Origin of the sequence: Buttiauxella cochleicola (genome assembly GCF_021283185.1) — a bacterium.
Taxonomy (GTDB): domain Bacteria; phylum Pseudomonadota; class Gammaproteobacteria; order Enterobacterales; family Enterobacteriaceae; genus Buttiauxella; species Buttiauxella massiliensis.
This window is the reverse complement of the sequence record NZ_JAJSOS010000001.1, coordinates 287,008-402,350: the sequence shown is the minus strand read 5'-3', so window position 1 is coordinate 402,350 and position 115,343 is coordinate 287,008. Positions and strand designations below refer to the sequence as shown.

Below are 115,343 nucleotides of genomic sequence, written 5' to 3'. Positions count from 1 at the left end.
TCGAGTACCGCACCGAGCGCGACGCCCGCCAGCGTTAACCGTACCGGGCTGAGTTGCCCGCCGCCCTGGCTTCCGGTAAAAGCCACCACCAGTGCCGCAGACAATGCGCCCGCAAAGGCCAACCCGAGTAATGCTATTGGCGATGAAAGACTCCACACAGCCGCCCCCAAAACAATGGCAAAACTGGCCCCGGCATTGACGCCAAGCAGGCCTGGGTCAGCGAGGGGATTTCGGGTCAGCGTTTGCATCAACGCACCGGCAAGGCCCAGTGCGCCGCCCGCAAGAATACCAGCTAGTGTGCGGGGGAGGCGGGCGTCGAGCACGATAGTGCAATCTGCACTTTGGCATTGGCCGCTAAATGCATTGATAACCACTTCGGCAGGGAGGGATTTGGCACCTAATAACAAACTGAGTATTGCCATTAAAACGAGTAAAAACAGTAAACTCAGCAGGATGAACCAGCGTGACATACGTTGTATATCCTTCACTTCGTAGCCCTACAAAAATCATGTAAAATTAAATGATAGTTATTATCATTATCACTCTTATTTGTTTATGTTAGCATGAGCCGCCTCGCACCCGGAAAGAAAAATTCGCTTTAAGGCCATGTAATGAACCGCAATTCTTTGCTGCTTAATCTCAGTTTACTCAAGAGTCATCCCGCTTTTCGCGCTGTCTTCCTCGCCCGTTTTATCTCCATTGTGTCGTTGGGGTTGTTGGGTGTCGCGGTGCCGGTACAAATCCAGATGCTGACAGGCTCCTCCTTGCAAGTGGGGCTCGCGGTGACGCTTACCGGTTCGGCGATGTTTATCGGCCTGATGATGGGCGGTGTGCTGGCTGATCGCCACGAGCGCCGCCGCCTGATTCTTCTGGCCCGTTCTACCTGTGGCGTCGGCTTTATTGGCCTGACGATTAACGCCGCATTACCTGAACCCTCGCTTGCGGCGATTTACCTGCTTGGCGTGTGGGATGGGTTCTTTGGCGCACTCGGCGTGACGGCACTTTTGGCCGCGACTCCTGCGCTGGTCGGGCGTGAGAATTTGATGCAGGCGAGTGCGATTACCATGCTCACCGTGCGCCTTGGCTCGGTGATTTCACCGATGATTGGCGGGCTGTTACTGGCATCGGGCGGCGTGGTGTGGAACTACGCGCTGGCATCCGTTGGCACCTTTATCACTTTGTTGCCGCTGCTGAGTTTGCCAAAACTGGCACCGCCTCCGCAGGCGCGTGAAAATCCGCTGCTCTCTTTATTTAACGGCTTACGTTTTTTGGTCGGCCACCCGATTATTGGCGGCATTGCGTTAGTCGGCGCATTGCTGACGATGGCAAGTGCGGTGCGCGTGTTGTATCCCGCGCTGGCTGGTCACTGGCAAATGAGTGCCGCACAAATCGGCCTGATGTATGCCGCCGTTCCGTTGGGTGCCGCGATTGGCGCGTTAACCAGCGGGCGCATCGCCCATCACGCGAGCCCAGGCATGATCATGCTGGCGTCCGGAATTGTGTCGTTTATCTCGATTGGCGTTTTCAGCCTGATGCCGGTTTGGGGACTTGGGCTGGCGTGTCTGGCGCTGTTTGGTTATCTCAGTGCGATTAGCTCTTTGTTGCAATATACGCTAATTCAGACGCTTACCCCGGACGGGATGTTAGGCCGAATCAATGGTTTGTGGACAGCACAGAACGTGACGGGTGATGCGATAGGTGCTGCGATTTTAGGTGGCATGACGGTTGTAATGACGCCTGTGGCGGCGGCAAGTTCCGGGGGCTTTGCACTGACATTATGCGGCGTTGTGCTGGCGATTGTGTTGGTGCAGTTGCGACGTTATCGCCAGGCCGCCCCGGCGCAACCCGAGGCAGAAACAGCTAAATAATCACTTGCTGGCAAACAACGTGCTCATGTGCTCAAGGATTCTTGTTGCACTGTAATAATCGAGACGGAAAGTCTCGGTTCCCAGCGCGTAAACGTGTTTTTTCTGCACGGCGGGCAGGTGCGAAAGAAGCGGGTTATTTGCCAGCGCAGTGGCATCTTTCTCATCACTTGCGAACAAGAATAGGCTCTCGCCATTCAAACCTGTAGCAAGGTTTTCACCGCCAAGCTGCACGATGTCGTGACGTTTACCCATGCTCTGGCTGGTATGAATAGCCGCAGGAATTGGCGATAAGGTAAAACCGAGTTGCACAAGCAATTTTCCCTGTGCCGAATCTAACGTCCAAATATTCGCTGAACGAGACGCAGGTGTGTAAACCATCGCTGTGACCGGTTGCGGCGGCAGCTTCATGTGCATTTTGGCTTCGCTTAGCTGCTTATCAAAGCTTGAGATTCTTTCTGTGGCTTGCTTTTCGTGCCCAGTAATATCACCGAGCTGGGTGAGCAATTGCTGCCAACTTTTATCGTCGTAATTGATCACCAGCGTCGGTGCAATTGCCGAGAGCTGCTCATAAAGGGCGAGGGCGGAATCACCGCCAGTGGCACTAATCAAAATCAAATCAGGCATTTGTGCCGCGACGGCTTCAGCACTGGCTTCGCCAATATATAAACGCTGAACGTTACGTTGTTTAGCGACATCTCCCCACTGGCGTAGAAAACCTTGTGAGTCAGCCATTCGATTGCCAGGGGTTGTCGCGCCGCTTGCCACAACCGGGGCATCAATTGCCAGCAGTGAACCGGTGAGAGTCACGCTGGTTGAGACAATGCGCTGCGGTGCCTGCTCAAAAGTATGAGGGCCGTGGCTGTCGGTGATGGTGCGTGGCCAGTCGGCAGCGTGAGCAAGGCTGCTCAGGCATAAAACGATAACTGCGGAGAATCTGATTTTCACTCAATAACTTCCTGTTGAAATTTAACGATTGCGGTGGATGTTGCTGGCGCTTATCCACCCTACAAAACTGTTTTGCGTAGGTCGGATAAGCGTTAGCGCCATCCGGCAAGACCGAGCAGCTATTGACACTGCTGTCTTTTCTCTTTAGGTTACGACCCCGAAAAGCAAATGATAATCATTATTACTATCTTTTGTCATGTTTTTACGGAGGACGGATGGAAACGTTACTGGTGCCGCAGTCACAAGAAAAACAGCTAACACCTTGTGCGAATAGTTTTTTCTTTATGTCGCCTTATCGCAGTTTTTCGACCAGCGGCTGCTTTACTCGCCTGGATTGCGCGGCGCTCGATGGTGCAAACCCCCACGGAAATCTGCAAAAACAGCTGCGTGAAGCGTTTGAAAACGCCAAAAAGCACGGTATCGAGAAACCGGTTGTCGTCGGTGCAATTCCTTTCGATCCAAGCCAACCTTCAGCGTTGTTTATCCCCGAACGCTGGCAGACGTTTTCCCGCGCCCAGCGCCAGAGTCATGCCAGCCAAAGCAGAGCGGCAAAACCCCTGAACATTGCTGCCCGTAAAGCGATTCCTGAACAAGATAAATTTATGGAGATGGTGGCTCACGCCGCTGCTGCCACAGCGCTGCCGGACATCGACAAAGTGGTGCTCTCGCGCCTGATTGATATTGAAACGGACGCGCCCGTTGACCTTGATGTGTTACTCAATCGCCTGATTAGCCAGAACCCGACCAGCTACAACTTCCACGTGCCGTTGCCGGATGGCAGCTCGCTGGTGGGTGCCAGCCCGGAATTGCTGCTACGCAAATCGGGCAAGAATTTCAGTTCATTGCCGCTGGCAGGCTCGGCGCGTCGCGATAAAGAAAATATCCCGCGCGATAGCGAAATTGGTGCGCAACTGCTGCGATCCAGAAAAGACCGCCACGAACATGGCCTGGTGACGCAGGCTATGCGCGATGTTTTACAGCCGCATAGCCAACATTTAACGCTTTCCGATACGCCGGAACTTATCACCACCCCGACGTTATGGCACCTTGCCACGCCGATTTACGGCCAGGTTGAAGACCGCCAGCACAACGCGCTTTCCCTTGCTTGCTTATTGCACCCCACGCCCGCCCTCAGCGGCTTCCCGCACGATGTGGCGCAAAAACTGATTGCCGAACTTGAGCCGTTTGACCGCGAACTGTTTGGCGGCATCGTCGGCTGGTGTGACGCCGAAGGAAACGGCGAGTGGGTGGTGACGATTCGCTGCGCGCGCGTCGGCGGCAATCAAGTGCGCTTGTTCGCAGGCGCGGGCATCGTTCCTGCTTCATCCCCTGAATCGGAATGGCGCGAAACCGGCGTCAAACTTTCCACCATGCTCAACGTTTTTGGAATCAAATAAATGGCTATCGAATTTACCCGCTGGCCGGATGACCTGGCCGCGCGCTACCGCGAAAAAGGCTACTGGGCCGATTTGCCGCTCACCGACATTCTCACGCGCCACGCCAAAAATGACGCGATAGCGTTAATCGAAGGCGAGCACCACTACAGTTATCGCGAACTCGAACTGGCCGCTACACGACTGGCCTGTGCGCTGAAAAGACGCGGCCTGAACAACGGTGAAACCGCGTTAGTTCAGCTTGGTAACGTGGCGGAACTCTATATCACGCTGTTTGCACTGCTGAAGATTGGCGTGGCTCCGGTTAACGCGCTGTTCAGCCACCAACGCACCGAAATGGAAGCCTACGCTAAGCAAATCGAGCCGGTAGTGTTGATTGCTGACCGCAAACACAATTTGTTCGCCCATGATGATTTCCTTGAATCGCTTTGCGAGCAGAACCCATCGTTACGCATGGCGGTGTTGCTTAACGAAAACGATCGTGAACGTTCGCTGAGTGCGTTTATCAACGAGCCGGAAGAGAACTTTGTCGCTACGCCATCGGCAGCGGACGAAGTGGCTTTCTTCCAGCTTTCCGGCGGCAGCACCGGCACGCCAAAACTGATCCCACGCACTCATAACGACTACTACTACAGCATTCGCCGCAGCGTCGAAATCTGCCGTTTTGACGCGAATACGCGCTTCCTGTGCGCGATTCCTGCCGCGCACAACTACGCGTTAAGTTCGCCCGGTTCGCTCGGCGTATTTTACAGCGGCGGGCGCGTGGTGCTGGCAAACGACCCGAGTGCCACGCTCTGTTTCCCGCTTATCGAACGCCATCAAATCAACGCCACCGCGCTGGTGCCGCCTGCGGTCAGCTTGTGGTTACAGGCGATTGGCGAATGGGGCAGTAATAAATCGCTTGAGTCGCTGACGCTGTTGCAAGTTGGCGGCGCACGGTTGAGCGAAGCGCTAGCCGCACGTATTCCGGCAGAAATTGGCTGCCAGTTACAGCAAGTTTTCGGCATGGCCGAAGGCCTGGTGAATTACACGCGCCTGGATGACGACAATGAGCACATCTTCAAAACCCAGGGCAAACCGATGTGCCCGGACGACGAAGTGTGGGTGGCTGATGAAAACGGCAACCCTTTACCGCACGGGGAAGTGGGCCGCCTGATGACGCGCGGGCCGTACACCTTCCGTGGCTATTACCGCAGCCCGGAACACAACGCCAGCGCCTTTGATGCCAACGGTTTTTACTGCTCCGGCGATCTAATTTCCATTGCCGAAGACGGTTACATCACGGTTCAGGGGCGCGAAAAAGATCAGATCAACCGTGGCGGAGAAAAGATCGCTGCCGAGGAGATCGAAAACCTGCTGCTGCGCCATGAAGAGATCGTGCATGCCGCGCTGGTTTCGATGGAAGACAGTCTGCTGGGCGAGAAAAGCTGCGCATTTATCGTCGGCAGTCGCCCATTCCGCGCGGTGGAAATTCGCCGTTACTTGCGTGAGCTTGGCATTGCCGACTTCAAACTGCCTGATCGTATTGAAATCGTTGAAAACCTGCCGCTGACGGCGGTGGGCAAAGTGGACAAAAAACGTTTGCGCCAGTTGATTGCTGAAAAGCAACTGGCTTCCTGATTGACGGAGAAATTATGGCTATTCCAAAACTGAACGCATACCCCTTACCGACGGCTGCCGACATTCCGGAAAACAAAGTGAACTGGGCGTTTGAGCCTGAGCGTGCGGCGCTGTTAATCCACGATATGCAGGAATATTTCATTGATTTCTGGGGCGACAATTGCCCGATGATCCAACAAGTTATCGCCAACATCGCTGCGCTGCGCGATTACTGCAAACGCCACAATATTCCGGTGTATTACACAGCACAGCCCAACGCTCAGAGCGACGAAGACCGTGCGCTGCTCAACGACATGTGGGGGCCGGGCTTAAATAAACACCCGGAGCGCCAGACAGTGGTGGCCGAACTTGCGCCAGACGAACACGACACGGTGCTGACCAAATGGCGCTACAGCGCCTTTATCCGCTCGCCGCTGGAACAGTCCTTGAAAGAAACTGGCCGTAACCAACTGATTATCTGTGGTGTGTACGCACATATAGGCTGCATGACCACGGCAACCGATGCGTTTATGCGTGATATCAAACCGTTTATGGTGGCCGATGCGCTGGCAGATTTCAGCCGCGAAGAACACATGATGGCGCTGAAATACACCGCAGGTCGTTCCGGACGCGTGGTGATGACGCGTGATTTGTTGCCGGAAAGTGCCCCGCAAAACAAACAGCAACTGCGTGAAATCGTCTTGCCATTGCTTGATGAATCCGACATCCCTGAAGATGACGAGAACCTGATTGATTACGGTCTTGATTCCGTGCGTATGATGGCGCTGGCAGCTCGCTGGCGCAAAATTCACGCTGATATCGATTTTGTGATGCTGGCGAAAAACCCGACCATTGACGCCTGGTGGGCGCTGCTGTCGCGGGGAGCATGAGCATGAACATCGACTTTAGCGGCAAAACCGTTTGGGTAACCGGGGCGGGTAAAGGCATCGGCTATCACACTGCGCGTGCATTTAGCGAAGCCGGTGCGACGGTTATTGGCTTTGATCTGGCGTTCCCGTTGGATATTTATCCGTTCGCCGCGGAAGTGCTGAACGTGGCAGATGCCGAGCAGGTGGCTGCCGTTACGCAGCGTTTAATGAGCGACGAGCCGCAGCTTGACGTGCTGGTCAACGCGGCGGGAATTTTGCGCATGGGCGCGACGGATGCACTGCCCCTGCAAGACTGGCAGGACACATTTGCGGTCAACGTTGGCGGTGCATTTAATATGTTCCGCGCTGTAATGCCACGAATGCGCGAACAGCGCAGCGGGGCGATTGTGACCGTTGCATCCGATGCCGCGCACACGCCGCGCACCGGAATGTCGGCTTATGGCGCATCGAAAGCGGCGCTCAAAAGCCTGGCGTTAACCGTTGGCCTTGAGCTGGCTCCGTTTGGTGTGCGCTGCAATGTAGTGTCTCCGGGGTCGACCGATACCGACATGCAGCGCACCCTGTGGAAAACGCCAGATGCCGAACAACAGCGTATTCAGGGCTTTCCGGAACAGTTCAAACTGGGTATTCCGCTGGGAAAAATCGCCCGCCCGCAGGAGATCGCCAGCACCATTTTGTTCCTCGCCTCATCGCACACCAGCCACATCACGTTGCAGGATATTGTGATTGATGGCGGCGCAACGCTTGGAGCCTGAATGAGTATCTGGAAAAGGGAACTCACGCTCGAGGCGCTAAACAAAACCAGCGTCGGGACGATGGTTGAGCATCTCGGCATCGTCTATACGCGCATGGATGACGAAAGTCTTGAAGCGGAAATGCCTGTTGATCACCGCACCCAGCAGCCATTTGGTTTGCTGCACGGCGGCGCATCGGTGGTGCTGGCGGAAACGCTGGGGTCGATGGCTGGGTTTCTGACCACGAGCGAAGGACAGTGCGTGGTCGGGACTGAAATCAACGCCAGCCACCATCGGGCGGTAGCGTCCGGCACCGTGCGCGGTGTGTGCAAACCGCTGCATTTAGGGCGGTCTTCACAGGTGTGGGAAATTGCCATTTTTGATGGGCGCGGGAAGAGGTGTTGTACGAGTCGGTTGACGACGGCGGTGATGGGGTGAACGTTTGTGGTGGATTCAGCCGCATACATTGTTAGGGCTGTGATTGTTCCGTTCACCGTTCGCTGATCCATGTAGGAACGGTAAACTTTCGGGTGAACGGAAAACCTCCGGCTTGCCATATCCAATAATTCCCTTCTGGGACAGCGGATCCCCCCGCATCGTGATCCCCGTAACAAGCTGATGTAAATCCCTGGTCAAACCACTGTATTCCAATGTTTCAATGTTGTTAAATCCACGCGCTTGTTCTAGAACAAAACGGTAGTACCGTCTGCCTCTACCTCTGGCTCTACACATGGAAAACAATATGAATAATCCAGGGAAACACCTCATATGGGCTGTGCTTGCACTGATAGGTGCATTCGCGCTCGGCTATATCGCACTCAATCGTGGCGAGCAGATAAACGCATTGTGGATTGTGGTTGCTGCAATCTGCGTTTACCTCATCGCTTATCGTTACTACGGCCTGTTTATCGCTAAACGAGTCTTAACTGTTGATGCCACACGTATGACGCCAGCCGTGCGCCATAACGATGGGCTTGATTACGTACCTACCGACAAAAAAGTGCTGTTCGGTCACCACTTTGCTGCGATTGCTGGTGCGGGGCCGCTTGTCGGGCCGGTGCTTGCCGCGCAAATGGGTTACTTGCCTGGTATGCTCTGGTTGCTGGCGGGTGTGGTGTTGGCCGGGGCAGTACAAGATTTTATGGTGCTGTTTGTCTCGACGCGTCGCGATGGGCGCTCGCTCGGCGAACTGGTCAAAGAAGAAATGGGCAACACGGCGGGTGTTATCGCGCTGGTGGCCTGCTTTATGATCATGGTTATTATCCTCGCGGTGCTGGCGATGATTGTGGTGAAAGCGCTGACCCATAGCCCGTGGGGGACGTACACCGTGGCGTTCACCATTCCGCTGGCGTTGTTTATGGGTGTCTATATCCGCTACCTGCGCCCGGGCCGCATTGGTGAAGTGTCGGTCATCGGTCTGGTTATGCTGATATTTGCCATTATTTCTGGCGGTTGGGTTGCCGAAAGCCCAACCTGGGCACCGTACTTTGACTTTACCGGTGTACAGCTGACCTGGATGCTGGTGGGTTATGGTTTTGTCGCCGCAGTTCTACCGGTCTGGCTGCTGCTTGCACCGCGTGATTACCTCTCCACCTTCCTGAAAATCGGCACCATTATAGGGCTGGCGATTGGTATTTTGATCATGCGCCCGACGCTGCAAATGCCATCACTCACCAAATTCATTGACGGTACTGGCCCGGTCTGGACCGGCGACTTGTTCCCGTTCTTGTTTATCACCATTGCGTGCGGTGCGGTTTCTGGCTTCCACGCGCTGATTGCTTCTGGCACCACGCCGAAAATGCTGGCTAACGAAAACCAGGCTTGCTTCATCGGTTACGGTGGCATGTTGATGGAATCGTTTGTGGCGATTATGGCGCTGGTGGCGGCCTGTGTTATCGACCCTGGCGTCTACTTCGCGATGAACAGCCCGATGGCGGTTCTGGCTCCGGCAGGGACTGTCGATGTCGTTGCATCTGCGGCAAGCGTTGTCAGTAGTTGGGGCTTCCACATCACTCCGGAAACCTTAACCAACATTGCCAATGAAGTGGGCGAGCAAAGCATTATCTCGCGTGCGGGCGGTGCACCAACGCTTGCGGTTGGGATGGCGTACATTCTGCATGGTGCGTTGGGCGGCCTGATGGATGTGTCGTTCTGGTATCACTTTGCCATTCTGTTTGAAGCTCTGTTTATTTTGACAGCAGTCGATGCCGGTACGCGTGCGGCACGCTTTATGCTGCAAGACTTGCTGGGCGTAATTTCCCCAAGCCTCAAGCGTACTGACTCGTTGCCTGCGAACTTACTGGCGACGGCGCTTTGCGTGCTGGCATGGGGTTACTTCCTGCATCAGGGTGTTGTTGACCCACTCGGCGGTATTAACACGTTGTGGCCTCTGTTTGGTATCGCCAACCAGATGCTGGCAGGCATGGCGCTGATGCTGTGTGCGGTAGTGCTGTTTAAGATGAAGAAGCAGAAATATGCCTGGGTGGCACTGGTGCCAACGGCCTGGCTGCTGTTCTGTACGCTGACGGCTGGCTGGCAAAAGGCGTTCAGCGACAACCCGAAAGTGGGCTTCCTGGCTATCGCTAATAAGTTCCAGGCGATGATCGACAGCGGCAATATTCCCGCGCAATACACTCAGTCTCAGCTTACCCAACTGGTGTTTAACAACCGTCTGGATGCTGGGTTGACCATCTTCTTTATGGTAGTTGTGGTGGTGATTGGTCTGTTTGCGATTAAAACCGCGCGCCAGGCGCTGAGATCGGACACGCCAACGGCGAAGGAAACGCCTTACCAGAAGATGCCTGAAGACGTTGAGCAGATTGTTGCGCAGGCGAAAAGCGCGCACTAAGCCATTCATCCATCTCCCCGTAAGGGGAGGTGGATTTTACGCCCGGAGCTACCATGTTTGACACACTCGCTAAAGCTGGAAAATATCTAGGCCAGGCCGCTAAATTGATGGTTGGCGTACCTGATTACGACAACTACGTACAACACATTCGTCTGACCCATCCAGAGCAGACGCCGATGACTTACGAAGAGTTTTTCCGTGAGCGTCAGGATGCACGCTACGGCGGAAAAGGCGGCGCTCGCTGCTGCTAATCTAAGGAATTTGACATGAATCAAGCGGTATCTGTCACTCTATTAACGGGTTTTCTCGGCTCAGGGAAAACCACGCTGCTTAACTATTTTCTCGCCCATTCCGACAACGCCCCCGTCGCTATTCTTGAAAACGAATTTGGTGCAGTAAACATTGATGGCGCATTGCTTAGAGGCGGTGAAAACGTCAACGTTGTGGAACTCAGTAATGGCTGTGTCTGTTGTAGCGTGCGCGGGGAATTCACCGCAGCATTAAGAGAAATGCTGGAAAAACGTGCGGCCGGAAAGCTGAAATTTGATCGTCTGATTGTTGAAACCACGGGCCTTGCTGACCCGGCGCCTATCGTCCAGACATTCTTTGTTGATGAACACCTGCGTGAAGCGTTGCGGCTGGATGCCGTTATCGCACTTGCCGATGCCGAACATATCTCACGCCAGCTTGATGAACATGCAGTTGCTGCGTCACAGCTTGGCTTTGCGGATCGTATTTTGCTGACGAAAGCGGATCGCGTTGACGAAGAGACAAAACAGCTGGCGCTCGATCGGATTAATCGGATCAATAACAAAGCGGATCTGTTTGAGATCGTAAACGGTGAATGTCCGGAAGAGTTTTGGCTTGATCTTAACGCTTTTGAACTCACCGATAATATCGATATGGCCGCAGGGTTCCATGTGATTCGCGCTGATGCCAGCCACCCCGATCGTTTCCAGCCGTTCTGTAAAATGCCTGCCAAACGCTCCTGGGATGATGCCATTCAGGCCCATGTTTTTGATGCCGGAATGCTGGATGTGAAAAAAATCGGCGCGTTTATGGAAAGCTGCATCGCGCGTTTTGGCAATGACATGCTGCGCTACAAAGGCGTGTTGGCAATAGCCGATCACCCACAGCGCTTAATTGTGCAGGGCGTACATAAAGTGGTGGGTTTTGATTATGGCTCGATGTGGCACCCATCTGAATCGCGAGTATCGCGCTTAGTGATTATCGGGCGTTACCTGCCGATTGATGAGTTGCGTCAGGAGTTTGCTGCAACAACCATTTAAACGCTGAAACGCGGATGTGATCTCCCGCACGATTTTCATCCATGGCGAATAAAGCTGTTGTGCGAAACGAAGCAGTATGTTTGTATGAAATTCGCTGTTAAAAACACACAACACATTCAGGACCCAAATGACAACTAACCTGCACACATCAGCCCTACTACTAACCGCGCTACCAGCCGCGGTGGTCGTCGTGCGTGTGGTGGTGGTCGTCGTCGGCAATGCGCCGTAGGGTCTGAATCAACACATCGATTCCAAAACCCCGCCGGCGCAAACCGGGCGGGGTTTCTTGTTTTAGTCCCCCGGCCAAAAGCGAAACGGCATAAGAAGAAGGACTGGAGCAATGGCAATTTCGGAAAACCCACCGCAAGCAAACCGTATTACGGGTGCACAATTAATTGTGCAAATGCTTGAACATCATGGCATCACCACCGTTAGCGGTATTCCCGGTGGCACCGTTCTGCCGCTCTACAACGCACTGAGTAAAAGCCAAAAAATCCGCCACATTCTGGCGCGCCACGAACAAGGTGCGGGCTTTATGGCGCAGGGCATGGCACGAACGCAGGGCAAAGCGGCGGTGTGCATCGCCTGTAGCGGTCCTGGAGCGACAAATCTGGTCACCGCTATTGCCGATGCGCGACTCGATTCCATCCCGCTGGTGTGCATCACCGGCCAGGTGCCGAAATCGATGATCGGCACCGACGCATTCCAGGAAGTCGACACCTACGGCATCTCCATTCCTATCACCAAACACAACTATCTGGTTCGCGATATTGCTGAACTACCGCAGGTAATTTGCGACGCGTTTCGCATTGCTGAATCTGGCCGCCCAGGCCCAGTCTGGATTGATATTCCAAAAGATGTGCAGACCGCAGAAATTGATATTAGCGAGTTGCCGTCTGTTTCCGCACACACTCCTGCACCACAATTTGAAGCCCAACAAATTGCCGATGCTGCCGCGATGATTAATCAGGCACAGCGCCCGGTGCTGTACCTTGGTGGCGGGGTGATTAATGCCCATGCTGATGCGCGTGCACTGGCCGAAAAAGCTAATCTGCCAACCACAATGACGTTAATGGCGCTGGGCACTGTTCCGGCGAAACACCCGTTATCGTTGGGCATGTTGGGTATGCACGGTGCTCGAAGCACCAACTACATTTTGCAGGAGGCGGATTTGCTGATTGTGTTGGGCGCGCGTTTTGATGACCGCGCGATTGGTAAAACCGAAGAGTTTTGCCCGAACGCGAAAATCATTCATGTTGATATCGACCGTGCTGAGCTGGGTAAAATCAAACAGGCTCATGTTGCCATTCGCGCTGATGTGGGTGAAGTGCTGGAACAATTATTGCCAAAAATTGACGCCAAACCACGCGAGGAATGGCTGCAACAAGTGGCTGGTTTGCAGCATGAATTCCCGTTCAATATGCCTGGTGCAGATAACCCGTTAACGCCGTACGGCCTGATTAACGCAGCCGCCGCCTGTGTGGATGATGAAGCGGTGATTACCACCGACGTTGGCCAGCACCAGATGTGGGTGGCTCAGGCCTATCCGCTGAACCGACCGCGCCAGTGGCTGACTTCTGGCGGCCTGGGCACCATGGGCTTTGGCCTGCCTGCGGCGGTAGGTGCGGCATTAGCTGAACCGAATCGCAAAGTGCTGTGCTTCACTGGCGATGGCAGCATCATGATGAATATTCAGGAAATGGCGACCGCTGCGGAACATAATCTGGATGTAAAAATCATTTTGCTCAACAACCAGGCTTTGGGGCTGGTGCATCAACAACAAACATTGTTCTATCAACAAAATGTCTTTGCTGCGACCTATTCAGGGCAGACTAATTTCCTGAAAATCGCCGAAGGTTTTGGTCTCGCGACCTGCGATTTGAACGCAGCCGAAAACCCGCAACAGGCGCTGCAAGAGGCGATTTCACGACCTGGCCCATGCCTGATTCACGTGCGCATAGATGCCAGCGAAAAAGTATTCCCGATGGTGCCGCCAGGCGCTGCCAATATTGAGATGATTGGAGAGTAAGCGATGCAACAACTAACCGTTATTCTGGAACTTACGGTGCGTAACCATCCGGGCGTGATGTCTCACATTTGTGGCCTGTTTGCCCGCCGTGCGTTCAACGTTGAAGGCATTCTCTGCCTTCCGCTAGCGCAGGGCGACCAAAGCCGAATCTGGCTACAAGTGGCGGACGACCAGCGCCTTGAGCAAATGATCAGCCAAATCGACAAGCTTGAAGATGTGGTGCAAATCAGGCGTGATGCCGATGGCGCAGGCGTATTTGGCAAGCTGACTGCTTTAGTTCAGTAGCATATCAGGGTGGGTAAATGGTCAGTTTACCCACTCTGATTTTGAGCCATTCATCATTCCGGGCTGCAATGCCGCGTCGTTATTTTCATAATCCTGAAAGCTTCTCGCAAAACAATAATCCCGTCGAAATAAAGCCAGGCTGATTGTATAAATCTAGGGTAGTGTTGCCCTCACAAACGTTAATTGAATATAAAGTGAGCTTGGCGAATGTATGTCTCTGGCATATGCTATGGCATAGGTCATTAAGTGCCAGGAGATACTATGGAACGCGTTGCGAAGCTTTTTAAAAACGGCAGAAACCAGGCGGTGAGGTTACCGGTGGAGTTTGAGTTTGATACCGACAGGGTGTATATCCGCAAAGACAAGGAGGGAAACGTGATTCTTTCAAAAAATCCAGCTAAACCAGAAGGATGGGAAAACGTTTTTGCTTTAGTTAAGAAAGCAAAAGTGTCGGATACGTTCCTTGATGAACAAGAGCGTAACCAGAGTATTGCTGACAGAGATCCCTTTGCAGGGATGGACTGATCATGTACATGCTCGATACCAACACGGTGAGCTATCTTTTCCGTCAGCATCCTAAAGTGATAGAAAAGCTTGCTCAAACGCGGCCTGTAGAAGTGTGCATTTCTAGTATCACGGAGGCTGAGCTGTTGTATGGCGTTGCTAAACGCCAGAGTAAAACTCTGGCTGCAGCGGTACAGGGGTTTTTGGAAACAGTATCGGTCTACGCCTGGGATAGTGAAGCGGCAAAAAGCTACGGCCAATTACGAGCGGCGATGGAAAAGAAAGGCAAAGTATTGGGCCATCTTGACCAGTTAATTGCCGCGCATGCACTGAGCCGAAACGCCACGCTGATAACCAGCGATCGTGCCTTTACTATGGTGGCGCGGTTGCGTGTCGAAGACTGGGCAGTCTAGTCTAAGTATGCGCTTTGCAATTCTTGCATGCAGGCAAGCAAAGCTGCTGCCTGTCTTAACTAAGCACCAATTGTACTTTGTAACCGCTCAGCAACTTGACTAACTTGTTCCTCAGTACCATGCCCAATCACCATAAACTGGTGGTTAGCACTTGCCCAATAAACAATATTCATGCCGAGTCGTTGTTCGTTCATCTTTTGCATCCCGCGGCCAGTATTTTTTGTAATGCATAACGCCATTGGGCCATGCACTTCATCAAGCCAGGTAATTTGCGCAATTTTCTGGTCGTCATAAGCCAGCACTCGCGCGTTCTTTAATACTGCACCTGGTAACGACAGACTCGAAGAGGAAAGAACAAGGCCTAGCTGTTCGCCCGTTGTCTGCAATTGCGCATCCATAGCCTGGTTTGATGGCGTTTCTGCCAGTGTTTCCGGCGTATAAAGCGCCATATACTGCGCCACTAATTCGCGCCAGTTATCTTCGGGTTGCGTTAAATGAATAATCACCCGATCGCCAATCACGCCAAGTGCCAGGAAACCGACTGCGGCCGCAATCAAATGGCGTCGCGAAACCCCTGAGGTTTTGCGAATTTCAGGAGGGAGCCGCTGTTGTAATCGCTTAGCTGGGGCCATCTCCAGTAGTGGTTCAAAAGCCTTTTTAAAAGGCAGATTGCTTCGCTCCAGTAGAGCCAGGCGCTGAGCAAGAGCGTCGTCCTCAATCAGCCTGCTTTCCAGAACTTTGCGCTGTGCATCACTGAGCTCATTATCCAGATACGCCACCAGCATTTCGTCCGAACCCAGCGGAAGTCTCATGATTTCTCTCCTTTGATTTGCGGCGAATTTGGCTGGAGTGCGCTGTCTCTTGCAAGCGTGAGACGCGCCGTGGAAAGGCGGCTCATTACCGTTCCAACAGGCACATTCAGCACTACTGCTGCTTCCTGGTATGACAGCTCCTCTACGTATACCAAAAAAACGGTATTTCGCTGGGCTTCGGGTAGGCGATTAACTCGTTTCATCACATCGTTTGACCAAATAGGGTCATCACTGTTTTCAGTTCCGGGCAGTTCATCCACATCGACAAAACCTTGCCCGCGGCGAATTTGCTGGGCCCGCACTTCATTAATCCAGATCGAATGCAAAATAGAGAACAGCCAGCGGTCCATCCGACTGCCAGCAACGTATTGTGAGGCGCGTTCCAGTGCCCGCACACAGGTAGCCTGAACGAGATCGTCCGCCACATCCCGCTTATGTGAAAGCACCAGGGCGTAACGCCACAAACGGGAAAGGTAGTGGGCTATTTCGTTGCGTATTGTCTCGCTGCTGATTTTTGCCTCCACAGGCGAATATCAGGATTCCGGATGACCGTCGATGGCTGCTGCAAGGTCACGATATTCTTCGCAACCGACACCGCACAGCGTTTTGATAGTCGCAAGCTGCTCACGTGCTAAATCAGGACGATTTTTGATCATGTAGGCTTCGCCCAGATATTCACGAACCTTTGGATATTTGGGATCGAGCGCTACAGATTTTAAATAATAGCTGATGCCTTCATCGGTGCGGCCAAGCTTGCGAGTGGCGTAGCCTCGATAGTTTAGCGCTTCGGCAGTGTTGGGATCTTTTAGCGTGTTGAGCATATCCAGAGCTTCTTGATAACGACCCGCTTTTGCCAGCGCGTAGGCGTAATCGGTACGCGCTTCATCGCCAATCATCCCGCCTTTATCGACCATGCAGGTTTTGGTTTTCGAGTCATAAATTTGCCCTTTCGGACAGGTTGGCGGGGTGGGTTCATCATTGCTACCACCCATCGCCAGAGCATAGCCTGAAAGTAATAAGAAGCTGCTCGCAATAGCAGGTAACAACCAGGGAGAAAAACGGTTCATGGTAAAGCCCTCGTGGTGTTCGGTATGCAGTGAACACTTGAGGGTGAGGATTTATTCGATTTATTTTTACGCGGTAAGGATTGCTCTTAGTTGCCAGGCAGACCTGTATTCAACTTCTATACTTATGCTTTGCGTAAATAAAACAGGAGCACAAAGATGACGATTCATAAGAAAGGGCAGGCTCACTGGGAAGGTGACATTAAACGCGGTAAAGGCACCGTCTCTACCGAGAGCGGCGCATTGAAAGAACAGCCATATGGTTTTAATACCCGCTTTGAAGGCGCAGCCGGTACCAATCCAGAAGAGCTAATTGGTGCCGCACATGCAGCCTGTTTCTCGATGGCGCTCTCGCTGATGCTTGGCGAAGAGGGCTACACAGCAGAAAGCATTGATACAGTAGCCGATGTTTCACTGGATAAAACCGATGGTGGTTTTGCTATCACCAAAATAGCGTTAACCAGCACGGTAAAAGTGCCGAATGCAGATAGCGCGAAGTTCGACAAAATCATTCAGAAAGCCAAAGCCGGTTGTCCGGTTTCACAATTGATGAAAGCTGAAATTACCCTCGATTACAAACTCAATTAACGTTCTACAAACGCTGTCCCGATGAGTTTCGGCGGCAGCGTTGCTCCATTTATTTCCATCCTGGAAGATATGCCGCAAAGCTGAAACACCCCTTCGAACTTCTCTCGCTGTATTCATTGGTCCTGCTGTAGCCTGCTGCGCAATAAGCTTTTTCGCGCAAAATTTATTCATTGACCGTTGTGGTATTTAAGCTACAATTGAGGGGCTTCAGGGATGAACATCATTAAGTATTTCAAATTGCAAAATGGCAGGGTTCCATTTGATGAGTGGTTAAGGGTGTTAAGGGATGCACGCGCTAAAACAAAGATCGTACAACGAATTGACCAGTTAGCGCTCAATAACCCAGGTGACCATAAGCCTTGCAGGCAAGGCGTTTGGGAAATGCGCATAGATGAAGGGCCGGGCTACAGAATTTATTACGCCCATGAAGGCAAGAATACTTATCTGTTACTGCTCGGTGGTGACAAACGCAAGCAGCAAGCAGCAAGCGGATATCGACCAGGCAGTGGCGTGGTGGCAAGAACATCGGGAGTCAGAAAATGAAATTTAACGAGTTTGACCAAACTGTTATTGAAATGCTTCAAGAAGATCCCGCCTTTGCCGTTGAATATATAAAAGGGGCATTTGCGGGTCTGGATGAAGAAAACGGTGAAGTGTTATTCCTGCTGGCTTTACGCCGCCTTGTTGAAGCACGAGGTGGGGTGAGCAAAATTGCCGCCGAAACCAAACTGAATCGCGAAACGCTCTACAGAACGCTTTCCTCACGCGGCAACCCGACCATTAGCACTACTAAAAAAATCATTAATGCTGCTGGTATCAGTTTTGCGGAGCTGACGAATTAAGTGGAAATGCTCGCCACTGACAACCTGGCGAGCATCAGTTTATTTAAAACCCAACCGCCATGCTTTGTGGCGAAAGAATATCTTTAAGCCCTTCGCGCACCAGCAACTCAGGGCTGATTTCAGAGATAGATTTAGCACCGGTCAGCGTCATCGCCACGCGCATCTCTTTCTCGATTAAGTTCAGCAAGTTGGTGACACCTGCCTGGCCGTGGGTTGCCAGCGCATACAGATAAGCGCGGCCTAACAGGCAAGTATCGGCTCCGAGCGCAATCATGCGCACCACGTCCAGCCCACTGCGGATGCCGCTATCGGCAAGAATCGCGATATCACCTTTGACAGCGTCAGCAATGGCGGGTAGGGCGCGACACGATGACAGCACGCCGTCGAGCTGGCGGCCCCCGTGATTTGACACCACAATCCCATCAGCCCCGAAACGTACCGCATCTTTGGCATCTTGCGGGTCGAGAATGCCCTTGATGATCATCGGGCCATCCCAGAACTCACGAATCCACTCCAGGTCACTCCAGGAAATCGATGGATCGAAATTATTTGCAAGCCAGCCAATATAATCTTCAAGCCCGGTCGGTTTACCCAGATAAGTTGAGATATTCCCTAAATCATGGGGGCGACCGTTCAGGCCGACATCCCACGCCCATTGCGGATGCGTCACGGCCTGCCAGTAACGACGAAGCGCGGCATGTTGCCCGCTCATACCGGAATGCGCATCGCGATAACGCGCACCAGGGGTCGGCATATCAACGGTAAACACCAGCGTCGAGCAGCCAGCGGCTTTGGCGCGCTCCAGCGCATTGCGCATAAAACCACGGTCTTTTAAAACATACAGCTGGAACCACATTGGTCGGTCAATGGCGGGTGCCACTTCTTCAATCGGGCAGACAGAAACGGTAGAAAGCGTAAACGGAATGCCTTTTGCGGCTGCCGCTTTTGCCGCCTGTACTTCACCACGGCGGGCATACATTCCGCACAAACCAACCGGTGCGAGCGCTACCGGCATCGATAGGGTTTCATTAAACAGTTTGGTTTCAAGGCTCAATGCCGACATGTTTTTCAATACGCGCTGCTTTAACGCCACCTGCGCCAGGTCATCAACGTTGCGACGCAGCGTGTGTTCGGCATAAGCCCCACCGTCAATATAATGGAACAGGAATGGCGGCAAAATGCGTTTTGCCGCGGCGCGGTAGTCTGATGCAGCTGAAATAATCATGGATTTTCGTCCCTTGTTACGTCGGTATCTTCATCGGGCAGGCGGGTGATTCGCGCCTGTCGGGCTTCATCTTCATGCAGGGTTTTAATCGTGGTATGGACAAACCCAAGGTGTGTTTTTGCGGCAGTGCGCGCACGTTCCGGGTCGCCTGCCAGAATGGCCTGCAACAGTTCGTTATGCTGTTCAGTTAGCCCGGCAAAAATTGCCGGTACGGTGTACATGCGCTGGCGGCTATGCATTACGGAGGATTGCAGCAGGTCAAAAAAACCGCGCATTGTCTGGAGCAATACGATGTTGTGAGAGGCTTCGGCAATTGCCAGGTGAAAGCGCACGTCGGCCTGGGCTGCGAGATCCGGGTCATCGCTCTCTTTAAATTTCACCGTCGCATCAAAGCAGGCGATGAGCTTCTCTTTGTCGGCAGGTGTGGCCCGCTGAGCTGCGTACCACGCAGTGCTGGCTTCTATCGCGTGGCGCGCTTCTAAAATGTCGTAGCGGTAGTTGGGGTCATCTTCCACCAGCGTTTTCAGTGGCTGTACGATTCGTTGTTCAGACCACGCCTGAACTTCATAGCGCACAAAGGTGCCGCCGCCGCGACGGCTAATCAGAATGCCTTCGCTAATTAGCTTTTGAATCGCCTCGCGAATTGATGAGCGTGAGACGCCCATTTCAGCCGCAAGCTGGCGTTCGGCGGGCAACCGCATGCCCGCCTCCAGATTACGTTCGCTAATCAGTGTTTTTACGCGCTCGACCAGATGGTCGGCCAGGCGCAGGTGCGTCGTCATTAAGGGATCATCCAGGTTAAGACATAGGCCTGTAGTGTAGTAATTACGCCAACCATGCAGGTGAAAATCAGGCTGTGTTTAACGGTGAAGCGGAACAGATCCGACTCTTTACCCACCAGCCCTACTGCTGCACAGGCGATGGCGATAGATTGCGGCGAAATCATCTTCCCGGTGACGCCACCCGTGGTGTTGGCGGCAACCAGCAGCAAGTCCGACACGCCAATCTGTTGTGCGGTCGTGGCCTGCAACGCGGCGAACAAGGCGTTTGATGACGTATCTGAACCCGTCAGGAACACACCCAGCCAGCCAAGGAAAGGCGAGAAGAAAGTAAATGCGTGGCCAGTATGCGCCAACGCCAGAGCGAGCGTTGCCGAAAGGCCGGAGTAGTTGGAGATAAACGCGAATGCCAACACCATGCCGATGGAGTAAATCGGCAGCGCCAGCTCCTTGAGCGTTTCACCGAAGGTTTCGATGGCCGCTTTCGGTTTCATGCGCAGATAAACGATGGAGATGAGTGCTGCAACCAGAATCGCGGTGCCGGTTGCTGAGAACCAGTCAAATTTATACACCGCCGCGTAGGCCATGCTTTCGGCGACAACCGGTGGCATTTTGGCGACCATTTTGTCGAGGAATGGCACCGAGACGTTCAATACCCAATCAGCCATGGCACCACCTGGTGCAAACAGCGCTTTAAACGGCGGGATGCTCCAGAGTGTGACGGTTGCTGTCAGGAAGATAAACGGCATCCAGGCGCGAACCACCTGGCCGGCGGTGTAGTTTTTGCGAGCCAGCGTCTGATCGGTGACCGATGCGCCAATATCGCCAAAACGGAAGATGCGAACCGGCTTCCAGACGCGTAAGAAAGCGGTCAAGCAAACCAGTGAAACCAGCGAAGAGATAATGTCAGGAAGCTCTGGCCCTAAGAAGTTTGAGCTGAGGAATTGCGCTATGGCGAATGAACCACCCGCCACAATTACCGCAGGCCACGTCTCCTTAATACCGCGCCAGCCGTCCATAATCGCCATAATCCAGAACAGTACAATCATGGTCAGGAACGGCAACTGGCGGCCCACCATTTGGCCGATCTCAAAGCTATCGAGTCCGGTAACCTGGCCTGCGACAATAATGGGAATCCCCATCGCACCAAACGCTACTGGTGCGGTGTTCACTATCAGGCAAAGACCAGCGGCGTATAGCGGGTTAAAGCCGAGGCCAACCAGTAATGCGGCGGTAATCGCCACTGGCGCACCGAAACCCGCAGCCCCTTCAAGAAACGCGCCGAAGGAAAAACCGACGATCAGCATTTGCAGGCGCTGGTCAGGCGTAATGGAAAGAATCGACGAACGGATAATGTCGAACTGCCCGGTTTTTACTGAGATTTTATAGACAAAAACCGCGGCGATAATAATCCAGGCAATCGGCCAGAGTCCGTAGAAGAAGCCGTACACAACTGACGACAATGCGCGGTCAACCGGCATACGGTAGAAAAGTAACGCCACTAATAGCGCCAGGACCACGGTAATGGTGGCGGCGGTGTAGCCCTTCATACGCAGTTTAATCAGTGCGAAGAAGAAGAAAATAATCGGAATAGCGGCGATGAGGCTTGATAGCCATATGTTACCTGCGGGGTCATAGACTTGTTGCCAGGCTTGCATGCAGGACTCTCCAGAACGTGATGTGCTTATTATTTTTCGCTTAATTGGTAGGACCAATATTGCGATGTAGGGTAGATAATACGTAAAGGTTAATCTTTTGTTAATTAATGGCAATATTGGTGTTGCGCTTTTTTGTCGTTATGCACAAAGAGGTCACGTTTTTGGCGGGATTGGTAGGACCAATATTTGTAGAGGGGAGGGCTGGAGAATACGATTTCCCCCTCGCCAGAAAGAGAGGGGGAAGGGAATTACGAAGTCTGCAATTTCAACGCGTTTTTGCGCCAGCGGCCAATATCAGCAACGATAAACAGCAACAGGCTGGCACCCATTACCGGCAGGCAGTAGCCAAAGAGCAGCGCGACAATCACCACTCCTGCACGCCACGCACCTGGCAGTGCAAGCCACGCTTCACTTAGCGTTTGTGAGGGGTTGCTCGCAGAAGCCGCCGGGCGTTTTAACCACCACATCCGGTAACCGAGAATCACCATCGCGCACAGACCAATGCCAAACGCTGCCAGCAATAGCTGGTTTGCCAGCCCGAAAAGCACACCCATATGAGCATCAATTCCCCAGCGCGTCAGTTTGGCAACCAGCGGGAAATCAGCAAACCAGGTGCGGTCAATCACCTTAAAACTGGTTGGGTCGACCGCTGCGGTATCAACATGCGTCGGCCAGGCGCGGTCAATTTCGGTCACGGTCCAGGCCTTATCTGCCGAACGGGCTGGGCGAATTTCGATTTTACTCGATTCAATTCCGGCGCCACGAGCGGCTGCAAGTACCTGATCCCAGACACTGTCGTCTGTTTGCGGCATTACCATTCCCGGCATCATGGCATGATGTTCGGCGTGGGGATCGTGGTGCTGATGCCCGGTTTTTGGTGCCAGCGAGGTATTTACCTGCGGCGTCATCCAACCGAGCGTGCTGCGCATTTTGTCGATATTGCCGCCTGCCCACTGCGACCATGTCAGCCCGGTGGCAGAGAAAAACAGCAGGCCGAGCAGCAACGCAGCACCCAGCGTAATGTGCCAGTGGCGCGCTTTTCTTTGCGGGGTTTGCCGTACTTTTAACTTTCTTTTTGGCCGTGAGGTCAGCCACAACACCACGCCGCCAAGTGCTGCAACCCATAGCCAGGACGCAGCAAGCTCACTGTAAATTCTGCCGGTATCACCCAGCAGCAATGCGCGATGGAATTGATCAATCCAGGTACGCAGTGGCAGCACACCGCTGGTGCCATACACCGTCATATCGCCCTGGATGGCAAGTGTTGCAGGCGAGACAAAAATGGCACGAGATTCAGACTCACCAAGCGTCGGGTCAACAAACTGCACGCGGGTGGTGTCGCCTGGATAAGGGGCAGGCCGTACGGCTGAGATGCTGGCATCGTTGCCAATATAATGGCGTGCCGCGCCTATTTGCTGCGAAAGCGACTGGTTTAGGCCGGTATCTGGCGTGCGCAAGGCTTGATGATAAAGCACATTCTCAATTTGTGGCGTCAACACATATAGGGTGCCGGTAAGTGCTGCGATAAAAATAAACGGACCAACAAACAAGCCAATATAGAAATGCAGGCGACGCAAAAGCGTCAGCAGCGCGCCACGGCGGGCGAGCTGAGATTGATTCACAGACATGGTTATCTCCAGTAAAACTGTGACGTTAAATGATGTTTTTATTAACGAGACAGTTCGACAGGAGGCGCGCGTGGCAGCGCTTCGGCATCGTCGTGCTGGGGCAGAAGCGCTGCGATAACCGGAGGAGGTGGCGCACGCGAAATACGCCACGCCAACCAGACAAAGGGAATAAATAGCCAGACGATCAGTGGGATATGCAGCAGAAGTTGGCAGTACCCGCAGGCGATATCATCCATCAAGGAAGCGCCCGCGCCCGGCATCAAATGGGATGCAGTGGGCATTTCCATATTGCCCATCTCCATCATCATGCCGCCTGAATGGCTCATCACATGATGGTCACCATTCGCCGCCGCACGCCGCTGTTCCAGTGACTTTGAAATCACCGGGGCGATAAAAAGCATCGCCATCGCCAGTAAAGCGAGAGCAAAAGGCCATTTATGACGTGAAAGGGAGAAGAGTGACGGCAACCGGGCTATCTACCAAATACGGCGAGTGTTGCGCGATTGTATATGAAATGTGATGGTGGAAGGGAGGGTATAACCAGAAAAACCCTCCCTTTTTTACAGAGAGGGTTTGTGCAATCAGGCTTTCAGCGTCGCCATATCAATCACAAAACGGTACTTCACATCGCTTTTCAGCATCCGCTCATAGGCTGCGTTGATATCCGGCATGTTGATCATCTCAATATCTGAAACAATCCCGTGTTCACCGCAGAAATCCAGCATTTCCTGGGTTTCTTTGATGCCGCCAATACAGGAGCCGGCAACTGAACGGCGACCCAGAATCATCGGCAAGGTGCTAACTGGCGGTTCAATGTTGCCCAGCAAACCGACATACACCAGCGTGCCATCCAGCGTCAGAGTTGGCATATACGGGTTGATATCGTGGTCATAAGGTACGGTGTCGATAATCAGGTCGAACTGATTTCTAACCGATGCCATCTGCTCATCATCGGTGGAAAGTACAATGTGATGCGCCCCGAGACGGCGTGCGTCTTCCTCTTTGCTCGCAGAACGGGTGAACAGAGTGACTTCCGCCCCCATCGCGTTTGCCAGTTTCAGTGCCATATGGCCTAAGCCACCCAGCCCGATAACAGCCACATTGCTACCTTCGCCTACATTCCAGTGGCGCAGTGGCGACCACGTGGTAATACCCGCGCACAGCAATGGGGCCGCACCTTTGAGATCCATGCCCTCAGGCATTTTCAGCACAAAATCTTCTGAGGCGACAATCGCCTGCGAGTAACCACCGTAGGTTGGCAGATGATCATGGCGATCAACGCCATTGTAGGTCTGCACGTTGCCCTCTTCACAGTACTGCTCAAGGCCCTCTTTACACGGATGGCAGATACGACACGAGTCCACCATACAGCCGATACCCGCGTAATCGCCTGGCTTGAATTTTGTCACGTCACTGCCAACGGAGGCCACGCGCCCAACGACTTCATGGCCGGGCACCACAGGATATTGACTAAAACCCCAGTCATTACGCGCCTGGTGTAGGTCTGAGTGGCAAACGCCGCAGTACATCACTTCGATCACCACGTCATCAGGACGCGGTGCGCGTCGCATAAATTCGAATGGAGCAAGTGGAACATCTGCGGACTGTGCCGCATAACCGAGCACTTTCATCGTCATGGTTGTTCTCCGGGTTGAGAGGCTATACCCAAAATAATTGAAGTTGCTTCAAGGCGGCAAACTCGAGAATCCCCGGGAGCTTACTCAAGTAAGTGACTGGGGTGAGTGCAGCCAACGCCGAAGCAACTTCAAGAATGAAGGGTATCTTTTTTGTATTGATCGTCGCTGACGTGTTCCAGCCACTCGACAGGGGTGCCATTGAGTGACTCAGCAATGGCGATATGCGTCATAGCGTTGTCTGGCGTCGCGCCATGCCAATGCTTCACCCCTTCAGGGATCCAGACGATATCACCTTGATTCATTTGGCGGATTTCACCACCCCATTCCTGCAACCAGCCGTGCCCATGGGTGACAATCAGAGTTTGCCCAAGTGGGTGCGTATGCCAGGCGGTACGTGCGCCAGGTTCAAAGGTGACGGTAGCGCCACCGGTACGAGCGGGGGGCGTGGTCTGGAAAGGTGCATCAATACGGACTCTACCTGTGAAGTAACTTTCCGGACCCGTTTGAGAAGGCTGTGATCCAGCCTGGATGATTTTCAGCTTTTCTTCCATTTTTTCCTCTACTTCGGCATTCAATGCCGGGGTTAACAGAGATAACACCAGTCAGAAGTATAGGTAACTGAGCGCGACTGGCAGATAAGTTGGTCGTGGTTTGAGTGCCCACGCTTCGTTACGAGGAGCGAAAAAGCTATGTTAGCGCCTGTTATTACTGCTGATTAGCCCGGTAAATACGCAAGGAGCTATGAGTTGAATTCATGAATCGGCGTATACTGATAACCAGTTAATGCAGCGATGGCAGATTTGCATATGTTAAAAGAGAACTTTAACGACCTGATTTCATTCCTGGTGGTTGCCCGTGAACGTAGCTTCACCAAAGCTGCCGCCAAATTAGGCGTATCTCAGTCGGCGTTAAGCCACGCTATTCGCGCTCTGGAAGAGCGCCTCGAATTACGCTTACTGACGCGCACAACACGCAGCGTTGCCCCAACTGAAGCCGGTGAAAAGCTGGTGGAGAGCCTTGGGCCTCGTTTCGCAGAAATTGAAGGCGAGCTGGAAGCGCTGATTGAAATGCGTGAAAACCCAGCGGGCAATATCCGCATAACTGCAGGAGAACACGCGGTAGATTCGGTGCTGTGGCCTGTACTGAAATCTTTTCTGGGGGATTACCCGGATATAAAAGTGGAAATTACTGTCGATAACACCCTGACGGATATTGTTACCGGGCGATTTGATGCCGGAATTCGTCTCGGTGAACAAGTTGCCAAAGATATGATTGCGGTACGTATTGGCCCGGATATGCGCATGGCGGTAGTTGGTTCCCCTGATTACCTCGCAAAGCAAGGCACACCGCATTCACCGCAAGAATTACAAAGCCATAATTGCATCAATATGCGTCTGCCAACTATGGGTGGCTTGTATGCCTGGGAATTTGAAAAAGAGGGGCGGGAATTACGCGTGCGCGTTGACGGGCAATTGACGTTTAACAGCTTGCGCCAGCGGATTGATGCCGCAACAGTCGGTCTTGGCCTGGCCTATGTCCCGGAGGATTCGGTAGCAGCAGCCGTTGAGCGTGGCGAGCTGGTCACGGTACTTAAAGAGTGGTGCGCCCCATTCCCCGGTTATTACCTGTATTACCCAAGTCGTAAACAACACACCACCGCATTTTCTTTATTTGTTGAGGCGCTAAGGTTTAAGCGTTAATCGTTATTTATCAGAAATCGCATTGGCCTATTTCAAATAGGCCACCTGGCAGAGAATAAATTCACTCAGTTGCCCAAATTTCACAATGTTCTCGCATCAACTCGGTCAGCAGTCCTCCCCCAGCAATAAACTGCCGAATACGGCGCGTATCACTGTCGTTATTACGCACATAACCTTCAACGGCTTCTAAAGCTGATGATGCCCGGAGTTGTGCCGCATACGGCGCAAGAGTATCCAGCAATGGCAAAATATCTTCCGCCATTGTGCGTTGCTCGCCACTGCGCACATCTGTCAGCACGCCTTCCAGCCCAAAGCGGCAGGCTTGAAAGCGATTGAAACGGTAGAGCAGGTAATCTTCCGAGCGCGGGACGAACGGGCGCTCGGTCAGCAGCCACAGCGCCAACGCCTGAATAAATCCGGCGATATGGACCGCACGTGTAATAGTCAGCGGCGTGTCCATTACACGTACTTCAATGGTGCCAAATTTTGGACTTGGACGAATATCCCAGTGCAGGTCTTTCATCGATTGAACGATGCTGCTGGACTCAAGGCGTTGGTACATCCACTTAAACTCGTTCCAGTCGCCGACGAAAGGCGCAGGCCCGTTATCCGGGAATGCCGAGAAGATATTCAAACGTGACGAGGCATAGGTTGTATCTGCCCCCTGAATATACGGCGATGAAGCCGAGAGCGCGATGACGTGTGGAACAAAGCGCGACAGGCCATGCAGCAAATAAATAGCGTCCTCTTCGTTCTCACAGCCGACATGCACATGCTGGCCAAATACTGTCGCCTGCTTCATTAAATAGCCATATAGCTCGAGCGTTTTGTTATAGCGTTCGCTCTGGCACACCTCCTGGCGCTGCCATTTTTGAAATGGATGCGTACCGCCACCGCAAATTGCCAGATGATGTTTACTTGCTGATTGCAGCACATGCTGGCGCAAACTTGAAAGCTGCGCCTGAGCCTGCGCGATATCGCCACACACCCCAGTGGCGATTTCCAGCATGCTTTCGGTGATGTCATGTTTGACTTCGCCTTCTGTCACCAGGCCTTTCAGAGAGTCAATCAGCAGCGATGAGTCCTGGCTGAGATCGTTGGCTGGTGGATTGATGATTTGCAATTCCAGCTCGATGCCGAGGGTGTATGGGTCAGAATGATTAAAATCACTTAGTGGCATGCTGGACTCTCATTGTTCTGACAATTATTGAATTGAGTATAGCCAGCCGTCTGGAAATGATCGGGCGTAGATACTGTTTTTATCTCATTATTATCACTGGTAATTAGCTGCTACTCATAAATGCAATGATAATATTGTAAAGAATGTTCAGTGAATTAAAATGCCTTGAAAGTTGCACTAAGAATCATCTCCCTCCATTATATGCGTTGTTCAGGAAGGAGTTATTATGAAAGATTTGGTTTCATTTCTAAGTACTTTTGGTGTTGTGCTTGATCCAACAACTTCGATATTAGTCGTTCTGGGTATTATTTTTGTATTTGCATTAATTGTACATTTTATTCTACACCGCGTTGTACTGCGCACTTTTGAGAAACGTGCGCAATCCAGTCAGCATTTGTGGCTGCAAATCATCACAGAAAACAAGCTATTTCATAGGCTTGCTTCAACCCTGCAAGGGATTATCGTTAATATTCAGGCGGTGCTGTGGCTGCAAAAAGGCAGTGACGCCAGCGAGATATTAATTATCGGCGCACAGCTTTGGATTATGCTCTATTCCTTACTGTCGTTATTCTCCTTGCTGGATGTTATTTATAATTTCTCACAGAAATTTACTATTACGTCGGATATTCCACTAAAAGGAATATTCCAGGGTGTGAAGCTCATTAGCTCCCTGGTGATTGGCATCATGATGATTTCCAGAATTATCGGCCAATCTCCTGCGATTCTTATCAGCGGCCTGGGTGCAATGGCTGCGGTATTAATGTTGGTATTTAAAGATCCGATTCTTGGGCTGGTGGCCGGTATACAGCTCTCGGCAAACCGTATGTTAAAGCTGGGTGACTGGCTGGAAATGCCTAAGTTTGGTGCTGATGGTGCGGTGACTGATATTGGCCTGACTACCGTGAAGGTGCGTAACTGGGATAATACTATTACCACTATTCCAACTTATGCTCTGGTTTCTGATGCCTTTAAAAACTGGAGTGGCATGTCGCAGTCCGGTGGTCGCCGTATTAAGCGCAGTATCAATATTGACACCACCAGTATTCATTTTCTTTCCGCCGATGAAATACAACGCTTAATGAATGCGAGATTATTGAAGCCCTATATCGACTCGCGCAGCAAAGAAATTGAAGAATATAATCGAACCCATAATAGCGACGGGGTTTCAGTGCTCAATGCCCGTAGCATGACCAACGTCGGGACATTCCGGGTTTATCTCACCGAATATCTGCAAAACCATCCACGTATTCGTAAGGATATGACGCTAATGGTGCGCCAGTTAGCACCAGGGGCTGAAGGCTTGCCGATAGAGATTTATGCGTTTACCAACACCGTAGCATGGCTGGAATATGAAGCCATTCAGGCTGATATCTTCGAGCATATATTTGCCGTGGTTGACGAGTTTGGGCTGCGGATTCATCAAGCGCCGACGGGTAATGATATTCGTTCGATTGTGTTGCAGAAGGCTTTGTAGGTCGGTTAAGCGTAGCGTCAACCGACACAAATAATCTTATCAATCACGGTCTATCGAAAACCAACGTTTCCAGATAAAGCGCCCCACGAAGTATTCAATCGCGCCCAGCGCCAGAAACCACAGGCAAAAAATAATGGTGTAAAGCTGGTTCATATCCAGCAGGTGGAACATCTTGATAAGCTTTTGCGCCAGTTCAACGGTCAGCGCCGGGGCCGGAAGCAGCAGGCAGGAAAAAAACGCCAGCAGCAAAATACTGCCAGCGCTTATCAAGGTTTCGAGAGGGTGTTTCATCATTATTGTTACGCCGAAGTAATACCCTTCATACTTCAAGTTGCAGGTGCGTTGGCGGCTCTCAGTCACCCGAATCACTTACTCAAGTAAGCTCATCGGGATTCCTTCTTTTACCGCCTTCCTGCAACTCGAATTATTTTGGGTATAAAACATTTCCAAAAGCGCATTGTCCGGGAAAATTCCTGTCGATACAAATCCCCGGCACAAATGCACCGGGGAAATCAGGGCAGAGCACTACAACCCTTCAGTACTCTCTTTCTTCGCTTCTTTCGCCAGAACCGCACGATACCAGCGTGGATGGTGCTTCTGTGCCCAGCGGCGGCTGACTTTGCCGACGATCATCCCTTTAATCGACCCTTTCACCCAGAAAGCCATATACATATGAATCAAAATAGCGTGGATCAATATGATGGCGACGGTGGCGTGAATCAGCAGGCTGTAACGCACCAGTTTGATGGGAAAGTACGAGGCGAAATAAGGCCGCCAGATAATTACACCGGTTACCAGCAGCACGAAAATCATGCTCATAATGGTCCAGAACATCATCTTCTGCCCGGCGTTATATTTGCCGACATCCGCGACTTTATGCTCGTTGCCCTTCAGCACTTCGACAATATTTTTCACCCACGGCCAGTCCTGCTTTTCCGGGATATTGTGATGCACGAAACGCACAAACATAAACATCAGCGCCACGAAAATCAGCACCCCAAAGAACGGGTGCAGGATGCGCCCCATCTGCGGCGTGCCGAAGGTTTCCGTCAGCCATTGCAGCGTCGGGAAGAACAGCGCAATACCAGAAAGCGACACCAGGAAGAAGCAAATTACCACCGTCCAGTGACAGGCGCGGTCGATAAATTTCGTCCTGACAATCGATTTGCTCTGCTTAATCATGATGTTCCTCCTCGTCTTCATCCACCTCTTCGTTCGGCCCAATGCCGATGTAATGGAAAATCAGCCCGGCGAAGGTGGCGATAAAACCGGCCGCCGACAGCGGTTTGAGGATCCCTTTCCACAGGTTAATCGGCACGTCGATTTGCGGATCTTTCGGCAGATTGTGGTACAGCTCCGGCTGGTCGGCGTGGTGCAGCACGTACATCACGTGTGTACCGCCGACGCCCTGCGGGTTGTAAACGCCCGCATGCTGATAGCCGCGTTTTTGCAGCTTCGCCACGCGCTCGTCGGCTACGTCCAACATCTCCTTTTTGGTGCCAAAATGAATGGCACCCGTCGGGCAGGTTTTCACGCAGGCCGGCTCCTGGCCGACGCTGACGCGATCGACACACAGCGTGCATTTGTAGACGCGGTTATCGTCTTTATTCAGGCGCGGAATATTGAACGGGCACCCGGCGATGCAATAGCCGCAGCCAATACAGTGTTCCGACTGAAAATCGACGATACCGTTAGCGTACTGGATGATGGCACCGGCTGACGGGCAGGCTTTCAGACAGCCCGGATCTTCGCAGTGCATGCAGCCATCCTTGCGGATAAGCCACTCCAGCTTGCCGTTTTGCGTGGTTTCGCTAAAGCGCATTAACGTCCAGGATTTGGCGCTCAAATCGGCGGGATTATCGTAAACCCCGACGCAATGACCGACTTCATCGCGGATGTCGTTCCACTCCGAACAGGCGACCTGGCAGGCTTTGCAGCCGATACAGCTTGAGACGTCAATCAGCTTGGCGACTTCTTCTTTGAAGTCGCGAGCCTGCGGCGGCGGCGTAAAGCCGTTGGTAGCCGAACGCTTAATAATATCCTGAGATTGCATGGACATGAGTTCGCTCCTTACGCCTTCTCAATGTTGACCAGAAACGCCTTGTACTCTGGCGTCTGCGAGTTAGCGTCACCGACTGACGGCGTCAGCGTGTTGGCGAGATAGCCTTTACGTGCCGTGCCTTCAAAGCCCCAGTGCAGCGGAATACCGACGGTTTCCACCTCCTGCCCGCCTGCGTTCAGCGTTTGCAGGCGCTGCGTGACCACCGCAACGGCGCGAATAAACCCGCGCTTGCTGCTGACTTTCACGTGGTCGCCGTTGGCAATACCTTTGGCTTTCGCAAGCTTCTCACTGATTTCCACAAACTGCTCGGGCTGCGCAATCGCGTTAAGCCGTGAGTGCTTGGTCCAGGTGTGGAAGTGCTCGGTCAGGCGATAAGTGGTGCCGACATACGGGAACTGCTCGCGTTTGCCCATGCGTTTAGCGTCTGCTTCATACAGGCGTGCCGCCGGGTTCGAGACTACATTTGGGTGCAGCGGGTTAGTACCGAGCGGCGTTTCAAACGGTTCGTAATGCTCAGGGAATGGGCCTTCCGCCATTTTGTCGATGGCAAACAGGCGACCTAAACCTTCTGGCTGCATGATAAACGGCCCCACGCCGCTGCCCGGTGGGGCAGTGTTGTAGTCCGGGATATCGTTGCCAACCCACTTCGCGCCGTTCCACTGAATCAACATGCGTTTCGGGTCCCACGGTTTGCCCTGAGGATCGGCAGACGCGCGGTTGTAGATAATGCGGCGGTTGAGCGGCCACGCCCAGGCCCAGCCCAGCGTGTTACCCAGGCCTGATGGATCGGCATTATCGCGGTTCGCCATCTGGTTGCCTTTCGCCGTCCAGCTCCCGGCGTAAATCCAGCAGGCAGAGGACGTGGAACCGTCGTCGCGCATCAGGGCGAACGAGTCCAGAAGCTGGCCTTTCTTCGCCAGCAAATTACCGTTGGCATCGAACAAATCTTCCAGCGCGTAGCCGTTGTTCTCTTTGGCAACTTCTTCGGATTCTGGATGGTCAGGCTGCTCGTAATGCCAGCCCATTTTTAACAATGGTTCGGCACCTTTACCGCCTTCGGTGCGATAAAGCTCGCGGATCTGGTGATAAATCCCAGCCAGAATTTCGCCGTCGTTGCGGGCTTCACCCGGTGCATCAGCCCCTTTCCAGTGCCACTGTAACCAGCGTCCGGAGTTGGCAATCGAACCGTCTTCTTCGGCAAAGCAGGTGGATGGCAGGCGGAATACCTCGGTCTGAATCTCCGCCGGATTCACGTCGTTCATCTCGCCGTGGTTCTGCCAGAAGTTAGACGTTTCGGTGACCAGCGGGTCGATAATCACCAGATATTTCAGCTTGCTAAGGCTGGCGACAATCTTGTTTTTATCCGGGAACGAGGCCACCGGGTTAAAGCCCTGGCAGATGTAACCGCTCACTTTGTTGCGGTCCATCATGTCGAAGTATTTCAGCACGTCGTACGCCTGATCCCACTTCGGTAGCCAGTCGTAGCCCCAGTTGTTTTCCTTTTGCGCATCATCGCCATAAAACGCTTTCATCAGGCTGACGAAGAACTTCGGATAGTTACCCCAATAGTTCACCTGGCCCGGCAACGTGGCTTTTGGCGTGTTGGCAGTGAGATACGTTTGCAGGTCGGTGTGTTTTTCTGACGGCAGCGTCAGGTAACCCGGCAGACTGGTGGACAGCAGGCCAAGATCGGTCAAACCCTGAATGTTGGAGTGCCCGCGCAAGGCGTTCACGCCGCCGCCCGCCATGCCCATATTGCCGAGCAATAACTGAATCATCGCCATGGTGCGGATGTTTTGCGCGCCCACGGTGTGTTGCGTCCAGCCCAGGGCGTACAAGAAAGTAGTGGTGCGATCGGCAGCGCTGGTGGAAGCCAGCACTTCACACACTTTCAGGAAATCGGCCTGCGGCGTGCCGCAAATATGCTCGACCATTTCCGGCGTGTAACGGGAAACGTGCTCTTTCAGCAGGTTCCACACGCAGCGCGGATGTGTGAGCGAATCGTCGCGTTTGGCATAGCCGTTTTCGTCGAACTGATAGTTCCAACTGGTTTTGTCGTACTGGCGTTTGGACTCAATGTAGCCGCTAAACAGGCCGTCATCAAAGCTAAAATCATCGCGCACCAGCAGGCTGGCGTTGGTGTAATGCTTAACGTATTCGGCGTTGATTTTGTTATTGGAAATCAGGTACAGCAAAACGCCCGACAGGAAAGTAATGTCGGTGCCGGAGCGGATTGGCGCGTAAATATCCGCAACAGATGCTGTGCGGGTAAAGCGCGGATCGACCACAATCAGCGTGGCGTCGTTGTTGTTTTTGGCTTCCATCGCCCAGCGGAAACCCACCGGATGCGCTTCAGCGGCGTTGCCGCCCATCACCATCACCACGTTGGCGTTTTTGATATCAACCCAGTGGTTGGTCATCGCACCGCGACCAAATGTTGGAGCAAGACTTGCTACCGTTGGTCCGTGTCAGACGCGCGCCTGGTTATCTACCGCTAACATGCCCAGCGAACGGACAAATTTTTGTGTCAGCATTCCGGTTTCGTTGCTGGCCGCCGACGCGCATAACATGCCGGTGGAGAGCCAACGGTTGACCGTCACGTTTTGCTCATTCTTCTCAACGAAATTGGCGTCGCGGTCGTCCTTCATCAGGCGGGCAATGCGTGAGAATGCATCGTCCCAGCTAATACGCTGCCATTTATCAGAGCCTGGCGCGCGGTATTCCGGGTAACGCAGGCGGCTTTCGCTGTGGATGTAATCCAGCAGTCCCGCGCCTTTCGGGCATAACGCCCCACGGTTGACCGGGTGATCCGGGTCACCTTCAATATGGAAAATGCTGGATTTGGCGTTTTTCGCGCCATCGCCCAGGCTATACATCAGCAAACCACAGCCTACTGAGCAGTATGTACAGGTATTGCGGGTTTCTTTGGCGCGCAAAAGCTTAAAGTTGCGCACCTCGGCAAGTGCCGCTTTGGGAGAAAATCCCAGAACTGCGGCGGTAGTCCCTGCCATCCCGCCGGCACAGATTTTAAAAAATTTTCTGCGACTGACGTCCATCGTAACCTCATTGTTATGACGTATGAATGGCGGCGAAAATAGCAACTGAGGCAGAGCGGATATTGAGCAAAATCAATTCGCTAATCATTGGGTAGCGAACCGCTACTTAAGGAGTAGGGTGGGATGCAAATGAGTAACCATAAATAGTATATGGTTTGAAATTGGTAGATGTGTAAACCCTTCACATTTGATAAGTTCGCAACGTGGATACGAAGTATTGCGTTACTTTTAGATGCAACAATTAAAAATTGTTAACGATATGCTCAAGGAATAGTTATGCCATTAAAAATTAAGAATGCTATTTTTTACACTACATTTTTTATATTTTGTTGTGTGAATGTATTTTTCGTTTCAAGTGAATTTAGCGGGGAGTCTTATGTTATTGGCGGGCTTTTTTTAGTAATAATTACTATGATTTATATTTTTTATAATGCTGCATGGTTAAAAACTCAGGCTTTATATTTCTTTACCTCTGGGTCAACATCGTCGTCAAGTTTGTTCAGTAATATCCTGATTCGGGGTGCGTGGGTTATATTTTTGCTAGCCGTGGTGTTGTCAAATTTAAATTTTATCTGGGTTGCGAGAGTGATGTTTGCTGGTTTTTTATTAATAGTAACTGGCTATGGGGTTTTTAAATATATTCACTTGTGGCAACGTGATGATTTTATTGGTCGAATGTTGAGATTTGTTTTTTACACAGTGCTACCAATTATATTTATTATTTCTAGTAGTTATCTTGCAAGTTTCTTTTTAGTCAGTGCCGGGCTTAATATTGCAGATTCACCTCTAATTAATCTTTTTTTGGGATGGGCTTTTTTTGGTGCGTGTGTTTTGTTGGTGATACAACTGTCTCTTTTTGTTTTTTATTTTTTTTCAATTACGCGTGATGATGTAGATAGTGTATTGAATATAGCTACAACCATGGTTGCTAGTATGTTTTGGGTTATTATTGCTATCGGGTGGTTTAATAATATCCAAGTGTATATTCTCGATTATGCGACGAGTAAAGAATGGGTGAGAGAGTTCAATTGTGGTAATTTAAAAGCCGCTAATTATAATGTGCATTATTTTCAACAAGATGATGATAAGTATATAGCTTACTTTTCTGATAGAGGTGGTAAGTGGGGTTTTGATAAAGTTCGTTGTGTAATTGACTCTAATGGAATAGGGACTATTACATCCACAAAATTAAGTGAGCTTCATAAGCGCAAGTGGTTTCAAGATAAAGGATAATACGCATCCAGACTATCAAGGTTGAAACTTTACTCCAGTTTTAATAAATCGCCATAAATCTCAGCCAGCACCCCGCCTGGCGCAAACTGCTTTTTGATCCACCGGGTGACTTGCCCGGTGGCGGCGTGTTGGGTTGCCAGCAGCATGCGTGAATCCTGGCGCGGGTTGTTTATCTGGCGTGTCACCAGCAGGCCGCTATCCTGAGCCTCGCGCACCATGTAGCTTGGTAAAAAACCAACACCTTCTCCCAGAATCTGGCACTGGCACTTGGTGTTGAAGTCTGGCACCAGAATCGCTTCTTGCCCATGCAGCAGCCATCCCACCTTTTTATTCAGTGTTGATGCTGTGTCTTCCACCATGATATTGGGGTACAGGCGCAGCTGGCTTTCAGAAATGGGTTCCGGCATAAATGCCAGCGGGTGGGTTGGGGCGATAGCAAACTGCCAGTGAATCGCGCCGATCTCCGTGTAATCAATCCCACCACCGTCGAGCAATGTATCTGGCGCACCAATGGCGATGTTGGCCTGGTTATTAATAATGGCGTCCCACACGCCGTTATATACCTCGGTGGTGACGGTTATCAGGCAGGTGGGGAACTGCTTTTTCAGTATTTGCAGCAGCTTTGCTGTGTGGCGCGGGGTGTAAAGCAGTTGGTTGATACAGATGCGTACCTTAACCTCGATTCCTTGCGAGATGGTATCGACACCGCGTTTGATAGCGTGGAAATCGTTAAGCAGTTCGGTTGCTTTGCGATAGAAATAGAAGCCAGATTCGGTCAGTTCAATACTGCGGGTATTGCGCACAAACAGCACCACATCAAGGTACGTCTCAATCCGCTTAATGGTGTAGCTGATGGCAGAAGTCGTGACATCCAGTTCGACCGCAGCCTTGCTGAAACTTGAAAGCCGCGCGGCGGTGGTGAACGCCAGCAGGTTCTCTTCGGTAAAAATGGAATTCATGTGTCTCTCCCGTATGCCGGATAAGCGCAGCACCATCCGACGCCCATCCAACTCGATTGTTGAATGTATTTGTATTCCTTATGATCCACACTTTTGCCTTGAACCATATTTAACACTGCCGTTACAACTAAATTGAAGAGCATCACACTTCTCGAATCCGCTTTAACCCGCTTTTGACAAGGCTTCACGTGGTTACTGCCAGTTGAGGCTAACGGTTGTCGAAAGCCGTTTTATCATAGGTAAAAGATTGCGCTGAACCACATTTTTCTCACATTGTTGAATGCTATTCAACAATGCTGTCATTAACGATGAATGATTTTTAAACGGATGTTAAAGCGGCCATAGTGTTGCTATTCTCAATTCATCAGAAATAGCAAAGTATGGGAGTATGGATATGTCTCAGAAAGAACTTATTGCAGAATTTCTAAGTGCAGCAGAGCAGGGGCAGCTGGAAAATCTAAAACAATGCCTTAGCGATGGCGTGGATATTAACTCCACTAATCGTCAGGGGCGTACGGCAATTACCCTCGCCAGCCTGCACAAAAAATATGACTGTGTGGAATATTTAATTGCCGCCGGTGCCGATATTAATAAGCAAGACCAAACCTGTTTCAACCCCTTCTTACTGAGTTGTCTTAATAACGACCTGACATTATTACGTTTGATATTACCGGCAAATCCCGATCTGAATTGTTTATCCCGCTTTGGTGGTGTGGGAATTACCCCTGCCAGCGAAAAAGGACACGTTGAAATTGTCCGTGAATTGGTTACACGCACCGAAATTAACGTTAACCACACTAATTTTGTTGGTTGGACACCATTGCTTGAAGCCATTGTGCTCAACGATGGTGGGGCGAAACAGCAAGAGATCGTCAAACTACTGCTGGATCACGGTGCCAACCCGCACATGACCGATAAATATGGCAAATCCCCATTGTCTCTTGCGCGTGAAAAAGGCTATCACGAGATTGCCGAACTGCTGGTAAATGCCGGCGCGTAAAACACAGGAGATGCACTATCGCCGGATATCTTCAGCGGCAGTGCCTTTTTGCACAAACGGCAGATAGCGCTTTTTTCGCCCCGGATTTATACGGTGATACAACAGGTTATGTTGAGCAGGTGTTTGACCGGGCGGTGAATATTCACCTCCCTGGAAGGCAACAGATCTTCACTTTGCTCAGTACTGATTGTGATAACGCACCAAATAGCTGTCGTTTAGCAGTAGAGCATTGTCAGAACCACTTTAAGCCTGGTGAACGGGTAAGTTTTCACAGTAACGGCATTGATATTGGCACAGATAAACGTATCGATTTCTCGCGCTGTACACGCTGGCAACCGGAAGCGCTTTTTCTAAGCCACACACGAATAAAACAGATTGATTGGCAACATCTTGCGCAAATGACACAGGCCAGTGTCATACAAAGTTCGTCACTATTTTATTTTCATGGCGATAATATTTTCTACCAGGAAATGAGCCGCCTGCTGCAATTACACCGAAAGCAGCTTATATCAGCGCTAAATACAGGGAATTGCGCTGGGATTGAAAAGGGAATAAGTGGATTGCTGGGTTTAGGTATTGGACTAACACCATCCGGTGATGATTATCTGGCGGGCCTGAGTGCTGTTTTATTTATTACCGGGCATCCAGCGCGGAAATATAGAGATGTTTTTATTGTCGCTATCGAGAGAGAAAAACATAAAACCACGCAGCTAAGCGCTATTACGCTGCGTGAAGCTATTGACCAACGTTATCGTGAAACTATTTATGGTTTTATTTATCAGGTGGTCAATGGTGATTTAGAAAATATTCAGCAGTCTATTAACGAAATTAAAAAAATAGGATCGAGTTCAGGATGCGACATGCTTTGCGGCATGGCGGATGCCTTCGCTTTGACCAAAATTAACGGAGGAAATTATGTCGACCAGGATTGTAATTAAAAAGAATACCTATTTTGATTCTGTCTCACTGATGTCCATTTCAACCAAAGCCAACCAGCTTGACGGTGTGGAACAGGCATTTGTCGCGATGGCGACCGAGATGAACAAAGGGGTTTTAAAAAACCTCGGTCTGTTAAACGACGAACTCGAACAGGCCAAAAATGGCGACCTGATGATTGTGATTAAAGGCGCGAGCGATACGGCGAACGACGCCACTCTTGAAGCCATTGAAGGGCTCTTCACCCGCAAAGACAGCGGCAATTCACGCCACGAATCTCGTTATGCAACACTTTCCAGCGCGCATCAAAATATCCCTGAAAGTAACCTCGCGGTGATTTCGGTCAATGGTGCGTTTGCTGCCCGTGAAGCACGTCAGGCGCTGGAAAACGACCTCAACGTGATGCTCTTTTCCGACAACGTTTCCCTTGATGACGAACTGGCACTCAAGCAGCTTGCACACAGCAAAGGGCTGCTGATGATGGGGCCAGACTGCGGCACTGCGATTATCAACGGTGCAGCGCTGTGCTTTGGTAACGCGGTACGCCGTGGCTCAATTGGCATTATTGGTGCGTCCGGTACTGGCAGCCAGGAGTTGAGCGTACGTATCCATGAGTTTGGCGGTGGAATTTCACAACTTATCGGCACCGGTGGGCGTGATTTAAGCGAGAAAATCGGCGGCATCATGATGCTCGATGCAATCCAGATGCTGGAAGATGACGCGCAAACTGAAGTGATTGTTCTGGTTTCTAAACCGCCTGCTGAAGCGGTAGCCCGTAAAGTGCTGGAGAGGGCTAAAGCGTGCCGCAAACCGGTTGTGGTTTGCTTCCTCGGCACTAAAGAAGCACGTGAGGATGAAGCAGGTTTGCAGTTTGCCCGCGCCACGAAAGAGGCCGCGCTGAAAGCCGTTCTGCTGACCGGAATCAAAAAAGAGTCGCTGGACTTACACCCGCTTAACTGGCCGCTGATTGAAGAAGTACGTGCGCGCATGAAACCTGAACAAAAGTACATTCGTGCGCTGTTCTGCGGCGGCACGCTGTGTGACGAAGCGATGTTTGCGGCACTGGAAAAATACCCGGACGTCTACAGCAATATCCAGCCGAACCCTGAATATCGCCTCAAAGACGTCAATGTCAGCGTCGCCCACACCTTCCTCGATTTTGGCGATGACGATTTCACCAACGGCAAACCACATCCGATGATTGACCCAACCAACCGTATTAGCCGCCTGTTGCAGGAAGCGCGTGACCCGGAAGTGAGCGTGATTGTGATGGACTTCGTTTTGGGCTTTGGCTCCCATGAAGACCCTGTTGGTGTGATGCTCGACGCCATCAAAGAAGCGAAAGCCATTGCTGCCCGTGAAGAACGTAACCTGGAAATCCTGGGCTACGTGTTGGGCACCGATTTGGACACGCCATCGCTTGAAAAGCAGTGCCAAATGCTGACGGATGCGGGCGTTATCTGGGCAAGTAGTAGCACCAACACCGGTTTGCTTGCACGTGAGTTTGTTTGCAAGGAGAAAGCACAATGAGTTTATTCAACCAACCGCTAAATGTGATTAACGTCGGCATTGCAATGTTCAGCGATGATTTGAAAAAGCAGAGCGTTCCTGTGACGCAACTGGACTGGACGCCACCGGGGCAGGGTAATTTAGCTGTCGTTAACGCGCTCGATTCCATCGCAGCTCCGGCACTTGCCGAGAAAGTAGCAGCAGCAAACAAACTGGCCGTTGAGCGCATCATCCAGTCACAGCCTGTTCTGGTGGGTTACGACCAGGCGATTAACGTGGTTCCGGGCATGACGCGCAACACCATTCTTCACGCCGGGCCGCCTGTAGCCTGGGAAAATATGTGTGGCGCGATGAAAGGCGCGGTAACGGGCGCACTGGTGTTTGAAGGGCTGGCGGCAAATATTGATGAGGCCGCGCAGCTTGCCGCTTCCGGCGAAATCATCTTCTCGCCATGCCACGAACACGACTGCGTGGGTTCTATGGCGGGCGTGACGTCTGCCTCAATGTTTATGCATATCGTCGAGAACAAAACCTACGGCAACCGCGCATATACCAACCTCAGCGAGCAGATGGCGAAGATCTTGCGCATGGGCGCTAACGACCAGAGCGTGATCGACCGTCTTTTCTGGATGCGTGATGTGCTCGGCCCCATGCTGCGCGATGCGATGAAACTGGCGGGTGAAATCGACCTGCGTTTGATGCTGGCGCAAGCACTGCATATGGGCGACGAGTGCCACAATCGCAACAACGCGGGCACCACGTTGCTGATTCAGGCGCTGACGCCGTGGATTATTCAGACCAGCTTCACCGTGGCGCAGCAGAAAGAAGTGTTCGATTTTGTCGCCAGCAGCGATTACTTCTCCGGCCCGACGTGGATGGCGATGTGCAAAGCGGCAATGGACGCGGCGCACGGTATCGAATACAGCACCGTGGTTACCACTATGGCGCGTAACGGCGTGGAGTTCGGCCTGCGCGTGAGCGGCTTGCCGGGGCAGTGGTTTACCGGCCCGGCGCAGCAGGTGATCGGCCCGATGTTTGCTGGCTACAAACCGGCAGATTCCGGGCTGGATATCGGCGACAGCGCAATCACCGAAACCTACGGCATTGGCGGTTTTGCGATGGCGACGGCTCCGGCGATTGTCGCGCTGGTGGGCGGCACCGTGGATGAAGCTATCGATTTCTCACGCCAGATGCGTGAAATCACGCTGGGCGAAAACCCGAACGTCACCATTCCATTGCTGTCGTTTATGGGCATCCCAACCGCCATTGATATTACGCGTGTGGGCAACAGCGGTATTTTGCCGGTTATCAACACGGCCATTGCCCACAAAGATGCGGGCATCGGCATGATTGGCGCCGGGATTGTCCATCCGCCGTTTGAATGTTTTGAGAAGGCTCTGCTCGCCTTTGGTGAGCGTTACTCTTTCTGAGGGATACCCCGATGACAAACGTTAAGCTTGAGTGGAAACGCGGTGACTGGGCGGCATATTTCGGGTTGATGACCAACAACCTGACCAACTTGCTGACCATGATGGGGTTACTCATTTTTGTAGTGGGTATTCCGACTGAGATTGTTTACGGGCGCATTGCGCCAGCCTTCGGGCTGGCGGTGCTGGTAGCGAGCATTTGCTACGCCTGGTTTGGCCTGCAACTGGCGAAAGAGACAGGGCGAAAAGATGTAACCGCACTGCCTTCCGGGCCAAGTGCGCCGTCTATCTTTACCGTGACGTTTTTGGTGCTGATGCCGGTATACCAGCAAACTGGTGATGCCGAATTTGCGATTCAGATTGGCCTGGTGTGGTGTTTTGTTGAAGCGATGATTCTGGTGGGTGGTTCGTTCCTTGGCGAAACCATCCGCAAGATGATCCCGCGTACCGTTCTGCTGTCGTGTTTGTCGGGCTTAGGTTTATTGCTGCTGGCGATGAACCCAATGCTGCAAGCGTTTGAAGCGCCGACGGTTTCCTTCATCGTGCTGCTGCTTATTTTCATTAACTGGTTTGGCAAAAAGCCGATTTTCGCCCGCATTCCAACTGGCTTATTGCTGTTGGTTGCCGGTACTGCGCTGGCGTGGGTTTCTGGCCTGCAAAGCCCGGAAGCCATCAAAGCCTCGATGTCATCATTCGGCTTTAACCCGCCATCGATTCATGTCGATAGCTTCCTGCAAGGCTTGCCGCACGCGCTGCCTTATCTGGCATCGGCAGTTCCGTTGGGGCTTGCTAACTACATTTTCGACCTGGAAAACATCGAAAGCGCCCACGCAGCGGGTGACGAATACAACACCCGCAAAGTGATGCTAACCAACGGCCTTGCCTCCACGCTCGGTTGCCTGATGGGGAACCCGTTCCCGGTCACGGTGTACGTTGGCCATGCGGGCTGGAAAGCGATGGGTGCGAGTATCGGCTACACGCTGGCGTCCGGTGTGACGATGTTTATCGTGCCGTTGTTTGGCCTCGGTGCATTCATGCTCGCCATTATTCCGATGACTGCCATTGTGCCAATTCTGGTGTTTATCGGCGTGGTGACGGCAAACCAGGTGGTGCGAGAGACACCGAAAATAGAGGTGCCGGTTATCTTCATCTGCTTGTTCCCGTGGATAGCTAACTGGGCGCTGACCATGGTGAATAGCGTGATGGCCGCGGCCGGGACGTCGGCTGCGAAAATCGGCCCGGAAGCGCTGGCGCATAAAGGGGTGTTTTACCAGGGACTGGTGCATCTGGGGAACGGGGCACCGCTCGCCAGCATGTTGTGGGGTTGCGTGGCAATCTTCGCGATTATCAACAAGCCGTTACGCGGTGCGGTGGCTGCGGTTGTCGGTGCGTTGCTGGCACTGTTTGGCGTGATTCACGCGCCGATGGTCGGCTTTGCGCAGGGCAGTTCGCTGATGTTTGTCACCGCGTATTTGATGATGGGCGCGATGTTTGTGGTGAAGCACGTGCTCGACCGCCGTGAAGCGGCTTCTGAGGTTGTGACCTCGGTATAAAAAATGGCGGATGACGCGTACTTATCCGCCCTACGGTTTTGTAGGGTGGATAAGCCTCAGGCGGCATCCACCGGCCTTTGCCCTACAAGGATAAAAACAATGAAACAGCTCGTGGTTGTGGCAATTGGCGGCAACAGCATCATCAAAGATAACGCCAGCCAGTCGGTTGAACATCAGCAAGTCGCGGTTAAAGAAGTGGCCCAGACGGTGCTGGAAATGCTTTCGTCGGATTACGACATCGTGCTGACGCACGGCAACGGCCCACAGGTGGGGCTGGATCTGCGCCGAGCGGAAATCGCCCATGAGAAAGAGGGATTACCGCTCACGCCACTGGCTAACTGTGTGGCAGATACCCAGGGCGGCATCGGCTATCTGATACAGCAGGCGCTGAATAACCAGTTGGGGAAACACGGAGACAAAAAAGCGGTCACCGTGATAACTCAAGTGGAAGTGGACAAAAACGACCCAAACTTCGCCCATCCGACCAAGCCGATTGGCGCGTTCTTTAGCGCAGAGCAGTGCGAAGCGCTGAAAATCACGCATCCCGACTGGCAGTTTGTGGAAGATTCCGGGCGCGGATACCGCCGCGTGGTGGCCTCGCCGGAACCGAAACGGATTGTTGAAGCCGATGCCATCAGCGCGCTTATCAAACAAGGCTTTGTGGTGATTGGCGCGGGTGGCGGTGGCATTCCGGTTGTTCGTAGCGAACAGGGCGATTACCAAAGCGTTGATGCGGTTATCGACAAAGACCTGTCAACGGCGCTGCTGGCCCGCGAAGTGAACGCTGACATTCTGGTGATCACCACTGGCGTGGAGAAAGTGTGTGTTCACTTTGGCAAACCAGAACAACGAGCACTCGATGAAGTCACGGTTGAACAGATGGCGCGTTTTAGCGATGAAGGCCACTTCCCGCCTGGCAGCATGCTGCCAAAAATTACCGCCAGCCTTGCGTTCCTGCGCAACGGCGGCAAGCGCGTGATTATCACCACCCCGGAAAAATTATCCGTCGCCCTGCGTGGCGAAACGGGCACGCATATTGTGAATGACTAAGAGTGGGAGAACTCAATGAATAATGCAGAAAAAAGCCGCCGTGAATTTTTAAGCGGCGGCGGCAAAGTGGCGGCGGCCTGTGCGCTCTTTGGCGCGACCGGCTCGATGGCGTATGCTGCGAAACCAGCCTCCATCGCCTGTGAAACGGACAACCGCATGAGCGCCATTAAAGAATCCCATTACTACCTCGACAACGTGCTGCTGGAGGCGGGTTTTAGCCGCGACGGACAGACTATTGTTGGCACGCAAACCGAGTTGAAAACGCTGGAAATTAAAGACGGCAAAATTGCGGCACTGCTCGCAAATAAACAGCATCCCGATGCCACCCTTGCCCATTACGATGCGTCAGGGAAACTGCTGCTGCCAGCGATGCGCGATATGCACATCCATCTTGATAAAACCTTCTACGGTGGCCCATGGCGTGTACACAACCGCCCGGCGGGAACCACCATTCTGGACATGATTGCCCTCGAGCAAAAACTCTTGCCGGAACTGCAACCGGTCACACAGGAACGCGCGGAAAAGCTGATTGATTTGATTCAGTCGAAAGGCTCGACCATAGCTCGTAGCCATTGCAACGTTGAGCCAGTTTCCGGGCTGAAAAACCTCGAGAATCTGCAAGCGGTTCTGGAACGCCGTAAGTCTGGTTTTAGCTGTGAAATTGTCGCGTTTCCTCAGCATGGTTTGCTGCACTCGAACTCCGTTGCGTTGATGCGCGATGCAATGCAAGCGGGCGCTCACTACGTGGGTGGGCTTGACCCGACTAACGTCGATGGGGCGATGGAAAAATCCTTAGATGCTATGTTCCAGATAGCCATCGACTACAAAAAGGGCGTCGATATTCACCTGCATGAAACCAGTCCGGCGGGCATTGCGGCGGTGAATTACATGGTTGAAACGGTGGAGAAAACTCCTGAGCTGAAAGGCAAATTGACCATCAGCCACGGTTTTGCACTGGCGATGATGAACGAACAAGAAGTTGATGCGATTGCTACGCGTATGGCAGCGCAACAAATTACTATCGCGTCAACGGTACCGATTGGCACCATGCATATGCCACTCAAGCAGCTACAAGAGAAGGGTGTGTTTGTGATGACCGGCACCGACAGCGTTATCGACCACTGGTCGCCGTATGGCCTGGGCGACATGTTGGAGAAAGCGAATTTATATGCGCAGCTTTATATGCGTGTGAGTGAGCTAAACCTTTCGCGCTCGCTGGCGATTGCCACCGGAAATGTGCTGCCGCTTAATGACAAAGGCGAGCGTGTGTGGCCAAAAGCGCAGGATGAAGCCAGCTTTGTGCTGGTGGATGCCTCATGTTCTGCCGAAGCCGTGGCACGTATCTCTCCACGAACCGCGACATTCCATAAAGGGAATCTGGTTTGGGGTGAACTTAGCGTGTAGTGAGCTAGGCTTACTGATCTCACGCTGTCAGATTGACTGCGTGAGATGTAAATAAGAAGCCGCTCTATGAGCGGCGACGTGAATATTAGCTCCTCCAGAATGTCCTCGAAAACAGAATCAACACCGGATAGATCTCCAGTCGGCCCAATAACATAGCCGCACACATTAAGTATTTTGCACTATCGCTCAACGTACCAAATCCTGCGGCAGTTTCGCCAAACCCTAAGCCCATGTTGTTAATACAGGCCGCTACGGTGGCGAATGAGGTTAACAGGTCATATCCCTGCAAGTTCAGCATCCAGATAAAAAAGCAGGTGCACACGACATAGAGGAAGAAAAAACTCCACACGGAACGCAGCACTCTGTCGTTAACGGGCGAGTTACCAATCCGAATACTCATGATGGCGCGCGGGTGAGCCAGTTGATGTACTTCATGGCGGGTTTGCTTAAATAACACCAGGAAACGCAGCGCTTTAATCCCGCCGCAGGTTGACCCTACGCATCCGCCAAAGAAACTGGCGGACAGCAGCAGAACAATAGTGTGTACCGGCCAGGAAGCGTAATCGCTGGTTGAAAGGCCGTTATCGGTAATCATTGAACTGGTCAGGAAAAAGGCATGAACGAACGAGGCGGGTAGGGCGTACATTCCTGCGCGCCAGACTTCCAGTGTGATGATTAAAATCACAATGCTTGCCACCATCAGGAAGAATCGCAACTCCGCACTCTTGAGAAACGGCTTAATACTGCGACGTGCCAGGGCGACAAAATAGAGGGTGAAGTTGATGGCTGAGAGCAATGAAAAAGCCCCGGCGACAAGCTCAATAGCATAGCTGTTGTAAAAGCCGATACTTTCGGTGCGTGTAGAAAAGCCACCTAATGAGACGGTGGAAAGGCCATGACAAAGCGCATCAAAGAACGGCATTCCGGCAAGTTTGTAGGCAATTGTGCAGGCAGCACCCAGCAGCAAGTAAGTCAGCCACAAACTTTTGGCAGTATCAGCAAGACGTGGCGTAAGGCGCTCTTCTTTAAATGGCCCGGGCATTTCGGATTGATAAAGCTTCATTCCCCCAATACCCAGAAGCGGCAATACTGCCACAGCAAGCACGATGACACCGAGGCCGCCGATAAAGTTGAGCTGGGCGCGGTAATAGAGGATTGATTTTGGTAATAGGGAGACATCGTTAAAAACAGTGGCTCCGGTAGTCGTTATCCCCGAAACCCCCTCAAACATGGCATCAGCTAAAGATACGTTATAGCTGTCATCCAGCCACAGCGGCATGGCGCTGATTACTGAAAAAAGCAGCCAAAACAAAACGATGATAATAAAGCCATCGCGGGTTTCGAGTTGAATATTAGACCGGCCAGTCATCACCCAGGCCAGGCTTCCCAGTGTAAAAGTGATGAGAAAGGTATAAAGAAAACCGAACAGGCTGCGTTCTTTTTCAATTAAAGCCAGCAACATTGGCGGGATCATCGTCAGGCTGTAGAGAACAACTAAAAAAGCGCACAGATGAATCACAATTCTAAAACGGGTTGATATATACATCAGAGAAACCCAGATACCTGTGTTATTCAGGTATATCAATCAGGTACGGATGGCAAAGTATAGGGTATTTTGGGTAGGAAAGGTTATCTGGCTTTATTGTGAAGGGAAGCGTTGTTAAATGGGCAACACAGGGGGTGCCCATTTAGAAGACAGGTTATTTCTTCTTGTATACGTTTGCGGTGCCGTGAATTTTATTCTCGGTATCTGCAGAAGTTACAACATAAAACTGACCACCCAGCTCATCGGCTTTCTTGGAGAGTTCTGCTTTGGCATCAGATGGTGACATTTCACCACTGGTGGTGATGGTACCTACTTTTACATACTGATCTTTATGGTCGTTATAGGCTTCTTTCGTCAACAGTTCTGCTGACAATGCACTGAATGATACTGCACCCAAAGTTAACGCTACCAATACACCCTTAGCTATCTTCATGACGAACCTCATCTTTGCTTATGGTAGATAAATTGTTTTCCCTACCTTTAGACTATGGTTCAGAACTGTATTTCTCGCCAACTAGGGAAAGAAAAATTTTGTTCAAAAATAGATGTATAAGAGATTGTTCAGTATTGAAAAGTATGATTATTGCTAACCTTATCTGAGAACAGCAGATAAAGGGTGAATGGGCACCATTCACCCTTCGCCGGGTTTACGACGTTACTTGCTCTGTTACAGGCGCTACTGAAGCCTCTTTTTGCGATTTACTGGCCTGTTCTTCACGATATTTCAGGTTATCCCAGATGCGGAAGAACGGGTAATACATCACCAGCGAAATCCCGAGATTGACGATTTGCAGCACGGAACCTGAAATATGCCCGCCGGTCGCCAGGTATCCGCTGACCACGATCGGTGTAGTGAACGGCAAGGCAATACCCGCAGGTTTGGCGACAAGCCCGGTGGTCATTGCTATATAAGAAACAATCACTAATACAACAGGGGTAAGAATAAACGGTACGACCAGATATGGGTTCATCACAATAGGAATGCCAAATACCATCGGTTCGCTGATGTTAAACAGGCTACCGGGGGCGGCGATTTTACCCAATTGTTTCATCTGCGCACTGCGACTGCGGATCAGCATAAATATCACCAGTCCGAGTAGGGCACCGGTGCCGCCAGGGGCAATCCACAAGTCATAAAATTGTTGAGTGATGATATGCGGAATAGGCAAACCGTTCTGGAATGCTTCGAGGTTCTCCGACATATTGCTCAACCAGACCGGACGGATAAATACCAATACGATAGTGTCGCCATGCAGGCCCAGCATCCACAGAATACCAATCAGCAATACCGAGATAATCATACCTGGCAGTGAACCGCCGACATGACTCATAGGGATACCAACCAGTTCGGTAATCATCGTATTGATGTCGCCAAATGGTGTTGCCTCAACCAACAGTCGCAGTGCCAACACTACCGCTAAAACGCAGAAGCCTGGGATCAACGCAAGGAAGGATTTAGCTACCGCTGGCGGCACGCCTTCCGGCATACGGATAACCAGATTACGATTGTTGATAAAGCGGTAAATTTCGGTTGAAAGCAGTGCGATAAGGATGGCAACAAACAATCCCTGGCTGCCAATTTGCCCCATCGGCATTACGCCTTTCACTAATTGTGCCGCACCGCCCGTAGTGGGTGTAAACATGATGTGCTGCGGAATGGTCATGATAAACGCAACCAGAGACACGGCACCGGCAGTCAACGGATCGATAGTGCGGTACTTTTCTGCCAGGCGATAAGCGATACCAAAGGCGGAGATAATCGCCATGATGTCGTAGGTAGCCTTAACCGGATAGAGCACTTTTTCCTGCCAGGTTGGGCCGAAAAAGTCGCTCATCATTTGGGCATAACCCGGTATCGGCAGATAAGCAAAAATAAGGAAGAACGAGCCAATCAACATAAATGGCATATTCAGAATGATACCGTCACGCACCGATAGCACATGCTTTTGCCCGGCAATTTTTAGCGCGGTTGGCAGTACATATTTTTCGATAATAGATTTGTTCATAGACACCCCCTGCCCGGATACCCTTCATACTTCAAGCCGTAGGTGCGTTGGCTGCACCCGCGCGCGCCAGTCACATAGTTAGCTATGCTCCTGGGGACTTACGGGCTGGCCGCCTTCCTGCAACTCGAATTATTTTGGGTAGAATTATAATTTTATTTAGTCGTAGGTCGGATTAGCGTAGCGACATCCGACAACGCTGGTTTAAACGTTAAACTGCGGCAGCCACGCTTTATTGATACTTAGCACTTCATCGACCAGCGCAGACGCCAGATTGACATCAGCGACCAGTGGATTGGCCACCAATGCCAGTAACGCTTTTTGCTTATCGCCGTGAACCGCCGATTCAATGGTCAAACGTTCAAAATCTTTAACTTGCTGAGTCAGGCCGTTCATCAGCAGCGGTAATTTCCCAAAGGCCAGCGGATGTGCGCCAAGGGCGTCAATCAGGCAGTTGGTTTCAATCACTGCGTCGTCTGGTAACCCCTGAATTGCACCGTTGTTAGCGGTATTCACCACCATTTCCATACCGAGATTGTTGTGTAAGGCGTTAATCAATTGCACCGCAACCTCGGAGTAGAACGAGCCGCCGCGCTGGCTAAGTTCTTCCGGTTTTTTATCGAGGTTTGGATCGGCATAGAGCTTAAACAGTGACTCTTCCACCTTCATGACCAGCTCGGCACGAGTGCCTTTGGTGGCGGCATCAGAGAGTTCATCTTCCAGCATGGTGCGCGTTTGCCAGAAGTAACGGTGGTAAGGGCAGGGAATGGCACCTAATGCGCGCAGCAAATCCGCAGGCCATGGAATCGCTTTAATGTTGTTCATGGAAAGCTGCTCGCCATCGCACAGCATTTCAATAACTTCGTCGGTGGCATCGCGTCCGTTTGCCAACACTTTATGCACCCAAACCATATGATTCAGGCCCGCAAAACGGAGCGAAACTTTGTCATGAGGCAGTTTTAGCATGTCGGCAATCATATGGTGCATTGTCACCGGCACATTACACAGACCGATGATTTTTGCTTTGCTATAACGTGATACCGCTTCGGTCACAATGCCGGCCGGATTGGTGAAGTTGATAATCCACGCATCCGGGGCGAGACGCTCCACGCGGTGGGCAATATCGAGCATTACTGGAATGGTACGTAATGCTTTCGCAAAACCGCCAACCCCCGTCGTCTCCTGGCCGAGAAGCTTGTGGCTCAAACCCAGGCGTTCATCGGCGGCGCGGGCGGGAAGTTGCCCCACACGCAGCTGCGTTAAGACAAAACTGGAACCTTTGATGGCTTCGTCAGCGTCAAAATGTACGGATACCTTGACGGACTCCAGCCCATTTCTGTCGAGCATGCGACGGGCGAGGGCGGCAATAATATCGACTTTCTGGCGACCCGCTTCTACATCCACCAATGCCAGTTCCGCCATTGGCAGTGAAGCATGGCGTTCAATCAATCCTTCAATCAACTCCGGGGTATAACTGCTTCCCCCGCCAATAACGGTAATTTTCATCTTGTTCTCCGCCTGTCTCAGGCCATTAGGGCGAGGGCTTTATCCAGCACGCGATCGCCGCGCATGGTGCCGTAATCCATCATATCTATCACCGCGACAGGTTTCCCCAGCGGTGTGGAAAGCTCGGTCAGGCGCTGTAATTCGTACTGTACTTGCGGGCCAAGCAATACCACGTCGGCATGGCGCAATTGGCCTTCAATTTCGGATACCGGGATGGCGTCAATTTCGATTTCCAGAGAACGCTTCGTCGCTTCGGTACGCATTTTTTGTACCAGCATGCTGGTGGACATCCCCGCAGCACAGCACAACATGATTTTTTTCATTACAACTTCCCCCTCATTTGAAAACATATTTCATACATTAGCTGTTTTAATTAGCATGTATGAAAATTATTTTCATGAGTGTGATCACTGTTGGATTATTTCCAGATGGCACAGAGGCCGGATGAATATGTGATCTCTATAGGAAAATGGATATGGATGGCGAGCGTTGTAGAGAATAATGTGTACGTGAATGAGATGGATTGAAAAATAATTTCAAACATTTATGATGCTTTTAACGAGCAGTTAATGCCGACATTAGGACGCCTCCTGTTATGGATATTGTTTACCAACTGGTACACGGGTTATCTGGCCTGCCTGCGCAAGAATCTCGTCTGGCACGCTTTTTCCTCGATAACTTCGCGCAAATACCCGAAGCAACGATGGAAGAGTTAGCGACAAAGGCAGGGGTGAGCCCTGCCACGTTGCAGCACTTTGCGCGCAGCATTGGCTGTGACGATATCAATGATTTTATCGGCCAGGTGCGCCATCAACAGCAGGAGAACAATCTGCAAGTTCCCGCAGCCCCTATGCTGGGCGATGCTGCCTGGGTAGATCCGGGTGCACTGAAAGCGCTGGCCCTTAACGCTGGTATTGGTAGCGAAATACTCGACAGGTTTTCGCACTCAATAGGGCGTGAGAATAACGGGGATATTCTCGGCCAGATCCGCAACCGCCTGAATGACTTCAGCCAGCAAGAATCACGCGTGGCGCAGACCATTCTTGATGATGTCTCTTTTGCTGCCTCGGCCACCATCGACCAGCTTGCGACGGCTGCTGGGGTTAGCCCGGCAACTATTACCCGATTTGCCAGAGCTTCGGGGTGTGACGATATCCGTGATTTACGTATGAAACTGGCGCAAGCCAGTACACCGGTAGCCGGTGGTGATATGGCTTTGCCATGGCGTGAAAAACTGAACAAGCTGCAAAATGCACTAAATTCACAGTTCTGCGAACTGCAACCCGCAGTCATCAATCAGGCAGTTGTTCGTTTAAAACAGGCGAAAGCGGTGCATATTTTCAGTGCCAGTGCGGCAGATACGCCTTTTGCGAGCCTGTTGCAATATCGCCTGCTGACTCAGGGCTATCCGGCCAATATTTGTCAGGACCCAGCGCTGATGAGTATTACTGCATCGATGCTTGGTGCCGGACAAGTGTTGGTGGTTTTTGCAGGATCTGCACCAGAAAATGCACTGATTGCGGCGGCGCATCAGGCGCGTCGGCTGGGTGCTGAAATCATTTTCATTGGCCGGGATAGCGGCTCATTTATTCACAGCGACGATATTCTTTTGCCGCTAACAGAAGTGCGCTACGGTTCGTTGTTAATTATTGATTTGCTTTGTGAAGGGATTGATAGCTGAGCCGATGGCATAAATGTCGGGTGTCGCGAATGCTAACCCGACCGGCAAACTATTTGATCAAAAGGCTGTTTCCAACGTTTCGAGAACGTTGTACTGCTCATCAACCAGTAAGAGCGCTTTCCATTTGTCGAATGTCAGGCACGGATGGGAAGTGCTGAAGACCAGAATATCCCCCACCTGCACATCAGCACCGGCTTTGAGTTTCAGCATGGCATGTTGATCCATGATGCCGGTGGTTTCGATGGCATTAGCTACCAGTTCCAGTGATTTTCCCGCTCGGTAATGCGCAACAGGCTGCGGTAAACCTGCGTCAAAAGCGCTGTCTCGTTTGCCAAAATTCACAATCGCGCGGTCGCTTTCCGGTACGGATTGCACCATTGCAACCAGCTCCAAAGCCGAGACTAAATCTCCCCCAAGATCACAGGCGACTTTATCGCGCGCCATAAGCTCGTCCTGTGCTTGCTGGTAAATACCGGCATCGTGCGTGATGTAACAACCAGGGCGGATAACAATGCGGCAGTTTGCCGGTTTTTTCGCGACCAGCCAGACATTACATACCACGTCATACCAAACAGAACCGGCACCCGTGAGGATAAATTCCCCGTCAACATATTGCTCTAGCTGGCAGGCGAGTGCCGCGGCGTCGCGCAGCAATGCTTCCACTTTCGGCTGCGGGTTTTCGCCGTGCAGCACGCCTTCATACAGTTCCAGGCCGCGTAAGCGCAGACCCGGGAGTATAGAAATTTCCTCGGCCAGGGTTTGTGCCTGTTCAGTCGTGCGGCAACCACAGCGCCCACCAGGTACCCCCAGTTCAATCAAAACATCAAGCCGCTGGTTATTCGCGCTAAAGAAAGCAGAAAGCGCTTTTGCATTGGCAAGACTGTCAACACAGCATAGGTAATCGACATCCGGGTAATGAGCTTTTAGCTGTGAGACCAGCTGCATATTTGCTTTGCCGACCAACTGGTTAACCATCAACACTCGTTTGATACCGCTAACCATCGCAATGCTTGCTTGCCAGGCGCTGCCGACACCTACCGCCCAGGCCCCCGCTTGCTGCTGTTGTTGAAAAATCCACGGTGTCATGGTGGTTTTCCCGTGAGGGGCCAGGGAGACACCGCGCGTATCTGCGTAGCGCTGCATCCACTGAATATTGTTCTCCAGCGCGCCTTTTTTGATAACGGCTGCGGGTAAACAAATGTCTTCGTTGAGGATATTAGCAGGGGTAAACATCAAGGCTGATTTGTGTAGGACGAGGTTAGCGTTCTGGTATTTCATAACATTATTCCTTTGTGATTTTCATTTCTTTCAGACAATGTATCATTTGTAATTTAATGAAAAATATATGTTTTATTAAAAATAATGTGCTTAATTGAATAAAAGTATCATAACTTCATAGGGGTTTTGAGTAGTCTTCCACTGTTTTTTACGCTTGTAAATGGTTAACTTTAATCCAGAACATAACGGGGGTTAGGAAGACATGAAGTTCGATTACTTGTTCAGGAATGTCACGGTTATCGATGGAAGCGGTGGAGCGCAATATCGTGCTGATGTTGCGGTGCAGGGCGATCGCATTGTGGAAATCGCGCCAATGATCAGCGGCTCGGCACATGAAGAAATTGATGGTAACGGCCGAGTGCTGGCGCCTGGTTTTATTGATGTTCATACCCACGATGACATTAACGTTATCCGGATGCCGGAGTACCTGCCAAAAATTAGCCAGGGTATTACGACAGTGATCGTCGGCAATTGCGGAATCAGTGCCGCCACGGCGACCATGAAGGGTAATGTGCCTGACCCGATGAATTTGCTCGGTGAAGTGGAACACTTCATCTACCCAACGGTTGCCGCCTACGCGCAAGCCGTAGAGCAAGCTAAGCCCGCGGTTAACGTCGGCACATTAATTGGCCACACGGCGCTGCGTAATAATCATATGGATGACTTGTTCCGCGCCGCCACAAGCGAAGAAATTAGCGCCATGCGCGCGCAGCTTCGTGAGGCGTTGCAGCAGGGCGGTCTAGGGTTAAGTACTGGTCTTGCCTATGGCAGCGCGTTCCATTCCACAACCGAAGAGGTGATGGCGCTCGCGGAAGAGTTGGCGGCGGGGAAAGGAATTTACACCACCCATTTGCGCTCGGAATTTGAGCCGATTCTTGAGGCGCTCGACGAGGCCTTTCGCATAGGTCGCCATGGCAAAGTGCCTGTCGTTGTTTCACATCATAAGTGTGCTGGAGCAAAGAACTGGGGGCGGACGGTTGAAACATTGAAACTATTCGACAAGGTGCGTCAGCAGCAGGATGTGTCTTGTGACTGTTATCCCTATTCTGCGAGCTCTTCTACGCTGGACCTGAAACAAATTACCGACGAATTCGACATTGTGATTACCTGGTCGGAACCGCATCCTGAAATTGCCGGGCAGTCGCTAAAACAGATCGCGCAAAACTGGTCGATGACGCTGACTGAGGCGGGGAAATTGCTGATGCCAGCTGGGGCGATTTACTACAACATGGACGAGCAGGACGTGCGACGTGTGTTGAGCTACCCGGTCACCATGGTCGGCTCAGACGGTTTGCCAAACGATCCGATGCCGCATCCGCGTTTGTGGGGAGCCTTCCCGCGCGTACTGGGTCACTACAGCCGTGATGAGAAGCTATTTCCGCTGACTGTTGCAGTGCATAAGATGACGGGAATGTCGGCTGCTCGTTTCCAGCTTGAGGGGCGCGGACTGGTGAAGTGCGGCTATTATGCTGATTTAGTGATGTTTGATGCTGAAACCGTGCGCGATGTGGCAAGCTTTAGCGATCCGCAACAACCGGCTGCTGGTATCGAAGCGGTAATGGTTAACGGTGTGATGAGTTATGGTCGGGATCAACAAGTTATCGGGCGTGCCGGGCGGTTCTTACGTCGCTAAAACGCACCTTCATTTCGCCCCTCTTTCGAGAGAATGAAAAAAATAAGGAACAACAATGAGCATTAAACGTTATGGAGTCGGTGGCAGCACTGGAACAGGCGGGCAGCACTTACCCTTCGCAAAAGCGGTAGAAGCGGGTGGTTGGCTTTATGTTTCCGGGCAAACGCCAATGAAAGATGGTGAAGTCGTTGAAGGTGGCATTATTGAGCAGTCGCGCCTGGCGATTCAGAACTGCGTGGACATCATGGAAAGTGCGGGCTACACCCTGGCCGATGTGGTGCATGTGAAGGTTTATCTTACCGACGCGCGCTATTTCCAGTCGTTTAACAAAGTGTTCGCTGAGTTCTTTGCCGAGCATCCGCCAGCTCGCGTCTGTTGTGTGGCTGACCTGGTGGTGGATTGTAAAGTCGAAGTGGATTTGACCTGTTATCGGGCAGACCGTTAAGGGTTAGTTCGCTCCTCCCTCTTCTTGAGGGAGGCACCCGGCAAGCCGCTAATCCCCCAGAGGCTGTCTGTCCGCACCACCCCGATGGCTATCCAGGGCAAGTTTGATGCGGCGCAGGCGGTCTTTGGTCTGGTTTTTATTGGCCATAGCCAGCTCCGTCGCCAACACATCTACCATTGCTAACATCGCATAGCGCGAGGTACTAGGCTTAAAAATATAGTCGTTTTCCCGCACTATCAGCGGCAGCACAATATCAGCGTTTTGCGCCAGCAGTGAGTCTTGCGGGGTGATGGCAATCACTTTTGCACCGTACTGCCGGGCGATAGCCGCACTTTCAATCACCTCTGGTGTGTATCCTCCCAGCGATAATGCCAGTACCACATCGTTGGGTGACACAGCCGAACACATCATTCTGACCAGCAGACCATCACTTTGGCTGACCACCGGAAGGCCAAGACGGAACAGGCGAAATTGTACTTCCTGGGCACAAATTGTGGAGCCACCGCCCATGCCGATAGCGAGAATTTGTCGGCTTTGGCCCAACCATTCCACCGCTTTGTTAAGCGAGTCGGTATCGAGCGCCCGGCGATTAATATCCAGCACATTAATGATAGTTTCGTAGATACCTTGCACGCCTTCGAGGTCAGGTACATCCAGAATAAAACGTTGCCCTACCGCCAGCGACTGTGCGAGTTTCACTTTTAGCTCGCGCACATCTTTGCAGCCAATCGCGCGTGCAAAACGGGTAATCGATGCCTGACTGGTATCTGTAAGCCGCGCCATTTCTGAAATTGATAAAGTCGTAGCTGATTGCACATCATCGAGAATAAATTGTGCAATACGCTTTTCTGTCGTGGTCAGCTCCACAAAACGATCGGTGATGCAGGAAATAATATCGATGGAAACAGACATGGCGCGTCCCTGAAAATGGTTAAAAATTGCTGGTACTTTGTACCACAAAAATCATTTGTTGTGGGATCAGCCTGAGTTCAACTGAGGTTTTATGGTTTGCGTGCTAACAGTCGCCTTGTTTTTAGATATGACCTTGTATTATTAATGGCTTGCAATTAATTATTAACACTTTGATACCTTAATGCCGCAATTATTCTCATTGAATTGATTAGTGTTTGTTAAAAATAAACAAAAAACCGTTTTGTTGTGTGCTAATAAGGCTGGTTTAATACTTGGGTATAGCCTGAAATAATTATTCTGCAGAAAGAACATCACCCGCAATGATGTTGGGGGGTATTGTCATTTCATTCGTTTCTGGTGATGTATTCATCGGTGACTGAGGTGTTACGAACGCCGTTGTGATATTTTCGATTGTACAGGTTGTTTTTTACAGAGTTTAGTTCTGATTTTTTATTTGTATTTATACGGAAAATGCTATCGAAAATAGAATGCCGTTGTATAGATTAAATTTTTTATCTTTGTTTTTAGATGGTAAGTCTGGCGACCACACTCTTTGTGCCATTTTTGCAGTAATGTCTGTTTGTTCTATTATCAAAATAGTTAATAAAAACCAACGGGTTTATATTACTGGGCTCAATCTAATTTTTTAAAATGCAATGCCAGCGATCTGCTGTCCCGGTCATTAATGCTCGAGATCTGGATAGTTACGTAGTCACTATCACCTGGAATAACCGCATCATGGAAATTAATGATACCCCCTTAGCTGAGAAAAGACTGGTTGCCAGATTTCTGGATATGTTCATCAAATTTGGTCTCATCCTCGCACTAGCCTCCTTCTGTTTTACTGTCATCTCGCCTTTTATGAATATGCTGCTGTGGGCACTTATTCTGGCGGTGACTCTCTATCCGCTTCATCAACGTTTTGCTGCGCGTATGGGGAATAAACAGGGATGGGCTGCGACCTTGCTGGTGTTGCTGGGGGTGTTGCTAATTGTTGTACCTACCATCGCGATGATTAGCTCCCTGGGTGATAGTGTCAGTGTGCTTATTACGAAAGTCACCAGCGATAGCCTGGTCATTCCGCAACCTTCGAATCGCCTGGTGGCAATACCGATTGTGGGCGAAAAAATCTATGTCGTGTGGATGAAGGCCGCGACAGATTTACCGGGTTTAGTTAAAAGTTATGGCCCGCAACTAGGTGAGATTACCCGCCAGGTTATTACCATTCTGGCTAGCATGAGTGGCGGTTTGATTGGCTTTGTATTCTCCTTTATCGTCGCCGGTATCATGATGGCCTGGGGTGCTTCAGGTGCGGCAAGTGCTACGAGTATCGCCACACGCATCACCGACGAAAGAAAAGGCCCGGCCCTGACTAAACTTTGCACCAATACCATTCGTGCCGTAGCGATGGGGGTTATTGGTGTTGCCTTCATTCAGGCGTTGCTGGCCGGTATTGTGATGGCGTTCGCTGGTATTCCTGCCGTGGGGATCTTCTTCGTTCTGGCTCTGATTCTGGGTATTGCCCAGGTACCGGTGATACTGGTTACCGCCCCGGCTATCGCGATTATGTGGATGACAGGCGACAACGGAACGGTGATGAATATCATTTTCACCATACTGCTGATTGTCGCCGGTATGGCGGACAATGTGCTGAAACCTTTGTTGTTGGGGCGTGGTGTAGATGTGCCAATGCCTGTGGTGCTATTGGGGGCGCTGGGAGGTATGGCGACCAACGGTATTCTCGGCATGTTTATTGGCGCGACCTTGCTCTCTATTGGTTACCGAATCTTCATGGCTTGGGTTAAGGAAGGTCCGTCTGGCCCGACGTTGAGCGGGCAAGATGCTCTGTGAAGACAGATTCAGGCGCCTCCTGATAACGGGGGGCGCAAGCCTGGTCTTGAGCGCGTGTACCACTCTGGGACCTGACTATAAAACTCCACAAGTTCCGGAGCTGGCGCAATGGCAGCCAGCGACGAAGAGTATGGCATCTGGCGTATCTCAGAGCAGTTATGACCAGTGGTGGATACAGCTTAATGACCCGACGCTTACGATGCTCGTCAACGAAGCCTTGCGGAAAAACCCCGACGTTAAAATTGCCGGTCTGCGCTTGCTTGAATCACGAGCACAGTTGGGGATTGCAGAAAGCTTACTCTCACCTCAGGCAACCATTGGCGATGGGCAAGTCATTACTGGCGGTCAACAACATAATGACCGTTACATCGCTAGCACCAATTATGGCGCGGGCTTTAACCTGGGATGGGAGATAGATTTCTGGGGCAAGTTCAAACGTGGTGTCGAATCTGCCGATGCGAGTTACTTCGCAACACTTGCGCAATATGACGATATTCAGGTGCTGATGGCGGCACAAGTCGCCCAGCTGTATGTGAATATCCGTACGCTTGAAGCGCGCCTGCAAATTACCCGCAGTAACGCCAAAATTCAGCAGCGTAGCCTGCAAATCACAGAACGTTTATTCCTCAGTGGCAACAGCGCTGAGCTGGATGTACAGCAGGCGAGAACCCAATATCTGTCAACTCTCTCAAGTCTTCCTCAACTGGAAACAACTCTGCGTCAGAGCCAGAACGCATTGAGCGTGCTGCTGGCGCGAAAACCTGGCCCGTTACCCGAAATGGTCGATAACACAGGGGTCCTTCCGAAGGGCAACCTCGAGCTGGTGTCGGAATTGCCTGCAGATTTGCTGCGCCGCCGACCTGATGTGCGAGCGGCTGAAAGGCAATTAGCGGCACAGTCAGCCTTGATAGGCGTGGCAGAAACTGAACTCTATCCATCTATTTCTCTTATCGGCAGCGTGGGAATTAGCGCCCGAAATGGCGGAAGTAGCACGCTCTCATGGGCTGCGGGGCCGACATTTAGTTGGAACTTGCTTGATCAAGGGCGACTGGGTAACCAGGTGTTGGTACAAGATGCGCGGTTCCTGCAACTGCATGAACGCTACCGGGATACGGTATTTCAGGCTGCACGTGAAGTGGATGATGCAGCCGTTGCTTACGCCAATGATAAACAAGAGATCGATCTGCTGACCCAAACTGGGCAAGCGGCAAACCGTTCTTTGGATATCGCCAACACCCAATATCGTGAGGGTATGGCTGACTTCCAGCGTGTACTGGATTCACAAAGAGCCTTGTTCAATCAACAGGAGCGGCTAGTGAATAGCCGTGGTGCCCTGATGCGTGACTTGATTACGCTCTATAAGGCTCTGGGCGGTGGTTGGGAGAAAGGGCGTGAGCGCCCACTGGTTGATAAGCAAACCGATGCTCATTTACGCCAGCGTGATAACTGGGTGCCTTTATTGGATGCCCCTTTGCCATCAGCAACGTTACCCAAAGAAGGTAAACAGCAATGACAGAATCCTCATCTCCGGCGGGGCAAGCCAGTCGACGTGGAGTGATAGGTCTCCTCGTGGTCATCATTTTATTGCTTTGCTGGTATCTGGCGGCGGACCGCCTCACGCCTTATACCTCTCAGGCAAGGATTCAGGCATTTGTTATCCCCATTGCTGCGGAAGTGGGAGGGCAAATCCAAAAGGTCTATGTTCGCGATAATCAGGAGGTCTCGCCGGGCGATAAGCTGTTTGAGCTTGATCCCGAGCCTTATGACATCGCGTTGGCTAAGGCTCGGTCGGACTATGAAACGGTGCTCAGTTCGGTCAAAGCCAATAATGAAACCATTGCCGCAGCCAAAGCGGGTTTACAGGCGGCGACAGCCGCTTATCAAAATGCGGCTAAAGACGCTGAACGTCAGGAGCGTTTGTATCGTGAAGATCCCGGCACCATCTCAGTTCGCCGACTCGAAGTGGCACAAGCCACGCGGGAAACCGCGCGTAGCCAGATGGCAGCCGCCGCTGCTGATGTGCGCCGAGCGACGGAAGCTGCGGGCGTTTCCGGGGAAAAAAACTCACAACTGCTGAGCGCTCGTTCCGCGGTGCAAAAAGCCGAACTGGACCGGAAAAATACCCTAGTTGTTGCGACCAACCGCGGGCTGGTAACGGATCTGCGCACTGATATCGGCCAGTTTCTTGGCGCAGGGGCACCAGTTATGACGCTGGTGGCGATAAACGATGTCTGGATTAGCGCGGATATGACCGAAAATAACATCGGCAACGTGAATATCGGTGATGAAGTCGCCATTTTGCTCGACAGCATGCCGGGGCATATTTTCAAAGGCCAGGTGCGCAGCATCAGTTATGGCGTAAGTGCTACACAAAGCCAGCCCGCAGGTGTTCTGCCTACGGTCGATAATAGCCGTGACTGGCTACGTCAGGCGCAGCGGTTCCCGGTGAAAATAGCTTTTGTTAAAGACGATTTCCCTCCGGTTAAAAACTTGCGGGTCGGTGGGCAGGCGGATGTATTGGTCTATGCCAATGGCGCTGGCGTAATGAGCTTCTTCGGTAGCATCTACATACGACTGATGAGCTGGTTCTCGTATATCTACTGAGGTAGGCCATGCATAACGGGGATCGTGCGGTACTGAGAATTGGAGTGGGATCGGCCATTGCGGCGCTGGTCTGCTACGGCCTTGCACTACCGATGCCGCATTTGGGCTGCATTATGGCCTGGATTGTGTTGTGTCAGGGGAAACCTTTGCCCATCAAAAAGGGGATTATTGTTGGCTTAGTGCTAACGATGACCATGATTGGTGGCGTGCTGATGGTGCCTTTACTGACGCACTACCCGTTATCTGCATTGCTGTTTACGGCGCTGCTGCTTTATCTGCTGATGCTGATGGGGCTTAGAGGGAAGGGAACCCAGGCCATGCTACTGACGACGGCCATTACCATCATTCCGATTGCCGGACTCATCGAGCAGTCACTCGCTATTGGTATTGCTCAAATGATGGGGCTTGGCATCATCATTGGTACGGTGGTTAACCGGTTTGCGTTAATACTGTTCCCGCCGCAGGCCACACCTGCCTCAGCAGCTAAGGCTCTACTGCCTCCTGAATCTCCACACCAGCTGGCTTTACGTGCAGTGCTTATTGTATTGCCGGTGTGGTTGTTAGCATTAAGCAATCCTGCGTTTTATATCCCGGCAGTGATGAAAACCGTGATGCTGGCACAGCAAACCAACACGCTTGCGGCAAAACAGGTCGGGAAAGAGTTGGTGCTATCGACTCTGATGGGGGCGCTGTTGGCGGTGGTGCTGTGGTTTGGGCTTAGCATCTGGCCCTCATTCCTGATGCTGGTGCTGTGGATGGCTCTCGTTAGCCTTTGGGTTGCGCGACGTTTGGTGCGACTGGTGGCTAGCCGATTTACCCCCTCTTTCTGGAGTAATGCCTGGGTCACCTGCCTGATTCTGTTTGGCCCAGCAATTCAGGACAGTGCTTCCGGTAAAGATGTCTGGCTGGCATCGCTGATGCGCTGTTCTCTATATGTTGCTGTTGCCCTGTATGGCTGGGCGTGTGTGGTGGTTCTTGAACGCTGGCATCTGGCTGGTCGTCCAGCAGCCGAAACCGATTAAGGGGGTTAAAATGTTGCTGGTCTTGATAACTGGGATGCCTGTCATCCTGTGCAATATGTTGCTGCAATCACTTATGTCTGTTTGGTGCATTCGCTTTTACATCAAGCGCTTTCACCAGAGGGAAGGGATGTTGTACGGCGTATTGGCATTGTTTGGCATCATCATCATTGTATTAATGGGTAACCTGCTGCAAATAATGCTGTGGGGGATTTTGTTTTTGTGGCTGGGGGAGTTTTCCTCAATGCAAGAGGCGGTTTATCACTCTGGCGTCAATTTTGCCACGTTGGGCTATGGCGATATCGTGATGAGTGCGAAATGGAAACTGCTCGGCCCACTGGAAGCGGTGAATGGTGCGCTGATGATTGGGTTGTCCGGTGCCAGCATGCTGGCGGTGCTACAGCACCATATCCGCAAGCAATTGGGGAATTTAAAGTAATCTTTTTTATCTGGCGCAAAGTTTTTCGCTATTGCTGCAATATTGGGTTGCATAGCAGAAGTATTGACGTATTTAAAGCAGTTGAATGTATTTAAATGTGGAAATTTTAAGTAAGAGAATTATATATATCTGGAAATGATAAAGTTATACAAAAAAGAGCAGTTGAGATAATATTCAACTCACAGGGGAATTCCTTAATAGAAATAATATCTCGCGAAGAATAAATGTTACACTTATGAAAAACATCCAACCTCTTAATTACGACATTATTAAAAATGAGTGGCAGTTGTTAATTAATAATACAAATGCTGCAACTCATCAGACCCTTATGAGCCTTAGTGATGAGGAGGTCAGGCAACTGGTTGATGCGTATTATCAATATATGTTGCAGGATGAGAAGGCGAAATTATTCCTTAGCACGACCCAGGTTGAAGAGAGACTTAGTGCCAGTATGAATAACTGGTTGCGCAAAGTGCTGGGGAGTTCGTGTGAAGATTTAGCCGCGTTAATTACTCATCAGCGCAATGTTGGTGAGGTTCATGCTCGGATTGGGTTGCCTATCGATCTTGTTGCCCGTGGCGCCAGAAAGCTGAAGTATGAACTTTTTCAATTGCTATTAAATAAAACACAACTCTCTGCAAAAGAAATTAACGATGCTATCTTCTTTAGTGGCATGGCAATAGATTCGGCAATTGAAGTGATGACTATTGCTTTTACACCTTCACATCAAAAAATGATGCACGATCAAGAACATTTTCGCCTGCTAACTGTTTATGACGATATGAGCGTGGAACGTGAACGTCAGTTAGGGGCATTAAAAGATTGGGAAAATCAGTTTATTTATAATATTGCGACTGAATTGCCATTTGAAGAACGTGTGCTACTTAGTGATTCTGAATTCGGGCTATGGTTTGCTCATAAAGGCCAGCATATTTTCAGGCAGCCAGATTTAATTAAGAAAGTTGATGCGCTGATCCAAAAAATAGATAGGCTTATTACCACAGAGTTTGCTAAAGAATCATCAAATACGTTAAGTCGCATTCATTTGCTACGCCTGTTAAGGCAAGATATTGAACAGGTTAATATGATTCTTAGCTCTATCTTCGAAGAGATAGTGAAAAGTGAGAATGGTAAAGATCCAATGACCAAACTACTCACTCGTCGCTTTATTCCTACGATTATGAGACGTGAGATTGGTTTATCCATTAGCTCCGGTAAACCTTTTACAATCGCTTTGTTGGACATAGATTACTTCAAAAAAATCAATGATAACTATGGTCACGCCGTCGGTGATAACACACTAAAAAATATTGCGGTCTGGTTGCATGAGTATGTGCGCAGTAGTGACTATGTTTTCCGCTACGGTGGTGAAGAATTTATGTTGTTGATGGTGGAAACGACACTGTCTCAGGCTCAAGTCCTGACGGAGCGACTGCGCAGCCATATTGCCAGCCAGATGATTGAAGTCGATGTAGACACCTCATTTAATGTCACCATCAGTGCAGGTTTGGTCGAATTCGATAACCACCCTGATTACCAGCGGCTTATTAACAAAGCAGACCAAATGTTGTATCAGGCAAAAAATAATGGTCGCAACTGTATTGAGAGTTACCCATTCGGCATGGATAACTCACTTTAATTGCCAGATTAAATAGATAAACCCTGATTCAGTCAGGGTTTATTGTTCTGGAGGAATTACTGCCCAATATTACGTAGCTTTTCACCCGCCATAAGTTTCTTCTCAATGTGTTCCAGAGTGACATTCTTCGTTTCTGGAATTAGCCAGAAAGTGACGCCGATAAATGCAATATTAAGAGCGGTATACATCCAGAATGTGGCTGCCGGGCCAACTGCATCTAACAGGCTCAGGAATGTTGCACCAATTATCATGTTCGACACCCAGTTCGTGGTGGTTGAACAGGTAATCCCAAAATCACGGCTTTTCAGCGGTTGGATTTCAGAGCACAGAATCCAAACCACAGGTGCGGCACTCATCGCATAGCCTGCGATACACATCATAGTCATACCGACAGACAGGTAAGACAAACCATCTGAAGCATTGCCATTATCAAACTGCATCAGGCAATAGCCCAACACCAGCGTGCCAACAGCCATAACGCTAAAGCCAATTTTCAGCGCCGGTTTACGTCCTGCTTTATCGACCATGAAAATAGCAATGAAGGTGGCGAGCATAAACGTCAGGCCGACAACAATGGTTGCCATCATCTGTTCATGCGTGGTTGTGAAACCAGCCATTTCAAAGATTTTTGGCGCGTAATACATAATGATATTCATGCCGGTGAACTGCTGCATCGCTTGCAACAACATGCCAAGGAATACGGCACGGCGCACGTTGCTGTTCATTTTGAACAGCTCCCAACCGTGCTGTTTTAACTTGAGGCTTTCACGGATATCCTGCAATTCCTGGCGCGCTTTCTCCGAGGTATCTCGCAACTTACTTAATACTTCTTCTGCCTCAATATGGCGCCCTTTAGCCGCCAGCCAGCGTGGGCTATTGGGCAAAAAGACAACCAGTATCAGCAGCAGGAATGCAGGAATTGCCAGCACGCCTAGCATCATTCGCCAGTCGCCGCTGTAGCTCAGGGCTGTATCTGATAAGAATGCCAGCAAAATACCCAGCGTAACCATCAGCTGATACATGCTGATCATTTTCCCGCGAATATCTTCCGTTGCCATTTCAGACAGATAAAGAGGGGCGGTGTATGAAGCAATCCCCACCGCCATCCCAAGGACAACGCGCGAGACCATCAATATTTCTACCGTTGGCGCGAGTGCAGAGCCGAGTGAGCCGATAATAAATAATATCGCTCCTGCCATAAGACTATATTTGCGACCCAACGCAGATGAGAGCCAGCCGTTTGCAAGAGCACCGATTGCTGCGCCTAACATCATGGTACTCACAACCCACTCTTGCTGTTGGCTACTTAAATTAAAATGCTGAGTAATAAAGGGTAATGCGCCAGAAATCACTCCGATATCAAGTCCAAACAACAGGCCCGCTACCGCTGCAGAAACGGAAACAAACAGTGTCATTCGGCGCGAGTCGCGCGCTCTGGTATTGAGGTGACTGGGGCAACCAGGCAGTACTTCATTAGACATAATAAATCTCCAAAATCCCGCAAGCTCAATGTAGTTTCCGAAAACCAATGACTGCACTTTATAAGATCTTTCCAGAAAGCGTCTGACTCCAGGTAGGCAGATATATGGATTATTTTGCTGTGGTGATCATTTGTGTGATGAGTGCGACATAATTGATAAATTCAGTGAATGACAAGATAAATACATAAATAACAACCAGATAGCTTGAAGCTTTAGAGGTTTTTATCAGGTGTGGTCATAACAATACAAATATTTGATATGGATAAATTTTGTTCTACTTTTAGGTGTTGTAAGAACCAACTGAATATATTGACGTTTGTGCTAACTATGCAGTTTACGAAAGGTAGTTATTTATCAGTTCTAAAAAATATGATTTAACAACATCAATTGCCTGTGAGGAGTTGAGAATGCGCGAATTTAGCAAAATGGTGAGTGGTGAAAATTATCATATTAATGACCCCGAGTTACGTGAAATCCGTTACCGGGTACGCGATATCGTTGATGAATTTAATGCATTAAGTGCCCGTGCCGTTACCGAGAAAGAGAGGTTAATTCGCACAATATTTGGCAGCGTTGGCGAAAATGTTCATTTCGAAAAAGGAATGCGTATTGATTACGGCTGTAATACCCATATCGGGAATAATGTATTTATTAATTTCAACTTTGTGCTACTGGATTGTGCGCCAGTGACTATTGGTAATAACGTATTTATTGCTCCTGACGTACAAATTTATACCGCGCAGCATCCGCTGGACCCTGATACGCGAAACCAACATATTGGCAGCGCACGGCCGATAAATATTGGCGATGATGTATGGATCGGTGGGGGATCTATTATTTTGCCAGGTGTGACTATCGGTAAAGGCAGCACTATTGGTGCAGGAAGCGTGGTGAAACATGATATTCCTGCCGGAGTCATTGCTGCGGGTAACCCATGCCAGGTAAAACGAGTTTGTTTGGCAGATAAATTGCCAGAAACCGTTGAATGAGCCTAATCTCAACATAGAGATGGAAGACTTTATAACAACGGTGGGTGCAGATTGATGAAAAGAATCGCTATTGTCGGCGCAGGCCCTACGGGCATTTACACTCTTTTCTCCCTTCTGAAGAAGCAAGTGCCACTGTCCATTTCTATCTATGAGCAGGGCAGTGAGGCAGGGGTGGGTATGCCTTACAGTGATGAAGAAAACTCCCGAATGATGCTGGCCAATATTGCCAGCATCGAAATCCCGCCTATTTTTTCGACCTACATCGACTGGTTGCGCAGCCAAAGTGAACATCATCTGGCGCGTTATGGTGTTCGCCATGACTCACTTCATATCCGACAGTTTCTACCGCGTATCCTTCTTGGCGAGTACTTCCGCGATCAGTTTCTGGAGCTGGTTGTTCAGGCAAAAGAGCAAGGGTTCCGCGTGGAGGTTCATGAATCTTGCCAGGTCACCGATCTGGCGGCGACTACCGAGGGAGTAAAACTGTGGGCAGAAGGTGAACCTTCCCCAGCGTTGTTTGATCTCGTCGTGATTGCCACCGGGCACGTATGGCCTGATGAGGATAAGTCGACCCGCACCTTTTTCCCAAGCCCATGGTCAGGGCTGATGGAGGCTAAAATTGCTGCGTGTAAGGTCGGAATTATGGGGACATCGTTGAGTGCTCTGGATGCAGCGATGGCAGTGGTCATCCAGCATGGAGAGTTTGTTGAATCGGAACAAGAGCAAATCCATTTCAATCTCGATGAGGGGAGTGAAAAGCTTAACATTGTGCTTATGTCCCGATCGGGGATTCTGCCGGAAGCTGATTTCTACTGCCCAATCCCTTACGAGCCACTAACTGTCGTGACGCAAGAGGCGATAAATCACGAAATTTCAGCAGGGGCCGATGGTCTTCTCAATCGGGTTTTCGGCCTTATGGTTGAGGAAATTGAACGTGCAGACCCGGCATGGAGCAAACACCTGGCGCTCAATACGTTGGATGCGGATAGTTTTGCTGAAGCCTGGTTTGCTGACAGGAAAATGAACGACCCGTTTCACTGGGCTGAAGCCAATCTTTATGAAGTTGAACGCAATAAGCGCGACAAGCGAACGGTTCCCTGGCGTTACGTGATCCTTCGGTTACATGAAGCCGTCCAGTTGATTGTGCCTTATCTGGACGAGCAGGACCGGGAACGCTTTAACGTGGGCCTTGCACGAGTGTTTATCGACAATTACGCAGCAATACCATCGCAATCTATTCGCCGTTTACTGGCGTTACGCGAGGCCGGGATAATCAGCATTCTTACGCTCGGGCCAGATTATAAGATGGATGTAAAAGAGAAACAGACGGCGATTTCCGTCGGGCAAAATGTTTATGAGTTTGACGTTTTTATTGATGCCCGCGGGCAAAGGCCGCTTAAGACTAAAGATCTACCGTTTCCTGGCCTACGAAAACAGCTCGAGTCTGGCGGCGATGATATTCCGGATGTCGGTGAGGACTACATATTACTACAACCGGAATCTGTCCGTGGGCGCATTGCTTTTGGGGCGCTGCCTTATCTGATGCACGATCAACCCTTCGTTCAGGGGCTGACTGTCTGTGCGGAAATTGGAGAAGCTATGGCAAAAGGGATATTTGAGTCAGCAGCTAATGCGCGCAGGCGATTACCATTTTTAGAGTTGTAACAACAAAGTCAGGGCTTCTTATTATTTAAAGAAGCCTTATATTTCGCTCAAGCCTAATGATTAAAGCCTGGTCAGGCTGGTGTGCTCAGCGTTACTTTTCTTTACCGCTGCTTTCTCGAATAACCAACTTCACTGGCAATAGCTGGTTTTTCTCCTGTAATGCATTAGAGAGTAATAAGCTGACTGCCTGATGTCCTAATTTATGTTTATCGACGGCAACTGTTGTTAATGAAGGACGTCCCCAAGCTGCGGTTTCAATATTATCAAATCCAACAATCGCCACATCCTCAGGCACCTTTAATCCACGCTGTTCGCACATATTAATGGCAATCATCGCGGTGACGTCGTTGTAAGCGAAAATAGCATCAGGGGGAGTGGGTAGGTTTAACAGTTCGTTCATCGCATAAATCAGCGATTGCTCTGTATCAACCAGTGGGGACGCAATCACTTCATATTCAGGCGGCATCAACATTTGTGCTTCATACAGCGCCTGGCGATAGCCTTTCTCACGCTGACGAATACTGTAATGGGAGAGTGTACTGGCTAAAAAAGCGATACGTTTTCGACCCAGTTTAATCAAATGTTGGGTGGCTAAATAACCACCATGAACATTATCAGGGTTAACACACGGCAGGCCAGGTGACCATAAGTCGACCAGCACCATAGGTAATTTCATCTGCGCGAGCGTAGCAATGAGTTGCGGTTCAAAGTATCCCGCACAAATTAGCGCATCAGGGTGATGCAGAAGAACCTGATCATTAATCGCATCATCCGGACCGATTGCCAAAAAACTCATCGCAATTCCTTTCGCGCGGCAATTATCTTCGACGCCAAGTAGCAATGACGAATAGAAGGGCAGAGCACGCGCAATATCATGCTGACGATGTAGCAAGAAGAGAACCCGTTTTATCTTATCGCTGTGCAGTCGCGAAAAGTCATATCCTTGCTCTTCGGCGATGGCCACAATACGCTGTCGTGTCTCTTCTTTCAGGCCCGGTTGGCCCTTTAGCGCACGTGAAACTGCACCGACGGATACCCCACATGCCTGCGCAATATCTCTGATTCTTACTGGTTTAGTCATGCCTCTCCCGTTTAATTTCCTGATGCACCGTAGCGTTCATTCGCATCTTCCTTGTTGCGTTGAAAAGCTTGGTTAATCTTTTGATGGCCAAGCCACGCAGCACCTCTTACACCACTGCTGTCACCGTATTTCGCCGCAATCAGCGGGGTGCAACAGCTGTTGCCAAATACATACTTTGCCATACGTTGCTGTAACGATGTGTAAAGCTCGGCAATATTTGATACCCCGCCACCAATAACGATGACATCAGGGTCCAACAAATTCACCACACTGGCTAATGCCCGGGCAACTTGATCAAGAAAGTTGTCCCAACATTGCATCGCCGTAACATCGTTAGCTCTGACAAGAGAAATTATGTCAGGGACTTTACCATGTTTACTATAATTTTGATGGTATTGACGTTCAAGGCCGGTACCAGAAATAAATGATTCGAGACAATTATCCTGACCACAGTAGCAGCGAGATGTAATGCCATCACGTTGCGGATTGTAATGAGGCAGGGGGTTGTGGCCCCATTCTCCACTACAGGCATTTGGCCCAGTCAGTAAGTGCTGCCCAACGACTAAACCTCCTCCGCAGCCTGTTCCCAGAATTACACCAAACACAGAATGAAAACCCGCACCACTCCCATCGATAGCTTCGGAAAGGGCAAAGCAGTTTGCATCATTTGCTACAGCAACAGGTTTGCCAATTAATTCAGTAATATCAATAACAAAATGTTGTTTATTAATAATCTGAATATTCGAATTTTTGATCAGATGGGTTTGCGGATCCGGTGTGCCGGGTAAACCGATGCCAATACTAAGAGTTTCCGAAACATGCTTTTCTGCCTCCTGAATGATTCCACTGATGCTGTTCAGGAAAGCCGGATAGTTTTCCTTACAGGTAGGGTACCGCTGACGGTAAACAACGTTACCTTGCTCATCAAGCACCACCGCTTCAATTTTGGTTCCGCCAATATCCAGACCTAATCTTTTCATATTTTTCCTCAACATGTTTTTCAGTGTTATTTTTTTGATTACTAAAAATAGCATTTCCATGACGGATTTATGAGTGCCTAAGGAATATCACAATATCTTTTGTTGTTTTTTTATTGCGCAGATCACATTAAATGGCTTCAAAAAACAGAGGGTGTGATGCTTGTCACGCTTCAAGAAACAGTGATCTTTGCAGGGTTAATTTTAATCACTAAGGTGGCCTTGGTTTGTTTACTAAAAAATAATGAGGTGTCTATGTCTTCGTCAGGAAACGGGATACAAAAACAGAACTACCTTTTATCAAGCTTATGGTTTCTGTTCTTCTTTATCTGCTGGGGGTCTTGCTTTCCCTATTTATCTTTATGGCTTACTGAAAGAATCGGTATCAACTCTGCTGAAGTTGGTATGGTCTATACCTGCATTGCTACCGTCGCCGTCGTCTTCCAACCGATATTTGGCATTCTTGCCGATAAACTACATTTTCGAAAACATCTGATGTGGATGCTGGTCATCCTGATGATTGCATTCGCACCGTGGTGGATTTGGGTCTTTGCACCACTACTGAAAGTCAGTGCAATTGCTGGAGCGGCCGCCGGCGGTATCTTTATCGGCCTTGCTTTCGGATGTGGTTGCGGGGTCTGTGAAGCCTATATTGATAAAGTTTCACGTCTCGATGGATTTGAATTTGGCCGTGCGCGTATGTGGGGGGGGATTGGTGCCGCCGTAGGTACGTTTCTCTCCGGTAAATTATTTGTCGTCAACCCGGATTACATCTTTATTATGGCCAGCGCAGCAGGTGTTTGTCTTGCGTTGATCTTGCTGGTGTTTCGCCCGGGGAAAAATTTCCTTGGTAACGTCAGTTCTGAACGTGCGAAGGTGAATAAGAGCGATATTTTCGATCTGCTGTGCACCAAAAGATTCTGGTTTCTGGTGTTGTATATGGTGGGTGTCGGTGCTGTTTATGAAACATATGATCAGCAATTTGCGGTTTACTACAGCACGTTCTTTGAAAGCAAAGCGCGTGGCGCTGAAGTCTTTGGTTATTTATATACCGCGCAGATTTTCCTTGATGCCATGACAATGTTCTTTGCGCCAGCCATCGTTAACCGAATTGGCCCGAAAAATGCCTTACTATACTGCGGATTTATTATGACTTTCCGTATTATTGGTAGCGCAATGGCAACGGGACCAGTATTGATCTCAACCATGAAACTTTTGCATGGTTTTGAAAGTTCAATTCTTATTATTGCCACCCTGAAATATATTTCTGCTAACTTCGACTGGAAATTATCTGCCACGGTCTATTTAATCGGCTTCCAGTTTGCAAAACAGTTTAGCCAAATATTTATGAGCACGACTATTGGCGGTATGTATGACGTGCTGGGCTTTAAAGAGTCTTACACTATCCTTGGTCTTGTCGCTCTGGTATTTACGGTTATATCAGTATTCACTTTATCGCATAAACGGGTTCAGCCACTTATTCCTGCACACTAATTTATATTGAGGTTTTCATGTCTGACTTATTAACTATCGTCGAAAACGGTATTATTATGGTTTTCGACTTGGCGGAGCGCGCCCGTTTATTACACTTTTCGACTGAATTTTTTAACCCAGAAAACATTACTGATAATAGTGATGCTCAGTCGCGCTTTAATCTGGTGGAAGTGAATTTGTCCGGGCTTGATAAGCCACTGGAACGTCACGGTGCAGGTTTTACAGCAACAGCGCCGGGATATACATTACAGTTCGATTCCTTTAGTGATAACCATAATGATCAAGGGCGCAAGCTTATTTTTTTACTGACAGATACAGCCAGTGAAATCAGCGTTGAGGTGCATTATCAATTTTACAGTGAGCTATCAATTATTCGTAGTTGGACGGTTATTACCAATAAAGGAAGCATCCCGCAAACATTAGAGTATTTATCAAGCTTTGTCCTTAATGGTATAGAAAAAGATAGTTCTCCAGAGTGGGAGAAGAATTTCTCACTCCACATTCCGCACAATAGCTGGACGAGAGAATTACAATGGCGAAAATATAGTTTTGATGAGTTAGGTTTTACGCCGTGTATTCAAAAAGGATTGCAGCGTTCGTCAAAACCAATGCACTTTACTAATACCGGCGCATGGTCCACTAAAGAATATTTACCAATGGCTTATTTGCATGATAGTCATAACAACACGGGACTATTCTGGCAAATTGAAAACAATGGATCCTGGCACTGGGAAATAGGTGACCAGGCCGATCACTTGTATTTGCAACTAGGTGGGCCTAACGAATTTTATAGTCACTGGTTTAAGCAATTAAACTCTGGCGAATCGTTTACCTCCGTTCCTGTTGCTATTGGGGTGACTGCTCAAGGTTTTGACCATGCAATGGGCGTATTGACGCAGTATCGCCGTCGCATTCGTCGGATTAACGAGGATAACCAGAAACTCGGCGTTATTTTCAATGATTATATGAATTGTCTGTTTGGCGATCCGACCACCGAAAAATTATTACCGTTAATTGATGCTGCGGCTGCGGCTGGTGCGGAATATTTCTGTATTGACTGTGGCTGGTATGACAAAGGTGAGTGGTGGAACGGCGTTGGCCAATGGTTGCCGTCCGTAGAACGTTTCCCGGAAGGTATTGAGTTCGTCATTAGCTATATTCGCGATAAAGGAATGACCCCGGGATTGTGGTTAGAGTTAGAAGTCATGGGCGTGAAGTCGCCAAAACTGGCGGAGACTGATGATAGCTGGTTCTTCATGCGCCACGGGAAAAGGGTCTTTGATCGAAGCCGCTATCAACTCGACTTCACAAACCCGGCGGTTATTGCACATGCCAATGAGGTGATTAATCGTCTGGTGGATATTTATGGCGTTGGTTACATCAAAATGGATTACAACATCGAGCCAGGAATTGGTACCGAGCAAGGAGCTGACAGCTTTGGTGATGGGTTGCTGAAACACAATCGCGCTTATCTGAGCTGGTTGGATGATGTGTTCGCCCGCCATCCACAACTGATAATTGAAAACTGCGGTAGTGGTGGGTTACGCATGGATTACGCGTTGTTAAGCCGCTGTTCAATTCAGTCGACCAGCGACCAGGAAGATTATCTGAAATACGCCACGATTGCTGCCAATGCGCCAACGGCAGTTACCCCTGAACAGGCGGCTATTTGGTCGTATCCAATGCGCGATGGTGATGAGCAGGAAGTCATCTTTAATCAGGTATCGGCGATGTTGCTACGCATACATCAGAGTGGGCATTTAGCTGAACTTTCTGAGGCTAATTTTAACCTGGTGCAGGAGGCAATCAGTTTCTATAAAACGCTGCGTGATGACATTAAATACGCACTGCCTTTCTGGCCGCTCGGTTTGTCCCGCTTCTCGGATGAGTGGGTGGCTTTAGGGCTGATCGCACCAGGTGGAAAACGACTGCTGGCGGTGTGGCGTCGTGAAGGGGAACAGGCTGTTTGTGTGTTACCTATTAGCGAACTGGCGGCAAAAGAGGTTGTGATTAAGCAAGGTTACCCAACCACCATCACTCATGAGCCTCACTGGGATGGAACGCGTGGGGAGATGCGGATATCTATGCCTAATCGTTCGGCGGCAATCTTTGAAATTAACGCGATAAATTAAGATCATCAGGGGCCGCGTGTTATTCGGCAGCCCCTGATATTTAGAAACGTGGTTGTTATTCAGGCAATTTATCCCCGTCATACTTCAAATTGTTGATGCGTTGGCTGTTCGCCTTAGCCCCTTCGCGGGCCAGCGCAAGCACTGTTCAAAAGGCCAAAGCCTTTTGTTCCACAACTTGAATTATTTAGGGTTTATAGTGCTTTTAAATATAACTCGGCAATCTCTTCAATCTTCGCTTCACGAGGATTTCCTCCCGTGCACACGTCGTCAAACGCTGCCTGCGCCAGCTCCTGAATATCTTCTTTACGCATCCCAACGTCTCTTAATGTCGCGGGAATACCAACATCACGATTAAGAGATTCTACTGCCTGAATTGCCGCCTCTCGCGCATGTTCAAGAGTTGCGTGAGTCACTTCAAAACCCATTGCCTGCGCAATATGACGATACTTCTCACCCGTAAATTCTGCGTTGTAGCGCATCACGTGCGGTAGCAAAATTGCATTAGCGACGCCATGAGGTGTGTTGTAAAACGCACCTAACGGGTGCGCCATTCCGTGAACCAACCCTAACCCGACGTTTGAAAATCCCATTCCCGCCACATATTGCCCTAATGCCATTTTCTCAACGGCTTCTGCTTTGCCTGCAACTGAATCACGCAGAGAAGATGCAATAATTTCAATGGCTTTAAGATGCAAAGCATCAGTGAGCTCCCAGGCACCACGAGTAAGATAGCCTTCGATGGCATGGGTTAGCGCATCAACCCCGGTCGCTGCTTTTAATGAGGGGGGCATTCCGTCCATCATGTCAGCATCAATAAAAGCGGCCAGCGGGATATCGTGAGGATCGATGCAGACAAATTTGCGGCGATTTTCTTCATCGGTGATGACGTAGTTGACGGTCACTTCTGCCGCAGTACCTGCTGTGGTTGGAATCGCCAAAATCGGCACGCTTGGGCTGTGTGTAGGCGCCATGCCTTCTAAACTACGTACATCTTCAAATTCTGGATTGGCGCTGATGATGCCAATGGCTTTGCAGGTATCCTGTGGAGATCCTCCACCAATGGCAATCAGATAATTGGCGCCACTTTGCTGAAAAGCCGCTAACCCTTGCTGCACTACTTTGATGGTTGGATTAGGTGTAACGGCATCAAAAACCTGGTAATGAAGCCCAGCAGCATCCAGTTTTGATGTCACTTTTTCTACCACGCCACAGGCAACCAGTTGGGCATCGGTCACTATCAGTGCTTTGCCATAACCCCGGCGCATAACTTCTGGCACTAATTCATTGATAGCACCACGCCCAAACCATGACGTTTCATTCAAAATCATTCTTTTGGTCATTATGAAAATCCTTGCTTAAAAATGAATTTCTGGCGGGTTTATTCTTCAACACGCAGGCCGTAGCTTTTAAACTTCTCAAGCACAATGGCGATTTCTTCATCAGGCAAGACCGGGACGGAATCAGTGATTGGCAGAGTTGAAAGATAGAGCTTCGCTAAAACTTCAACTTCATGAGCCAACCAAAGAGCCTTCTGTAAGTTCGTTTCACAAGCGATCATACCGTGATGCTGCAAAAGCGTGGCTTTACGGTTTTTAAGCGCTACCGCAACGTGTTCAGAAAGTTTTTTGGTGCCAAAGGTGGCGTAAGGCGCACAAGGAATGGTGCTTCCGCCTGCTGCGGCAATCATGTAATGAATGGCAGGAATTGGGCGGTTAAGAATGGATATCGCGGTGCAATTTACCGCGTGGTTATGCACGACAGCATTGGCATCTGGGCGCGTCTGATAAGCTACCTGATGAAAGCGCCACTCGCTGGAAGGAACCTTTCCCTCTTCATGTTTACCGTCGGCATCGATATAAACAATCTGCTCCTCTGTGAGATTTTCATAAGGAATGCCAGTGGGGGTGATGAGTAACCCATCCTGGTAACGCACGCTGACGTTGCCAGCGGTTCCCTGATTTAGACCCAGGCGAGTCATTTCCAGACAGGTGTGAATGATTTCACGTGCGAGTAAATCTCTTTCCATTTTATTGCCTCTCTAAACTTCTTGAATAAAAAATAAACATGAATGGGGAATGTGATTTTTATCTTTATCCAGCAAGAGTTATTAAGAAGTTGCTAGTTCAGAAAGTGTGATCTTCATCAAGTTAAATGGCTTATTTAGATTCAATAACGAAATTGTGGAAATAGTAAAAATGTCCGTTTTATCTCAAGTGGATTTAAACGGGCAATTTATGACAATTTATGTCGTTAAATATCTAAACTGCCCGTTTTAAAATAAATAAAACCAATCGGGCATGCATGTTGTGTTTTTTATTCAATGCATGACGGAAACGGGCATATTAATTCTTTTACTGAAGTGATCATGCTCACACTTCACCTGCCAATAATGCTTAATGTGACTGAACTCATATTTTTAAGTGTTTTTTGTTTTAAGAATAGCTGCACTTACCGCACAAGCCGCATGATTGTCAGATTAGAAATTGGCTGACTGTATTGATTATGTTGCTGCGGAAATAAAAGCAGATGTACTTAATATTTAACGAGGGTGCTATGGGACAAGTTTCAATTCAGTCAGAGAGCTACTGCGTTGCCAGCAATGAGCGCAAAGGGAACTACGCCATTCCTTTTGCATTATTATGTTCACTCTTTTTCCTATGGGCTGTAGCGAACAATCTTAACGATATTTTACTACCGCAATTCCAACAGGCTTTTACATTAACAAATTTCCAGGCTGGGCTTATTCAGTCTTCATTTTATTTTGGCTACTTCCTTATTCCTATCCCTGCCGGGATATTAATGAAGAAGATGAGTTATAAAGCCGGTATTATTACTGGGTTGTTATTGTATGCCATTGGTGCGGCTTTATTTTGGCCTGCTGCGGAAGGAATGAGTTATTCATTGTTTTTAATTGGTTTGTTTATTATAGCAGCAGGGCTTGGTTGCCTGGAGACCGCAGCTAACCCGTTTGTTACTGTGTTAGGGCCTGAAGAGTCAGGGCATTTTAGAATTAACTTAGCTCAAACCTTTAACTCTTTCGGAGCCATTGTTGCCGTAGTATTTGGTCAGGGCCTTATTCTTTCCCATGTTCCTCATCAATCAGATGACGTATTAAAGAGTATGACGCCTGACCAGCTTGGTGCTTATAACCACAGCCTGGTGCTCGCCGTTCAGTCTCCCTACATGATAATCGTAGCGGTCGTATTAGTTGTGGCGCTGTTAATTGCGTTGACCAAGTTTCCTTCGATTCAAAGTGATTCCCATGACGAAAGTAAAGAAGCTGGTTCAGTCATGGCTTCTATATCTCGCCTGCTGCGTATTCGCCACTGGCGTTGGGCTGTATTAGCTCAGTTTTGCTACGTCGGCGCACAAACAGCCTGTTGGAGTTACTTGATTCGTTACGCTATCGAAGAGCTGCCGGGGACTACGCCAGGGTTTGCCGCCAACTATCTTACCGCCACCATGGTCTGTTTCTTCATCGGACGCTTCAGCGGCACATGGTTAATCCGCCGCTATGCACCTTTTAAAGTTTTGGCCATCTATGCCTTCGTTTCCATGTTGTTATGCATCATCTCAGCCGTGCTGGGCGGGCATCTTGGCCTGATAGCGCTGACTTTATGCAGCATGTTTATGTCCATTCAATATCCAACGATTTTCTCCTTAGGCATCAAGGGACTGGGCCAGGATACCAAATATGGTTCATCAATTATCGTGATGACTATTGTCGGTGGCGGGATTGTCACCCCGATTATGGGGTTCGTCAGTGATGCGGCGGGCAATATCCCGGCTGCTGAAATCATCCCCGCGCTGTGCTTCGCCATTATTTTCATTTTCGCCAAATTCAGATCAAACGTAATGCCGCGTGTAACGGCTTAAGCAATTCAACCTTAATAAGTGCAATTTACTGATTAATTTGAGGAATAAAATGAACAGCCAACACCAGTCTAAAAATCTACCAAAAATTGGTATTCGCCCTGTGATTGATGGTCGCCGTATGGGGGTACGTGAATCACTGGAAGAGCAGACCATGAATATGGCGAAAGCCACGGCAGCACTGCTGAGCGAACAACTTCATCATGCCTGTGGTTCACCGGTTGAATGCATTATCGCTGATGGCTGCATCGCCGGAATGGCAGAGTCAGCAGCTTGTGACGACAAATTCAGTAAACAGAATGTTGGCCTTACCATTACTGTGACGCCTTGCTGGTGTTATGGCAGTGAAACCATCGATATGGACCCATTCCGCCCGAAAGCTATCTGGGGGTTCAATGGTACAGAGCGTCCTGGCGCAGTTTATCTGGCCGCGGCATTAGCTGCCCACAGCCAAAAAGGGATCCCCGCGTTCTCAATCTATGGCCATGACGTACAAGATGGCGGCGATGAATCTATTCCTGCGGATGTGCAAGAGAAGCTGCTGCGTTTTGCTCGGGCAGGCCTGGCTGTGGCGAATATTAAAGGCAAAAGCTATATGTCTCTGGGGGGCGTTTCAATGGGGATTGCAGGTTCCATTGTGGACCACAATTTCTTTGAATCCTGGCTGGGCATGAAGGTGCAGTCTGTTGATATGACCGAGCTACGTCGTCGTATTGATCAGAAAATTTATGATGAACAGGAACTAGAGCTGGCACTGGCCTGGGCCGATAAAAACTTCCGCTATGGGCCGGATCTTAACGCGGAACAATATCGCCGTTCCCCTGAAAGCAGCCGCCAGGTATTGCGTGAAAGTTTGCTGATGGCGATGTGTATCCGCGACATGATGCAGGGCAATCCTGCGCTGGCACAAAAAGGTTTTGTTGAAGAATCCCTTGGTTATAACGCCATCGCCGCCGGTTTCCAGGGGCAACGTCACTGGACGGATCAATACCCGAATGGTGATACCGCTGAAGCCTTGTTAAATAGCTCCTTTGACTGGAATGGGGTGCGCAAGCCGTATGTGCTTGCGACCGAAAATGACAGTCTGAACGGTGTGGCAATGTTGTTTGGGCATATGCTCACGGGTACGGCCCAGGTATTCGCTGACGTGCGTACTTACTGGTCCCCAGAAGCGGTGAAACGCGTAACCGGTACCGATTTGACCGGGAATGCTGAGCACGGAATTATCCATTTAATTAACTCCGGTTCCGCAGCACTTGATGGTTCATGTCGCCAGCTTGATGAGCAGGGCAAGCCAACCATGAAGCCGCATTGGAAAATCAGCAAGAAAGAGGCTGATGACTGCCTGCAAGCTACCGAATGGTGCCCGGCCATCCATGAATATTTCCGTGGCGGCGGTTATTCATCACGCTTCCTCACTCGCGGTGGCGTGGCATTCACGATGTCCCGTATCAATATTATTAAGGGCATTGGGCCGGTCTTGCAGATTGCGGAAGGCTGGAGCGTTGAGCTGCCAAAAGATGTGCATGACATTCTGGATAAACGCACTAATGAAACATGGCCAACCACATGGTTTGCCCCACGCCTGACAGGCAAAGGCCCATTCACTGATGTTTACTCTGTGATGGCAAATTGGGGCGCGAACCACGGTGTGCTGACTATTGGGCATGTGGGTGCTGACCTTATTACCCTTGCGTCAATGCTGCGCATTCCAGTGTGTATGCATAACGTGGAGGACGGTGACATTTATCGCCCATCTTCATGGGGTGCTCATGGTATGGATGTGGAAGGCCAGGACTATCGCGCCTGCCAAAACTACGGGCCACTGTATAAAAAATAATGCTCCAGGGGGCTGCTTATAACCAGGCCCCTTTGTCGCCTCCCTTTGTTTGAGGGGGGCACATTTATACTTATCAAAGGAAGCATCATGAATCGTGATGTGGTGATTGTTCTGGACTGTGGTGCCACTAACATCCGTGCCATTGCCGTGGATTCGCAAGGCAATGTGGTCGCTAAAGCGGCTTTACCTAATGTAAGCCTTGCAGCTGAAGAAAATGACCAATGGCACATTTGGTCGCTCGATGACATTTTGCAGCGCTTTTCCGACTGCTGTATGCAAATTATTCCGCAGCTCAAAGGCGATAAAATTCACGCGTTGAGTGTCACAACGTTTGGTGTGGATGGCGCGCTGGTGGATGCTCAAGGGGAGCTCATTTATCCGATAATTAGTTGGAAATGCCCCCGCACGTCAGAAATTATGGAAAAAATTGACCGCTACATTACCCCCGGTGAGCTACAAACTATTTCGGGTATCGGTCAATTCAGCTTTAACACCTTATATAAACTTATCTGGCTAAAAGAAAACCGCCCTGAGTTGCTGGAAAAAGCGCACGCCTGGCTATTTATCTCTTCATTGATTAATCAGCGGCTAACGGGCGAATTCACGACCGACCGCACGATGGCAGGAACCAGCCAATTATTAGATGTTCGGCAGGAAATCTTCAGCAAGACTATTTTTCAGCGTACCGGCCTGCCAATAGAGCTGTTTCCACGTCTTGTCGCCGCAGGCGAGCATATCGGCAATCTCTTACCTCATATGGCGCAAAGCCTTGGAATACCAGCGGGAACAGCGGTTATTTCTGCCGGGCATGATACCCAGTTTGCGTTGTTTGGTTCTGGCGCAGGTTTAGATCAACCAGTGCTTTCATCTGGAACCTGGGAAATCCTGATGGTACGCACCCCGCAGGTTAACACCTCATTGCTGCCACGTTTTGCAGGTTCAACATGCGAGCTTGATAGCTGTTCTGGCCTGTTTAATCCCGGTTTGCAATGGCTGGCCTCCGGTGTTCTGGAATGGGTTCGTAAGCTGTATTGGCCGGATGGCACATTGCCTGCTGTATATGAGCAGATGATCGCTGAAGCCAAAACGATCCCACCAGGCTGCGAAGGTTTACGTATGAACTGCCAACTTCTCGACAGGCGCGAGCAGGCAGGCTGGAGTGGTGTGCATCTGCATACAGAACGCGGTCATTTCTATCGCTCAGCGTTAGAGAGTCTTTCATGGCAGCTACAGCAAAACTTGTTAGTGCTGGAAGATATCGGCGGTTTTAAAGCTCAAGAGTTGCTGCTGGTTGGGGGAGGGAGTCGAAACCCACTGTGGAACCAAATTAAAGCGGATGTCCTCAATCTACCTATCAAAGTCTTACAAGATGCGGAAACCACCGTTCTGGGAGCGGCAATGTTTGCCTGGAGTGGTGTCAACTTTTACACCTCACCAGAACAAGCACGTCAGCAAGTTAACTATCGCTACCAGTCTTATTATCCAGGCAAGCAAAGCGCGCAATATCAAGACCTCGCTTGCCAGTGCTCCGAAATATTCGAAGAGGTTTAACGATGTTAAAAACCATATCTCCATTAATTTCTCCTCAGCTACTTAAAACATTGGCCGAAATGGGTCACGGCGATGAAATCATTTTTTCAGATGCGCATTTTCCTGCCCATAGCATGGGCCCGAATGTTATCCGCGCCGATGGTTTAAAAGTGAGCGAGTTACTGGCCGCAATTATTCCGTTATTTGAACTCGATAGTTACGCCCCCCCGCTCGTCATGATGGCGGCAGTTGAAGGCGATGAATTAGATCCATGTGTTGAAACCCGGTATTTGCAGGCTTTATTTGCTGAAAAGCCGCAACATAAGGTCAGCCGTATTGATCGCTTTGCATTCTATGAACGAGCGCAGCAGGCATTTGCGATCGTCATCACAGGTGAGACCGCTAAATACGGGAATATTCTGTTAAAAAAAGGGGTTACACCGTAGTCTCAGACTCCTTGTTTTGCCATGCGCCACTGGCGCATGGTTGTTTCAGGTAGAGGAGAGGGCTTGTGAAAACGGTGCGCCATGCGGCTATAGTAGAACTCATTCGACAACATGAAACCCTGACAACTGAAGATCTCGCCGAGCTATTAAAGGTCAGTAAAGAAACCATCCGTCGTGATCTGAATGCTTTACAGACGCAGGGGAAAATCATTCGCCAGCATGGGCGAGCTAAGAGCATCAAGCGCGACACTCATGACAGTGGAGACCCATTTAGCGCTCGCCTCAAAAGCCATTTTGCCAGCAAGGCCGATATTGCGCGCCAGACACTACCGTGGATTAGTGCTGGAATGACCATCGCACTGGATGCGAGTTCAACATGTTGGTATCTGGCAAAACAACTCCCGGATATTGATATCACTGTTTTTACCAATAGTGTGCGTATTTGCCAGGAACTGGCAAAATGGAAAAATATACAGCTCATTAGTTCCGGTGGCTTGCTACAACGTAAATATGCTTGTTACGTCAATCCTGCAATTATTTCCCAACTTAAAGAACTGGATATCGACCTGTTTCTTTTCTCTTGTGAGGGAGTTGATAAGGATGGCGTGCTATGGGATTCCAATGCTTACAATGCGGAATTTAAATCATTACTCATGAAGCGCGCAGCACAATCTTTATTGCTTATCGACAAGAGTAAAATAAATAGAACCAGTGAAATAAAAATCGGCTGTGTGGAAGATGTTGTACTGGTTATTTCAAATCAAAATGCCTAGCGCATTCACAGGTTATTAATTCAATATAATAATGTGATCTACAAAAACAACTCTCCTGCTTGTCAGGACAGGAGTTGTAAACTCATTTTTCCAAAATGAATTAATACGGCCAACTTGAGTTGAATGTTGAAACACTGTGCTTGCGGCAAATAAATATGTGTAACAAACACTTACACTATTGTTCGTTTATTGATCTTTTAATTATTAGACTGCATTCGTTCCTCCGTAATATCTTGAAGTAATTATTCGAATTTAATTTCCGTAATTAAAAAAACCACACAATTAAAATTAACATTTTTTTAAAACTTAATTACATAACTAAACAAATTGATAGGTTTTATCGATCTATTGCCGGTGAATGATCTATAAGACCTATTGATTAAATCTATCGAAATTAATTTATTGATCGTTTATATCGATCTGTGTTTATATATTGAGCATGCCAATAGCTTCCGGGCTAACACCACTCTAACAATTGTGTTTGCATTGCGTCATAACTAGCAAAATATATGCATCTTTCTGGCAACACTAATTAATAAGAAACTCTGATGAATTATAACTCATACAAAAAATTCAACATTTGGAAATATTCGGAATTTTTATAAATATAGTTTTCAGTCAGGCAATAAATGTCCAAAAAAGAGTATTTTTGAGATGAGTACATGGTTTCAGAACACTTTTATTTATCAGCTCAACAACAGTCGGATTTTGTTATTCAATAACCGAGTTATAAAGTCTATTGTCGCAAGCTCCTTAGCTATTGTCCCCTTTGCCATCATCCGTGCATTACTTCTTGTTGGCTCAATCGTCTGTAACCAGCTGGGGTGGGGGAGTTTTTCGGTACAGTTGTTCCAGTTACAAGAAACGCTTACAGAATTTATGCCCATCGCAATAAATGCCTTTATGGCTTTACATTGGGCAATTCGTAATCGTTATTCAGTTATCCACTTTTTGACTATTAATTTCTGTAGCTTGCTATTTATTAGCAGGGTTATCAGTAATGATAAGCTTTTCTTCTTTGATATTACTGTTCCCTTAGCTTTACTTTCAGGCATTACGGTCAATTTATTGCTGGAAAAAACTATCGCTTTAGTGGATTCAGTTGATTTCCTGAAAAGCAAAAGCCGAAAAACATCAGCTCTTTTCTTCTGTTCTGTACTCATTATCACCTTTTCCACATTGATTATTGGCGTGGTAGCCCACTCCATTTACCTTTTAATTTTGCCCGTAATATCGCAAACGCTACTGCACTCTTACCCTGATAACTTCATCGATGGGTTGATTTATATTGTTCTTCGCTGCATACCGTGGTTCTTTGGTATTCATGGGTATTTTATTTGTGCCGATATTGATGCCGGATTTATTGCCGAAATGAATAGCAATATTGCTACCTGGCATGCAGGGCAAGGGCAGCTAAATATTATTAGCCCCGTTTTTTATAATATCTGGTGCACCATGGGTGGTACAGGAAATACCCTGGGAATGTTGCTATGCATATTGTTGAATAAAAAATCTCCGCACAGGAATTTGCTTGGCTTATCGCTTCCGCTGTCGCTGTTTAATGTGAATGAACCATTAATCTTTGGCTTGCCGATAGTCATGAACCCCTTGCTGATTATCCCTTTTGTTCTGGTGCCAGCTGTGTCCTATACAATAGCGTACACTGCAACTGTCTGGCATCTGGTGCCCCCGGTTTCTGAAGCGGTAAACTGGAGCGTTCCACCTATTTTGAGCACCTGGCTTGCCACTGGGGGATCGGTCTCCGCCATTATACTGAATATCGTTATTATTGGCGTAAGCGCGATTATCTACACACCATTTGTTAGAAAATGGTCTATTAGCAAACTAAAAACCCCTGAGTTGAATTTGTTTTTACCACCAACAAATTTAGACCTGGTTCCTGGGCATACGCTGCAGTCCGAAGAAAAATCTTATCTTGATGCACTGAGCAAGGTACAACACTTACAATCGAGTGGTCATTTCATTCTTTATTTTCAGCCTCAGGTACGGATCTCCGACCGTCGCATTATTGGGGTTGAGGCATTAATCCGCCATCAGGGTGAAGATGGGAAAATTACGCCACCTACTTTCCTACAATATTATGATCGCCTCAAAGCGATGGCAGATATAGATTTCTGGGTTATCGAGCAATCTGTTAATTATCTAAATCATCATCTTCAAGAATTTAATGAAATGACTCTGTCGGTCAATGTCTCGGCGCAGACACTGCTGGACAAGAGATTATTTAAAGTGATATCCCAAGTGCTGGAAAAACCTTTACCTCCAGGCTGGACTCTTGAGATGGAAATTACAGAGTCACAAGCTGTTATCGACCCGGTAAATGTGGCCTCGGTGCTGACAAAATTAAAATCAATGGGGATTCGTATTGCTCTTGATGATTTTGGGGCCGGGTACTCGACACTGAATTATCTGACACGATATCCGCTCGACAAGATAAAGCTTGATCGTTCACTTGTGCAGGGGCTAGCTGAAAATGGTGGGCTGCAGTTTTTAAAACAAGTCACCAGACTGTGCCGACTCACGCACTGCAATCTTGTTATTGAAGGTGTTGAAACTGAAGATGAGCTGCGCCAGGTTCTTATTGAAGGGATTGAAACAGACCAGGAACTTGCCCAGGTTCGCTCTGTTGGTATCGAACTGGCACAAGGGTTCCTTTTCTGGCGTCCGTTACCAGTTGAAAGATTATGCCAGGTCCTGAAAGAAAATCATCATTGCTCTAATAGTGTTTCAACCTATGAAAAGGAGCTGCAATTAACATCATGATGTTAAAGCGAGGCTTACTCTCACACGGATGTTTTTTTGTACATATTGATAGATGGAAAGTTGTTTAATGCAAATAAGTGCAGAAACCAGAAACACGACTAAACGCATGTTGGAAGCTTGTGTATTGTTGTTTCTGTTTCATTATGTTTTTGGTCTACTAATGAGTAGTGCTGAAGTGGGTGGATATGCTCTGACATTCTATGATCTCAGGCTGCCATTGTTTACTGCGCTACTTGTTTTATATGGTGTCAGAGCCATACCTGCACTTGGGCTGCTTTTTATCTACAGCTTAAACACGCAATCTGTGTTGCAAAACCTCACTGTTTATTCACAGTTGCTGGCCGCTTCAATCAGCTGCCTGATATATTTTATCTCTGTTGGAAGTAAAGGTGCAGTCAGTTTCGGGCGTTACAAATTAACATTTCATCGTATCGGTTGGTTGGTTGTTTTTAACTCTGTAGTGTTTGAGTTTGTCCATCAGTTAATGTTGTTTTTATTTCATTTTGATGAAGTTTTGTATGGTGAATTTTTTAGCACCAAAAACTTGATTAACGTCCAATGGATGATGACATCTTGCCTTACTGGTGTACCATTCTGTTATCTTATTCTTAGATGTATCAGCAATACAGCATGGTGCTGGCGTTACCTTAATGAACAAAGAAAAATAATATTTTCAGGTTCGCGAGTAGTTTATCGGATTATATGGTTATGCACTCTTATTGGCATCATGTATTGCTTACTATCCACTAAACATACATTTTTATTATTTACCGGATATGGTTTGTTATTACTTCTCCCGATAATGGTCTGGGGAACCGTGACTATTGGTCATTCATTTATTGTTCCCATCTGGAGTGTTATTTTAATTCTGCTCGGATTCCACAGTGACGGTTATATACAATATAATTACGCCATCAGTGAACTTGAAATCCTTGAACCTTTGGCAACTGCCTCTGCCACACTATTAGTTGTGTCCTACTCTTTAGTTTTATCTGGAGTGCTGGTTTCAAGTAATCGCTCATATATCAAAAAAATAACCAGGCTAATGCAAACTGAGTTTTATACTGGCTTACCGAATGTTTATGCACTCAAAAAATCTCTTGCTGACTACCCTGGGTCCGGACTTGCTTTAATTCACTGCCCTGAGCTTTGGACGTTGACACAAACGCATGGACTTAGCATTAGATTTATGTTCGTTAAGTCATTGACCGCCTATCTTCTCCCTCATCTTCAGGATAATGAAGAGATCTATTATCAACCAGGTTATGGGCTTTATATTAGACTGAGTTCTCCTGATAAAGAGCATATTAATAATATATATTCTTTAGTTAAGGCATACCGTTTTTCACATGACAACAATACATTGGGCATTAATTCAGGGTTGGCTTACATGTTAAGCTTGCCAGAAAAATATAATTTATTGATGATTGTCGGAAAGTTGTCTGCTGTTGCCGCAGAATCTATCAATAGTGAAGTTCCGGTAATGGTCGTTTGGGATGATACAGATTGTTTGGCGGTGGGACGTAATATAAAGAGTAATGACAATATACGGAGTGAGCTTCAAAGCGCTATAGACAACCAGTCTTTTATACTCATGGCTCAGCCTGTAATCTCATCACGTACAGATTTATACTATCATGAAGTCCTTATTAGGATCAGAAACAAAGATGGAAAGCTCTTATTTCCTGACGCATTTCTTCCTATTGCAGAACAAGCTGGGATTCTTGCTCAGTTAGATATGACTGTTATTGAACAAACATTCAGATTTATACAGTCACTTGATGAATCAAAATCCGAAAGTAAATTTAGTATTAATTTAGCCCCGCGGACGCTTCATCATATCTATTTTATTGAGCATTTGACGGTGCTATTCAAGAAGTATGAAATATCACCGGACAGAATTATTTTTGAAATCGTCGAAACGGACATTATTGACACTAAAGTAGCCGCTTTAAAGCTTGAAAAGATGCGCAGTCTTGGTTGCAAGATAGCCATTGATGACTTTGGTACCGGTTGCTCCAGCTATTCTCGCCTGGAAGAAATAGAAGCTGATATTCTTAAGATAGATGGATCTTTTATCCGCAAGATTCTTCATGATGACTTAAATCACTTTTTAGTTAGATCTTTCTGCACCGTTGCTAAAATCAAAAAAATGCAGGTCGTTGCAGAATTTGTTGAAAATGAAGAGATCAAGCAAGAGCTAATAAGAATAGGTGTAGATTGGTTACAGGGATACCACACGGGTAAGCCAGTGCCAATTGAAGAAGTAATACTTTAAATTAATCCAGAAGGTATTAATAGGGCACTTATGATATGAACAGTCGAACGGATATCTCGCACTCAGTAAAAGTAGTCGGTGAAGAGATAGAAAAATGTAAACATGCATTTTTTGCACTTAGAAAAAAGGGGCAGCACGTAGACCTTATTCAGGATAATCAGGTTGCATTCCTTAAATCGGGCATTGTTACTATTCATCGTATTGAAGATGGGCTACTGACTAACTCTATTAAAGCGCCCGCAGTTATTGGGCTTGGGCATATACATGATATTGGGCTGACACATTTCATTCAGTGTAAAAGCGAATGTTCTATGTGGATCCTTGATTCGAATATTGCTTTTGATTTATTTACAGAGAATAATTTATGGCAAGATGCTTTTTTTATAATCAGAAAGTATTTATATATCTGCATGCCTAAAGGAAAACTAATTCATAAATCATCAGCCAGGGAAATAGTTGTTGAACATTTGAAGGAAATTTGGGCTTTAGGTGAACCAGAAAGACACACAACTTCTGTGTACAATTTTATTCTTTCCAGAAATAATATATCGAGGAGTGCTGTTCAGAAGGTTGTAAGAGAGCTAGAAGGCTCAGGAGATATAAAATTTTACCGCGGGAAATTGATTGAATTGAATGAGATGGCTTGATTTTATAACACATCATCATTCCTGTGATGGCTTACAACAAATAGTGGCATGATCCCACCATGGATTATGATTCAGGTCGGTATAAATGATAGAGAATCCCTGATTGCTGATCTCTTCTTCCAGCAGTGTAAGAGGCTTTAAGGTTCTCCATGGCTGGCCATTCCTTATTAAATGGTAATTATCGGCATCAAAATCTCGTAAATCTTCAGGTTTTTTCGGTTTCCCAGCCATAGTACTAATAACAACCATACCTTCTGGTTTTATCAGACGTCTTATTTCTGTAAGACACAATTCACGCTGTGAACCAATAAGGCAATGCAAGCAACTTCCATCAAAAATAACATCATATGAATCTGCTTCCAGCTGCTTAAGATGGCAGACATCGCCCTGGGTAAAATGCCCCTTAAGCCCAAGTGTCAAAAATCGCTCTATCGCCCACTCAATTGCAGTTTGTGAAATATCAACACCGGATACTTCATAGCCATGCTCTGCCATATATTGAGAAGACATTGCACCATTTCCACAGCCTAATTCCAGAAACGAAGCTCCGGGGGAGGGGAGGGTACTACGTTGTTTTAATTCTTGCAGAATGACAGTTAATTGTTGATGAGCTCGCTTATAACCTTCACCAGCCCACGCCTGCGCGCCATTTTGCTTTAATAGTCGATATTGCTCTTCATAGATATTCATCATAATTACCGTTTTGCCCATTTAAAACAGGATACGCTGTCGGTACTATCCCTAAATTGGCACTCTGTGTACAACGATGATCCCTTGAAATTTGATCTGGATTGAATTGGTTGCGAATAGTCTAAGAAGGGGGGCTTTTGGAGGATAAGAAAACTAATTTCATTGCTGTAACCGTTGTGGTAACGGTGTAGTGCTGATCAATAACTAACTGGGCAGCCTCAAGTCTGAACTCTGGGCTAAAATTACGTCTGCTATTTCTGGACATTGTGTCACTTGTCTTGACTATGATGCGATGATATCGCCTCGATTCAGGGGGCCAGATTTAGTATTCCACTTCATAAAAATGATCATTAATTCCGCAACCAGATTGCGCCCTACAACCTAAATCCGGACTCAATAATCATTATCTTCTGTAAAGTGATTAGCGGCAATTAGTCTTCACACTATGAAACATAGCCTCCTGGGAGACGATTTTGTAACGCTGCCTTTACCCTTAACGTGAGTTTTCGTACAACTGAGCGTCAGACCCCTTTACCAACTAAAATTGGACGGAAGCGCATAATTTTTAAGCGCCCCGGCTGATTAGCCGGCACCTCTTAACTGGCGCAGCTTGCGATAATTCTGCGGCGACATCCCGACATATTTGTTAAATGTGCTGTAGAAACTGCTGCTGGAGTGGAACCCAGCGGTGAGGGCAATATCCAGAATCGACTTGTCCGTATCACTAAGAAGTGCCCGTACATGGTTAATGCGCATCGCCGTGATGTATTGCTTCATGGTGAGCTGCATCACACGCTGGAATATACCCATTGCATAATTCGGGTTGAGTTTGACGTGTTCAGCAACCTGTTCGATGGTCAACGCCTGGTCGTAATTCTCGCCGATAAATTCCAGCATTTGGCTGACATAAAATTGCGCATGGCGTGACACATTGTTGCCGCTGCTGCGTGTACGGGCGGGTTTATTCACCAGAATCGGCTGCCAACCCGACAGGCTAAAACGCTTGAACATCAGGCAAATTTCATCGATGGCTAACTGGCGAATTTGTTCGTTGGGGCTTTTGATCTCCTCCTGCCAGCGCTGCACTTCAAAGGGGCTGAGCTGCTGTGCGGTCAGGGACTTAAGTACCGTGCCGTGGGTGATATGGTTAATAAGCTGCCGGTCCAGCGGCCAGGAAAGAAACAGGTGCATGGGAAGACTAAAGATAGCCATATTCTTGCAGTCGCCAGGGCGGGTGAGCTGATGTGGGGTACAGGCCCAAAATATCGTGATATGCCCCTGTTTAATCTGCACCGCTTCATTGTTAATCAAATATTCTACGTCGCCATCAAACGGCACATTCACCTCGACCTGCCCGTGCCAGTGGCAGGCTTCCATACTCCGCGGCCTGCGCAGCTCGATATCCATGCGTTGGTATTCGGAATAGAGCGACAAAGGGCTGCGCGTATTGCTATCGGTACTGCTGCACATATGCGGGTCTGGCGGCAGGCAATTTGGGATGATGTCCATTGTTCTCTCCGTTTCCTGAATTGTCAGAAATACTGGCACAAAACTCTTTGGGTGACTGTGAGAGCGGCACAAATTTGGCGATAGAAGCGTGCGTTTTTAAACCGATAAGCCGGTATTCTCTGCTTTCCTGGTAAAAAACTCCGGAAAACTCAGATTTAAGCGCGGGGTGAAACCAATCTGAGCTTTCCGGAATGCTAAGCGAGGAAGAGGGAGGAGAACGGGCACCTGGCGTGCCAGGCTAGCGGGGTTCACTCATGCCACGTATGCTACGGAGAAAGAAAATGTCAGCACCCAAAATTACCTTTATCGGCGCAGGCTCGACGATTTTTGTAAAAAATATTCTCGGAGATGTTTTTCATCGTCCGGCGCTGAAATCGGCCCATATCGCCTTGATGGATATTGATGAGACGCGTCTGGAAGAGTCGCACATTGTGGTACGCAAACTGATGGATTCAGCAGGTGCCTGCGGAAAAATCACCTGTCATACCGACCAGAAACAAGCCCTTCAGGATGCCGATTTCGTGGTAGTCGCTTTCCAGATTGGCGGGTACGAACCCTGCACCGTCACGGACTTCGCTGTCTGTAAACAGCACGGACTGGAACAAACCATTGCTGATACGTTAGGCCCCGGCGGCATTATGCGTGCCCTGCGTACCATCCCGCATTTATGGCAGATATGTGAAGATATGACACAAGTCTGCCCCGATGCCACGATGCTTAACTACGTGAACCCGATGGCGATGAACACCTGGGCGATGTACGCGCGCTACCCGCAGATTAAACAAGTGGGGCTGTGCCACTCGGTGCAGGGCACGGCTGAAGAGTTAGCGCGTGATTTATCGCTCGATCCGGCTTCGTTGCGCTATCGCAGCGCCGGTATCAACCATATGGCGTTTTATCTCTCGCTTGAGAAAAAAAATGAGCAGGGCGAGTACGTCAGTATTTATCCGGATCTGCTGCGAGCCTACGAAAGTGGGGAAGCGCCGAAGCCTAACCTGCATGGTAATCCACGCTGTGAAAATATCGTCCGCTACGAGATGTTTAAAAAGCTGGGCTATTTCGTAACTGAATCTTCTGAGCACTTTGCGGAATATACGCCGTGGTTTATTAAGCCCGGGCGCGAAGACCTGATTGAGCGTTATAAAGTCCCGTTGGATGAGTACCCAAAACGTTGTGTTGAGCAACTGGCTAACTGGCGCAAGGAGCTTGAAGAGTACAAAACGGCAGAAAGCATCGATATCAAGCCATCTCGTGAATATGCCAGCACCATTATGAACGCGCTGTGGACCGGCGAGCCGAGTGTTATCTATGGCAACGTGCGCAACGATAACCTTATCGACAACCTGCCGCAGGGCTGCTGTGTTGAAGTGGCGTGCCTGGTGGATGCTAACGGAATTCAACCGACCCGTGTTGGCACACTGCCGTCGCATCTGGCTGCACTTATGCAAACTAATGTGAATGTTCAGACCTTACTGACCGAAGCGATTTTGACAGAAAATCGCGACCGGGTTTATCACGCTACTCTGCTTGACCCTCATACTTCAGCCGTACTCGGCATCGAAGAGATTTATGCCCTGGTTGATGACCTGATTGCAGCACACGGTGATTGGTTACCGGCCTGGCTTCATCGCGCATAATTCAGTACGCCGGGCGTGATGCCCGGCTTCTCGCATATCTAATAACAGAAGGAGGGCGCTGGTAACAGTGGCCCGGTACCCTATATGAGCATATCAATTACAACAAAACTCAGTTATGGATTTGGGGCGTTTGGTAAAGATTTCGCTATTGGCATCGTTTACATGTACCTGATGTATTACTACACCGATATTGTAGGTTTATCGGTGGGCGTGGTGGGCACGCTGTTTTTAGTCGCAAGGATTTGGGATGCCATCAACGACCCGATCATGGGCTGGATAGTCAACAGTACCCGTAGCCGCTGGGGGAAGTTTAAGCCGTGGATCCTGGTGGGCACGATTGCCAACTCGATTGTGCTGTTTTTACTGTTCAGTGCGCATCTGTTTGAAGGCACAACGCAGGTAGTGTTCGTCTGCGTGACCTATATCTTATGGGGCATGACCTACACCATCATGGACATTCCATTCTGGTCGATGGTGCCTACCATTACCCTGGATAAACGTGAACGCGAACAATTGGTGCCGTTTCCACGTTTCTTTGCCAGTTTGTCCGGGTTTATCACCGCAGGCATTACGCTACCGTTCGTCAGCTATGTCGGCGGCGAAGACCGTGGTTTCGGCTTCCAGATGTTTACACTGGTGTTGATAGCCTTCTTCATTGCTTCAACCCTCATCACGCTGCGCAACGTAAAAGAGGTCTACTCATCAGACAGTGACGCAACCGCAGACAGTAGCCGCATCAGCTTAAAAGCCATCGTGGGGCTGATCTATAAAAACGATCAGCTCTCTTGCCTGCTGGGTATGGCGCTGGCTTACAACATCGCATCAAACATTATTTCCGGATTTGCGATTTATTACTTCACCTACGTTATCGGTGACGCCAGCCTCTTCCCGTATTACATGTCTTACGCAGGGGCGGCAAACCTGTTAACCCTGATTCTGTTCCCTCGGCTGGTAAAAGCGTTGTCACGCCGCTTACTGTGGGCGGGTGCATCGGTATTGCCGATTCTTGGTGGCGGAGTACTGCTCTGGATAGCGCTGGCGGGGTATCACAATGTGTGGTTGATTTCCATTGCGGGAATTTTGCTCAACGTAGGGACGGCGTTGTTCTGGGTACTACAGGTCATTATGGTGGCGGACACCGTGGATTATGGCGAGTATAAACTCAATGTTCGTTGCGAAAGCATTGCCTATTCGGTGCAAACGCTGGTGGTAAAAGGGGGCTCGGCATTTGCTGCATTCTTCATCGCTCTGGTCCTTGGCATCATTGGTTATGTACCTAATGTGGCACAGTCTGAAAGCACCGTCGCCGGTATGCAGTTCATCATGATTGCGCTGCCTGCGGTCTTCTTCCTGATAACCCTGGTTTTCTACTTCCGCCTCTACAAACTGAATGGCGATATGCTGAGAAAAATACAGATCCACCTGTTGGATAAGTACCGTAAATCTACAGCGCCTGTAGAGCCCCAACCCGTTAGCATCAGCATGGCGAAAACTTCAGACGCGAAGGCGTAATCATGGAATGGGTATCTGTAATTGGTTATATGGCGGCAAGCCTGACGACGTTGTCATTTTTGCCGCAGGCGGTGAAAGTGATTTCCACACGCAACACGCAAGGCATCTCCGGCCTGATGTATGCGATGTTTGTTTGTGGGTTGATGATGTGGTTTTTTTATGGGCTATTAATCAATGACCTGGCTATTAGCGCGGCGAATCTTCTGACATTGCTGTTTGCTCTACCCATCTTGATTATGAAGTACCGCCTGCGCTAATGCATGTCAGATAAGCGAAGGGTTCAAACGGTGGATGACGATAACGTTTATCCACCCTACAACATCCATTGCGTGACCTTTAGATTAGAAAGAATTCCGTAGCAGCCACGGGCTATTGACGCGCACGGTATCGCGGTGGGTATCCCCATTGATGATATGCAGTGCGCTCAGACGGCCAATGTCGTAATGGGGAAGTTGTACTGTCGACAACGGTGGGAGAAACAGATCGCCAATTCCCACCATATTGTCATAACCCAGCACAGCCACATCTTGCGGAATGCGGATGCCTCTGGATAGCAGTACCTGGTAAACCATAAATGCGATGCGGTCGTTACCGCACACCACCGAATCAAAGCGGGGTTTTCCATCAGGCATATGGGCTTCAACCATTGCCGGAATGTCGCGGTAATGTTCATCGCCCAATTCCATGTAATGGTGAATCAAATGATCCGGGTTTACGCCCATTTCACGGCAAGCGTGCTCTAGTCCCTTACGCCGGCGAATCGTGGCCAGATGTTGAGAGGGCAAATGCAGGCACAATGGCTGCCGGTATCCTGCGGTCAGTAACGCTTTCACCCCCTCATATTGCCCTTGTTCGTCGTCAGGAATGTAGCTGGCAACCGGGTCGTGCAAGCTTTCACAGTTGGCCAGTACACAGGGAAGGGTGAGTAACTTTGGTGGTATAGGGACCTGGCGCAGCCCCATCGTGGTGTAGATAATGCCGCCGGGGCGGTGTGACAGCAGCAAATCGACCATCGTCTCCGGGCTATCATCGGAAAACATGTTCACCACAAAACTGTTCCAGCCGTGAGCCCGGGCCGTTTCTTCAATCGATAAGGTAATCTCAACAGAAAAAGGCGTGGTGACCGTATCGAGCGCCAGCACACCGATGGTGTCGGGCGTTGCCCGGGCACCGCGTATCTTTTTAGCAGACAAGTCGGGCACATAATTCAGCTGGCTGATAGCAGCCTGAACGCGTGTCAGGGTGTCGGGTTTAAGCCGTTCCGGGTTGTTTAATGCACGTGACACCGTCATCAATGAGACATTTGCAAGTTTGGCCACATCTTTAAGCGATGCCATAAGTACCTATCCTGATAAGAGAAATTTCAACCCGAGCCCTTTGTGCATCAGGCTATACAACTCAGATTGTGATGTAAAAGGCTGACGCGATATTTTGGGGGACGAGTCGCTGTAATACATCCCTGCCATCGACATGAAAATTTGATCACGATCTCAAACATATCATGTTAACGTTAACTTATGTGATTAACATCATGTCTCATCGCTAAACTTCATGAGATTTCGTTAATGTTAACGTTATCATTTCATCATTGACCCTACATGAGATTGCTTTGATGAAAAAACATCACTCCCGCAGTTATCCGTTATTAAGCGCGTTACTGTTCTTCTTTTTCGTCAGTTGGTCCTCTTCCAGCTCGTTACTTTCTATCTGGTTACACCAGGAAGTGGGTTTAAAAGCTACTGACACCGGCATTATTTTCTCGGTGCTTTCGGTTTCGGCACTCTGCGCGCAGGTTTGTTACGGCTTCATTCAGGACAGGCTAGGGTTAAGGAAGAACCTGCTGTGGTACATCACCGCATTGCTGATTCTATCTGGCCCGGCCTATTTGATTTTTGGCTACCTGCTTAGCGTGAATATTCTGCTGGGGAGCGTTTTTGGCGGCCTGTTTATCGGTTTAACCTTCAACGGCGGGATTGGCGTTCTGGAGTCTTATACCGAAAGGGTGGCACGCCAGAGCACATTTGAATTTGGCAAAGCCCGCATGTGGGGGTCACTGGGCTGGGCGGTGGCGACGTTCTTTGCCGGTTTGCTGTTTAATATCAACCCTAAACTTAATTTCCTCGTCGCTTCTTGCTCAGGGTTAGTGTTCTTTTTCCTGTTGATACAGTTAAAAGTCAATACGGCTGCGAGTCTGGAAACAGTCGAACTGGGTGCAGAAAAAGTGAAGATCGCAGATGCTTTGCGCTTAATCACCCTGCCAAAATTCCGGGCGCTGATCTTCTTCGTCGTGGGCACCTGTATTTACGGCGTTTACGACCAGCAGTTCCCGGTCTATTTCGCTTCACAATTTGCCACTTTGCGTGAAGGCAATGCGATGTTTGGCTACCTCAATTCATTCCAGGTGTTTCTGGAAGCGGCAGGAATGTTCTGCGCCCCCTGGTTAGTGAATCGCATTGGCGCGAAGAATGGGCTGATCTTTGCCGGCATGGTCATGGCATTAAGAATGGTCGCATCCGGGTTGGTGGAAGGGCCGGTTCTTATCTCGATAACTAAACTCCTGCACGCGGTGGAGTTGCCTATCCTGCTGGTCTCGATCTTCAAATACAACAGCCTCAATTTTGATAAACGCCTCTCATCAACGCTCTATCTGGTGGGCTTTGCCTGCACCAGCTCAGTGATTGCGGCCTTCCTGTCGCCGCTTGCGGGCTACAGCTATGAAAAATACGGATTTGCCCAGTCTTATCTAATCATGGGGCTGATGGTGTTCTGTACCACTTTTCTTTCGATTTTCTTTTTGCGAGGCAATAAGTCCTCATCCGACGGGCTGCTGTCGCAACCTTCCACCATTTGAATTACCCAAGAGTGAGTTGTCATGACGTTATTGATTGCTAATGCCGAGAAGGCGCTGAACGAAAAACAAGACCAACTGAACATGCGCTGGTATCCACGCTACCACCTTGCTCCGCGAGCGGGTTGGATGAATGACCCCAACGGCTTGGTTTGGTTTGACGGGTGGTATCACGCGTTTTATCAACATCATCCTTACTCCACGAAATGGGGGCCGATGCACTGGGGGCATGCGCGCAGCCGCGATATGCTGCACTGGGAACATTTGCCGGTGGCGCTGGCACCGGTTGGGCCGGAAGACAAAGATGGCTGTTTCTCGGGTTCTGCGGTGGTGAATGCTGATGAACTGGCATTGATTTATACCGGCCATAAATTTCACGGTGATCCAACCAATGACAACAACCTCTACCAGGTGCAGTGCCTGGCAACCAGCAAAGATGGCATCGAATTTTCCCGTCAGGGCCAGGTGATTGACACCCCTGCGGGTCTGCATCATTTCCGCGACCCGAAAGTGTGGCAGGAAGAAGATGCATGGTACATGGTGGTGGGCGCGCGCGTGGGTGATACCGGGCAGGTCAGGCTCTACCGTTCCGAGTGCTTACGACGCTGGAAAGAAGAGGGTGTGCTGGCCGAAGCGGGCGAGGGCATGGGCTTCATGTGGGAATGCCCGGACTTCTTCACTCTTAACGGCAAACAGATCCTGATGTTCTCGCCACAGGGTATGGCGGCTCAGGGTTATGAAAATCGTAACTTATTTCAGAGTGGTTATCTGGTTGGTCAGTGGCAACCGGGTGCGACTTTCGTGCAACAGAGCACGTTCCAGGAGATGGACCACGGGCACGATTTCTATGCGCCGCAAAGTTTTCTTGCCCCGGATGGCCGCCGCATCGTCATGGGTTGGATGGCCATGTGGGAATCCCCGATGCCGGAACAACAAGACGGCTGGGCAGGCATGCTGACGCTACCACGTGAATTGACACTCACTGCCGATAATCGCCTGCAAATGCGCCCTGCCAGAGAGCTGGAAAACCTACGCCAGAGCTGGTTCAGTTGGCCTGTCAGCACCCTGAGCAACAAAACGCTACCGGTGATGAATAACTGTGAAACCACAGAAGTCATTTTGCAGTGGGAACTGGCCGCCTGCGATGCAGAGCAATACGGCATGGCGCTGGAGGACGGTATGCGCCTGTATGTCGATAACCAGGCACAACGATTGGTTCTGGAGCGCAATTACCCGGAGTTCGGTCTCTGTGGGCAACGGAGCATCCCACTCCCCAATGCAGCAACGTTGAAACTTCGGGTGTTTTTTGACAGTTCATCGGTAGAAGTGTTCGTCAATGACGGTGAAGCTTGTCTGAGCAGCAGGATATATCCGCAGTCACGCCTGTTGAGTCTCTTTGCCTGGTCAGGAAGTGCCGAATTCGTTGAATGTGGAGCCTGGCATTTAGAATAAATAGGGATAAATAAATGCCGCGGTAATTATTTCCGCGGTATAGCACTTCGGCATTATTAAAATTATAAAGGAATAATCGATGAAAATAATAATCGGGTCGGTGCTCTGCGCCGGTTTATATTCTACCTCGGGTTTTGCACAATCACCGTTAACCATTGAACAACGTTTTGCTTTGCTTGAACAACGCTTACAGGATGCTGAAAAACGCGCTGATAAAGCAGAGTCGGAAATTGCAACATTAAAACAAGTGCCCACCACAGAAAATGAAAATAAAATAATTTCGGTAGAACAAAAACCCACACCTAAACTGGCTTTAAATAATAACTCGGAATTAAAGTTCTATGGCGACGTGGAATTTAATCTTGATGGCGCCAGCCGTACCGGCAGTTTAACTTCGGTGAAAACCAGCGCTAATAAAAATTGGGCACCGGGAGATAAAGAACGCTGGGATATTAATGGGAGAATTCTGTTAGGCGTTGACGGTATTCAACACTCGTCGAATGGCCAATATGCCGGTTTTACTGTTCAACCGCTGGCGGATATGAACGGGAAAATGAACCTTGATGATGCGGCATTCTTCTTTGGGCAACAGCAAGACTGGTTAGTAAAGGTCGGGCGCTTTGAAGCCTACGATATGTTTCCGCTCAACCAGGACACCTTTATCGAGTATTCCGGAAACACTGCTAATGACCTGTATAGCGACGGTTATGGCTACATCTATATGATGAAAGAGGCGCGAGGGCGTAGTAACAGCGGGGGAAATCTGCTGTTCAGTAAGACGTTAGATAACTGGTATATGGAAGTGAATACGCTGGTAGAAGATGGCAGTTCACTGTATGTCGACCAGCGTTATCATGGAACGGAACTCGATAATCAAAAAAATGTGGTTTACGTCCGCCCGGTTATTGCCTGGCGTTCAGGAGACTATTCTATGGCGGCGGCTATGGAAACAAACCTTATTAACAACGCCTACGGCTATAAAGATGCTGCCGGAACCTGGCACGATCAATCCGGGCGTACAGGGTATGGTTTAACAATGAGCTGGAATACATTGAAAAACAATCCGCAAGAGGGTGTGGTAGTAAATCTTAATACCGCTTATATGAATGCAGAAGACGAAAAAGACTTTAGCGCCGGGATTAATGCGCTCTGGCATCGTGTTGAGTTAGGTTATATCTATGCACATAACAAAATTTCTGACTTCAATATTTCCGGATTGAACAGTGAGTGTGGTAACGAATGCGCGATCCTGGCCCCTGGCAATTACGATATCCATACAATCCACACCTCCTGGCAATTGCCAAATATTATGGATATGCCCAATTTCAATATTTACCTCGGCGCTTACGCTTCCTGGCTTAATTCTACAGCACAAGAAGAAGGTGATGATCAACCACGTTATGGCGCACGCCTGCGTTTTAAATACTTGTTTTAACGCGTGACGATTTTTTAAGGAGCAGTCATGAATATCTGGACATATGGTGATGCGGTTGTGGATTTGCTACCACTTGCGGACATGCAATATCGCGCCTGCGCAGGCGGCGCCCCGGTTAACGTTGCGGTGGGGTGCGCACGGCTGGGTTGCCAGAGTGGTTTTATCGGCCGGGTCGGGGACGATACATTTGGCACATATTTGCAGCGCACGCTGGTTGATTACGGCGTGGACACCCAATATATGCAGACAGACTCTGTGCATCGCACCAGCACGGTGTTGGTTTCTTTGGCCGAAGGCGGCGAGCGCGAATTTACGTTTTTGGTCAACCCGTCAGCCGATCAGTTCATCACCGCGGAGACACTGCCGGAGTTTGGCGCAGATATTTTGCACTTTTGTTCGTTGGCGCTGGTGGCAGAAGGCTGCCGTGAAACACTCACGCGAGCAATAGGGAAGATTAAGCAAGCGGGTGGGCTGCTAAGTTTTGATGTTAATTTACGCGAGCAGATGTGGCCCGACAGGCAGCAAATGCTGTCTGCTGTGCGCCATTTCGCCATGCAGGCCGATATTCTTAAATTGTCAGAAGAAGAGTGGTACTGGCTTGCTGGCACCCATCAGTATACTGCGGCAGTCAACGCGTTAAAGGCGCTTCCGGCTGCCATCAAAGTGATTACCTTCGGGGCGCAAGGGGCCATGGTATTATGGCAAAATCAGGTTATTCATTTCAGCGGTTATAACGTTGAGAGTGTCGACACCACCGGGGCCGGAGATGCCTTTGTTGCTGGTCTGCTGGCGCATATTGCAATGGAGCAACTGCCACAAAATCTCACCCAACTTAAGCAGGCGTTAGCCCAGGCAAGCGCCTGTGGCGCGTTGGTCACGATGCAAAAAGGGGCGCTTGCCGCCACAGCAGACAGGGACACCGTGCAGAAGTTTATCGCACGTGCACCTTTGCCAGATGTTGAGGTGAAATAACGCCTACACCGTTGCCGCCGCTGGAACGGCAATGAATGTCGGCAAATCCACGATGGATAAGTGGGTTCGACAACTGAAAGAAGAACGCGCAGGGAAATCCCCAAAGGCCTCTCCGATGACGCCTGAGCAACTTCGCATTCGTGAATTAGAAAAACGACTGCAACGTGTTGAAATGGAAAGCGATATATTAAAAAAGGCTACCGCGCTCTTGATGTCAGACTCCCTGAGCAATTCTCGTTATTTGAGAAATTCAGGACGCGGTTCCTGTTGCTTTTATTTGTAATGTGTTCGGGATCCATCGCAGTAGCTATCGGTACTTGCTAAGCCGACCGCAGAAACCTGATGCAAAACACATCGTTATACTGAACCTGGTTCGTGAAGTTCATCATGCCAGTAATGGCTCTGCGGGGGCCCGGAGCATTGCCGATATGGTCAGCGCAAAAGGTGTTCCGTTGAGTCGCTGACTGGCCAGTAAGATAATGAAAGAGCTGAATATTGTTAGTTGCCAGCAACCGGAGCATCGCTACAAAAAAGCCACAAAAGAGCATGTGGATATCCCTAATCATCTGGATCGCCAGTTTGCAGTAACGGAACCTAATCAGATCTGGTGCGGCGACGTGAGCTACATCTGGACGGGCAAACGCTGGGCTTATCTGGCGGTTGTTCTGGATTTATTTTCCCGCAAGCCAATAGGTTGGGCGATGTCGTTTTCTCCGGACTCAGGTCTGACAGGAAAAGCATTAACGATGGCCTGGGAAGCCAGGGGAAAACCGACTGACGTTATCCTCAGTACTTTTGAGCAGCTACATCGGAACAAAATGGATGTATTTGAGCGTGGCATTATCAATGTCTTTAAAGGGCTGTCGTGGGATTACAAAACCAATAGTCCCTGCAGCTTTGGTAAAAAGATCATCGTCAACAATCTGGTGACGCATAACCGCTGGGGATTTAGTCTGAACTGGGGTTGGTGTAGGGATCAACTGGCGGATCTGGAGCGAATGCTATTTCTGCTGGATGGTAAACCGATACCCGACAATCGTGGCGATGTTACTACTCGATTGATGGAGCATATCCGGGACAACCCTTCGAAGGATGTTTACGAAGATGAGTTCTTCAGTATTCGTTACTTTTAGAAGGGAACTGCCCATTTGACGTTTAAACGCCTGGCTCTGATTGAAAGGATGAATGACATCATCGCTAAGTACTATCCGGGAATGCTGGCTAAGCCACGCTAATGTTGATGGGTGTTGAGAAAATTTACTTACACCAGCCGTTACATAAACTTTATGGATGCGTGGTTTTTAGTGAGGGGGTTTTGCGTAACTCATTGATTTTAAATGGTACGCCCTACAGGGCTCGAACCTGTGACCTACGGCTTAGAAGGCCGTTGCTCTATCCAACTGAGCTAAGGGCGCACTGTATTCCTTTCGGAAGCATTGCGGGTTCGGATTATACGGTCAGTACCTTACGAGTCAATGGCTTTTGAACTGCCTGCGCGACAATTGAGCATAAAGGCTTAACAATGCCTGACAGCGAGCCGCGCTTCTGACAAAATAGAAACAATCCCCTCCCTTTTCGATTACAGACGGAATCATCTGACTGATGGCAGCAAAGATTATTGATGGTAAAACGATTGCGCAGCAGGTACGGCTTGAAGTTGCTGAAAAAGTGAAAGCCCGAATTGCCGCTGGAAAACGTGCTCCAGGACTTGCGGTTGTTCTGGTTGGCGAGAATCCTGCTTCGCAAATTTATGTTGGAAGTAAACGTAAGGCATGTGAAGAAGTGGGCTTTATTTCCCGCTCGTACGATTTGCCTGACACAACTTCTGAAGCAGAGCTGCTGGAGCTGATTGATACGCTTAACGCAGATAAAGAAATTGACGGTATCCTTGTGCAGTTACCACTGCCTGCAGGTATCGACAATGTGAAAGTTCTGGAGCGTATCGACCCGGATAAAGATGTTGATGGATTCCATCCCTACAACATAGGTCGCCTGTGCCAGCGTTCGCCGCGTCTGCGCCCTTGTACGCCACGTGGCATCGTGACGCTGCTTGAGCGTTACGGTATTGATACCTACGGCCTGAACGCCGTGGTGATTGGCGCATCCAACATTGTTGGCCGTCCGATGAGCATGGAACTGCTGTTGGCGGGTTGCACCACTACCGTGACTCACCGCTTTACCAAAAACCTTCGTCATCACGTTGAAAATGCTGATTTGGTGATCGTTGCTGTTGGTAAACCTGGCTTTATTCCAGGTGATTGGATCAAGGAAGGGGCGATTGTGGTGGACGTGGGTATTAACCGTCTGGAGAGCGGTAAAGTGGTCGGCGACGTAAATTATGATGAAGCCGCTGCCAAAGCCTCGTATATTACGCCGGTTCCGGGTGGCGTTGGCCCAATGACCGTCGCCACTCTTATCCAGAATACCTTGCAGGCTTGCGAGGAATATCATGATGTCCATGGAGAATAAAATGGCGACCTTCTCATTAGGTAAACACCCACACGTTGAATTATGCGATCTGCTGAAGCTGGAAGGCTGGTGTGAAAGCGGCGCACAGGCGAAAGCGGTGATTGCGGAAGGGCTGGTGAAAGTAGACGGCGAAGTGGAAACCCGCAAACGCTGCAAAATCGTTGCAGGCCAGACTGTGGTTTTTGAAACACTGAGCATCACGGTCGAAGCTTAAGCTTCCCGTTTAACCCTCGCTTTCCGGCGAGGGTTTCCCCTTCTGCATTAATTTTCTGCAATTCTACGAATATTTTCGGGCCTGCTCAAAGAATGAGGCCTGTCGTCAGACTGGCCTCATTGCGGGTGACGATATGACTAATCAGGCGTTGCTAACCGGTTTTTGTTCTGTCTTCACCTGAGCATTTTCCAGCATTTTGCGTACCGGAATAATCAGCACGAACAGTACAGCCGCACAGATCAGTAACGCAATGGAACAACGCGCGAACAGGTTAGGCAGCATATCCAACTGGTCGGCTTTCACGTGACCGCCAATCAGGCCTGCCGCAAGGTTACCCAGCGCACTGGCGCAGAACCACAGTCCCATCATCTGGCCACGCATTCTTTCTGGAGCCAGCAGCGTCATGGTCGCAAGTCCAATTGGACTCAGGCACAGCTCGCCGAGTGTCAGCATCAGGATGCTTCCCACCAGCCATAGTGGCGACACACCAGCACCGCCGCTGTTCAGAACATTTTGTGCTGCCAGCATCATCAAACCAAAACCTGCAGCGGCGCATAAAATGCCGATGATAAACTTAGTGATACTGCTTGGGCGGATGTTATTACGTGCGAGGCGCGGCCATGCCCAGCTAAATACCGGTGCCAGTAAAATGATAAACAGCGCATTGATTGACTGGAACCACACCGCAGGGATCTCAAAATCGCCGATCATGCGGTCGGTGTAGTCATTTGCAAACAGGTTGAACGAAGTGGGTTTCTGCTCAAATGCAGACCAGAAGAAGGCCGCAGAGACCAGCAGAATAAAGCAAACCAGCAACCTGGCGCGTTCTTTGCGGTTAAGACCCGCGAACATGAACAGATAGATAAAATAGAGCGCTACCGACGCCGCAATCACGTATACCAGCACACTGGCAACCGCAACGGGGTTAATGACGATCACACCTTTTGCAATCAGGGTCACGATAACAGCCACGCCGACCGCCAGTGCCAGCAACCAGCCACCGACACCGTTTTTCTTAGCAACCGGGCTGTTCCAGGTTGAATCGAGGCCCACTTCGCTGTCGTAGCGTTGCATGGCCGGAACGGCGAACACACGGAAGATAACCAGCGCAACCAGCATTCCGATACCGCCGATACCGAAGCCCCAGTGCCAACCGTGGGTTTTGATCAGCCACCCGGAGATCAGGGGGGCAATAAACGAACCCATGTTGATGCCCATATAGAACAACGAGAAACCGCCGTCACGGCGCGCATCGCCTTTTTTATACAGCGTCCCGACCATGACTGAGATACATGTCTTGAACAGGCCAGAGCCAAGAACGATAAACATCAGGCCGATGAAGAACAGGTTGTCGCCAATGAACGCGGAAAGCGCTATCGACAGGTGGCCAAGGGCAATGAGAATCGAGCCATACCATACGGCTCTCTGCTGCCCTAACCAGTTATCAGCAAGCCACCCGCCAGGCAGCGCCGCCAGATACATACAGCCAGCAAAGATACCGACGATTGCCGATGCGTTTTCACGCGCAAGCCCCATACCGCCGTCGTAAACCGTTGCTGCCATAAACAAAATGAGTAAGGGACGGATCCCGTAAAACGAGAATCGCTCCCACATCTCAGTAAAGAACAGTGAGCCTAACGGGTAAGGATGACCGAAGAACGTTCGGCTCTCGTTGTTGTTAACCGAGGATTGCATAAATTCTCCCAAGAGGGTGTGTGGTTGTGTTGATCAGTGGCGAAATGCCCGGCGGCTAGCTGACTTGCCGCTCTTTAACATTCAGCCATTATTATTAGCTGGCGAGATTTGTCTAATGCCAACCGCAGAACTTTTAGATGAAAAGTCGACAAATGTCTACGTTTACAGATTTTATAGCGGCAGATATGAGATGTCGATTGGCAGGTTTTGGTGTGAAAACCTTGATCGCGAAGCTATAAATTATCACGGTAAAATGTTCCTCTTAACCCAGGCTGGTAGAGGGGAGGTGGCGACCAGTTTCGGATGTTTAGCCTGGTTTCTTTTTGTTTATCCTGAGCTATTCTGCTTTTTCCACTCATCAGACAACGCCTTCTATGCCAACTATCATCACTCATGCTGCAGTACCCATTTGTTTAGGATTAGGGCTTGGCACAAAAATTATTCCTCCACGTCTGCTATTGGGCGGGATCATTCTGGCGATGTTGCCGGATGCCGATGTACTGGCGTTTAAATTTGGCGTGGCGTATGGCAATGCTTTTGGTCACCGTGGGTTCACGCACTCTTTGCTGTTTGCATTTGTGGTGCCGCTACTGTGTCTGTTTGGCTATCGTTGGTTCCGCGCAGGTTTTGTTCGCGTCTGGTTATTCCTGACGGTGTCACTGCTTTCGCATAGCCTGTTGGACTCGGTTACTACAGGCGGCAAGGGTGTTGGCTGGCTATGGCCGTGGTCAGATGAACGATTTTTTGCGCCATGGCAGGTGATACGTGTCGCTCCTTTTCAGCTCTCCCGCTACCTCGAACCCCGTGGTCAGGCGGTAATTTGGTCTGAACTACAATGGGTTTGGTTGCCAGGTTTGCTGATGGCGTTCTTGCTGTTTGTTATACGTAAGAATTTGCGGTAACGGCGTCATGCTTTTGGCGGATGACACGAGCTTATCCGCCTCACAACATCTGCTTCACTTCCAATAAGCCCCTATAAATTGCAGGTCAAAACCTGCTCAACTTCAAATATTCGATAACAGTATGGCTACAACGCATATTTTAGTTGCCGGGCAAAAAACGTTTCGTCAGTATAGGTAGAACGTTCTACTAGAACGTTCTACCAAGCATAAAAACGCGTAAAACCAAAAACGCGTAGGCGGCGTCAACACCGGGGGATTGTTTATGAGTTTGCTATCCAGTATTACAAAATCGTTATCTAAATTGTCGATGATAGGTCGTGCATTAATGCTGCCTATCTCTTTGTTGCCGGCGGCAGGCTTGTTACTGGCCTTCGGCGATAAATTCCATTTGCCGTTAATGATGAATGCGGGTGGGGTGATTTTCGACAACCTGCCGATGCTGTTTGCGATTGGCTCGGCTGTGGGTTTGGCTGCTGAATCGGGGATTGCTGCACTGTCGGCGGCGGTATCAGTCTTTATTATTAACGTCACAATTGGCACGGTGATGCATATCACGCCAGAAATGGCGGCAGCGGGCGGGAAATATGCCATGGTTGTTGGCATCCCGACGTTGCAGATGGGGGTGTTTGGTGGCCTGATTTCCGGCATTCTGGCCGCATGGTGCTATAACAAATTCCACACCATGCAGCTCCCTGAGTTCCTCGGTTTCTTCTCGGGTAAACGCTTTGTTGCCATTGCTACAGCGTTTTTATCGTTCCTGCTCGGGATGGCATTGCCATGGATTTGGTCATATATCCAGTCGGGAATTGATTCGCTTTCGGTTATTGTGAATGGTGATAATCAGGCGCTTTCAACCTTTATCTTCGGCCTGGTTGAACGTGCGTTAATTCCGTTGGGGCTGCACCACATCTGGTATCCGTCATTCTGGTATTCATTTGGTGAGTACACGACCACAGCAGGCCAGGTTATCCACGGGGACCAGACAATCTGGTTCAAGATGCTCGAAGAAGGCGTGAAATCCTTTAGCAGCGACAGCTACCATAACGCAGGCAAATTCATGCAGGGTGAATTCCCACTGATGCTGTTTGCACTGCCTGCAGCATGTCTGGCGATGTACCACGAAGCGAACACCAAAAATAAGAAAATTGCCTCCGGTATTCTGTTCTCTGCGGCATTGACCTGTTTCCTGACAGGCATTACTGAACCGGTTGAATTTACCTTTATCTTTGTTGCGCCAATCCTGTATGTATTCAACGCAATTATGGCTGGCCTGTCTTACATGTGTATGTACCTGCTGCATGCGCATATCGCCAAGTCGTTCTCGGCAGGCATGATTGACTACATCTCCTTCGGGATCCTGCCGTCTTTCAACGGTTATCAGACTAACTTCTTGTCGGCTGTGATTGTCGGTATACCGATGGCGCTGATTTATTACTTCACTTTCCGTTTTGTTATTCGCCGTTTCGATGTGAAAACACCGGGCCGCGCTGATATTACTGCCAACGCTAACGATAAAACCGACACTGAACTTGCTGGCGATATTATCGGCTTGTTGGGTGGTGCAGAGAACATTAACTCTGTTGGTTCATGTATTACGCGTCTGCGTCTGGAAGTGGAAAAAAGCGACCGGGTAGACAAAGACGGTCTCAACAGTCTCGGGGCACGCGGGGTAGTGTTTGTTGGCGATTCGGGCATTCAGGTGATATTTGGCGCACGAGCGCAATTTATCGCACAGACGATGTCCACAATGATTGGTAAATAACTTTCCCTTTCATCCTTCAAGCTGCAGATGCGTTGGCTGCATTCACTTACCCCAGGAGCTTACTCAAGTAAGTTCCTGGGGCTAAGTTCTTTTGCCGCCTTCCTGCAACTTGAATGCTATAGGGGAAAGAGATGCAAAATAGTTAGCCCCCGGTATGTTTACTGGGGGCTTTATGGTATTGATAACAAGGATATTTAGTGCATAGGATCGGGATGAAAAAGGTCAATATTATTGATGTAGCCCAACTGGCGGGAGTTTCTGTCTCCACCGTGTCATTGGTGTTACGCCAAAAAGGTAAGATCTCTGAGGCAACTATTGAAAAGGTTAACGCTGCGATCAAACAGCTTGGCTACGTCCATAACGTTGCGGCGGCGAACCTGCGTTCCAGCACCTCAAATCTTATCGGCCTGGTTATCCGTGATTTCAATGACTCCTTTTGTGTAAACGTTATGGCAAGCGTCGTCCATTATCTGGAAAAACAAGGCTATATGGTTTTTCTGGGCCACCCGCAGGACGATGATCAACAGCTGCAACAGTGTTTAACATCTTTTTCGCAGCAAGGCGTGGCGGGTGTTATTTATCTGGATGCTAACCACCGTTTAGCCTCGATCCCCTCACTCATTTCTGAATGCCCATTGCCGACGGTGATTATCGCGGAGTCCACGGTAAGCAGCCATCGTGACGTGATTGGTCGAGATAATCGCCAGGCCGGAAACCAGGCAACGCGTTATTTGATTGACCGTGGTCACCGAAATATCGCGTATTTGGGTGGAACTGCATCGAACTTGATGCGCGAAGAGCGTTTACTGGGTTATCGCAATGCACTGGCGCAATACAATTTGCCGTTTCGCGAAGAGTGGGCTCCAGTTTGTGAAAACGACACCGAGAATGCTGCACGTTTAACACGTCAATTGCTTGAGAAAAACAGCAAAATCACCGCAATGCTCTGCCATTCACCATCAGCAATTATTGGCTGCCTCAATGGTATCCAGCAGGTTGGGCGAACGGTCGGTAAAGATGTGTTTTTGACTCAACAGGTTTCGTTGATTGGTTTCGAAGACATGATGCACATTAATCTCACCTCGCCACGCTTCACTTACGTTTCGTCGTCCAGCGAAGAAGCAGGCCGACAGGCGGCAACATTGATTGTGAATAAGATTAAAGAGCCGGCGCTGCCTGCTCAGAAGATAATTATTTCAGGGGAGTTGGTACTAAGGGAATCGGCCTGACAATTATTGTCCCCCTTCAAGAAAGGGGGACACATCATTTAACGGTGGTACTCGCCAGCGGCTTCCGGCTGGTATTGCAACTCCAGCACTTCCAGATGCGTCTGGTTACCGTTCGGTAACGTCCAGTTAATTGTCGCACCAACACGCAAACCCAACAGCGCCGCACCCACTGGTGCCATCACTGAAAGCTGGTTATCGCTGTCCTTCAGGTTTGCCGGGTAAACCAGCGTGCGCACATGCTCTTCTTTTGAAGACAAATCGCGGAATTTCACGCGGCTATTCATCGTCACCACATCAGCCGGAATATCTTCAGGCTTACGCATTTCAGCTCTGTCCAGTTCTGCGTTCAGCGCTGCTGCTACCGGCTGGTTGGCAAATTGTGGATTCTCCAGCAAACGGTCAATATGCTCGGCATCGAGTTCATTAATGATAATGGCTGGTCTGGACATAATTCTCGTTTCTCTCCGTGTAAATAGCAGGCATTCATGTGCCTGATGTGGACCTTACAAAAGAAAACCCTCACCGGTAAGAGTGAGGGTTTGGTCTGCAGTGATAATACTGAGCTTAACGTATAGTTTAAAGTGACCTGAGTCACAAACTGCAGTTACAGAATAATGCTACCCACTAATGCGAACAGGAAAGCGATAGTACCAATCAGCGTTTCCATCACAGTCCAGGTTTTCAGTGTGGTTTTCTCGTCCATTTCCAGGAAACGGCCAACCAGCCAGAAACCGGAGTCGTTCACGTGAGACAAAACAGTTGCACCACCTGCAATTGCCACCACGATGAAGCACAGATCGAACTGGCTCAGGCCTGGCGTTGCCGCAACCATTGGCGAGATAAGTGCCGCAGTGGTAGTCAGAGCAACGGTCGCAGAACCTTGTGCCACACGCAGAGCGGTAGAGATAACAAACGCGGCAACAATCACTGGCATACCTGTATCAGACAGCACACCAGCAAGCGCATCACCAATGCCGCTGGCACGCAGAACACCACCGAACATACCACCCGCACCGGTCACCAAAATGATGCCGCAGATTGGACCAAGCGCGCCATCGCAAACTTTTTCCAGATGCTGGCGGCTATGACGACCACTAAACACAGCAAGAGCAAAGAATACAGTTATCAGCAATGCAATCGGGGTTTTACCCAACATGCGCAGGAACTGAACTACGATATTGTCAGCCGTTACCCAACCGAGCACAGTTGCTGTGTTCAGGCCGGTATCAAGGAAAATAAGCACCAGTGGCAGCAGCAGAATTGACAATACAGTGCCAAAAGATGGTGGCTGGTGGTTTGGATCAGCTTCTACATTGCCGAGGAAAGAAGAAGGCAATGGTACTTCGAATTTCTTGCCAGCATACAGGCCAAACAGATACGCACCGAGATACCAGGTTGGAATCGCGATAACCAGGCCAACAATGACCAGAAGCCCAATGTTCGCGCCGAGCAATTCACTTGCAGCAACCGGACCCGGATGCGGCGGCAAAAGTGCGTGCATTACAGCGAATGCACCCGCAGCAGGCAGCGCATATTTCAGCGTAGAACCACCGAATTGTTTTGCTACGCTGAAAATAATTGGCAACATCACCACCAGGCCCGCATCGAAGAAGATTGGGAAGCCAAACAGCAAAGATGCAACGCCAAGCGCTAGTGGCGCGCGGTGTGAACCAAATTTCCCGACCAGTGTGTCAGCCAATACTTTGGCACCGCCAGAGATTTCAAGTAAACGACCAATCATGGCACCCAGGCCAACCAGCAGGGCAACGCCCGCCAGGGTACTACCAAAACCGCCCAAAATTGTTGGGACAATTTTATCGAACGGCACACCGGTGACCAGCGCAACAACAACACTCACAAGAGTTAATGCTAAGAATGCATGCACTTTGAAGCGCATGATGAGAATAAGTAGGAGTACGACTGCACAAGCTGCGATCCCAAGTAGGGTCCCTGCGCCGTAATGTGCTGTTATTTCGGTCATATGTTTGTCCTCTGCGCCGAATTAGTAGGCAAGATATGCGTTAAGCATAATTCACCATCTCTCTGATACCGGTAACATGATATCGGTAACATGACGCCTTCGGGAATGGAGTGCTCCATGTTTATTAACATTTTGAGAGCAACTTCAAACTATCGAAAGAAACCGTCCATAAGCCGCATTGATTAATTGCTGACCGTAAATAAACCTGCCATGGGCAAAACTTGCATTACTCTTTATAGGCACGTTTCACTCAGGCCTTGTGCGGTCATCACCTGAACCGGAGATATCATGAGCCATTACGACAAACTCACGTTAAAGGACGGCAGTTCTCTTTACTTTAAGGATTGGGGAGAAGGGCAACCGGTAGTATTCAGCCACGGCTGGCCATTAACGGCGGATGCGTTTGAAGACCAGATGTTTTTCCTAGGGCAGAAAGGATTTCGGGTTATTGCTCATGACAGGCGAGGGCATGGGCGCTCATCGCAAAGCTGGGACGGAAATAACATGGACCAGTACGCCGATGATCTTGCCGAATTGACCGCGCATCTCAATCTCAAAGATGCCGTTCACGTTGGGCATTCAACCGGCGGCGGGGAAGTGGCACGTTATATTGGCCGCCATGGCACCAGCCGTGTGGCAAAAGCGGTGCTGATAAGTGCCGTTCCGCCGATCATGATCAAAACGGACTTCAACCCAAATGGTGTACCCATTGATGTGTTCGATGGTATCCGCGAAGGCGTGCGTGCGAACCGTGCGGACTTCTTCAAAGAGCTGACGCTACCGTTCTACGGCTATAACCGCTCAGGAGCTGAAATTTCAGAAGGTGTCAGAGAGAGTTTTGTTGAGCAAGGCATGCAAGGTGGCATCAAAGCGTTGTATGACTGTATCAAAGCGTTCTCGGAAACCGATTTGCGCGAAGATCTGAAGAAAATGACCATTCCGACGCTGGTTATTCATGGCGACGACGATCAGATTGTGCCCTTTGAAACCTGTGGCAAGGTGACAGCGGCGACACTGCCAGATGCGACGTTCAAAGTTTATGAAGGTGGCTCACACGGTATTTGCACCACGGAGAAGGACCGGATTAATGCTGATTTGTTGGCCTTTTTGAAAGGTTAGCTGTTGTAGGCGGGTAAGTGGCTATTACCCGCCATTCAGCCACTCATTTAACCGCGACCGGCAACATAATCTCTTTTAAAATTTCATAGCGTTGTTGGGGTGAAAGCCAAATCAAACCCAACAGCTTATGCGCTTTTTCTTCACGTTCGAATTGGGCTTTTAACTGCATTAAAAAACGTTTCGTTTTGTTCATAATTACCTCCGCATTTGATAAACAAAGCATATGTCTACAAACCCGGAACTAATAGTGAACTGATTGTTTTTTGTCTTCCGTATTTAATCGGACAGGTGTTATCTGGTAATTAAACTCATATCAATCTTCGCTACAATTTTCCTCAGCGCAGCCGGTTCATTTAGCGTTGCCATAGGGCGATGAAGCTCGCCGGGGAAAAGAATCGTCAGGTCCCCTGGCCGTAGTTTTATCAATGTTTCACAGCCCATGTTTTTATAGAACCCGATATCATTTTGTTCGTCAAACTCACCATCTTGTTGCTGCTGTTGATCCACCGGTGCGGCACCGATTATCTCTTCGCCTTCAAGCACGATATGCACGTCGATATAACGGGCATGCAATTCAGGGCGTTGCTCTTCCAGGAGTATTGTTTTGCCATCAAACACCGAGAAATAGATAAGCTCGCCTTCAATCGGGTATTTGCCGTTGGCTAATTGCTGTGGACGGTTTGCGATAATGGCTTGTAACGCATGACGAATCACAGTTGGGTATACCGGGTTTTGAGCGGCATTCTCAAGTTTATCAATAATCATATTTCCCCCCTTACACCGCAACCAACATGCCGCCATCAACAAACAGCAGGTGGCCATTCACGAAGTTTGACGCTTTTGACGACAGGAACACCGCAGCACCAATCAATTCTTCAGGATCACCCCAGCGAGCCGCTGGCGTGCGTTTGCAAAGCCACTGGGTGAAAGCTTCATCGTCGACCAGCGTTTTGGTCATATCTGTTTTGAAGTAGCCCGGCGCAATACCGTTAACCTGGATGTTGTAACGCGCTAGTTCCACGCACATACCGCGGGTCAACATTTTCACCGCGCCTTTTGCTGCTGCATATGGTGTGATTGTGTCGCGGCCCAGCTCGCTCTGCATTGAGCAAATATTGATTATTTTGCCGGCCTGGCGTTTTACCATGCGTCGTGAAACAGATTGTGAAACTAAAAATACAGCAGTCTGGTTAACGGCAATAATATCGTTCCACTCGTTGAACGGAAATTCAGTAAATGGATGGCGACGCTGGATGCCAGCATTATTAATTAATACATCAATCGGCCCGATCTCTTGCTCGATATTTTCAATCGCAGTTTCCACCGCTTCCGGGTCGGTAACATTAAATGCAGCAGTCCAGGCGGTATAACCACTGTCACGTAATTTCATTGCCGCATGTTCGGCGCGTTCAGCAGTAATATCATTGATGATAATTTCAGCACCATGCTCAGCCAGGCCTTGTGCTAATAAAAAGCCAATTCCTTGTGCAGAGCCGGTAATTAATACGCGTTTGTTGTCGAGCGTAAACAAATTCGTCATGGTGAATTCCTGTTATTTTTGCATCGTATTTAATATCCCTTATCAAAGCGGTTCAGAGCGGGTAAAACTGTGAAGTAGATCACTGCGAATAGTGTTACGCCCGCGTGATACCTGGAGTGTGAAGTGTGGTAGCTTTTCTTTTGTTAAGGATGCGAGGCATAATCCTTTTCCCGCGGGTTATCAGGAAAACCAGATGAAGTACCAGCGCATTACATTGCAGGACATTGCCGCCCTTGCGGGGGTGACAAAAATGACCGTCAGCCGTTATTTGCGCACGCCGGATAAAGTAGCCCCGGAAACTGCCGCCCGAATCGCTGAAGTGATGGCGGAAGTCAATTATATGCCTGACCCTGAAAACAGGGCTTTGGCGAGCAATATGCAGCCGCGAATCGGCGTCATTATTCCCTCCTTTAATAACCAGATTTTTGCCGATTTACTGGCAGGTATCGAATCCGTAACAAAGCCGATGGGTTACCAGACGCTGGTGGTTAATTACGATTACGACCGCGAGCGCGAAGAAGAGCAAATTGCCACGGTGCTGGGTTTTAACGTCGCGGGACTTATCCTGACGGAAACCGTGCATACGCTGCGGACCGAGAAGTATTTAAGTGCTGCCGGAATCCCTGTGGCTGAAGTGATGGACCTGGTATCTGGTAGCGGGCGCATTAACGTCGGCTTTGATAACTTCCGTGCCGGATTTGATATGACCAATATGCTGATTGCCAGTGGCAAGAAGCGGATTATCTATTTAGGTTCGATGGCCGATGTGCGTGATATCAAGCGATATGAAGGGTATTGCAAAGCCATGGCTGACGCGGGTTTGACTGATGGGCGGCTAATGCCAAATAAAGTTTCCTCTGTAAGCGTAGGAACAGGAATGATGGCGATGGCGCGCCAGATGTACCCGGATATGGACGGTATTTTGTGTACTAATGACGATCTCGCAGCGGGAGTGTTACAAGAATGCCTTGCTGCCAACATTCGTGTGCCGGAACAGATGGGAATTGCTGGTTTTCACGGCCTGGAAATCGGCCAGGTTACGGTTCCAAAACTTGCCAGTGTTGTCACGCCACGCTTTGAGATCGGGAAAGTCGCCACGGAAATTTTATTGAAGAAAATCAATAAACAACCAACAATTGAACAAGTCGATTTGCACTATCGCTTATCTCTTGGCGGCACGCTGTAGTCGCTTAAATGCTGAAGCGATCACGCTAACGGTAACACGGTTTTCTAACATGGATTGGCGTGACCTACGTCGCAAAACCCTGCGCTTAAAAAGGCTTTGATGTTAAGCAGAAATATTGACTTAGCTGACTTAACCGGGGGAACCATGTCGCAACCTACCCAACACGTATTACTTATTGCTCCAGTGATGGATGCACTTCAGCAGCAACTGGAGACACATTACACCGTTCATCGCCTTTACCAGCAGTCTGACGCTGCGGCCTGGCTTGCTGATAACGGCGCACAAATTGGTGCTGTTGTGACGCGTGGGGATATCGGCGTGACTACCGCCGTGCTGGAAAATCTGCCACAGGTCGGTGTGATTGCTGTTTTTGGTGTCGGTACAGATGCGGTGGATCTGGAATATGCTCGCCGTCGCGATATTGCGGTGACCATTACTGCCGGGGCACTCACCGACGATGTCGCTGACCTGGCTTTCGGTTTGCTGTTGAGTAGCGCTCGCCAGCTCTGCCAGGGTGACCGCTTCGTACGAGAAGGGCGTTGGCTTCAGGAAAGCCCTGCATTGGCAACCCAGGTGAGCCGTAAACGTATCGGCATCTTTGGGATGGGGAATATTGGCCGAGCCATTGCCCGTCGTGCCATCGGCTTTGATATGGAAATTTATTACACCGATCGCGAAATGGATAGCTCTCTGCCGTATCACTGGTGTGAGGATGTATTAAGTCTTGCCCGCAATAGTGACTTTTTTATTGTTGCGGTATCGGGTGGCAAGGCAAGTCACGGCATTGTGAATCGGCAAGTATTCGAGGTATTACCTAATCATGCGTTGGTCATTAATATCGCTCGGGGTAGTATTATCAATGAGCAGGATTTAATTACCGCCTTGCAAAATGGTGATATTTCCGGTGCCGGGCTGGATGTTTTTGTGAATGAACCTAATGTACCTGCTGAATTAATCTGTATGGAGAATGTGGTATTACAACCGCATGTTGCCAGCGCCACGCATGAAACACGCCAGCGCATGAGTAATATCGTATTTGAAAATGTTGAGGCTTATTTCAACCATAAACCT

102 protein-coding genes, 1 tRNA gene and 3 pseudogenes (2 of these 106 only partly in view) are annotated in these 115,343 nt (G+C 49.5%); 66 read left to right on the top strand and 40 right to left on the bottom strand.

From position 1 onward, the window contains the following. On the bottom strand, nt 1-470 hold the beginning of the coding sequence (gene fepD, locus LVQ76_RS01840; RefSeq protein ID WP_232904117.1) for a Fe(3+)-siderophore ABC transporter permease. Its footprint begins 520 nt before the window's first position; only the first 470 of its 990 coding nucleotides appear in the window; its start codon is at nt 468-470; its stop codon lies beyond the left edge, outside the window. Nucleotides 471-611: 141 nt separating this feature from the next. Between fepD and entS the strand changes: the two genes are divergently transcribed. Next, nucleotides 612-1,868: an enterobactin transporter EntS gene (gene entS / locus LVQ76_RS01835; RefSeq protein WP_232920839.1), complete on the top strand. Its 1,257-nt coding sequence runs from the start codon at nt 612-614 to the stop codon at nt 1,866-1,868. Here entS and fepB read toward each other — a convergent pair whose 3' ends face one another. Further along, nucleotides 1,869-2,813, bottom strand: coding sequence for a Fe2+-enterobactin ABC transporter substrate-binding protein (gene fepB, locus LVQ76_RS01830; RefSeq protein WP_232920838.1), 945 nt, complete (start codon nt 2,811-2,813; stop codon nt 1,869-1,871). A 215-nt stretch (nt 2,814-3,028) separates the two neighbouring features. Here fepB and entC point away from each other — a divergent pair, with 215 nt between their 5' ends. The 13 genes from entC (at nt 3,029) to LVQ76_RS01765 (ending at nt 14,798) form a co-directional block, all read left to right on the top strand. Beyond that, nucleotides 3,029-4,210, top strand: coding sequence for an isochorismate synthase EntC (gene entC / locus LVQ76_RS01825; protein ID WP_232920837.1), 1,182 nt, complete (start codon nt 3,029-3,031; stop codon nt 4,208-4,210). Beyond that, nucleotides 4,211-5,827 (top strand): (2,3-dihydroxybenzoyl)adenylate synthase, encoded by a 1,617-nt coding sequence (locus LVQ76_RS01820; RefSeq protein WP_232920836.1) that lies wholly within the window; start codon nt 4,211-4,213, stop codon nt 5,825-5,827. A gap of 14 nt (nt 5,828-5,841) precedes the next feature. Then, nucleotides 5,842-6,696, top strand: a complete 855-nt coding sequence (locus LVQ76_RS01815) for an isochorismatase (RefSeq protein ID WP_232920835.1) — start codon at nt 5,842-5,844, stop codon at nt 6,694-6,696. Nucleotides 6,697-6,698: 2 nt separating this feature from the next. Beyond that, nucleotides 6,699-7,451 carry a 2,3-dihydro-2,3-dihydroxybenzoate dehydrogenase gene (gene dhbA, locus LVQ76_RS01810; RefSeq protein ID WP_232864187.1) on the top strand — a complete coding sequence of 251 codons (753 nt, stop codon included), beginning with the start codon at nt 6,699-6,701 and terminating at the stop codon, nt 7,449-7,451. Beyond that, a complete protein-coding gene (gene entH / locus LVQ76_RS01805) occupies nt 7,452-7,868 on the top strand; it encodes a proofreading thioesterase EntH (RefSeq protein WP_232904113.1) in 417 nt (138 codons plus the stop codon). 304 nt (nt 7,869-8,172) lie between these two features. After that, nucleotides 8,173-10,278 (top strand): pyruvate/proton symporter CstA, encoded by a 2,106-nt coding sequence (gene cstA, locus LVQ76_RS01800; protein ID WP_232904222.1) that lies wholly within the window; start codon nt 8,173-8,175, stop codon nt 10,276-10,278. A gap of 53 nt (nt 10,279-10,331) precedes the next feature. Continuing rightward, nucleotides 10,332-10,529 carry a YbdD/YjiX family protein gene (locus LVQ76_RS01795; protein ID WP_034456870.1) on the top strand — a complete coding sequence of 66 codons (198 nt, stop codon included), beginning with the start codon at nt 10,332-10,334 and terminating at the stop codon, nt 10,527-10,529. A 15-nt stretch (nt 10,530-10,544) separates the two neighbouring features. Further along, a complete protein-coding gene (locus LVQ76_RS01790; RefSeq protein WP_232920834.1) occupies nt 10,545-11,567 on the top strand; it encodes a CobW family GTP-binding protein in 1,023 nt (340 codons plus the stop codon). Nucleotides 11,568-11,694: 127 nt separating this feature from the next. After that, the gene (gene ivbL / locus LVQ76_RS01785; protein WP_134183912.1) at nt 11,695-11,796 is read left to right on the top strand and encodes an ilvB operon leader peptide IvbL; all 102 of its coding nucleotides are present in this window, start codon (nt 11,695-11,697) and stop codon (nt 11,794-11,796) included. Nucleotides 11,797-11,907: 111 nt separating this feature from the next. After that, a complete protein-coding gene (gene ilvB / locus LVQ76_RS01780) occupies nt 11,908-13,596 on the top strand; it encodes an acetolactate synthase large subunit (protein WP_232904109.1) in 1,689 nt (562 codons plus the stop codon). A gap of 3 nt (nt 13,597-13,599) precedes the next feature. Continuing rightward, entirely contained in the window at nt 13,600-13,881 is a 282-nt protein-coding gene (ilvN, locus tag LVQ76_RS01775; protein ID WP_151994831.1) for an acetolactate synthase small subunit, read from the top strand. 261 nt (nt 13,882-14,142) lie between these two features. Beyond that, complete coding sequence (locus LVQ76_RS01770) at nt 14,143-14,406, top strand: antitoxin (RefSeq protein WP_232904108.1); 264 nt, start codon at nt 14,143-14,145, stop codon at nt 14,404-14,406. A 2-nt stretch (nt 14,407-14,408) separates the two neighbouring features. Beyond that, nucleotides 14,409-14,798 carry a type II toxin-antitoxin system VapC family toxin gene (locus LVQ76_RS01765; protein ID WP_232920833.1) on the top strand — a complete coding sequence of 130 codons (390 nt, stop codon included), beginning with the start codon at nt 14,409-14,411 and terminating at the stop codon, nt 14,796-14,798. A 59-nt stretch (nt 14,799-14,857) separates the two neighbouring features. Here the strand turns inward: LVQ76_RS01765 and LVQ76_RS01760 are convergent, their stop codons facing one another. The 3 genes from LVQ76_RS01760 to LVQ76_RS01750 all read right to left on the bottom strand — a co-directional run bounded on the left by LVQ76_RS01760 (nt 14,858) and on the right by LVQ76_RS01750 (nt 16,677). Next, nucleotides 14,858-15,610 (bottom strand): anti-sigma factor family protein, encoded by a 753-nt coding sequence (locus LVQ76_RS01760; protein ID WP_232920832.1) that lies wholly within the window; start codon nt 15,608-15,610, stop codon nt 14,858-14,860. After that, nucleotides 15,607-16,056 (bottom strand): RNA polymerase sigma factor, encoded by a 450-nt coding sequence (locus tag LVQ76_RS01755; RefSeq protein ID WP_232864287.1) that lies wholly within the window; start codon nt 16,054-16,056, stop codon nt 15,607-15,609. Before LVQ76_RS01755 ends, LVQ76_RS01760 begins: the two co-directional genes overlap by 4 nt. Nucleotides 16,057-16,143: 87 nt before the next feature. Then, a complete protein-coding gene (locus LVQ76_RS01750) occupies nt 16,144-16,677 on the bottom strand; it encodes a tetratricopeptide repeat protein (RefSeq protein WP_232920831.1) in 534 nt (177 codons plus the stop codon). A 156-nt stretch (nt 16,678-16,833) separates the two neighbouring features. On the opposite strand from LVQ76_RS01750, the gene LVQ76_RS01745 reads away from it, so the two are divergent. From LVQ76_RS01745 to LVQ76_RS01735, 3 genes are all read left to right on the top strand, one after another. Further along, on the top strand, nt 16,834-17,262 hold the full coding sequence (locus LVQ76_RS01745) for an OsmC family protein (protein ID WP_034456864.1): 429 nt from the start codon (nt 16,834-16,836) through the stop codon (nt 17,260-17,262). A gap of 213 nt (nt 17,263-17,475) precedes the next feature. Continuing rightward, nucleotides 17,476-17,805: a type II toxin-antitoxin system RelE/ParE family toxin gene (locus LVQ76_RS01740; protein ID WP_370640049.1), complete on the top strand. Its 330-nt coding sequence runs from the start codon at nt 17,476-17,478 to the stop codon at nt 17,803-17,805. Then, nucleotides 17,802-18,104 carry a helix-turn-helix domain-containing transcriptional regulator gene (locus tag LVQ76_RS01735; protein WP_232864197.1) on the top strand — a complete coding sequence of 101 codons (303 nt, stop codon included), beginning with the start codon at nt 17,802-17,804 and terminating at the stop codon, nt 18,102-18,104. Before LVQ76_RS01740 ends, LVQ76_RS01735 begins: the two co-directional genes overlap by 4 nt. Nucleotides 18,105-18,147: 43 nt before the next feature. Here the strand turns inward: LVQ76_RS01735 and lldD are convergent, their stop codons facing one another. From lldD to LVQ76_RS01700, 7 genes and pseudogenes are all read right to left on the bottom strand, one after another. Beyond that, on the bottom strand, nt 18,148-19,329 hold the full coding sequence (lldD, locus tag LVQ76_RS01730; protein ID WP_151994839.1) for an FMN-dependent L-lactate dehydrogenase LldD: 1,182 nt from the start codon (nt 19,327-19,329) through the stop codon (nt 18,148-18,150). Then, entirely contained in the window at nt 19,326-20,111 is a 786-nt protein-coding gene (lldR, locus tag LVQ76_RS01725) for a transcriptional regulator LldR (RefSeq protein ID WP_232920830.1), read from the bottom strand. The genes lldD and lldR overlap by 4 nt, the downstream gene beginning before the upstream one ends. Next, nucleotides 20,111-21,766 (bottom strand): L-lactate permease, encoded by a 1,656-nt coding sequence (gene lldP, locus LVQ76_RS01720; RefSeq protein ID WP_232920829.1) that lies wholly within the window; start codon nt 21,764-21,766, stop codon nt 20,111-20,113. Before lldP ends, lldR begins: the two co-directional genes overlap by 1 nt. Nucleotides 21,767-22,041: 275 nt before the next feature. Further along, nucleotides 22,042-23,394, bottom strand: a pseudogene (locus tag LVQ76_RS01715) (PepSY-associated TM helix domain-containing protein); the annotation flags it as partial. 41 nt (nt 23,395-23,435) lie between these two features. Continuing rightward, nucleotides 23,436-23,861, bottom strand: a complete 426-nt coding sequence (locus LVQ76_RS01710; RefSeq protein ID WP_255680968.1) for a DUF2946 domain-containing protein — start codon at nt 23,859-23,861, stop codon at nt 23,436-23,438. Nucleotides 23,862-23,975: 114 nt separating this feature from the next. Continuing rightward, on the bottom strand, nt 23,976-25,031 hold the full coding sequence (locus LVQ76_RS01705; protein ID WP_304502992.1) for an NAD(P)-dependent alcohol dehydrogenase: 1,056 nt from the start codon (nt 25,029-25,031) through the stop codon (nt 23,976-23,978). Nucleotides 25,032-25,159: 128 nt separating this feature from the next. Further along, on the bottom strand, nt 25,160-25,582 hold the full coding sequence (locus LVQ76_RS01700) for a (R)-mandelonitrile lyase (RefSeq protein WP_154155248.1): 423 nt from the start codon (nt 25,580-25,582) through the stop codon (nt 25,160-25,162). A gap of 255 nt (nt 25,583-25,837) precedes the next feature. On the opposite strand from LVQ76_RS01700, the gene LVQ76_RS01695 reads away from it, so the two are divergent. Next, nucleotides 25,838-26,731 (top strand): LysR family transcriptional regulator, encoded by an 894-nt coding sequence (locus LVQ76_RS01695; RefSeq protein ID WP_232920827.1) that lies wholly within the window; start codon nt 25,838-25,840, stop codon nt 26,729-26,731. A 61-nt stretch (nt 26,732-26,792) separates the two neighbouring features. On the opposite strand, the gene LVQ76_RS01690 is transcribed toward LVQ76_RS01695, so the two are convergent. Beyond that, on the bottom strand, nt 26,793-27,911 hold the full coding sequence (locus tag LVQ76_RS01690) for a YbdK family carboxylate-amine ligase (RefSeq protein ID WP_232864200.1): 1,119 nt from the start codon (nt 27,909-27,911) through the stop codon (nt 26,793-26,795). Between the two features lie 226 nt (nt 27,912-28,137). Here LVQ76_RS01690 and LVQ76_RS01685 point away from each other — a divergent pair, with 226 nt between their 5' ends. Beyond that, on the top strand, nt 28,138-29,385 hold the full coding sequence (locus LVQ76_RS01685; RefSeq protein ID WP_232920826.1) for a mechanosensitive ion channel family protein: 1,248 nt from the start codon (nt 28,138-28,140) through the stop codon (nt 29,383-29,385). Between the two features lie 39 nt (nt 29,386-29,424). On the opposite strand, the gene LVQ76_RS01680 is transcribed toward LVQ76_RS01685, so the two are convergent. From LVQ76_RS01680 to fdnG, 4 genes are all read right to left on the bottom strand, one after another. Continuing rightward, complete coding sequence (locus tag LVQ76_RS01680; RefSeq protein ID WP_232920912.1) at nt 29,425-29,676, bottom strand: DUF1158 domain-containing protein; 252 nt, start codon at nt 29,674-29,676, stop codon at nt 29,425-29,427. Nucleotides 29,677-29,910: 234 nt separating this feature from the next. Continuing rightward, complete coding sequence (gene fdnI / locus LVQ76_RS01675; RefSeq protein WP_232904220.1) at nt 29,911-30,564, bottom strand: formate dehydrogenase-N subunit gamma; 654 nt, start codon at nt 30,562-30,564, stop codon at nt 29,911-29,913. Continuing rightward, complete coding sequence (gene fdxH, locus LVQ76_RS01670) at nt 30,560-31,444, bottom strand: formate dehydrogenase subunit beta (RefSeq protein WP_232920825.1); 885 nt, start codon at nt 31,442-31,444, stop codon at nt 30,560-30,562. Before fdxH ends, fdnI begins: the two co-directional genes overlap by 5 nt. 11 nt (nt 31,445-31,455) lie before the next feature. Then, a complete protein-coding gene (gene fdnG, locus LVQ76_RS01665; protein ID WP_232920824.1) occupies nt 31,456-34,503 on the bottom strand; it encodes a formate dehydrogenase-N subunit alpha in 3,048 nt (1,015 codons plus the stop codon). Nucleotides 34,504-34,779: 276 nt separating this feature from the next. Here fdnG and LVQ76_RS01660 point away from each other — a divergent pair, with 276 nt between their 5' ends. Continuing rightward, nucleotides 34,780-35,736 carry a hypothetical protein gene (locus LVQ76_RS01660; protein WP_232920823.1) on the top strand — a complete coding sequence of 319 codons (957 nt, stop codon included), beginning with the start codon at nt 34,780-34,782 and terminating at the stop codon, nt 35,734-35,736. A gap of 29 nt (nt 35,737-35,765) precedes the next feature. On the opposite strand, the gene LVQ76_RS01655 is transcribed toward LVQ76_RS01660, so the two are convergent. Next, nucleotides 35,766-36,695 carry a LysR substrate-binding domain-containing protein gene (locus LVQ76_RS01655; protein WP_232920822.1) on the bottom strand — a complete coding sequence of 310 codons (930 nt, stop codon included), beginning with the start codon at nt 36,693-36,695 and terminating at the stop codon, nt 35,766-35,768. A gap of 394 nt (nt 36,696-37,089) precedes the next feature. Between LVQ76_RS01655 and LVQ76_RS01650 the strand changes: the two genes are divergently transcribed. The 7 genes from LVQ76_RS01650 (at nt 37,090) to LVQ76_RS01620 (ending at nt 45,574) form a co-directional block, all read left to right on the top strand. Next, nucleotides 37,090-37,695 carry an ankyrin repeat domain-containing protein gene (locus LVQ76_RS01650; protein WP_232920821.1) on the top strand — a complete coding sequence of 202 codons (606 nt, stop codon included), beginning with the start codon at nt 37,090-37,092 and terminating at the stop codon, nt 37,693-37,695. Nucleotides 37,696-37,712: 17 nt separating this feature from the next. Continuing rightward, entirely contained in the window at nt 37,713-38,633 is a 921-nt protein-coding gene (locus LVQ76_RS01645; protein ID WP_502257618.1) for an oxamate carbamoyltransferase subunit AllH family protein, read from the top strand. Further along, entirely contained in the window at nt 38,611-40,161 is a 1,551-nt protein-coding gene (fdrA, locus tag LVQ76_RS01640) for an acyl-CoA synthetase FdrA (RefSeq protein WP_232920819.1), read from the top strand. Before LVQ76_RS01645 ends, fdrA begins: the two co-directional genes overlap by 23 nt. After that, nucleotides 40,158-41,570, top strand: a complete 1,413-nt coding sequence (locus LVQ76_RS01635) for a YlbE family protein (protein WP_232920818.1) — start codon at nt 40,158-40,160, stop codon at nt 41,568-41,570. Before fdrA ends, LVQ76_RS01635 begins: the two co-directional genes overlap by 4 nt. Nucleotides 41,571-41,581: 11 nt before the next feature. Then, nucleotides 41,582-43,120 carry a xanthine permease gene (locus tag LVQ76_RS01630; RefSeq protein ID WP_154155278.1) on the top strand — a complete coding sequence of 513 codons (1,539 nt, stop codon included), beginning with the start codon at nt 41,582-41,584 and terminating at the stop codon, nt 43,118-43,120. A gap of 99 nt (nt 43,121-43,219) precedes the next feature. Beyond that, nucleotides 43,220-44,170, top strand: coding sequence for a carbamate kinase family protein (locus LVQ76_RS01625; RefSeq protein WP_232920817.1), 951 nt, complete (start codon nt 43,220-43,222; stop codon nt 44,168-44,170). Nucleotides 44,171-44,185: 15 nt separating this feature from the next. Then, nucleotides 44,186-45,574, top strand: coding sequence for an amidohydrolase family protein (locus LVQ76_RS01620; RefSeq protein WP_232864210.1), 1,389 nt, complete (start codon nt 44,186-44,188; stop codon nt 45,572-45,574). An 85-nt stretch (nt 45,575-45,659) separates the two neighbouring features. Here LVQ76_RS01620 and LVQ76_RS01615 read toward each other — a convergent pair whose 3' ends face one another. From LVQ76_RS01615 to LVQ76_RS01595, 5 genes are all read right to left on the bottom strand, one after another. Next, nucleotides 45,660-47,120, bottom strand: a complete 1,461-nt coding sequence (locus LVQ76_RS01615; protein ID WP_154155285.1) for a TrkH family potassium uptake protein — start codon at nt 47,118-47,120, stop codon at nt 45,660-45,662. A 154-nt stretch (nt 47,121-47,274) separates the two neighbouring features. Next, a complete protein-coding gene (gene yahO, locus LVQ76_RS01610) occupies nt 47,275-47,553 on the bottom strand; it encodes a DUF1471 family periplasmic protein YahO (protein ID WP_232864211.1) in 279 nt (92 codons plus the stop codon). Nucleotides 47,554-47,767: 214 nt separating this feature from the next. Then, complete coding sequence (celB, locus tag LVQ76_RS01605; RefSeq protein ID WP_232920816.1) at nt 47,768-49,126, bottom strand: PTS cellobiose transporter subunit IIC; 1,359 nt, start codon at nt 49,124-49,126, stop codon at nt 47,768-47,770. Nucleotides 49,127-49,327: 201 nt separating this feature from the next. Beyond that, nucleotides 49,328-50,629, bottom strand: a complete 1,302-nt coding sequence (locus LVQ76_RS01600) for a 6-phospho-beta-glucosidase (RefSeq protein ID WP_232920815.1) — start codon at nt 50,627-50,629, stop codon at nt 49,328-49,330. 17 nt (nt 50,630-50,646) lie between these two features. Beyond that, on the bottom strand, nt 50,647-50,952 hold the full coding sequence (locus LVQ76_RS01595; protein WP_064516930.1) for a PTS sugar transporter subunit IIB: 306 nt from the start codon (nt 50,950-50,952) through the stop codon (nt 50,647-50,649). Between the two features lie 272 nt (nt 50,953-51,224). Between LVQ76_RS01595 and LVQ76_RS01590 the strand changes: the two genes are divergently transcribed. Further along, nucleotides 51,225-52,310, top strand: a complete 1,086-nt coding sequence (locus tag LVQ76_RS01590; protein WP_232864213.1) for a MurR/RpiR family transcriptional regulator — start codon at nt 51,225-51,227, stop codon at nt 52,308-52,310. Nucleotides 52,311-52,367: 57 nt separating this feature from the next. Here the strand turns inward: LVQ76_RS01590 and LVQ76_RS01585 are convergent, their stop codons facing one another. Next, nucleotides 52,368-53,588, bottom strand: a complete 1,221-nt coding sequence (locus LVQ76_RS01585) for an amino acid deaminase (protein ID WP_232920814.1) — start codon at nt 53,586-53,588, stop codon at nt 52,368-52,370. 202 nt (nt 53,589-53,790) lie between these two features. Between LVQ76_RS01585 and LVQ76_RS01580 the strand changes: the two genes are divergently transcribed. Beyond that, nucleotides 53,791-55,221: an N-acyl-D-amino-acid deacylase family protein gene (locus LVQ76_RS01580; RefSeq protein ID WP_232920813.1), complete on the top strand. Its 1,431-nt coding sequence runs from the start codon at nt 53,791-53,793 to the stop codon at nt 55,219-55,221. Between the two features lie 55 nt (nt 55,222-55,276). Further along, a complete protein-coding gene (locus tag LVQ76_RS01575) occupies nt 55,277-55,666 on the top strand; it encodes a RidA family protein (protein WP_232864216.1) in 390 nt (129 codons plus the stop codon). Nucleotides 55,667-55,714: 48 nt separating this feature from the next. Here the strand turns inward: LVQ76_RS01575 and LVQ76_RS01570 are convergent, their stop codons facing one another. Then, nucleotides 55,715-56,578, bottom strand: a complete 864-nt coding sequence (locus LVQ76_RS01570; RefSeq protein ID WP_232920812.1) for a MurR/RpiR family transcriptional regulator — start codon at nt 56,576-56,578, stop codon at nt 55,715-55,717. A 738-nt stretch (nt 56,579-57,316) separates the two neighbouring features. Between LVQ76_RS01570 and LVQ76_RS01565 the strand changes: the two genes are divergently transcribed. The 6 genes from LVQ76_RS01565 to LVQ76_RS01540 all read left to right on the top strand — a co-directional run bounded on the left by LVQ76_RS01565 (nt 57,317) and on the right by LVQ76_RS01540 (nt 64,130). Next, nucleotides 57,317-58,429, top strand: coding sequence for an AI-2E family transporter (locus LVQ76_RS01565; RefSeq protein ID WP_232920811.1), 1,113 nt, complete (start codon nt 57,317-57,319; stop codon nt 58,427-58,429). A 46-nt stretch (nt 58,430-58,475) separates the two neighbouring features. Continuing rightward, complete coding sequence (locus tag LVQ76_RS01560; protein ID WP_232920810.1) at nt 58,476-59,942, top strand: efflux transporter outer membrane subunit; 1,467 nt, start codon at nt 58,476-58,478, stop codon at nt 59,940-59,942. Then, entirely contained in the window at nt 59,939-61,033 is a 1,095-nt protein-coding gene (locus tag LVQ76_RS01555; RefSeq protein WP_232920809.1) for an HlyD family secretion protein, read from the top strand. The genes LVQ76_RS01560 and LVQ76_RS01555 overlap by 4 nt, the downstream gene beginning before the upstream one ends. Nucleotides 61,034-61,041: 8 nt before the next feature. Next, nucleotides 61,042-62,055 (top strand): DUF2955 domain-containing protein, encoded by a 1,014-nt coding sequence (locus tag LVQ76_RS01550; protein ID WP_232920808.1) that lies wholly within the window; start codon nt 61,042-61,044, stop codon nt 62,053-62,055. Between the two features lie 10 nt (nt 62,056-62,065). Continuing rightward, the gene (locus tag LVQ76_RS01545) at nt 62,066-62,491 is read left to right on the top strand and encodes an ion channel (protein WP_232920807.1); all 426 of its coding nucleotides are present in this window, start codon (nt 62,066-62,068) and stop codon (nt 62,489-62,491) included. 235 nt (nt 62,492-62,726) lie between these two features. Beyond that, entirely contained in the window at nt 62,727-64,130 is a 1,404-nt protein-coding gene (locus tag LVQ76_RS01540; RefSeq protein ID WP_232904084.1) for a diguanylate cyclase, read from the top strand. Between the two features lie 56 nt (nt 64,131-64,186). Here LVQ76_RS01540 and LVQ76_RS01535 read toward each other — a convergent pair whose 3' ends face one another. Then, a complete protein-coding gene (locus LVQ76_RS01535) occupies nt 64,187-65,611 on the bottom strand; it encodes a sugar porter family MFS transporter (RefSeq protein ID WP_232920806.1) in 1,425 nt (474 codons plus the stop codon). 407 nt (nt 65,612-66,018) lie between these two features. Between LVQ76_RS01535 and LVQ76_RS01530 the strand changes: the two genes are divergently transcribed. Together LVQ76_RS01530 and LVQ76_RS01525 are read left to right on the top strand one after the other, a co-directional pair. Next, nucleotides 66,019-66,600: a sugar O-acetyltransferase gene (locus tag LVQ76_RS01530; RefSeq protein ID WP_232920805.1), complete on the top strand. Its 582-nt coding sequence runs from the start codon at nt 66,019-66,021 to the stop codon at nt 66,598-66,600. Nucleotides 66,601-66,654: 54 nt separating this feature from the next. After that, entirely contained in the window at nt 66,655-68,265 is a 1,611-nt protein-coding gene (locus tag LVQ76_RS01525) for an FAD-NAD(P)-binding protein (protein ID WP_232920804.1), read from the top strand. A gap of 91 nt (nt 68,266-68,356) precedes the next feature. Here LVQ76_RS01525 and LVQ76_RS01520 read toward each other — a convergent pair whose 3' ends face one another. Next, a complete protein-coding gene (locus LVQ76_RS01520; RefSeq protein WP_151994870.1) occupies nt 68,357-69,346 on the bottom strand; it encodes a LacI family DNA-binding transcriptional regulator in 990 nt (329 codons plus the stop codon). A gap of 11 nt (nt 69,347-69,357) precedes the next feature. Continuing rightward, a complete protein-coding gene (locus LVQ76_RS01515; protein ID WP_232864291.1) occupies nt 69,358-70,326 on the bottom strand; it encodes an ROK family protein in 969 nt (322 codons plus the stop codon). Nucleotides 70,327-70,578: 252 nt separating this feature from the next. Here LVQ76_RS01515 and LVQ76_RS01510 point away from each other — a divergent pair, with 252 nt between their 5' ends. Both LVQ76_RS01510 and LVQ76_RS01505 read left to right on the top strand, forming a co-directional pair. Then, nucleotides 70,579-71,817 (top strand): oligosaccharide MFS transporter, encoded by a 1,239-nt coding sequence (locus LVQ76_RS01510; RefSeq protein WP_232864292.1) that lies wholly within the window; start codon nt 70,579-70,581, stop codon nt 71,815-71,817. A 17-nt stretch (nt 71,818-71,834) separates the two neighbouring features. Continuing rightward, nucleotides 71,835-73,949, top strand: coding sequence for a glycoside hydrolase family 36 protein (locus LVQ76_RS01505; RefSeq protein ID WP_232864225.1), 2,115 nt, complete (start codon nt 71,835-71,837; stop codon nt 73,947-73,949). Between the two features lie 191 nt (nt 73,950-74,140). On the opposite strand, the gene fucO is transcribed toward LVQ76_RS01505, so the two are convergent. Together fucO and fucA are read right to left on the bottom strand one after the other, a co-directional pair. Then, the gene (gene fucO / locus LVQ76_RS01500) at nt 74,141-75,289 is read right to left on the bottom strand and encodes a lactaldehyde reductase (RefSeq protein ID WP_232920803.1); all 1,149 of its coding nucleotides are present in this window, start codon (nt 75,287-75,289) and stop codon (nt 74,141-74,143) included. 38 nt (nt 75,290-75,327) lie between these two features. After that, nucleotides 75,328-75,975, bottom strand: coding sequence for an L-fuculose-phosphate aldolase (gene fucA / locus LVQ76_RS01495; protein ID WP_151994875.1), 648 nt, complete (start codon nt 75,973-75,975; stop codon nt 75,328-75,330). Between the two features lie 500 nt (nt 75,976-76,475). On the opposite strand from fucA, the gene fucP reads away from it, so the two are divergent. From fucP to LVQ76_RS01455, 8 genes are all read left to right on the top strand, one after another. Continuing rightward, nucleotides 76,476-77,825: an L-fucose:H+ symporter permease gene (gene fucP / locus LVQ76_RS01490; RefSeq protein ID WP_255668742.1), complete on the top strand. Its 1,350-nt coding sequence runs from the start codon at nt 76,476-76,478 to the stop codon at nt 77,823-77,825. A gap of 49 nt (nt 77,826-77,874) precedes the next feature. Then, on the top strand, nt 77,875-79,662 hold the full coding sequence (fucI, locus tag LVQ76_RS01485) for an L-fucose isomerase (protein ID WP_232920802.1): 1,788 nt from the start codon (nt 77,875-77,877) through the stop codon (nt 79,660-79,662). Between the two features lie 87 nt (nt 79,663-79,749). Beyond that, nucleotides 79,750-81,213, top strand: coding sequence for an L-fuculokinase (fucK, locus tag LVQ76_RS01480; protein WP_232920801.1), 1,464 nt, complete (start codon nt 79,750-79,752; stop codon nt 81,211-81,213). 2 nt (nt 81,214-81,215) lie between these two features. Further along, nucleotides 81,216-81,638: an L-fucose mutarotase gene (gene fucU, locus LVQ76_RS01475; RefSeq protein WP_232920800.1), complete on the top strand. Its 423-nt coding sequence runs from the start codon at nt 81,216-81,218 to the stop codon at nt 81,636-81,638. A gap of 65 nt (nt 81,639-81,703) precedes the next feature. Further along, nucleotides 81,704-82,411, top strand: a complete 708-nt coding sequence (fucR, locus tag LVQ76_RS01470; RefSeq protein ID WP_151994880.1) for an L-fucose operon activator — start codon at nt 81,704-81,706, stop codon at nt 82,409-82,411. A 654-nt stretch (nt 82,412-83,065) separates the two neighbouring features. Continuing rightward, nucleotides 83,066-85,195, top strand: coding sequence for an EAL domain-containing protein (locus LVQ76_RS01465; protein WP_232920799.1), 2,130 nt, complete (start codon nt 83,066-83,068; stop codon nt 85,193-85,195). Between the two features lie 67 nt (nt 85,196-85,262). Continuing rightward, nucleotides 85,263-87,473: an EAL domain-containing protein gene (locus LVQ76_RS01460; protein WP_232920798.1), complete on the top strand. Its 2,211-nt coding sequence runs from the start codon at nt 85,263-85,265 to the stop codon at nt 87,471-87,473. A gap of 35 nt (nt 87,474-87,508) precedes the next feature. Then, nucleotides 87,509-88,120, top strand: a complete 612-nt coding sequence (locus LVQ76_RS01455; protein ID WP_232904076.1) for a helix-turn-helix domain-containing protein — start codon at nt 87,509-87,511, stop codon at nt 88,118-88,120. Nucleotides 88,121-88,135: 15 nt separating this feature from the next. On the opposite strand, the gene LVQ76_RS01450 is transcribed toward LVQ76_RS01455, so the two are convergent. Further along, nucleotides 88,136-88,813, bottom strand: a complete 678-nt coding sequence (locus LVQ76_RS01450) for a class I SAM-dependent methyltransferase (protein WP_370640048.1) — start codon at nt 88,811-88,813, stop codon at nt 88,136-88,138. A gap of 579 nt (nt 88,814-89,392) precedes the next feature. Next, nucleotides 89,393-90,319, bottom strand: coding sequence for a transcriptional regulator MelR (gene melR / locus LVQ76_RS01445; protein WP_232864233.1), 927 nt, complete (start codon nt 90,317-90,319; stop codon nt 89,393-89,395). Nucleotides 90,320-90,600: 281 nt separating this feature from the next. Between melR and LVQ76_RS01440 the strand changes: the two genes are divergently transcribed. The 3 genes from LVQ76_RS01440 to LVQ76_RS01430 all read left to right on the top strand — a co-directional run bounded on the left by LVQ76_RS01440 (nt 90,601) and on the right by LVQ76_RS01430 (nt 93,725). After that, nucleotides 90,601-91,956 carry an alpha-glucosidase/alpha-galactosidase gene (locus LVQ76_RS01440; RefSeq protein WP_232864234.1) on the top strand — a complete coding sequence of 452 codons (1,356 nt, stop codon included), beginning with the start codon at nt 90,601-90,603 and terminating at the stop codon, nt 91,954-91,956. 84 nt (nt 91,957-92,040) lie between these two features. Continuing rightward, the gene (gene melB / locus LVQ76_RS01435) at nt 92,041-93,468 is read left to right on the top strand and encodes a melibiose:sodium transporter MelB (RefSeq protein ID WP_172893310.1); all 1,428 of its coding nucleotides are present in this window, start codon (nt 92,041-92,043) and stop codon (nt 93,466-93,468) included. 2 nt (nt 93,469-93,470) lie between these two features. Continuing rightward, nucleotides 93,471-93,725, top strand: a complete 255-nt coding sequence (locus LVQ76_RS01430) for a SemiSWEET transporter (protein WP_232864236.1) — start codon at nt 93,471-93,473, stop codon at nt 93,723-93,725. Between the two features lie 84 nt (nt 93,726-93,809). Here LVQ76_RS01430 and LVQ76_RS01425 read toward each other — a convergent pair whose 3' ends face one another. After that, a complete protein-coding gene (locus tag LVQ76_RS01425; RefSeq protein ID WP_232920797.1) occupies nt 93,810-94,805 on the bottom strand; it encodes a LacI family DNA-binding transcriptional regulator in 996 nt (331 codons plus the stop codon). Between the two features lie 272 nt (nt 94,806-95,077). Here LVQ76_RS01425 and LVQ76_RS01420 point away from each other — a divergent pair, with 272 nt between their 5' ends. The 7 genes and pseudogenes from LVQ76_RS01420 to LVQ76_RS01395 all read left to right on the top strand — a co-directional run. Further along, entirely contained in the window at nt 95,078-96,319 is a 1,242-nt protein-coding gene (locus tag LVQ76_RS01420) for an MFS transporter (RefSeq protein WP_232864237.1), read from the top strand. A 21-nt stretch (nt 96,320-96,340) separates the two neighbouring features. Further along, nucleotides 96,341-97,768: a glycoside hydrolase family 32 protein gene (locus tag LVQ76_RS01415; RefSeq protein WP_232864238.1), complete on the top strand. Its 1,428-nt coding sequence runs from the start codon at nt 96,341-96,343 to the stop codon at nt 97,766-97,768. Nucleotides 97,769-97,847: 79 nt separating this feature from the next. Next, nucleotides 97,848-99,203: a carbohydrate porin gene (locus LVQ76_RS01410; protein ID WP_232920796.1), complete on the top strand. Its 1,356-nt coding sequence runs from the start codon at nt 97,848-97,850 to the stop codon at nt 99,201-99,203. A gap of 27 nt (nt 99,204-99,230) precedes the next feature. After that, nucleotides 99,231-100,175 carry a PfkB family carbohydrate kinase gene (locus LVQ76_RS01405; RefSeq protein WP_370640047.1) on the top strand — a complete coding sequence of 315 codons (945 nt, stop codon included), beginning with the start codon at nt 99,231-99,233 and terminating at the stop codon, nt 100,173-100,175. Between the two features lie 31 nt (nt 100,176-100,206). Further along, nucleotides 100,207-100,458, top strand: a complete 252-nt coding sequence (locus LVQ76_RS22360) for a transposase (RefSeq protein WP_370640046.1) — start codon at nt 100,207-100,209, stop codon at nt 100,456-100,458. A 196-nt stretch (nt 100,459-100,654) separates the two neighbouring features. Next, nucleotides 100,655-100,900 (top strand): annotated as a pseudogene (locus LVQ76_RS22355) (DDE-type integrase/transposase/recombinase); the annotation flags it as partial. 57 nt (nt 100,901-100,957) lie between these two features. Then, a pseudogene (locus LVQ76_RS01395) lies at nt 100,958-101,410 on the top strand (DUF4942 domain-containing protein); the annotation flags it as partial. Between the two features lie 103 nt (nt 101,411-101,513). Here LVQ76_RS01395 and LVQ76_RS01390 read toward each other — a convergent pair. Beyond that, nucleotides 101,514-101,590: transfer RNA gene (locus LVQ76_RS01390), tRNA-Arg, on the bottom strand. Nucleotides 101,591-101,777: 187 nt separating this feature from the next. Here LVQ76_RS01390 and folD point away from each other — a divergent pair. Both folD and ybcJ read left to right on the top strand, forming a co-directional pair. Beyond that, nucleotides 101,778-102,644: a bifunctional methylenetetrahydrofolate dehydrogenase/methenyltetrahydrofolate cyclohydrolase FolD gene (gene folD / locus LVQ76_RS01385; RefSeq protein ID WP_232864240.1), complete on the top strand. Its 867-nt coding sequence runs from the start codon at nt 101,778-101,780 to the stop codon at nt 102,642-102,644. A gap of 1 nt (nt 102,645) precedes the next feature. Then, complete coding sequence (ybcJ, locus tag LVQ76_RS01380; protein WP_064516971.1) at nt 102,646-102,858, top strand: ribosome-associated protein YbcJ; 213 nt, start codon at nt 102,646-102,648, stop codon at nt 102,856-102,858. A 141-nt stretch (nt 102,859-102,999) separates the two neighbouring features. On the opposite strand, the gene LVQ76_RS01375 is transcribed toward ybcJ, so the two are convergent. Further along, a complete protein-coding gene (locus tag LVQ76_RS01375; RefSeq protein WP_232920795.1) occupies nt 103,000-104,553 on the bottom strand; it encodes a peptide MFS transporter in 1,554 nt (517 codons plus the stop codon). 374 nt (nt 104,554-104,927) lie between these two features. Between LVQ76_RS01375 and LVQ76_RS01370 the strand changes: the two genes are divergently transcribed. From LVQ76_RS01370 to malI, 3 genes are all read left to right on the top strand, one after another. Beyond that, nucleotides 104,928-105,455 (top strand): metal-dependent hydrolase, encoded by a 528-nt coding sequence (locus tag LVQ76_RS01370; RefSeq protein WP_232864242.1) that lies wholly within the window; start codon nt 104,928-104,930, stop codon nt 105,453-105,455. Nucleotides 105,456-105,717: 262 nt separating this feature from the next. After that, the gene (locus LVQ76_RS01365) at nt 105,718-107,217 is read left to right on the top strand and encodes a PTS transporter subunit EIIC (RefSeq protein ID WP_151992915.1); all 1,500 of its coding nucleotides are present in this window, start codon (nt 105,718-105,720) and stop codon (nt 107,215-107,217) included. Nucleotides 107,218-107,429: 212 nt separating this feature from the next. Continuing rightward, complete coding sequence (gene malI / locus LVQ76_RS01360) at nt 107,430-108,446, top strand: Mal regulon transcriptional regulator MalI (protein WP_232864243.1); 1,017 nt, start codon at nt 107,430-107,432, stop codon at nt 108,444-108,446. 38 nt (nt 108,447-108,484) lie between these two features. Here malI and rnk read toward each other — a convergent pair whose 3' ends face one another. Together rnk and LVQ76_RS01350 are read right to left on the bottom strand one after the other, a co-directional pair. Beyond that, nucleotides 108,485-108,895 (bottom strand): nucleoside diphosphate kinase regulator, encoded by a 411-nt coding sequence (gene rnk / locus LVQ76_RS01355; protein WP_115630223.1) that lies wholly within the window; start codon nt 108,893-108,895, stop codon nt 108,485-108,487. 155 nt (nt 108,896-109,050) lie between these two features. Further along, nucleotides 109,051-110,427, bottom strand: a complete 1,377-nt coding sequence (locus tag LVQ76_RS01350; protein ID WP_151992913.1) for a GntP family permease — start codon at nt 110,425-110,427, stop codon at nt 109,051-109,053. Between the two features lie 288 nt (nt 110,428-110,715). Between LVQ76_RS01350 and LVQ76_RS01345 the strand changes: the two genes are divergently transcribed. Next, nucleotides 110,716-111,546, top strand: a complete 831-nt coding sequence (locus tag LVQ76_RS01345) for an alpha/beta fold hydrolase (protein ID WP_232920794.1) — start codon at nt 110,716-110,718, stop codon at nt 111,544-111,546. 43 nt (nt 111,547-111,589) lie between these two features. Here LVQ76_RS01345 and LVQ76_RS01340 read toward each other — a convergent pair whose 3' ends face one another. The 3 genes from LVQ76_RS01340 to idnO form a co-directional block, all read right to left on the bottom strand. Further along, nucleotides 111,590-111,739: a hypothetical protein gene (locus LVQ76_RS01340; protein ID WP_232864246.1), complete on the bottom strand. Its 150-nt coding sequence runs from the start codon at nt 111,737-111,739 to the stop codon at nt 111,590-111,592. Between the two features lie 98 nt (nt 111,740-111,837). Then, the gene (locus LVQ76_RS01335) at nt 111,838-112,311 is read right to left on the bottom strand and encodes a NanQ anomerase/TabA/YiaL family protein (protein WP_232920793.1); all 474 of its coding nucleotides are present in this window, start codon (nt 112,309-112,311) and stop codon (nt 111,838-111,840) included. Between the two features lie 10 nt (nt 112,312-112,321). Continuing rightward, nucleotides 112,322-113,086, bottom strand: coding sequence for a gluconate 5-dehydrogenase (gene idnO / locus LVQ76_RS01330; RefSeq protein ID WP_232904071.1), 765 nt, complete (start codon nt 113,084-113,086; stop codon nt 112,322-112,324). Nucleotides 113,087-113,279: 193 nt separating this feature from the next. Between idnO and LVQ76_RS01325 the strand changes: the two genes are divergently transcribed. After that, on the top strand, nt 113,280-114,272 hold the full coding sequence (locus tag LVQ76_RS01325; protein WP_232864248.1) for a LacI family DNA-binding transcriptional regulator: 993 nt from the start codon (nt 113,280-113,282) through the stop codon (nt 114,270-114,272). 144 nt (nt 114,273-114,416) lie between these two features. Next, a protein-coding gene (locus LVQ76_RS01320; protein WP_232920792.1) for a 2-hydroxyacid dehydrogenase crosses the window boundary here: on the top strand, nt 114,417-115,343 show its 5' portion. It continues 21 nt past the right edge of the window; 927 of the gene's 948 nt are visible here — the first part of the coding sequence; it begins with the start codon at nt 114,417-114,419; its stop codon lies off the right edge, out of view.

Excerpts from the sequence above, each read along its gene's own strand:
- LVQ76_RS01585 (WP_232920814.1), bottom strand. The coding sequence starts at position 53,588 with ATGAAATACCAGAACGCTAACCTCGTCCTACACAAATCAGCCTTGATG.
- LVQ76_RS01545 (WP_232920807.1), top strand. The coding sequence starts at position 62,066 with ATGTTGCTGGTCTTGATAACTGGGATGCCTGTCATCCTGTGCAATATG.
- LVQ76_RS01705 (WP_304502992.1), bottom strand. The coding sequence starts at position 25,031 with ATGACGATGAAAGTGCTCGGTTATGCGGCACAGTCCGCAGATGTTCCA.
- LVQ76_RS01625 (WP_232920817.1), top strand. The coding sequence starts at position 43,220 with ATGAAACAGCTCGTGGTTGTGGCAATTGGCGGCAACAGCATCATCAAA.
- LVQ76_RS01455 (WP_232904076.1), top strand. The coding sequence starts at position 87,509 with ATGAACAGTCGAACGGATATCTCGCACTCAGTAAAAGTAGTCGGTGAA.
- LVQ76_RS01695 (WP_232920827.1), top strand. The coding sequence starts at position 25,838 with ATGTTAAAAGAGAACTTTAACGACCTGATTTCATTCCTGGTGGTTGCC.
- LVQ76_RS01690 (WP_232864200.1), bottom strand. The coding sequence starts at position 27,911 with ATGCCACTAAGTGATTTTAATCATTCTGACCCATACACCCTCGGCATC.
- LVQ76_RS01735 (WP_232864197.1), top strand. The coding sequence starts at position 17,802 with ATGAAATTTAACGAGTTTGACCAAACTGTTATTGAAATGCTTCAAGAA.
- LVQ76_RS01520 (WP_151994870.1), bottom strand. The coding sequence starts at position 69,346 with ATGACTAAACCAGTAAGAATCAGAGATATTGCGCAGGCATGTGGGGTA.
- LVQ76_RS01525 (WP_232920804.1), top strand. The coding sequence starts at position 66,655 with ATGAAAAGAATCGCTATTGTCGGCGCAGGCCCTACGGGCATTTACACT.
- LVQ76_RS01375 (WP_232920795.1), bottom strand. The coding sequence starts at position 104,553 with ATGCAATCCTCGGTTAACAACAACGAGAGCCGAACGTTCTTCGGTCAT.
- LVQ76_RS01620 (WP_232864210.1), top strand. The coding sequence starts at position 44,186 with ATGAATAATGCAGAAAAAAGCCGCCGTGAATTTTTAAGCGGCGGCGGC.
- yahO (WP_232864211.1), bottom strand. The coding sequence starts at position 47,553 with ATGAAGATAGCTAAGGGTGTATTGGTAGCGTTAACTTTGGGTGCAGTA.
- entS (WP_232920839.1), top strand. The coding sequence starts at position 612 with ATGAACCGCAATTCTTTGCTGCTTAATCTCAGTTTACTCAAGAGTCAT.
- LVQ76_RS01700 (WP_154155248.1), bottom strand. The coding sequence starts at position 25,582 with ATGGAAGAAAAGCTGAAAATCATCCAGGCTGGATCACAGCCTTCTCAA.
- LVQ76_RS01505 (WP_232864225.1), top strand. The coding sequence starts at position 71,835 with ATGTCTGACTTATTAACTATCGTCGAAAACGGTATTATTATGGTTTTC.
- fucU (WP_232920800.1), top strand. The coding sequence starts at position 81,216 with ATGTTAAAAACCATATCTCCATTAATTTCTCCTCAGCTACTTAAAACA.
- LVQ76_RS01745 (WP_034456864.1), top strand. The coding sequence starts at position 16,834 with ATGACGATTCATAAGAAAGGGCAGGCTCACTGGGAAGGTGACATTAAA.
- LVQ76_RS01575 (WP_232864216.1), top strand. The coding sequence starts at position 55,277 with ATGAGCATTAAACGTTATGGAGTCGGTGGCAGCACTGGAACAGGCGGG.
- LVQ76_RS01535 (WP_232920806.1), bottom strand. The coding sequence starts at position 65,611 with ATGTCTAATGAAGTACTGCCTGGTTGCCCCAGTCACCTCAATACCAGA.
- LVQ76_RS01550 (WP_232920808.1), top strand. The coding sequence starts at position 61,042 with ATGCATAACGGGGATCGTGCGGTACTGAGAATTGGAGTGGGATCGGCC.
- LVQ76_RS01430 (WP_232864236.1), top strand. The coding sequence starts at position 93,471 with ATGGAATGGGTATCTGTAATTGGTTATATGGCGGCAAGCCTGACGACG.
- ybcJ (WP_064516971.1), top strand. The coding sequence starts at position 102,646 with ATGGCGACCTTCTCATTAGGTAAACACCCACACGTTGAATTATGCGAT.
- entC (WP_232920837.1), top strand. The coding sequence starts at position 3,029 with ATGGAAACGTTACTGGTGCCGCAGTCACAAGAAAAACAGCTAACACCT.
- fdrA (WP_232920819.1), top strand. The coding sequence starts at position 38,611 with ATGTCGACCAGGATTGTAATTAAAAAGAATACCTATTTTGATTCTGTC.
- LVQ76_RS01425 (WP_232920797.1), bottom strand. The coding sequence starts at position 94,805 with ATGGCATCGCTTAAAGATGTGGCCAAACTTGCAAATGTCTCATTGATG.
- melR (WP_232864233.1), bottom strand. The coding sequence starts at position 90,319 with ATGGACATCATCCCAAATTGCCTGCCGCCAGACCCGCATATGTGCAGC.
- fdxH (WP_232920825.1), bottom strand. The coding sequence starts at position 31,444 with ATGTCCATGCAATCTCAGGATATTATTAAGCGTTCGGCTACCAACGGC.
- fucA (WP_151994875.1), bottom strand. The coding sequence starts at position 75,975 with ATGGAAAGAGATTTACTCGCACGTGAAATCATTCACACCTGTCTGGAA.
- LVQ76_RS01680 (WP_232920912.1), bottom strand. The coding sequence starts at position 29,676 with ATGAAACACCCTCTCGAAACCTTGATAAGCGCTGGCAGTATTTTGCTG.
- LVQ76_RS01600 (WP_232920815.1), bottom strand. The coding sequence starts at position 50,629 with ATGAAAATTACCGTTATTGGCGGGGGAAGCAGTTATACCCCGGAGTTG.
- LVQ76_RS01410 (WP_232920796.1), top strand. The coding sequence starts at position 97,848 with ATGAAAATAATAATCGGGTCGGTGCTCTGCGCCGGTTTATATTCTACC.
- LVQ76_RS01370 (WP_232864242.1), top strand. The coding sequence starts at position 104,928 with ATGCCAACTATCATCACTCATGCTGCAGTACCCATTTGTTTAGGATTA.
- ilvB (WP_232904109.1), top strand. The coding sequence starts at position 11,908 with ATGGCAATTTCGGAAAACCCACCGCAAGCAAACCGTATTACGGGTGCA.
- fucP (WP_255668742.1), top strand. The coding sequence starts at position 76,476 with ATGTACTTAATATTTAACGAGGGTGCTATGGGACAAGTTTCAATTCAG.
- LVQ76_RS01530 (WP_232920805.1), top strand. The coding sequence starts at position 66,019 with ATGCGCGAATTTAGCAAAATGGTGAGTGGTGAAAATTATCATATTAAT.
- LVQ76_RS01795 (WP_034456870.1), top strand. The coding sequence starts at position 10,332 with ATGTTTGACACACTCGCTAAAGCTGGAAAATATCTAGGCCAGGCCGCT.
- LVQ76_RS01635 (WP_232920818.1), top strand. The coding sequence starts at position 40,158 with ATGAGTTTATTCAACCAACCGCTAAATGTGATTAACGTCGGCATTGCA.
- LVQ76_RS01765 (WP_232920833.1), top strand. The coding sequence starts at position 14,409 with ATGTACATGCTCGATACCAACACGGTGAGCTATCTTTTCCGTCAGCAT.
- LVQ76_RS01750 (WP_232920831.1), bottom strand. The coding sequence starts at position 16,677 with ATGAACCGTTTTTCTCCCTGGTTGTTACCTGCTATTGCGAGCAGCTTC.
- LVQ76_RS01770 (WP_232904108.1), top strand. The coding sequence starts at position 14,143 with ATGGAACGCGTTGCGAAGCTTTTTAAAAACGGCAGAAACCAGGCGGTG.
- LVQ76_RS01590 (WP_232864213.1), top strand. The coding sequence starts at position 51,225 with ATGGATATTGTTTACCAACTGGTACACGGGTTATCTGGCCTGCCTGCG.
- LVQ76_RS01565 (WP_232920811.1), top strand. The coding sequence starts at position 57,317 with ATGGAAATTAATGATACCCCCTTAGCTGAGAAAAGACTGGTTGCCAGA.
- lldR (WP_232920830.1), bottom strand. The coding sequence starts at position 20,111 with ATGACGACGCACCTGCGCCTGGCCGACCATCTGGTCGAGCGCGTAAAA.
- LVQ76_RS01405 (WP_370640047.1), top strand. The coding sequence starts at position 99,231 with ATGAATATCTGGACATATGGTGATGCGGTTGTGGATTTGCTACCACTT.
- LVQ76_RS01820 (WP_232920836.1), top strand. The coding sequence starts at position 4,211 with ATGGCTATCGAATTTACCCGCTGGCCGGATGACCTGGCCGCGCGCTAC.
- LVQ76_RS01740 (WP_370640049.1), top strand. The coding sequence starts at position 17,476 with ATGAACATCATTAAGTATTTCAAATTGCAAAATGGCAGGGTTCCATTT.
- LVQ76_RS01340 (WP_232864246.1), bottom strand. The coding sequence starts at position 111,739 with ATGAACAAAACGAAACGTTTTTTAATGCAGTTAAAAGCCCAATTCGAA.
- LVQ76_RS01335 (WP_232920793.1), bottom strand. The coding sequence starts at position 112,311 with ATGATTATTGATAAACTTGAGAATGCCGCTCAAAACCCGGTATACCCA.
- LVQ76_RS01515 (WP_232864291.1), bottom strand. The coding sequence starts at position 70,326 with ATGAAAAGATTAGGTCTGGATATTGGCGGAACCAAAATTGAAGCGGTG.
- entH (WP_232904113.1), top strand. The coding sequence starts at position 7,452 with ATGAGTATCTGGAAAAGGGAACTCACGCTCGAGGCGCTAAACAAAACC.
- LVQ76_RS01760 (WP_232920832.1), bottom strand. The coding sequence starts at position 15,610 with ATGAGACTTCCGCTGGGTTCGGACGAAATGCTGGTGGCGTATCTGGAT.
- folD (WP_232864240.1), top strand. The coding sequence starts at position 101,778 with ATGGCAGCAAAGATTATTGATGGTAAAACGATTGCGCAGCAGGTACGG.
- LVQ76_RS01365 (WP_151992915.1), top strand. The coding sequence starts at position 105,718 with ATGAGTTTGCTATCCAGTATTACAAAATCGTTATCTAAATTGTCGATG.
- LVQ76_RS01630 (WP_154155278.1), top strand. The coding sequence starts at position 41,582 with ATGACAAACGTTAAGCTTGAGTGGAAACGCGGTGACTGGGCGGCATAT.
- LVQ76_RS01555 (WP_232920809.1), top strand. The coding sequence starts at position 59,939 with ATGACAGAATCCTCATCTCCGGCGGGGCAAGCCAGTCGACGTGGAGTG.
- LVQ76_RS01540 (WP_232904084.1), top strand. The coding sequence starts at position 62,727 with ATGAAAAACATCCAACCTCTTAATTACGACATTATTAAAAATGAGTGG.
- LVQ76_RS01660 (WP_232920823.1), top strand. The coding sequence starts at position 34,780 with ATGCCATTAAAAATTAAGAATGCTATTTTTTACACTACATTTTTTATA.
- LVQ76_RS01655 (WP_232920822.1), bottom strand. The coding sequence starts at position 36,695 with ATGAATTCCATTTTTACCGAAGAGAACCTGCTGGCGTTCACCACCGCC.
- LVQ76_RS01325 (WP_232864248.1), top strand. The coding sequence starts at position 113,280 with ATGAAGTACCAGCGCATTACATTGCAGGACATTGCCGCCCTTGCGGGG.
- LVQ76_RS01815 (WP_232920835.1), top strand. The coding sequence starts at position 5,842 with ATGGCTATTCCAAAACTGAACGCATACCCCTTACCGACGGCTGCCGAC.
- lldD (WP_151994839.1), bottom strand. The coding sequence starts at position 19,329 with ATGATTATTTCAGCTGCATCAGACTACCGCGCCGCGGCAAAACGCATT.
- LVQ76_RS01465 (WP_232920799.1), top strand. The coding sequence starts at position 83,066 with ATGAGTACATGGTTTCAGAACACTTTTATTTATCAGCTCAACAACAGT.
- LVQ76_RS01345 (WP_232920794.1), top strand. The coding sequence starts at position 110,716 with ATGAGCCATTACGACAAACTCACGTTAAAGGACGGCAGTTCTCTTTAC.
- LVQ76_RS01570 (WP_232920812.1), bottom strand. The coding sequence starts at position 56,578 with ATGTCTGTTTCCATCGATATTATTTCCTGCATCACCGATCGTTTTGTG.
- fucO (WP_232920803.1), bottom strand. The coding sequence starts at position 75,289 with ATGACCAAAAGAATGATTTTGAATGAAACGTCATGGTTTGGGCGTGGT.
- LVQ76_RS01460 (WP_232920798.1), top strand. The coding sequence starts at position 85,263 with ATGCAAATAAGTGCAGAAACCAGAAACACGACTAAACGCATGTTGGAA.
- LVQ76_RS01790 (WP_232920834.1), top strand. The coding sequence starts at position 10,545 with ATGAATCAAGCGGTATCTGTCACTCTATTAACGGGTTTTCTCGGCTCA.
- ilvN (WP_151994831.1), top strand. The coding sequence starts at position 13,600 with ATGCAACAACTAACCGTTATTCTGGAACTTACGGTGCGTAACCATCCG.
- LVQ76_RS01510 (WP_232864292.1), top strand. The coding sequence starts at position 70,579 with ATGTCTTCGTCAGGAAACGGGATACAAAAACAGAACTACCTTTTATCA.
- LVQ76_RS01450 (WP_370640048.1), bottom strand. The coding sequence starts at position 88,813 with ATGATGAATATCTATGAAGAGCAATATCGACTATTAAAGCAAAATGGC.
- LVQ76_RS01685 (WP_232920826.1), top strand. The coding sequence starts at position 28,138 with ATGAAAGATTTGGTTTCATTTCTAAGTACTTTTGGTGTTGTGCTTGAT.
- LVQ76_RS01650 (WP_232920821.1), top strand. The coding sequence starts at position 37,090 with ATGTCTCAGAAAGAACTTATTGCAGAATTTCTAAGTGCAGCAGAGCAG.
- LVQ76_RS01415 (WP_232864238.1), top strand. The coding sequence starts at position 96,341 with ATGACGTTATTGATTGCTAATGCCGAGAAGGCGCTGAACGAAAAACAA.
- LVQ76_RS01440 (WP_232864234.1), top strand. The coding sequence starts at position 90,601 with ATGTCAGCACCCAAAATTACCTTTATCGGCGCAGGCTCGACGATTTTT.
- dhbA (WP_232864187.1), top strand. The coding sequence starts at position 6,699 with ATGAACATCGACTTTAGCGGCAAAACCGTTTGGGTAACCGGGGCGGGT.
- malI (WP_232864243.1), top strand. The coding sequence starts at position 107,430 with ATGAAAAAGGTCAATATTATTGATGTAGCCCAACTGGCGGGAGTTTCT.
- rnk (WP_115630223.1), bottom strand. The coding sequence starts at position 108,895 with ATGTCCAGACCAGCCATTATCATTAATGAACTCGATGCCGAGCATATT.
- melB (WP_172893310.1), top strand. The coding sequence starts at position 92,041 with ATGAGCATATCAATTACAACAAAACTCAGTTATGGATTTGGGGCGTTT.
- LVQ76_RS01615 (WP_154155285.1), bottom strand. The coding sequence starts at position 47,120 with ATGTATATATCAACCCGTTTTAGAATTGTGATTCATCTGTGCGCTTTT.
- celB (WP_232920816.1), bottom strand. The coding sequence starts at position 49,126 with ATGAACAAATCTATTATCGAAAAATATGTACTGCCAACCGCGCTAAAA.
- fucI (WP_232920802.1), top strand. The coding sequence starts at position 77,875 with ATGAACAGCCAACACCAGTCTAAAAATCTACCAAAAATTGGTATTCGC.
- LVQ76_RS22360 (WP_370640046.1), top strand. The coding sequence starts at position 100,207 with ATGAATGTCGGCAAATCCACGATGGATAAGTGGGTTCGACAACTGAAA.
- cstA (WP_232904222.1), top strand. The coding sequence starts at position 8,173 with ATGAATAATCCAGGGAAACACCTCATATGGGCTGTGCTTGCACTGATA.
- LVQ76_RS01580 (WP_232920813.1), top strand. The coding sequence starts at position 53,791 with ATGAAGTTCGATTACTTGTTCAGGAATGTCACGGTTATCGATGGAAGC.
- ivbL (WP_134183912.1), top strand. The coding sequence starts at position 11,695 with ATGACAACTAACCTGCACACATCAGCCCTACTACTAACCGCGCTACCA.
- LVQ76_RS01595 (WP_064516930.1), bottom strand. The coding sequence starts at position 50,952 with ATGAAAAAAATCATGTTGTGCTGTGCTGCGGGGATGTCCACCAGCATG.
- lldP (WP_232920829.1), bottom strand. The coding sequence starts at position 21,766 with ATGCAAGCCTGGCAACAAGTCTATGACCCCGCAGGTAACATATGGCTA.
- LVQ76_RS01350 (WP_151992913.1), bottom strand. The coding sequence starts at position 110,427 with ATGACCGAAATAACAGCACATTACGGCGCAGGGACCCTACTTGGGATC.
- idnO (WP_232904071.1), bottom strand. The coding sequence starts at position 113,086 with ATGACGAATTTGTTTACGCTCGACAACAAACGCGTATTAATTACCGGC.
- fucK (WP_232920801.1), top strand. The coding sequence starts at position 79,750 with ATGAATCGTGATGTGGTGATTGTTCTGGACTGTGGTGCCACTAACATC.